Raw genomic sequence first — 115,343 nt, 5'->3', positions numbered from 1 at the left:
ATGTCATTTTTTATGCCCAAAAGGGGAAGTTATACCCCCTGATGGTTTTTGCTCCTTAGATTCATGCTATAATCTATAATAAGAATATTTTGAAAATTACTCATATCATTGCTTTTTAAAACCTTTAAAACAGGAGGGGGAACATGCCTTATATTAAAGTCCAAGGGAAAAATATTTTTTTCCGGCAAAACGATAAAGCTATTTCCCACAGACCGACCATCTTATGTGTGCATGGTGCCGGGGGAACTGGAAAAAAATGGGCAAATCAACTATCCGGACTCAGGGATTTTCATCTTATTGCTCTCGACCTTCCCGGACATGGACTTTCGGAAGGAGAAGCGGTTGATTCCATACAGAGTTATAAGGAAAGCATCTGGGAATTTGTCCAAGCCATGAAGTTAACATCTTTTGTCATTGCGGGGCATTCCATGGGCGGCGCGATTGCCCTGCAGTTTGCTTTGGACTATCCGGAGTGGTTAAAGGGCCTGATTACTGTTGGCAGCGGCGGCAGGTTGAGGGTGAACCCTGTGATGCTGAAAAGCTTGTCACGGGGAGAGCATCCACTGGAGAGTATTCGATTCAGCTATTCTCCTAAGGCTGCTGCAAAGATTCTGGAAGATGCTGCTGAAGAAATGAAAGCTGTGTCAACTCAGGTTTTATGGGCGGATTTCCAAGCTTGCGATAATTTTAATGTAATAGATAGTATCCAGCAGATTAATCTGCCTACTTTAGTTATTTGCGGGCAGGAGGATAGAATGACGCCGGTTAAGTATTCCGAATATCTTGCTCAGCAAATACCTCAGGCATCACTTGTGCTCATTCCGGAGGCGGGTCATATGGCTATGATCGAACAGCCGGAAGCTGTCAATAAGGCGATCACGGAATTCATGATGGATAGCTTGAATCCCGCCCAAAGATAGGGATAAGGTAGATAGAAGGATACTCCTCTTTTTGTAAAGAGAGGTATCCTTTGATTTTTTCAAGCAATATAGCTTTGCCCCTCAATTCATCTTATCTATGCGGAATAACAGAGAGAAGGGGGCATGAAAATGACAACATCAGCTATGATGAGTCCTGTGGAAGTAAGCAGTAATACATTGATGGCAAAAAAACAGCCACTAGGGCTGCTTAAGGTTGCATTTTAGATTCGTTAATACCGAGAGCGTCTTTAATTGATGTTTGAAGGAGCTGCGAGAAATTTAGACCTGCTTCCTCCCCGGCATCCCGTAACCATTTAGGTAAAGTGCAGTTTTTAGTTACGGATTTATTTTTAGCTTCATTGCGATAAGGAGGTAAATATACTTCTATGAATACAATGCGATCACTGGCATCATACAAGGTAATATCTTCTGGAGCAGAAGGGATAGGGAGAGGCAGAGCTTGTTCTTCTTTTTCTATGACTAAATTGGCAAGCATTTCTTTAGCCCTTCGGATACCATCGGTTATATCTAAACTTAAGATGGCGGTGCCGGGGAAATCAGGAAAATACATACCAAGGCCTTCATCGTCAGCTTTTTCGACAACAATGGGATAAATTAAATGATTGGTCAAAGTTATCAACTCCTTTGGGAATTTTATATTTATTAGTCGCTTGCACCTAGGATTAGAATTTAACTCCTGATGAGCGTTCTATACTATTAAGTGTTCCTTTCGGGATGACCTGACCGCTATGATGGTAACTTATATCTGCATATTTGGTCGGATCATTTTTGTGTATGTATCGTTGGTGACTTGTACCTTTGCCATGGTTTGGGGATTTGATAAAACCTTCTTCTTTTAGTTTTTCAAGAACTTTTCTTACAGTAATTTGCTTCCCCAACCGAATGTCCCCCTTGCTAACATCAGAATAACACGTGTTATATATGCGTGTCAATGGTGCGCGTGAAGGTTTAATTTCACAGGGGCCTTAAGAAATCAAAGGGTTCCTCAATAGTTCATCCTGAAAAAGGGAATAGAAGGAAGTTGTCGAAAACTATGCTATAACGCCATTGTTTTAAATAGTGGAGGGGTGGACACGAAACGGCTTATAATCTACCTGCTTTATGGGACCGGACTTTTGCTCCTCATTTATCTGGGGGTTCATCACCATGAAGAGCTGCGTTTGATGGCTGGCAGAAGCTTTGATCAGACTCCGCTTTTCAGGTTCGTGGCTTTCTTCGCCATAGTGTTTGGGACTGAGTTGAGTCCATGAGGAGTGGGAACTCTTGAGTATCTTAACCAGAGGAGGTCCGGTCATTCAATAATCTTTTTCAATCTGTGGCTGAATGGGGAAAGATACGTTTAATTTATTGACTCAAAGTCATCTTGGAGAAAGTAATTCCAATGTCACCGAAAGAGCTCGGCATTGCTCGCTTGCTTTTGATATCTGCCAAAACAAATGGTATACTTAGGAAAAAGAATACAGCTAAGAGGAGCGGGAAGATGAAAAAGAATTACCTTCTGCTGCTAACGGCGGCTTTGCTGATAAGTTCGATTTTATTAGGGTGCAGCAAGAGCCAGGCACCGGCAAACCAGCCGTCCCAAGCAGGCAATGACGCCACGGCGGCGCAAGAGCTCATAGTGGGTATGGAACTGGCCTATCCGCCTTTTGAGATGACTGATGAAAAAGGGAACCCGACAGGTGTCAGTGTTGATTTTGCCAAAGACTTAGGCGCAGCTTTGGGCCGACCGGTTAAAATCGAAAACATGGCGTTCAGCGGTCTTATACCGGCTTTGCAAACGAAGAAAATTGATATGGTTATTTCTTCAATGACGATTACGGACGAACGGAAAAAAACCGTTGCTTTTTCTGATCCCTATGCCAAAGCTTGGCTGGCCTTGTTGATCAATGAGAAATCTTCGGTGAAAGAGGTTAAGGATCTCAATGCGCCGGGGCGTAAGGTGGCCGTCAAGAATGGTACGACAGGGCATATTTATGCCCAAGCCAATCTGCCGCAAGCAGAAATCATGGTTTTTGAGAAAGAAAGCGCTTGTATTCTCGAAGTCGGCCAAGGGAAAGCCGATGCTTTTATCTATGATACCTTGAGCATCTACAGAGCCTGGAAACAGAATGAAAAGACGACCCGTGCCAATTTGAATCCATTCCAGGATAAAGTTGAAGAATGGGGCGTGGCCTTGCGCCAGGATGATAAGGAATTGACGGCTAAGGTCAATCAATTCATCGGCGAGTACAAGAAGAACGGCGGCTTCACAAGACTAGCGGAAAGATATTTGCCTCAAGAGAAAAAAGACTTCGCTGCTCTGGGCGTGAAATTTTTCTTCGACTGATTTTTTGCCTGCTTACTTAAAGTCATGGATTGCCGTGCAAACTCCGTGCCGCAGCATTGCGGCGCGGAGTTCTCGATTTTGCGGTAAGGATAATAGTCAAAACGAATAGAATGAATACAAGATAAATAAAAAGACGAATAGAAGATGAGTAGAAGACGAGTTGAAGCGGGAGAGGAGGGAATCCTGGTTGAATCGGCCGAATTTATTGTGGAAAAATGAAGAATCTCATCATCCCACTCGTGTGCAGCAAGCCTTCAATATCGCACTGGTCAGCGCCTTTATGCTGGGCGTCCTGCTTTGGGCTTTTTACAGCCTCGACTACACGCTGCGACTGGACACCGTTTATCTGTATAGGACCAAGTTTATCGACGGCTTCCTGATGACGATCATTATTGCTTTTTTTTCCCTGATCTTAAGCCTGATCATCGGGAGCTTCTTGGCGTTTGCCGGAAAATCAAGATTTTTGCCTTTGCATTATTTTAGTAAGGCCTATGTGGAAATCATCAGAGGAACTCCGCTGCTGGTCCAGATTTATGTGTTTTTTTATATTATTGCTACCGCGATGCACCTCAGTAATCGTTATGTCCTGGGGGTCATCATTTTATCGGTTTTTTCCGGGGCGTATATCTGTGAAATTATCCGGGCAGGGATTGAGAGCATCGAAGCGTCTCAGATCGAAACTGCGCGATCACTTGGCTTCACATCATACCAACGCTATCGTTATATCATCATTCCCCAGGTGTTCAAAAGGATCTTACCGCCATTGGCCGGCCAGCTGGTGTCATTGATCAAGGACTCTTCCCTTTTGTCGGTGATTGCCGTCAGCGAGCTGACCAAGAACGTTCAGGAGGTGGATTCATTCACCTTTGCCACCTTTGAGAACTACATTGTGCTGGCGCTTTTATACATGATCCTGACCGTACCGATTTCCTATGCCTCGAAGGTTTTGGAAAGGAAATTCAATTATGAAGCTTAAAATCAGCAATCTGGAAAAAGCTTTTGCCGGCAAAACAGTGCTTAAAGATATCAATATCGATTTGGAATATTTTCGCTCCCTGGCGATTATTGGCCCTTCAGGAGGGGGTAAATCCACGCTTTTGCGGATGATCGCCGGTTTGCAAAGACCTGATCGTGGGGAAATTCACATTAATGGCGAAAGAATCCACTATTCGGAAACGCTTTTGCACGAATACCGCAAAACCATTGGCGTAGTCTTTCAGTCTTACAATCTATTTCCGCACCTGACAGCCCTGGATAATATCACTCTGCCTTTGACGGTTGTTCATAAATTCAGCAAAGAGAAAGCCGAAATAATCGCTTTGGATCTGCTGGATCGGTTTCAATTAAAAGTGCATATGGATAAGAAACCCCATCAATTGTCGGGAGGGCAGCAGCAGCGCATTGCGGTAGCCAGGGCCTTGTCCATTGAATCCCGTTTTTTGCTCTTTGATGAACCGACCTCGGCTCTCGATCCGGAGCTGACCAGCGAGGTTCTGGACATGATTAAAGAGCTTCAGGAGCAGGACAAAGATTTAATTCTTGTGACTCATGAGATGGGGTTCGCCCGTCAGTCCTGCGATTATGTACTTTTTATTGCCGATGGTCAAATTATCGAACATGGATCCAGCGCAAGAATTTTTAAAGAGCCGCAAAGCCTGGAACTGAAGAATTTTCTTAATAAGATTTTAGAATGGAGATAAGACAGAGTCCTGAAGGCCACCTCCGGCTATTCAGGACTCTGTTTGCTTATGAGGGCTTATAGTTTACTCATCCATTGAACTGATTAACTGAATCAAGTTCTCTTTTATCTTCCTGATCTCCGCCACCGGCTCCCCGCCCAGATCAAAGAGGGCTTTTCCTTCCAAGTCAGCATCCATAATCTCTCTGCTGAAAGTGACCTGGCCCAGCAGGGGAAAATCGCTCAGAGCCTCCCCCACGAACTCCAAATCTTCAGCGCTCCTTACTTTGCTGGCCACCACAAAAACCCTTTGAATCCCCAGATCACGGGCCAGCTCCTGAATTTGCCGTGCCGTCTGCACACTCCGCCGTCCCGGCTCGACTACCACGATCAAGGCGTCCATCGCGCCTGCCGTTCCCCGGCCCAAATGCTCGATGCCGGCTTCCATGTCCATGATGACCACTTCGTCTCTTTGCACCAGAAGGTGCTGCATCAGCCGCTTGATCAGGGTGTGCTCCGGGCAGACGCACCCTGAGCCGCCCTGTTCCACCGTCCCCATCAAAAGCAGCTTAACCCCTTCATGCTCCACGCAAAACTGCTCCGGCAAATCGTCCACCTTCGGGTTGAGGATGAAAAAAGTGCCATAGCCGCCATCGGCCCCCGTCCTCTCCTCAGCCAGTGCCTTCATCTTGGCGAAGGGAGTGATTCCCCGGTAGTTCTCCTCAGGAATGCCCAGAGCAGAAGCCAGATTAGCATCAGGGTCTGCATCCACCGCCAATACCCGGTAACCGTCAGCTGCCAATAGGCGGGCCAAGGTTCCGGAAAGGGTCGTCTTGCCGACCCCGCCTTTGCCTGTCACCGCTATTTTCATCGCTCTAACCCCCTGTTTGTTGTTTCTATAGATTTAATCCCGCCCGTTTCTCCTGAATCACAGCGAATAACTTCTTGACCGCCTCTTCCGGATCGGTCTCAACGATAAAATAGCCCCCGGTAATATCTTTGATCTTCTCCGTCAACACTTCCGTTACCACCTGGGACCCCAGGACTTGAGGGACTGTTCCCAGATGAGTGGGCAGGCCTAAGGCCACGGCCCAGGTGCCGATGGCTACTGCCTTTTCCGACATAGCTTCAGGAGCGGAGGCCACCAGGGGCAGGCGATCCAGATCGACTCCCAGCTTTTGTGCGATGGCCACAGCCACAGAAACGGCACGGGTATTGTCTACGCATGATCCCATGTGAAGAACCAGGGGCAGAGGGCCATTTAAACCATTGGCCTGGCCGATGGCCGTCAGGACAGCCTTCAACCCGTCCCCTGCATAGGCCAGGGTTGCTTCCTGGGTCATCAGTCCATGCTTGGCCAAAGCACCGGCTCCACAGCCTGTCGCTAAAAGAAGAACATTGTGGGCTGCCAGCCCCTTGGCCAGTTCAACAAAGCTTCGATCCTGAAGGGTGTTGGTGCTGTTGCAGCCGGCAAACAGGCAGATCCCTTGAATATTGCCATTCACGATATTGTCCAATAAAGGTTGAAGAGGATCGTGGGCATCAAGCTGGCTCAAGGCTCCGATTACCGCTTCGGCGCTGAAACCGACGATAGCTTTTTCCTTAACCTGAGGGATATTCACCCGCTTGGGATCCCGGCGCTGGTAGGCATCCACAGCCAGTTCCAGAATTTTTCTGGCCGACTCCACCGCATTTTCCTTATCGAATTGAACATGGGTAGCACCGGGGATTTTGGTGGTAGACATGGTCGTAATAAGCTGAGTATGGAAACATTGGGCAATGGCTCCCAGGGAAGGCATAATACATTGAACATCCACCACCATGGCTTCCAAAGCTCCTGTTAGAATAGGCATCTCCTGAGAAAGATAGTTGGTCGCCAGGGGCACTCCATGGCGTACCATCACTTCATTCCCGGTACAGCATACACCAACGATGTTAAATCCGCCTGGTGCTCCGGCTTGCTTAGCCAGGTCATTCAGCATCGCCGCCGCATCGCACACCACCTCACTGAGCAGGGGATTATGCCCATGGACGGCAATATTGATGGCATCCTCCTTAATGACCCCCAGATTGGCCTCGGTCACCGTAGGTGCAGGAGTTCCAAAGAGAGCATCGGAAAGCTCGGTGGAAAGATACATTCCTGTGTAATCGGCCACCGCTCCTTTTACTCCTCCCAAAAGAATATTCACCGGATCGGCATCACATCCCACATGAGTCCGGCTCATAATCTCAGCGACGGCAGCATCGATATTGTGAGGCATGACATCCCATTGTTTTAATTTGGCCGCCCGCTCTTGTGTCATGGTCAATTCTGCCCAACGGCAGGGAATTTTAGAATCCTGGCGGGAGTAATCCTCCAGGGACGCGTCAGCTACTTCTTTGGTCAATTCGCGAATACTTTTCCCTTCCCAATCGATCCCCAGCCTTTGAGCTATTCTTTTCAGCTTTTCTTCGTCTTTGATTGTATAGGCAGAGGCATTTCCTTTGCCGACCTCCCGCATAGTCAGGGCAATATGGCGGCCGTGGTCGGAGTGGGAGGCTGCTCCGGCAGCAATGCCGCGGATCAGATTGCGGGCCACGATGGTATGGGCATCGGCGCCGCAAATACCCCGTTGGGCTCCCTTGCCAAAGGGATCGACCCGGCAGGGGCCTTTCCAGCAAATGCGGCAGCAAATCCCCATTTTGCCAAAACCGCACTGAGGCTGCTGATCTTTATGGCGATCCCAAACGGTTTGGATCTTGTCTTTTTCCGCCACAGGCAACAGTTTCTGGACTGCTTCATCAATGGAAAATCTTAAACTCATGATCCGTCCTCCTTTAGTCTACAACACTCTGCATTCGCTATCCCTTTCAGAGACTGAGCGAAAGGACTTTTGTCGGGCAGGCCTGAATACAAGCGCAGCCTTCTGCTTTAATTTCTTTATTCCGGCTAAAACACAGGTCACATTTGAGGGCTTTGGTCCGGTTGCTCTTTTTTCCATCCGCTCTTTCCACCATTTCCGTGGTCATGGTGATGGAACCGAAAGGGCAGGCCCTGGCACAAAGCTTACAACCAATACAAGTTTCCCGGTTAAGCTTGACGAGCCCCTCTTCTTGATACAATGATCCGTTCGGGCAAACTTTAACACATGGGGCATCCTCACATTGCCGGCATTGAGTGAGTACCACCGTAGTTCCTTGCTGCACTACACTTACTCTTGGCTTAAGCTTCATTTGGCCAGCCGCCGCTCCTTCGATCTCATATCCGGCATGGGCCAGGCCACAAGCCAGTTCACAGCTTTTGCAGCTTAAACAACGGCTGAGATCAGCATGGATGAAACGGTTCTTTCCCTTAGACATAAAGCACACCTCCTCATCTCCGCCCCTTCATCACTGGAAAGAGCAAATTATGTCGGTTTCATCGTAGCATGCAGGATTGCAGAATTATGTCAATCAGTTGACAAAAGAGAGCGAATTTTCGCTCTCCTTTGTCTATAAAAACTATTTTATTGACGGCTTGGTTTTATTTCAGCTGATCATTCTTATCGAGCATCTTCTTTAACATGTCCATGTCTTTAATAATAAGGGTTCTCCTATTCACTTTCAGCAAGAGGCCGTTCTTGTAAAAATCATTGAGCAGAAAGGATACGGTCTGGCGGCTTGTTCCTAATATAGTTGAGATATCCTCCACATTTAATCCCAACTCCAGCTGAATTCCCTCAGCCACCTGACACCCTTTATCTTTGGCCGCATTGATTAAAAATTCGGCTAATCGGGTGTGGGCTTCCTGAAAGACCAAGCCATTGATAATAGTAATAGAGTTTTTCAAAAGATCTCCCAATACTTTAATCATGATCAGAGAGAATTGAGGATAGCGGGTGATCATCTCGCCAAACTTTTTCGTCTTGGCCACCAACAGTACGGTGTCATTATCCAAAGCCTGGGTAAAGGCTCTGGTATGCATGGAGAAGATATCTCCTGGTTCTAAAATAGATAGGGTAAACTCCTTATCTTCATAAGATAAAAAAACCCGCACCCGCCCTTTTTTAACGAGCATGACTAAATTCTCTTCGTGATTGGGCAGAGAGATGATCTGCTTCTTTTGGAAAGTCCGCTCCTGAAATATGGATAGAAGGTCACTGTATTCCGGTGACCCCAAGGCCTCGATCAAATCAATATCGGTCAATTTCATTCTGGCAGGCATGATGCTCCACCTTTCACTGTTATGTATGAATTTCTTTTTAATTTCCCCTATTATAACCAGCACCCTATGAACATACAAGCCCTCTCATGATTCGACAGATCAGACAAATAAGCAGCCATAAAACGAAAAGCGAGTCCAGGTTTTACACCAAAGGACTCGCTTTCCTTGCACTGCACGTATCCATCAATTTCCCACTTTCTCCTCCAGACATTTCAACAGAAACTTCCGCAGAGTTTTCCGATACTCCCCATACACATCCTTATCAATCATAAGCAGCAGGTTCAGCTCATAAGTCAGTTCTTTGAATGCCCTTTCCAGAGCTTCAAATTTAAAAGCAACTTTATGGGTAGCGTTCTTAATTTGGGCGGCAGTAAGGTCAGCCCTCAGCTTTTGATTGCTCTTGAAGAGCGGCTTTTCTTTGAGCTTGCTGTTCTCAGCCTTCCTTTTCTCCACATCCTGCTCCAGATTTTGTTTTTCCTTCTCCAGTTCCCCAGCCTTGGTCTTCAGGTCGTCACGTTCTTTTTTCAGCTCACTGTTTTCCGCCTTTTCGCCCTCCAGAGCTTTCTGCAGTTCCTTGTTTTCCTGCTCAGTCTCCTCTTTTTCCCACCTGGCCTGCTCCCGCTCCTTGATGGCCCTCTGCAGCTGGCGTACGGACATATTTTCGATATCCAGTTCGGCAATGAACTCTACCCGCTCTTCTTCCGGAACATCCAGCAGAGTCAGTGCCTGGGAGTAGGATAAAATCTTCAACGTTGATGATTTTGCTTTTTCCTCCCCTGGGGAGTCCCCCCTGGTCTGCCCGTACTCCCGGGCGACTTTCATATATCTCTCTGCCGTAAGCTGGGAATAACTCACATACTCCTGCAGCCATTTTCCCCATTCTCCGTGAGGAAGAAGCGCCTTGGCCTCCATCAGCCGCCGGCCTATCTCCACAGCACAGGATAACTGGATTCTCCCGGTGGACTCTTTATAGTTGTTGATCTCCGCCGCGATGATCTGCGGAGTGCGTTCCTTTACCAAATCATTCATGACAATTCCTTCCCGGTTTTTAATATAGTATATGGACTTGACATGACAGGTGTGACAACTTATAACACCGGCAAAGGGATTATAAAAAATAAAAATTAAGTGCTGAAGAGGCAGGGAATGGGGAAATATAGGCGGATTTTCAGGATTGACTTATATTTCTTACACATGTAATATATAATTATCTTACAAATGTAAGAAATACCGTGATGTAGTGGTAATCTATTTTGGAATACAGCGTTGGAGGTGCCTATCTTGAAGACAATCCCCCAAATCTCTGAAGCGGAACTGGAAGTCATGAAAATACTATGGGAATTAAAGAGCTGCACCAGTGCCCAGATCATAGAAAGATTAGCGGAAGTATCGGACTGGAAACCCAAGACCATCCATACCCTGATTACCCGGCTGGTCTCCAAAGAGGCGGTCAGCGCCGTCAAAATCGATGGTAAATCCTATCTCTATTCGCCTGGTGTCAGTGAAGAGGAATATAAACGCTATGCCAATCAATCCTTTTTGCATAAGCTCTATAATGGTTCACTCAATCTCATGCTGGCCAGCTTCATTAAAGAGCAGCATCTATCCAAAAGCGAGATAGAAGAGCTTAAAAAAATGTTGGATGAGGAGATGTAGACATGGAAGCTGTCTTTAAGATAGTTTTAACCACATCTTTCTATGCCGGCATTGTCGGGATGGTCATACTCCTTGTTAAAAATCTGTTGCAAGATAAGCTCAATCCCCGCTGGCATTATTGGCTGTGGATAGTCCTGCTGGTCAAGTTAATCATCCCCTTCGGCCCGGAAAGCGCCTTCAGTTTATATAACATTCTTGAACCCCTGTCCCAGGAAATCAAATTTTCCTCTGTGCCGGAAACAGTCGGCGATGCAGGCATCTATTCACCGGAGGGGACTCAAGCCGGGAATGAACGGCCTGGGCTGCCGGCCCAAGAGCCCGTTGCTTCAGCCCAAAATCTCCGTACATATGTGGCAGACGCGCTCCCGATTATTTGGCTTTCAGGGTTGCTTTTGATGTTTGTCTGGCTGGTCTATGCCGGTTTTTCCTTTGCCGGAAAGCTAAAGACCCATGCCCAGCCGGCATCCCCTGCTGTTCAGGCCCTACTAGAGGAATGCAAAACAAGGGCTGAAGTAAAAGGGGAGATCGCTGTCTTTATTCAGGATATCGTCAAAGTACCTTCCTTGGTCGGCATGTTCAAGCCAAGGATCTTACTGACTCCGGATACATTACGCCTGAAAGAACAGGATATTTCCTATATCCTCCTGCATGAACTCAGCCATTACAGGAGAAAGGATCTATGGGTTAACTATCTGCTGCTTATTCTGCAAATCATTCATTGGTTTAATCCTGTGATCTGGTACTGCTTTAGGCGTATCCGCCAGGACATGGAAGTTGCGGCAGATGAGGGGGTTTTAAGCTTACTGAAGGTAAGCGAGCATAAAGAGTATGGGAAAGCCCTGCTGGCGGTGCTGGAAACGATCAATACAAAAACGCGATTAATGCCGAGATTAATCGGTATGGTCGATGAACGGAAAAATATCGAGAGAAGGATCAGGATGATTAAAATGGCTGATTTTTTTAAGAGCAGGAGGAAAAGGGTTATTCTCACCGGCATTCTCTGTGTGGTGATTTTAGGCGGCCTTTTATGGACATCGGCTTCGGCCCGGGTGACATCTGATGAGGGCGGTGAGGATACCGATGCCATCTCCCAAAATTCAGCGGCTCAGCCCGTGACCGGTCAATCCATCGAAGAAGCTGTAAGTCTCGCTGTTAAAGAAAAAGGGAAGGGGTACCTTGAGGGAGAGGCCCTGACCGAAGGCCACAAGATACTCGAAGTCGAAGAAAAGGACGGGACAGTGATTGCCTACACCGTAGCCAGCATCGGCTGGTTTGGTTTTGAAAACGGTATCTTTACCGGCGTCAGCGGCAGCGGAGCCATTCCCACCGTGATGACCTTTGCCAAAAATGCGAATGGAGAATACAGCCTGCTGGAATATAAGGAAGCTGAGGATGGGGGTGGATATGGGGACTCCATTAAAAGGAATTTCCCGCAAAGATTATGGGATAGCATATTCTCCGGCGAACATTATCCGGAATTAGTGGTGCAGAAAGAAGCACAGGCCAGGCAGTATCTGCAGAGTATCGGCAGGGATGCCCAAGTCAGCCAAGGATATGTGGAGAAAAAACTGGTTGATATTAATGTAGAGGCTTCCAATAGACTGTTTGCCGAGCTTACCAAAGGGGATGCCGAGCTGAACCGGTTCCCTTACTGGATCGGGACGAAAGAATACCTTGATCAGGGAGAGCGGTTTATCTACGAAACTTCTCAGGGTAAAACCAGTGACGGATATGATCTGGTAACCTTTCGCAAGAGTAAAGAAGATGGCAGGATAGAGCGGGAGTATCAGTATAAAATTGTCGGGAACGAACTGACACTGGTCTTTTTGCAGAGTACCCCGGAACTTAAGCCATAGTCTATTCCCCGGAAGCCCCTGTGCCCTATTTGAACAGCACAATCCTATAGCCCGTTTTCTTTAGCTTTCCTCGTCTAATGAAATGATTAAAGGAAAACTCAGATATCCACAGGATGTTTGAGTTTTTTCTGATATTTTACCTTAACTTAACCTGCTCCTAATTAAAACTTAGCGGTAGTGCGCTATAATCAGTCAATACTATTGTTCCCAAGGGACTTGACCCGAACTGAAATTACAGGGGAGAAATTGTCTATGAGCAAGCTGGAGAGGAATTGGATACTTTATGATGTGGGGAACTCGGCCTTTGTCTTGCTGACATCCACAATTATTCCGATCTATTTCAAAAATCTAGCAGCCGCAGACGGGATCAGCAATGCTGCGTCTACAGCGTATTGGGGCTATGCATCCAGCATCTCCACCATGATCATTGCTATTCTCGGTCCTATCCTGGGCACTGTAGGAGATTTGCGCGGCTACAAGAAAGCGCTTTTTCTGATCTTTATGGCAATCGGTGCCGCCGGCTGCCTGGCTCTGGCTTTGCCGGTAGGCTGGCTGGCTTTTCTCGGCTTGTATATCATTGGCAAGTCCGGATTTTCCGGCAGCCTGATTTTTTATGACGCGATGCTGCCGGATATCACTTCTGAAGAAAGGGTGGATCGTGTCAGTTCTCATGGCTATGCCTGGGGCTATATCGGCAGCTGTATTCCCTTTGTGATCTGCCTCGGGCTGATTCTGACTGCCGATGGAACGGGTTTGGGTGCGGCTGCCGCCACACAGCTGGCCTTCCTGATCACGGCTTTATGGTGGATTCTCTGCACCGTGCCGCTCATGGGCAGCTACCGGCAGGTCTACGCTTTGGAAAGCGGCGGCCGGCCTGTTCGTGAAAGTTTGTCCCGGTTATGGCATACCCTTACCCATGTGCAAAAGCATAAAAGTGTCTTTACCTTTCTGATCGCCTTTTTTCTCTATATCGACGGGGTTTATACCATTATTGCCATGGCGACTTCCTATGGAAAAGATGTGGGCATTTCTGATCATAACCTGCTGCTGGCTTTACTGCTTACTCAGGTCGTGGCCTTTCCCTTTGCCATTCTCTTTGCGCGCCTGACGAAAAAATTTGAGGCGACAAAATTAATTTCTGCTGCGATTATCGGCTATCTGGCCATCACCTTGTTTGCCTTTCAGCTGGATAAAGCCTGGGAATTCTGGCTGCTGGCAGTCTGTGTTGCTGTCTTCCAAGGGGGAATTCAGGCCCTGTCCCGTTCTTATTTTGCGCGGATCGTACCTAAGGAAAAGGCCAATGAGTTTTTTGGAATTTTTGATATCTTTGGCAAAGGCGCTGCCTTTTTCGGTATGCTCTTGATGAGTGTCATCACCCAAATCACCGGCCATTCCCGTTTTGGCGTGCTGGGGCTGGCGGTTTTGTTTGGAGTGGGGCTCTGGGCACTGCGCCATCATGTCTGTGAGAGCAAAAAAGCCCAGGCGTTTTAGCGAATACTATCGTTCAGAAAGAAGGGAACCTATGCCGGCTTGCCTGACCCATTACCAGTTTGGCCAGGAGATCCTGGACCGACTTGACCCGGAATTAAAATCATGTGCTCTTGCTTATCAAGGGGAATTTGATGTAGGCCTTCAAGGGCCGGATATTTTTTTCTTCTATAAGCCTTACCGCAAAACCAGGATTGCAGCTTATGGGAATGCTTGCCATGACCAGCCGGCCATTGAAATGTTCAGAACGATTTTAAAAAAGGTGCATCATAAAGGGCCATTGGCCTATATGATGGGCTTGATTTGTCACTATATTCTTGACGCAAACTGTCACCCCTATGTTTACAAACACAGTTCGGACATGTCTGAGCATCACTTGATGGAAGCTGCTTATGACCGGCATATTCTCACCCGGTCCGGACGTGATCAGGCGCGGCATCTCACAATCCCGTCCTCCGGATTGGATTTTCAGGCCATGGCTGAACTTTGGCCCGGCATGAGCACAGCAACGATCAAAAAATGTGTCACATCTCAACGGAATTATATCTGGCTGCTGGATCAGCCAAGGATTTTGAGTGTTTGCCAGGCTGTTGCCGGCAGCCGTGGGAAATTTACGGCCATGTCCCTGCCGGATGAGCTATCCTGGATTCAGGAAAAGTATGCCCGCAACTTAGATGTACTGTACAGCAAAGCACTTGAGGAAGGTCCGGAGAAAATTCGTCAGGCTTGGGCGCAGATGGGCACAAGGAATATGGACTCATCTGGGTTTGAATTGAATTATAAGGGGGAGGCTGTTTTTGAAGGCGCTGAAAAGAGGGAAAACGACTAAAAGACTAATAAGGACTAAGTACGGGGAGATGGAAGTTATGGAGAACAGTTCAATTCTAAAATCAAATGTCAAACGAGTTAATCGATTTAATGTCATCCTTATCTGGATTATATCTACCCTGCTCTCAGGGCAATCTTTTCTGACCATGGGTGCGGTTTATGGAGTAAACGTATTAGCCTGCACCTTTGGAGCAGCGCTTGTGGCAACCCTGGCGCTGCTTTTCAATTTAAAATTCAACAGACATGAGAGTATTACGGCGCTTATCATTAGTTTTTCCATCGTAGTATCAGCCAGCTATCTGGGCCATATGACTCACGGGGCTACTACGGCAACTATTTTCATTGTCTATTTAGGTTCATTGGCCATGATCGCCATGTATTTCCGCGTGAGGCTGCTCCTTACCTATGCAGTGCTGTTAAACTTGTTTCTCAGCGTTTTTTATTTTATCGATCCGCAGGGCTTGCTCGGGCCAAATTATAGTGTGCTGGAGTTTGCCCGCAGGGCCGCGGTCATGGATTTAATCGTCATTATTTTCTTTTTCCTTACCAAATGGGGGAATGAATATATTATGGCTTCCTATGCCAAAGAACAGGATGCACGGGAATTATTGCAGAAATTAACAGAGGCCATGGGCAGGATCGATCAAGATACTTCTGTATTAAATGACAGCATCAGTGAGTCTTATACATATGTTCAGGACATTGAGCAAATGAGCAAACAGACCACAATAGCCGTTGAAGAAATCGCTAAAGGCGTGGGCGAGAACTCCGTGAGTACGGGGAAAATTGTCGATCAGACCAATGAGGCTGTGGCCATTATCGAAGAGACCAGGAAATTATCCACTGAAACAACGAAAGAAGCCCAGATGATGAAAGATATTGTTGTAAAAAATGCTTATGGCATCAAGCAAATGGTTGAGCAGATGAGTACCATCGATACGGCGATCGGAGCAACTTTGGTCAACGTATCTGAGCTGCAGAAGCACATGACCCAAATCAACAATGCCCTTGCCAATATCACGACCATTGCAGCTCAAACCAACCTGCTTGCTTTGAATGCTGCGATTGAGGCTGCCAGGGCCGGTGAAGCGGGTAAAGGGTTTTCCGTAGTGGCCAATGAAGTAAGTAAGCTTGCCGAAATGAGCGCTGCTACCGTCAAGGAAATATTTGAAATCATCGAATTGGTTCAAATGACGACAGCGACATCCTTGGCGAAGGCCACCCATGGTAAACATGCCGTTGATGCCGGAACGGAAGTCATAGCCCAGATTCAGGAAAGATTTGAGCATCTTGAAGAATCTGCCGAATCCATCGCCGCCAGCGTTAAAGAAGAAGATGCTATGATCAGTGATCTGGCCGCTGCTTTCGCAGAGATTAAAGGCCAGCTTGAGAATATATCCACAGTTTCGGAACAGCAGTCTGCTTCGACGGAAGAAATCTTAGCTTCCATTGAGAACCAGAACAGCAAAATCAGTGAAGTCACTCATGCTATGACTTCAATCAGTGAACTCAGCCATAACCTCAGGAGCATACTCAATGCTTAGAAGATGGCTCCAGAGGCTTTAATAACCCTGAAGCTGCCGAAGATACTTCCCTTATAGCTGTATTTATACTTGTCTCACGACACTGTGTCCATCAGGAATGAGCAGATAGCCGCTGCCTTGAACAAATATGCTATAATAAATGTGCATAAGAGAACAAAAGGAAACGGCAGGATTAACTGACGAGGCTGTTCAACTTTTGGAGATCGGAAAGCTGAGAGAAGGAAGCTACTATGGATATTCAGCAGCTGCGTTATTTTGTGGCGGTAGCACAATACGGTAAGGTGAAGGACGCGGCCGATGCCATGTTCATCAGCCGCCAGGCGGTAAGCAAAGCCCTGGCACAGCTGGAGAACGAACTGGGCCAGCTCTTGTTTCAGCGTACCCATAACGGCATCATGCTCAATGAGCGGGGACAACGTTTTGTAGACCGGGCGGAGGTATTGGTACGCGAGTTTGACGTTCTGAATGCGGATATGCGGAAAGATGAGCAGGTTTGCCGTGTGCGCATCTGTTTTCCCTTCACGACATACCATTATTTCTGGAATGTACTTGAGCCTTTTCTGGTCAAAAATGAGGACCGGCTGAGGGTGGATGTCATCAACTGCCTGGATGCCCAGTGCCACATGATGTTTGAAAACAGCCTGGTAGATATGGCTGTCTCCTTTTTGCGTTTTGGCCCGGGAACTGACGACCAGCTGGTGGCCACTTCTCCGATCTTATTTGCTGTGAATGAAAAGAATCCACTGGCTGGTAAGGTTTCTTTAGCCCTGGGTGATCTCGCTCACGTTCCGCTCATTTACTATATGAACGGCTATGAGGACAGCTTTTGGCTGGATAAAAATTGCCGGAAAGGCGATTATGAGGTTAATGATATCCTGCTGGCCTTTGATCTTGTGCGTCAGAACAAAGGAATTTTCGCAGTGCCGGAGCTGGCTGTTCTCCAACCGATGCAGGGTATCGTCTTTTTACCGTATCACGGCCCCAGCGACTACGATAACTTTTACTGTGCCGTTACCGAGCAGGCCGTCCGTGATAAAAGGCGGCGGCAGGCCTGCTTTAATCTGCGGGAAGCGTTGCTTCAAGCCGGCAGCGAAAAATAATCAAGGTGGTTTTTAAAAGATCGCTGCGCAACGTTTGGTTGCTCGGCGGTCTTTTATGTTGCTTTTTTCACAAGAAACTTTGTGATATATAAGACATAGGGGTTCAAGAACTTTGCCCCTGGGTAAAAGTAGGAGAAAGAATACGGAAGAAGAGAGGTAGAAGCAGATGAGTAAGCAATTTTCACGGCGTGATTTCCTTAAGGGCGCGGCCGCTGCCGGCGCCGGTGCCATGACGATGGGGCTGACCGCTTGCAGTCCGGCAGCGGCAGGCAACAGTCCCAGCGGTGCCGGCACTGCCGACAACATGGTGTTGTCTGATCAGACATACCGCAACCTGAAGTGGAAGTTTGAAGTGATGCCTGAGGAATACCCTATTCCCGAAGAGAAAATCACCAAGACCGTTACTCATGATATTATCATTATCGGCTCCGGCATGTCCGGCTTGTGCACCGCTGTTTCCACTAAGGAGAGCGGCGCGGATGTTCGTGTCATTTCCGCGGGTAAGCGTCCCATCAGCCGCGGCGGCTCCAACCACGCCATCGGTTCCAAAAAGCAGAAGGAGCTGGGCATCGACTATACGCCCGACACGGCAAGCGGCCGCCATGCCGCCAAGGTGGAAAAGCACTCTGCAGCCTGCTACATCGACGAACGCAAGTGGTCTACCTGGATCAATAACTCCGGTCCCGCAATGGATTGGATGATCGATAAAATGGCCTCTAAAGGGCTGAAAGTCTGCCTGGAGCCGGGCTATGTGGACCCGGACGGTATTCTGACCGTTCCGGCTGCCTCCCACAGCTTCTACAACGAAGAAGTTCCCTTTGGTATGCTGTTTGGCGCCCCTCTGTGCGCCCAGGCCTACGCCGATATCTTCAAAGACATGGGGGGCGAGATCGATTTTCAGACCCGGGCACTCTACCTTATTCGTGATGATAATAACACCGGCCGGGTTTCTGCTGTTGTAGCGCAGAACCTGGAGACTGGGGAATATATCAAATACAGTGCCAACAGGGCAGTGGTTCTGGCCACCGGAGATTTCTCCAAGGACCCCGATATGATGGCCAAGTATTCCCCTTGGGCCTGGAATCTCTACCGTAACAGCATCGATACTACTAAAGTGGATTACGATGTAGCGCTGGCTTTTAACGGACTGTACCCAGGGGATGGCCACAAAATGGGTTTGTGGATCGGTGCGGGTTGGCAGAAGACCTATCCCAATGCTCCGATGATCAATTGCGGCGCACCGGGCCCTAAAGTCAACTCTATTGACAATTTCTGGGGCATCAACCTTACCAGCGACGGCAAGCGCTACCACAACGAAGTGACGAACTTCTCCTATGGTGCCATCGCCATCCTGCAGCTGCCCGACCATATTGCTTACTCAGTGTGGGATTCCCGCTATGCCTATATCCAGGACATCTGGGAAACTTTCGGATGTTCAGTGAACAATGAAAACGGCATCCTGGGCGCCACACCGGAGCAGATGATCGCCGGCTGGGAAGCCGATGTGGAAGCAGGCACCTGCTGGAAAGCGAACACCATTGAGGAATTGGTGGACAAGATGGGATTTAAAGGAGAAGCCCGGGCCAATGCCATTGAATCCATCAACAATTACACCAAGTACGCCGAGCAGGGCAGGGATGAAGAATACCATGTCAATCCCTCCGTACTTCACCCTATTAAAACGCAGCCCTTTTATGCGGCCCGCACCCATTTTGGCAAGGATGCCATGACCTTCCTGTGTGTTACAGGCGGTTTGCGCACTAACGAATATATGCAGGTGTGTGAAGATGACGACACCCCAATCGATGGGCTGTTCAACACCGGTATCATGGTCGGTGACTATTATGCAGGCACCTATAATTTCGTTATGCCCGGGCAGAACCTTGGCGGTGTATGCAATTGCTTGTCTTACATTCTGGGCCGGCGTTTAGCCGATCAAAACTTCAAATTCAGAAGCGGCAAGATCCAGCGCGTCAGCACTCCGGAAGATGAATCTGCTCAGAATGACGGATCATCCATGGCTTCTTTGGGTGGTGGGGATGCATCTTACAACGACGGTGTCTATACCGGAACTGGTTCCGGGGGGATGGGCGGCGACGTCAAAGTGGAAGTGACCATTGAGAACGGCAAACTGGCTTCGCTCACCTATACCGACAACGAGACCCCTGAAATCGGTGGCAAGGCTCTGCCCACACTGGTAGAGCAGGCTGTTTCCGCTAACGCCGCCACTGTGGATTCCGTCTCAGGTGCCACGATGACCAGCACCGCCTTTAAAGCTGCTCTGGCCGATGCACTGACAAAGGCGGCGAAGTAAGCGCTCTGTGGAGGAGCACGTGGCTCAATCCTCAAACCAGCCTTTTCTGTTGAGCAAAGTTCATCGGAAACGATAGAATAGAAAAGCGGCAGACAGCCGCTTTTTTCATTCTGGATTTTGCTCAAGTAAAAAATTAGGTTTGCCAACTGATCCCATCTGGGTCACTCAATCTGTCAGGAGGTTCTTTTCCTGAAGGAATTCCATCAGTAATTTTCCGGTCCCCCCCGTTATTTTGAGACAGTTTCGCAAGTGCTCCGGAGTATCAAAAGGGTAAGGATTAAGTGCCCGGCAACATGTTGTTCCAAATTTCGATTCAAAAAGATCATGGAACTCTTTAGTAAGTTCATAAGAGGGCTCTCTGCTTTCTTCAGTACGGGTACGCCCTTTTAATATCCCGAGTACCATAGTCGAACCGGCCAATGCTCCACACATACATCCGGCATGGCCTAATCCTCCGCCAAAACCTGTTGCCAATTTCAATACCTCCGGACTCATGGGACTATTGCACATTTCATTAAAAGCCTTGAAGATCGATTCAGCACAGTTAAAACCTTGTTTGAAATTGTCTCCAGTCCGATTACGGGCTTCTAAAGCTAAATCCTCCATCCCTTACCACTCCCCTCTATTTTTATATTGATACTCCTATATTACTCTGAATATTCAGATAAGTACAGCAAACTATTGCAGAGTTCAGGTGCCAAAGGCATGATAAATGAGTAAGACGGGCCGAGGGGAAAAGCCTTCCATCCGGTCAGCCTTTCCCCTCGGGAACATGCCCTTCCAAAATTCGACAACATCGAATTTTGCGAATCCTAATTATCGTGAAGAATTCCTGTGAATATATTCGATTTCATTCAACAACATATCGAAATCCGTTACGTGAATTTTCCCAAGAATATCTTCTTTTTTAACCGAACCCATAAGTTCTTGCCTCGTAACGTGTATTAATTTAAACCCAAGCCCCCATGAAGGTTTCAAAAAACCTGATCTTCGCCAATTTAAAATAGGTATTTTGAATTGATCAAAATATTTAGGAGGATCATTGGGAGGAATACTTGTAGTAGATACTAAGATGAAAAGGTCTTCGCCTTCCTGCATCATGATTATGGCGGGTCTTCTCTTGGATTCCTCTGGTACATCGTCGAACCCAACATCAAAATAAAAGACATCGCCTAAACTAAACCAGTGCATCTAAGCCCTTTTACTCTCCCTCATTGACAATATATCTGTGGTCTTTATTCTTTCTATCGAACAGAAATTTCCCATCCTTAATTGCCACTGGTCGAACAGAGATTTCCTTTAATTTCTGTGATGACAGTGATGTTTTTCTATATCCCTGGTCTTTTACAGCACCGTTCATGTTCTCGTCCTCCTCATTTGACAATCTTTCTTCCTTATTATCCATATCATACCACCTTCGATAGGTTTGTTCAATAATTAGTATGCCCACAAAAGATCAAATAGAAGAGAACAATCCCTAAGATGCGTTCAGAGGCTTTTTATAGCTGCATAGTTATCAAATATAGTGCTGTATCGGCGAACGAGTGCAACCCTTTACGGCATTCCCTGTATTGTTATAAAAAGACAGTAATTCACTTTTTCCCCTCGAACCAGCCTTTTCTGTTGAGCAAAAGTTCATCTGATGTCAAATGGATGAGAAGTTCCTCTATCGCCGAAATGCTTGCCAAAACACAGATAATGTACATCAATACCGCTGCATGTGAAAAAGAAAGCAGTAATGGGAATAGAAATAAGAGCAAACCTGTAGCTTTATTGCCATAGGTATGAAGGCTTGCCAAACTGTTATATTTTATCCGGGCAACCATCATGGCTGCCAAACGAATCACACCGATAAAAATAACCCACAGGAGAATAACTGCCCCCGGGTTGAGGATTGGCCAAAGTATAACGAGCAATACCACGGCCATGACCAGGTCGGCCAGGGAATCAATCTTTGCCCCAAGGGTGCTTGTGGTTCCTGTCTTTCTGGCAATAAAACCATCAAGCATATCGCTTAGTCCGCAGGCAATATACATGGCGTAAAAGCTCAGGCTCAATGGCTCCAGGAAAAGCAAAGCCAAGGAAAGGAATATTCTGCTTAATGACAGCCAATTGGGTATTGATTTCAGCATCCGTTCATCGCTGGAGTTCATCAAACCACCGCCTTGAGTGTATTATGCTGTATATAACGTGCCATTGCAAAATAATATTCAAATGCTGCAAAAGTTATTTTTTGGCTTTGGAGTACAACCTTATGATATTAAGAAATTGCAAAATATTCTTATAATAGCTATAATTAAGATGTTGCTTAAAGAGAGTACAACAATAGCTGGTAACTATTTTAGCAATATAAAATGAGGAGTGAGAGAAATGGAATGGCTGACCCTAAGTATTGATGGGCGCGAAGTCAGTGTACCTAAAGGAACGACGGTGCTGGAAGCTTGCCGGATGCATGATATCACGATTCCTACCTTGTGCCACGACCCGGAGCTTACCCCTGCCGGAGCCTGCCGCCTGTGTGTCGTTCAGATTGAGGGCATGCGCAATCTGCCGCCATCCTGTGTTACCCAAGCAACTCAGGGCATGGTGGTTCATACTCAAAATGAGAAAGTAAGAAAAGCGCGTAAGACCATTTTAGAGCTGTTGGTGGCCAATCACCCTTTGGACTGTATGACCTGCCAAAAAATGGGGGATTGCTCTTTGGCTGAGTATGCCTATGAGTACGGGGTAAAGGGTGAGATATACCGGGGAGAGAGGCGCCGGCTTCCCATCGAAGACTCCAATCCCTATATTTTGCGGGATTTGAACAAATGCATCCTGTGCGGAAAATGTGTCGCCACATGTGAAGCTGTGGCAGAAAGAAGTGTCATCGGGTTTGTCAACCGTGGTTTTCATGCCAAGGTGGCCACCTTTATGGATACCGATCTGAAAGATTCCACTTGTGTTTACTGTAACCGCTGTGTAGCCGTTTGTCCGGTTGGGGCTTTAATTGATAAAAACACCCTTGGCAAAGGCAGAGCCTGGGAGGTCCGGAAAGAAGAAGTCATCTGCACCTTCTGTGAAGCAGGCTGTAAGTTCGAAATCAATTCCAAGGATGGCAAAGTCATCGCAGTTACTGCCAAATCAGCATCCAGTGGACGGCCTCTCTGTCTCAAAGGGCGGGTCGGTTCTGATTTCCGTTATAACCCCGAGCGCAAAGAAAAACCCTTTGTCAATAAGGATGGAGAGTTTGTCCAAATTACCTGGGCGGAATTCCTTGGACTGGGGGATATTGCCGAGAAGCTTGCCTTGCTGGCGGAGTAACAGGCTGGTTGCTTGCTGCTGTTGACAGCATGATATCGATCTTTGGCAGACGGCGACCGGCAGATGCCTGAAGCCGTCTTGTTGTTGGTGCACCATATGGCTAATACTTTATCTATCCTGGGAGATCGGACTATATGCTAAAGCTAACAACGAACATCCCGAGGGGGAAGGATACGACACCGGTCAATTCAACGCATCCGGACTACCAACCGGACCGTGTTTTTATGTTATTTTTATTATAGAAAAAGAGGTTGAAGTTGACAACACAAGAGGGGAGAAAGCTTGAGGGGTTTGCCCTGAAGAAGATGGTCATAAGGCAAACTATCCCAGACATATAGTATTAGAAAGGGAATGCCTTGGAGGTGAGGAGGGTGCTGTCCCCGAGCCTGGAAGATTACTTGGAAGAAATCTACCGCTTTTCTATGGAGAATAGTGTGGTAAGAGTAACGGATATCAGCAAGAAGCTGGGCGTATCTCTGCCCTCGGTGTCCAAGGCTCTGCATAAACTCAATAATCAGGGTTATATCAATTATCACCGCTATGGCGAAATTGTCCTTACTGAGCAGGGATGTCTGAAAGGCAATTACTTAGTGGAGAGAAACCAAATGCTGCAGGAGTTTCTGGCCCTGATTCAAAGCCAATGCGATATTCCCGCTGAAACCGAAGCCATCGAGCACTATATATCGGATTCAACGATCCAATCCTTACGTCGGCTGGTTACTTTTTTTAAGGAAAACCCGGCTTGCTATGAAGCGTTCCTCCGCTTTGAGTATGAACAAAATTAAACATAGACTTGAATAACGGTCAGGCTTTTGCTGAACGTTTCTTTTTTGTACAAAAATAGATAATAATTACTAAAAAATAATCCGATAAAAATTGTATAAATTCAACAATTGGATTATAATGTGAATATTGGTATTATACCCAGGGTTTAAGTCGAATTTTGATGATATGAGGAGGAATGAGATGAAGAAACGATTGTTGATCATGGTGCTTTGGATGATAACAGCAGGCACCTTGCTGGCTTGCTCCCCTCAAACAGAGAATGCTCAGTTTGTTGAGGAGTCAAAAACCCGGTTAATACCCGGTACATACCGCGCTGAGTTCGACCAGCCTGACAGCCGGGGCTGGACGCCATTTTTGGTTATGGAAATAAATGACGAAGGAAAAATAGCGGAGGTCAATTTTGATTACATATCTACGGAGGGAACCTTCAAAACCCAGGATGCCGACTATAACCAACGGATGACGGCTGCCAACGGGCTAGGCCCCAAGACATATTGCCCACGCTTTGCCAAGAATCTGATCATCTATCAGGATCCGGCTCAGGTAGACGGAATCACCGGCGCCACCTCCTCCTCCCAGGAGTTTAAGCAGTTGGCACAGGCAGCTTATGCTGCGGCGGAAAAGGGCAGCCAAGGAACGGTCTATCTCTCCCATATACCAGAAGGCGATCAGGGGAGCGGGGAGGGAGATTCATGAAAGCCATTGCTAATCTTAAGGTCAGTACCAAGCTGGTGATGAGTTTCTGCTTGCTGGCCTTGATCACCTTTGCGGTGGGAGGGCTGGGTGTCTTTAACACACTACGCCTCCAGGAAATGGATCAGGAACTGTACACTTATCAGACCTTGCCTTTGCTGGAGCTGCGGGTAATTCACGGCTCATTCGAAGAAAACAGGGCATACATCAGAGACATTATCCTGGAAGAAGATCCTGCTCAGATCGAAACCCACTTAAAAGCTATTGAGCAAAACCGGCAGATAATTGACCAGGCGCTGGCAACCTTTGAGCAAAGCCTGCGCACCGAAGAGGAGACGCTGCAGTTTACCTATCTGGACAATGTCCTGGAAAATTTCGATTACCATCTGGACCAAGTGATGGAACTTTGCCGCCATGGCAACAAAACCTTTGCTTATACCGTATTAGCTCAGGATGGCCCGAAACTCTCGGCCAATTTCAGCGCAGCCATCGATAACCTGTCGCTGATTAAGGAACAAACCGGCCATGAGGTGGCGGCTGCCAATAAAGCAAGGGCTGAATCCGCCTTCTGGCAGACGATAATTTTTGTGCTGGCGGCTGGAGTCCTGGCTGTGGTACTGGGTGTCACCATTTCCAGACTGATCAGTACCCCGCTGTCCGCTTTGGCCAAGGCGGCCAATGAGATCGCTTCAGGCAATTTGGTCAGCCAATTTCCGGCCAAGTACCGAACAGCCAAGGATGAAATCGGGCAGTTGGGTATGGTATTTCAGACGATGACTGAGAATATCCGGAATTTAATTCACCAGGTTCATGAATCGGCCGGAATGGTAGCCGCATCTTCCGAGGAGTTAAGCGCCGGCGCCGGACATGCCGCCGAGGCCGGCTCCCAGGTTGCCCATGCGGTCAGCGCAACTGCCGATGGCGCGCAAGTACAGGTTACCGCTTTATCTGAGACCATGGCAACCGTGGAAAATATGGCCAAAGTGATAGAGCAAATCGCCGCCAACAGCACCAGCGCCACGCTGATCGCTGAAAAAGCTGCCCAGGCGGCAGTTCAGGGCAGCAGCAAAATCGACACAGTGGTCGTCAAAATGGCGGACATTAAACAAAGTGTTGAACATTCCGCTTTGGTCGTCTCAGAACTAGGAACCCGATCCAAGGAAATCGATCAGATTGTGTCAACCATTTCCGGATTGGCGGCTCAAACCAATCTTCTGGCGCTCAATGCCGCTATTGAGGCGGCCAGGGCTGGTGAAGAAGGGCGCGGATTCTCTGTTGTCGCCGAGGAAGTCCGCAAATTGGCCGAGCAATCCCAACAGGCTGCCAAACAGATTGCCGTTCTGATCCAATCCATCCAGCTGGATACGCAAAGGGCCATGACTGCTATGACGGAAGGGACTTCCGAAGTGCAGGCCGGCTATGCTGCTGTCAATGAGGCCGGTGGGGTTTTTGCTGATATTGCTGCCTTGGTTCGCACCGCATCCGATCAGATCATGGAGATATCGGCCGGTGTAGAGGGAATGTCTATGGACAGCCATAGTATGGTTAATTCAGTCAGCAAGGTAGAGGAAATCAGCCGGCAGACCTCCGACCAAACCCAGGTGGTGTCGGCAGCTACCCAGGAGCAGTCCTCTGCCCTGACGGAAATTGCCTCGTCAAGCGGAGCCTTGGCTCAGCTGGCGGATCAGCTGCAGCAGGCGGTAAGCCGTTTTAAAATAACCTAATTCATAACCACTCACCTTACGGGGGCGTTTTCTGTATAACTGCAGGAAACGCCCCTTTGCTGTTCCGGGGAATGGTGACAGTGGCTTTATTCCTTAAAAAGCATGGTTTCTTTACTAGTCAAGTCACACTTTATTTCCATCGTTAATACTGTATTAAAAAACATACTTCAAACCTGAAAAAAGGAATCGATTTAAAAGTTAACTCAGTCTAACAGTGAAGGGAGAGTTATGACTCATGGATACACAATTACTTGTTCCCTTATCCACCCTTAAGCAGGGGGAGAAGGCTTATGTAGTCGATCTTGAACTAAACGGCCTGTTGAGACGGAGAGTGTTGGATTTGGGTATCGTTCCCGGAACCTCCCTCCAATGTGTCGGGACCGCCCCCGCCGGGGATCCCATCGCTTACTTAGTTCGTGGAACGGTGATTGCTCTCAGGAGTGAGGATGCCAGGTCGATTCGGGTCAATTCAGCTTTAGTATAAAAAAAAACCCCAAGCAAGCGTGCGGTTAGTATGGAAAGTGTTGGAGAGTGAGTGCAATGAATTTAAAAATTGGGGATCAAACTGCTCCCCTAATGCCAAAAGGAAGAATTCGGAGAGAAAGCTTTGGTATAAGCAGTGCGGCCGACCAGTGGATTATTGCTTTAGCAGGAAACCCCAATGTGGGTAAAAGTACAGTATTCAATGCTTTGACCGGCCTTCGCCAACACACCGGCAACTGGCCGGGCAAAACAGTGAACAACGCTCAGGGTTACTTTACTTATCACAATCAAAGCTTCATGCTCGTTGATTTACCGGGTACTTACTCCCTCCTGGCCCATAGTGTCGAAGAAGAGATTGCCCGGGACTTTATTTGCTTTGGTCAACCGGACGCCACAGTGGTGGTTTTGGATGCCACCTCCTTGGAGCGCAATCTTAATCTTGCCCTGCAGATTATGGAGATTACGCCCCGGATCATTGTCTGTGTCAACTTAATGGATGAGGCTCGCAAAAGAGGCATTGTTATTGATTTTGAGGCCCTGCAAAAGGAGCTTGGTGTGCCGGTGGTTGCTACGGCGGCTAGACATAACCAGGGGCTTGAGGAGCTGCAACGGGCAATTTTTGATATTGCCGTGGGCAATCAAGCCACTCAGCCCAAACAAATTGTTTATTCTGAGGATGTGGAGAGGGCCATTCAGCTGCTCCAGCCCCAGATCGAAAAGGTAGGTATGAGCACTATCCTCAGCCCGCGCTGGCTCGCCCTCCGCCTTTTGGACAGCGATCCTGCCTTTATCGAAGAGATCGGCCGTTTCGTTGCCATGAATGGGGAGCAAGAGATTGACCTGCAAAGGGAGGAGGGGAAGGTAGCGCTATGAGCAGTATTACTCCGGATCCGTTATTGAAGCTTTATCGGGATACGGAAACGATTCGCGAGGATTTTGGCCATTCCATCACGGATCGCGTGGTTATTGATATTTTTGCTTATTCGGAGAAACTTGCCAACCGGGTGGTCTGCCGGGAACAAGAGCAAGCAAGGCGGTGGCGGGAGGGTATTGATAAGATCGTGATCTCCAGAGCCTTTGGCTACCCGATCATGCTGGGCATCCTCGGGCTGATTTTTTGGATTACGATTGTGGGGGCTAATGTCCCTTCCCAACTCCTGGCTACGGCGCTTTTTGCCTTTCAGGATACTCTTACCCAGGGTTTTAATGCCTTAGGTGCGCCGGCTTGGCTTCATGGTGTTTTGGTATTGGGTATGTATCGGACACTGGCTTGGGTCGTTGCGGTGATGTTGCCGCCCATGGCCATCTTCTTTCCTCTGTTTACCTTGTTGGAGGATCTGGGATATCTCCCCAGGGTGGCCTTTAATCTGGATCATATGTTCAAGAAAGCCAAGGCTTGCGGCAAGCAGTGCTTAACGATGTGCATGGGCTTTGGCTGCAATGCGGCGGGTGTGGTATCCACCCGGATTATTGATTCCCCCAGGGAGAGACTGATCGCTATTCTAACCAACAATTTCGTTCCCTGCAATGGGCGTTTTCCTACCCTGATTGCTATTGCCTCGATTTTTATCGCGGGTATGGCGGCCTTTTCCCAGTCTCTCTTAGCGGCAGGTTCAGTCATTCTGATGGTGCTCTTCGGTATTTTGGTCACTTTTGGCGTGTCCTGGGGATTGTCCATGACTCTCTTAAAAGGAGAACCTTCCTCTATGGTCCTGGAGCTGCCCCCTTATCGCCGGCCTAAGGTCCGTTCTGTTCTGTACCGTTCCATGCTGGATCGCACCTTATTCGTCTTACGCCGGGCGGTCATTGTAGCGGCACCGGCCGGAGCAGCGACCTGGGTTCTGGCTAATGTATGGGTGGGGGAGGCGAGCATTCTTACCCATATTGCAGCTTTCCTTGATCCGGCGGCTAAGGTTATAGGCCTGGATGGATTTATCCTTATGGCTTTTATCCTAGGTATACCGGCCAATGAAATCGTGATCCCCGTTCTCCTGATGAGTTATTTGGCTACGGGACAATTAACGGATTTCAGCACCCTGGCGGAGTTGAAAGAAGTGCTCTTAGCCAATGGCTGGACTTGGCTGACCGCTCTGAACACCATGCTGTTTTCTCTCTTGCATTGGCCTTGTGCCACCACTCTCCTCAGTATGTATAAAGAGACCGGAAGCAAAAAGTGGACGGCTCTGGGCTTCCTTCTTCCCACGACGATCGCCTTTATCGTATGCTTTATGATAGCTCAGACGGTTTACGCATTAGGGTGGGTATAGAGAAGTTTACTCAGTTATAGAAAATGTAAGGACAGATCCTTTGCTGCTGAAAGCAGCTAAGATCTGTCCTTGATTGTGACGGAAACATCATTGTGAAGGGTCAATCAACTCCAGACGCCCCAGTACATCATATACCTTAAGGGCAATGTAAAGATTGGTTCGGTCGTAAGCTTTTTGGAAACTGGTATTGGTCAGTTCCTCGACTCTTTTTAAGCGGTAGCGCAGGGTATTGATGTGAAGAAACAACCGCTCGGCGGTTTCATTGATATTTAAATTAGCGTCAAAATAGCAGCGCAAGGTGTCCAGCAGCATGCTGTTGTTCACTTTATCGTGAAGGATCAGTGCGTTTAAGTATTTTTTATATAAGGATTTAAGATGATCCAGGCTATTGCTGAAGATCAGACTGTAGACACCTAAATCATAGATATGTCTGACTTGGTTGCCATTTCCGGTCAGCTCGGAGAGATGGATAGCATAGAGGGCCTCCTGGTAACTCAGGTGCAGTTTATCGATGAGGTATTTATTGCCAATGCCAAAGGTGGCCTTAAAATTAAATTTTTTGCGTACATCTTCATGATAACGGGTGATATTGTCCAGGGACTTTTTCCAGCCGCTGTCCACATCGAGAATTTTCACATCATAATGGGTGGGGCAGATGTGAACCAGGTACTTATTATCCCAAACGGTGCAGAAAATATCCAGCTTGTTGAGCTTGAGCCAATCTCTGGTGTAGGCCAGGAGGGCTTGCTTTTCTATTTCCGTCAGTATGCGGTCGGTCAGCATAATACAAACATAATACAGATTATTCAAGTCATAATTAAGGAGGAATGAATTTTGTTTGAGAAGCTCTTTGATATTGATATTGCATAAGAGAATATCGGCAATAAAGTTATTGGTATACACATTGTTGAGCTTTTCCATGGAATGGGCCAGGTTAAAATAGGTTTTAACAGCCAAGGAAGCCTTTTCTAAACTGGGGATCAGTTCGTGGCATTCTTCTGAATGGGCCGGTTCCACGAAGATAAAACCATCCTTTTCACTGGTTCCCACTTTATAGCATAAAGTGAGCAGCTCTTCATCCCACAGATAGGGGCTGCCTTCATCCCAGTTTAAGATGATACTGAAAAAACTCTGAGGAAGTTGCTCCTGGTCCGAACCCAGATTATAGATCGTTCCTTTGTAATCCGAGATGATGACATTCCGCCCGGTGGATTCGCGCAAGTAGCTCAGGACATGCTCCAAATTATTCATTTCAAGAACTGAATGGGTCAAGGACACTTTGACCTCATCGGTATGAGCCATTTTTATGCTCCTTTGCAAATGAAAGATATGAAGTGATGTGTTGGGTAGACCGGCGCTGTCCTTAGAAAATATAAGTTTAGTATGTATTAGTATAGCTGCTTGTGCTTGTAATTACAATTGTATATTTGTCTGAAAAAAAACCGGCTATGTTTGTCTAATGCTACGAAGGAGAGCCATCCGGAAAGATAGAATGATTTGGCACAAGAAAGTATTGAACTTTCCCATGCTGGAAGAAAGGAGGATTGGAGTGGGTACAGGAAAAGAAGGACCTTCAGCACAATTTAAACTGGCCTTTTTGTTAGGATGCCTGCTATTTGTCTTCATCGCTGTGATGGGCTGTGACGGACAACAAGCGGCAAGTCAAACAAAGCCCCAGGGAGGTGCGGGAGAAGGCGGTCAAGCGGCCCTGGTGAACACTGGTGAGCAGGCCGATAATACTCATTCAAAAATGGGCCTGCAATGCGAACAATGTCATGAGCAAGGTGTGGAAAACCCGGTAAAACAGGAGCAATGCCTAAGCTGCCATAAGGGCATGGCAGAGGTTGCCCTGCTGACCAAGGAAAAGGAACCGAACCCTCATGGCCCTCACCACTATGACACCGCTGACTGCACCACATGTCATTCCATTCATGCCAAATCACAAATGATGTGTTCAACTTGTCATGATTTCCCCTGGATCAATGAACTGAATGAAGAGCTATGGACTAAACTCTAATTCTATTTTGAGAGGAGCTATACCCATGACCCAAAAAGCAGTTGATAGAAGACAATTTTTAAAAACGATGGCTTTAGCCGGCGTATCCATTGCCGGTATGGGAACCCTGGTCGGTTGTTCAGCAGGAGCAGCGAATCCGGCACCTCAGCCCGCCCAAGCCGGTCCGGAATGGAAGGAAGAGACCGATGTGGTTGTCATCGGCAGCGGTTTTGCAGGTCTGGCAGCCGCCCTGGAAGTCCTCGAGGCAGGTTCACAGGTCATTATCTTGGAAAAGATGCCTGTGAGCGGAGGGAACTCAGCTATTAATGGCGGAGATATGTGCTGTGCCAATACGAAGATGCAAAAAGCCGCAGGCGTTGAGGATTCTGTCGAACTTATGGTAGCGGATATGCTAAAGGCCGGCGGCAATATCAATCATGTGGATAAGGCCACCCTTGTCGCAGAAAAATCCAACGAAGCATTGGAATGGTGTCAGAATTATCTGGGCATGAAATTCAGAGAAAAACTGAATTACCATGGCGGTCATTCTGTATTAAGAGCTCATCAATCGGAAGAGGCTTCCGGCTCAGGGTACATTAAGGCTATGCTGGCGAAGTTAGAAGGAAAAGGTATATCCGTTTCGAACAATAGAAAATTCGTCCGCTTCATGGAAAATGATGAGAAACGGATCATCGGCGTGGAAGTGTTGGATGGTTATAAATATGGCAACGAGAGCAGTGGGACACCGCTGCTGATCAAAGCCAGGAAGGCCGTCATTATCGCTTCCGGCGGGTTCTCCCAGGACATCAGGATGCGTACCATCCACGATCCCAGAATCACTGACAAATTCTCCAGCACCAACCATCTGGGTGCTACGGGGGAGGCCCTGCGAGAGGCGCTGAAGCATGAAGCCATGGATGTGCATATGGATTGGATTCAGCTTGGGCCCTGGACCAGCCCTGACGAAAAGGGATTTGGCTATGTGCCCCAGTTCGTCGAACGGCTGGTTGGCTTTGCTCCCATGATCGACGTTAAAACCGGCAAGCGGTTTATTATGGAATCGGGGAACCGGAAGGTCAGAGCGGATGCGATCATTGCTTTGGGTGAACCCGGTATTCATGTGGCTGACGAATATGCTGTGAAGCTGCAGATTCTGCCCCAAATTCTCGAAGGAGCGATGGGGAACGGCTCCATTAAGAAATACGATACTCTCGAAGAAGTGGCCAAAGCCTACAATGTTCCGGTGGAACCCTTCCTGGCTGAAATCAAGCGTTGGAACTCCTTTGTCCTCAAGGGCAAAGATGATGATTTCAACTGCATGATTATGGAGGGGGCTAAACCCACTGAACAAGGACCCTTCTATGTTACCCGCATGTGGCCTAAGGTTCACCATACCATGGGCGGGCTTATGACCAATCTGCAAACCCAGGTGATCAATCAGGATTTTGAACCGATCAAAGGGCTTTATGCCGCCGGTGAAGTCACTGGAGGTATCCATGGTGCGGTGCGTCTGGGTGGAGTAGCGTGTACAGACTGCATCGTCAATGGCCGCATCAGCGGGCAGGAAGCGGCCAAAGCAGAGGCCTGGGGTTAGAATTCAATTCAAGAGAGATTAACAAAAGATGAATGATTAGAGGATGAATAATTAGAAGAATAAAGGGGCTGTATTCTATTTGTTGGAATATAGCTCTTTTCAATTTATACTGGATTAGTTTGAGAGCCTGACCGGATTGTGATACAATAGCCTCAAAGGTGTGCCTATGTATAAGGAGGAAGTCCAGTTGGCTGGTTTTTTTACTAAACTAAAAGCAGGATTGACGAAAACTCGGGATCAGTTTGTTACTAAAGTCGAAGAGATTTTAACGGGAAGACGGAAAATCGATGAAGAGCTCTATGAAGAGCTGGAGGAAGTATTGATCCGCTCCGATGTGGGGGTAAATACTTCCTTTGAGCTGGTTGAAGGGTTGCGTAAAGAGGTAAAGAAAAGAAAATTACAGGAGGCGGAAGAGCTAAAGGTTGTTCTCCAAGAGCTGATTGCTGAACTGCTGGGAGAAGAAGAATCCATGAACTTTGCGGAACATGGTCCCAGCATCTTTTTGGTGGTGGGTGTCAATGGTGTGGGCAAGACCACGACCATCGGCAAGTTAGCTCATTACTTCCAAGAGGAAGGAAAGAAAGTTATCCTGGCTGCCGGAGATACCTTTCGGGCAGCGGCCATCGATCAGCTTGAGGTCTGGGGACAGCGGGCCGGTGTGGAAGTCATAAAACAAAAGGAAGGTGCCGATCCTGCGGCGGTAGCCTATGATGCCCTTCAGGCAGCGAAGTCCCGGGGTGCCGATCTGGTCATTATGGATACGGCCGGCCGACTACATAATAAGGTCAACTTAATGGAAGAGCTGCGCAAAGTAAAGCGGGTCATTGAACGGGAAATTCCCGGGGCACCCCATGAAGTTCTCCTCGTCCTTGATGCCACAACAGGACAGAATGCTCTCCAGCAAGCCAAGCTTTTTCAGGAAGTGGCCGGGGTGACGGGAATTGTGCTCACGAAACTGGATGGTACAGCCAAGGGCGGAGTGGTCCTGGGGATTCAGGGAGAAATTAATATCCCGGTGAAATGGATCGGCGTAGGGGAAGGGATGGAGGATTTGCGTCCCTTTATTCCCCAGGATTTTGCCAGTGCTCTTTTTGATCAGACTCAGGATGATGAGGAGGAAGAAATCTGAATACCTTCGCTTTGATCGGTGGAACAGGACTAGAGACGGTTGCTCTGCTGGATCTCCGTACAGAAAGCATCGCTACCCCTTATGGAAAGGTAACGGTGGAGATCGGGCGTTTTGAGGCCCACGATGAGCCCATTGTCTTCATGAGCCGTCATGGCAAAGGGCATACAGTGCCCCCTCATTTGGTCAATTATCGGGCCAATATCTGGGCTTTAAAAGAACTTGGTGTCCGTAAAATCATTGCCACGGCTGCCGTGGGTTCTCTTTCTTCCCGACTCCAATTGGGAGATATTGTGCTCTTGGATCAATTTCTGGACTTCACCAAGAGCCGTCCTCAGACCTTTTATGAAGGGGGAGGGCAGGGCGTACTCCATGTGGATATGACAGAACCCTATTGCCGGTCTGTACAAGCGGTGATTCGTGAAGCCGGAGAGTCCATAGGGGTGCCTTTGCAGGGCGGGGCTGCCTATGTATGTACAGAGGGGCCGCGCTTTGAGACTCCGGCTGAAATCAGGATGTACCAAATTCTCGGCGGAGAATGTGTGGGGATGACCAGCGTGCCCGAAGTGGTTTTGGCCAGGGAATGCGGTATGTGCTATGCTACGATCGCCATGGTTACCAATGAAGCGGCAGGAATAGCCGATCACCCCCTAACCCACCAGGAAGTTGTTGAAAGCTTGCAAGCTGCCGGAAACAAGGCAGCCGGTTTAATACAAGAAACATTTCGGATACTTCGCCACGAACAGGATTGTCGGTGTCAAATGGCTAATGCAGAGGTCGGTAAGTTTTAGAAAGGCGGTACGAAGGTGAAAGCATTAGAGTGGATGGGAGATTCCTTAAAAATATTGGATCAGACCCGTTTACCTGTAGAAATTAAGTATAGAATGGCTGCGACCTATGAGGAAGTGGCGGAGGCCATTGAAAAAATGGAAGTCCGGGGTGCACCGGCTATCGGCGCCGCAGCAGCTTACGGATACGCCCTGGGAGCAATAGGCTACTCAGGTGAGCTGGCAGACTTGCCTGCTCATATGGAAAAAGTTCAGCACCGTTTGGCGGAGACCCGCCCCACAGCAGTCAATCTCTTTTGGGCATTGCGCCGTATGGAGGATCGGCTGCGGGATCAGCATGAGGCGAAGGAATTGGCGGAGATTCGTCAAGCCTTGGTGGCAGAGGCCGAAAATATAGCTGAGGACGATCGCCGTGTCAATCGTCTCATCGGGGAACATGGCAACGCAATTGTGACCGCGGAAGCCAATATTCTTACCCACTGCAACGCAGGTGCCTTAGCTACTGTGGAGTATGGCACTGCCCTTGGGGTAATACGCGCCGCCCAGCAGGCGGGCAAGAAAGTTCATGTTTACGCCGGTGAGACCCGTCCCTTCTTGCAAGGGGCCCGGTTGACAGCTCTGGAATTGATGAATGATCACATTCCCGTGACCCTCATCGCGGATAATATGGCTGGATTCTTAATGCAGCAGGGAAATATTGATTTGGTCATCGTGGGTGCGGATCGTATCGCAGCCAACGGAGATACGGCCAATAAAATCGGCACTTACTCCCTGGCTGTCCTGGCTCATGCCCATGGGATACCCTTCTACGTGGCTGCCCCTACCTCCACCATTGACTTGAAAGTTCCAAGTGGACAAGATATCCCTATTGAAGAAAGGAATCCTAAGGAGTTAAGGGAGGTTTTTGGGGTTCAGGTAGCCCCGCCGGAAGTTCCCGTGTATAATCCTGCTTTTGATGTGACCCCCGCCAAATTGATTACGGGAATTATTACGGAAAAGGGTATCGTAACCTCACCTTACTCTGTGAATTTATTAAAGATGATGGTACGTTCCTAATGCTCAAAGAGAAAATTCTGGAGATCGGCCAAAAAATAGCTCAGAGCGGCATGGTCGCCGGTACTTGGGGGAATATCTCCGCGTGGGATTCTGACCGCAATGGGTATTGGATTACTCCCAGCGGCATGGATTACTTCTCCTTGAAGGAAGAGGATCTGGTACTGCTGAGTATGGATAATACTGTGCTGGAGGGAAAGCGCAAGCCGTCTTCAGAGCTGCTGCTCCATGGGCAGATCTATAAGCAGCGGCCTGATGTTAAAGGAATCGTCCACACCCATTCTCCATTTGCTACAGCCCATGCCGTATCCCGCCTTCCCCTCCCGGGGATTGTGGAGGATTTGGTGATGATTGCCGGAGGTCAGGTGGCGGTGGCCCGCTATGAGTTACCCGGCACGCTGGAGCTTGCCCTTAGTGCTGTGCAGGCGCTGGAAGACAAGAATGCTGTCTTTCTCGCTAACCATGGCTTGGTCGGGGTTGGCTTCTCCTTGGCTGAAGCATTTAAAGTGTGTCAAGTTGTAGAAAAAAGTGCTCAGATTCATATCATGTCCCGGCTCTTGGGTAAACCGGCGGCACTAAGCCCTGAAGACATTCAAATCATGCGCCGCGCTTATCAGGAAAGCTACGGACAACGAGCTTAGTGCTATTAGACCTCCAAATGGATTGGGGGTCTAAATCATTGGTTGTAAGGAGTGATAGTTATGTCCAAGATTCTTATTCGCGCTATGGTATTGCCCATGACCGGGCCGGAGGATTTCTACCCCGAGGGAGAAATAGGGATTGAAAATGATCGGATTCTCTTTGTCGGGGAGAAAGGTTCTGCTCCGGACAGCTTTATTCCTGATCAGATCATCGATCTGCCTGAGGATGTGGTTATGCCTGGCTTGATTAATACTCATACCCATGCGGCTATGACCATGTTGAGAAGTTATGCCGATGATCTGCCCTTGATGCCTTGGCTGCAGACGAAGATTTGGCCTTTTGAGGATAAAATGTCCGATGAAGATATCTACTGGGGAACCTTGCTGGCTTTGGGGGAAATGATCCAATCCGGAACCACGACGATGCTGGATATGTATGCTTCTATGGATCAGGTGGCGAAAGCCGTTTTAGAGGCGGGAACCCGGGGGGTTTTATCAAGGGGCTTGATAGGCAACGCTCCTAATGGAGAAAGAGCTTTTGCCGAGAACATGGACTTGGTCAAGAATTATCATGGTGCAGGTCAGGGGCGGATTCAGGTTATGTTTGGCCCCCATGCTCCGTATACTTGTTCCGGTGAGTTTCTGCAGCGGGTTAAGCAGGAAGCGGACCGTCTGGGAGTGGGAATTCATATCCATGTGGCGGAGACGGAAGATGAGATCAAAACCATCAAAGAGCAATATGGCAAGACCCCGGTTCAATGGCTGGAGGAACTGGGCTTATTCGGAGGGCATGTGGTGGCCGCCCATTGTGTGCACCTGACTGAGGAAGATCAGGAGATTATGGCCCAAAACAAGGTTTTTATCGCCCACAATCCTGAGAGCAATATGAAATTAAACAGCGGCACGGCGCCGATTCCCGAACTCCGTTCACGGGGTGTTGTGGTTGGCTTGGGTACGGATGGCACTTCCAGCAATAATAATCTGGATATGTTCGGGGAGATGCGCTCGGCGGCCTTTCAGCAAAAGCTTGTCAAAGGAGCCACGGCTCTGCCCGCTTATGAGGTGCTGCAGATGGCTACAGTGGATGGGGCACGGACTCTGGGACTTCACGATGTGGGTGTGCTGGCACCGGGTTATAAGGCGGATTTGATCTCCATCAATTTTGATCAGCCTCATTTTTACCCGAGATTCTCCATTCCTGCCCATTTGGTCTATGTCGCCCACGCCGGCGATGTGCGTACAGTCATGGTCGATGGCAAAATTCTCATGCAGGAACGTCAGCTCATGACCATAGATATCAAACGGGTTTGCCGAGAGGTGGAAAAGCGGGCCAAAGGGATAGCACAAGGCTTATAGATTTTTTAAATTCTATAAAATATAATTTTTCCTTCATTAATATATGTGAATACAAGTGCAGTGTTCTTAAAACAGGAAAGGCAAGTGGTATAGTGTAGGAAAGTAAAATTACTTGACAAACTGATGAATATGCCCTAAAATAGCGCAGTAAAGTAAAAATCCTTTACGGGAGGCTTTTTGCATTGGAACGATTTGCAAAAATGGCATTACTGGCGGATTTTTATGGTCCTCTTTTAACTCCCAAGCAGGGGAGGATCTGGGATCTCCATTATGAACAGGATTTTTCCCTGGTGGAGATTGCTGATCTTGAGAAGATCAGCCGGCAAGCAGTATATGACTTGTTGAAGAGGACGGAAAAGATCCTGCAAGGGTATGAGGATAAGCTGGGGCTGATTCGCCGCTTTGCCGACGAGCAGCATAAATTATCCGAAGTTCACCAATTAGTGCAGGAATTCGAGCAAAAGGATTTTTCCAACGAGAAAGCCTGGGAACGGCATCAATCCATAAGTCAAAAAATTGATGAAATATATCGGGATATTGAAGCTTCTTAGGTTGAGTCCGGAAAGTGAGGGCTGGTATGTTTCAAGGTCTAAGTGAAAAATTACAAGAAACATTCAAGCGGTTAAAGAGCAAAGGCAAGCTCACTGAGGCGGATGTCAATGAAGCGATGCGGGAAGTCCGTATGGCCTTATTGGAAGCTGATGTGAACTTTAAGGTGGTTAAGGATTTTGTCGCCAAAGTCAAGGAACGTTCCATTGGACAGGAGGTTCTCGAATCTCTTTCCCCTGGACAGCAGGTGATCAAAATTGTTAATGAGGAAATGGTCGCCTTAATGGGCGGCGTTTCCAGCAAGATAAATATTTCCTCGAAGCCTCCTACAGTCATTATGCTGGTGGGCTTGCAAGGAGCCGGTAAGACAACCCATGGTGCCAAGCTGGCTAATATGCTGAAGAAGCAAGGCAAACATCCCCTCTTGGTCGCCTGCGATATTTATCGTCCGGCAGCCATCAAACAGCTGGAAGTCCTCGGTGAACAGATCAAGGTGCCTGTGTTTTCCTTAGGCCAGGAAAACCCGGTAAAGATCGCCGCCGCCAGCCTTCAGCATGCCAACAGCCAGGGCCTGGATGTGGTCATCATCGATACGGCAGGCCGCCTGCATATCAATGAAGAGCTTATGGGAGAACTCCGAGAGATTAAGACCGCAGTGAAGCCCCATGAAATCCTGCTGGTGGTGGATGCCATGACCGGGCAGGATGCTGTGAATGTAGCGGAAAGCTTCCATAACGAGCTGGGGGTTGATGGCATCATCCTGACCAAGCTGGATGGAGATACCCGGGGCGGGGCTGCCCTCTCCGTGAAGGCCGTAACCGGCTGCCCTATTAAATTTGCCGGTGTCGGGGAAAAGATGGATGCTATTGAGCCCTTTTTCCCGGAACGGATGGCCTCCCGTATTTTGGGAATGGGGGATGTCCTGACCCTGATCGAAAAGGCCCAGGAAGCCTTTGACGAGAAGCAGGCCCGGGAAATGGAGCAGAAGCTGCGCAAGCAGGAATTTACCCTGGATGATTTCCTGGATCAGATGCAGCAGCTTAAAAAGATGGGGCCCTTAAATTCTCTGCTGGAAATGATCCCCGGCGTTGGCAAGCAGATGAAGGATGTCCAGGTCGATGAAAAAGATATGGCCCATGTGGAAGCCATTATTCATTCCATGACTGCCGAAGAGCGCAGAAAGCCCGCCTTGATCAAGGATTCCAGAAAGCGTCGCATCGCCAAAGGCAGCGGGACCAGCGTTCAGGAGGTAGGGCGTTTGCTGAAGCAGTTCGAGCAGATGCAAAAGATGATGAAACAGTTTGCCGGCGGTTCAGGTATGGGGATGATGGGCAAGGGCAAAAAGGGTAAAAAAGGGAAGAAATTAGGTTTGCCTTTCCCTTTCAAATAATTTTCTAGTTCGCTTATCTTCCGCAAGGTGATAAGTATCCTGGTGAGGAGGTGAAAAACATGGCAACAAAAATTCGTCTTCGCCGCATGGGTGCTAAGAAGAATCCTTTCTATCGTTTAATCGTTGCGGATTCCAATGCTCCACGCGATGGTCGTTTCATTGAGGAAATCGGCTTCTATGATCCTACGAAACAACCGGAAGTCCTGAACATTGATGAAGAAAAAGCAATGAAATGGTTAGCAACTGGTGCTCAACCTTCAGATACAGCGAAGTCTCTTCTTCGCAAGGCTGGGGTTCTGGCTAAGTACCATGAGTCCAAGAAGTAATTGGATTATTGGGGGTGCTCCTGTGAAGGAACTCGTAGAGGTCCTTGCGAAAGCTTTAGTCGATCACCCGGAGCAAGTTCTGGTTGCTCAATCGGAAACGGAGAAATCCGTTCACCTGCAGCTCACCGTTGCTCCGGAGGATATGGGCAAAGTGATTGGTAAGCAGGGAAGAATTGCTAACGCTATACGTACGTTAGTAAAAGCTGCTGCAGTCAAAGATGGCCGCAGAGTGCATGTTGACATTGATCAGTGATGTGTTGAGAAGGGCTTTAAGCCCTTTTTGACGTTAGGTGCTTGTAAGTGTCCGGGCTTGCATGCTCGTTTTGCAGGATCTGTAAGAGGGGGAACGCCTGCCCGGGCGGTATCGCTTAAGCTTTGCTCGGGTTGTGTAGCTTTACGCACAACGGTCACTTTATAGCTCCAGGGCTGGTTCACTCGCTTTCTTAACAGCCGAGCCAAACCTCTGGGTAACACCTGATGTGAACCAGTGGCTCGTCTAAGTTAAGAAAACTTCGTTTACCTGACCGCCCCTCCGCTAAATCCGTTCCCTTTTGTGCCTAAAGCTACACTTCGCGGGTCTTGCTTTGGTTTTCCTTTGAGGCTTAGTCTATGCCTTCTCCAGAGCGAATCGCCGACCATGCCGCAAGCGGCGTCGGCAAGACTAACAGAATGGCTAGGAGAAGGGCCGATAACACCTGCTCAGGCAGGAAAGCAGACTAAGCTAAGAACCTACAACGCCCTGCCCACTCAATCCCGAGAAGCAGCCCAAGGATTTTGCTTTACAGATGTGAGCGAATTTAAGCGAGCGGAAACAAAACTTCGCGAAAAGCCCGCAGCGGAGTCGGGTTGGAAACAGGACGTTTCCAACCGGCCATTGAGCAGGAGCGATTTGGCCGGGCACCCGACGGAGCGGAGGGCTTGAGCGTTAGTTTTGTCCGCGCAGCTTATGGAGCGAACGACGTAAAGCAAAATCCTGGAGAATCAGCTCGCGGGCATTTTAAAGTACTTTCCTCAAAAAAGGAGCAATGTTCTATGGATGAGGTCTTAATCGGTGAAGTCATAAAGCCCCATGGAGTCCAGGGGGAAATCAAAGTCTATCCCATTACAGATAATCCCAAGCGGTTCCGAAAGCTTAAGGAAGTGATCCTGGTGCAGAATCAGGAACAGCGTCGCCTTAAGGTTCTTCATGCCAATGTCCATCAATCGGAAGTGTATCTGACTTTGGAAGGGATTAATACCAGAGATGAGGCGGAAGCCATCAGAGGATGGGCGGTCAAAGCGGATCGGGACCAGGTCCCGCCGCTTAAGGAAGGCTGGTATTACTTCGAACTGGAGGGCATGCAGGTCTATGAAGGAGATGTGCTACTGGGGACTTTGGCTCAGGTGATACAGACGGGGGCCAATGATGTCTATCTGGTCAAGGGGGATCAAGGGGAGATCTGTGTGCCGGCTTTGAAGACAGTGGTGAAGCATGTGGATGTAGCCGGGAAGCGGATGGATGTGGAGCTGCCCCCTGGACTCATCGATGGTGAAGAACTACGATGATGAAGTTCACTGTATTAACCCTGTTTCCGGAGATGTTTGCCCCCGTTCATGAGAGTATTTTAAAACGGGCTCAAGCAGCACAGCTCATTGAGGTAAGTTTAATTAATTTCCGGGATTACGCTGCCAGCAAGCATAAGAATGTGGATGATGTTCCTTATGGGGGAGGAGCGGGCATGGTACTCAAACCTGAGCCCCTCTTTGCGGCACTGCGGGACTTGCCGCCCAGCCCTGGCCGGCGGCGGATTGTGCTGCTTTCTCCTCAAGGGGAAGTGTTTCAACAGCGGAAGGCCGAAGAATGGAGCCGCTGGGATGAACTGGTCTTTATTTGCGGTCACTATGAAGGCTTTGACGAACGCACCCGCAGTCTTGCTGATGAAGAAGTGTCTTTAGGGGATTTTGTTCTTACCGGAGGAGAGCTGGCAGCCATGGTGATGATGGATGCCGTAGCTCGTTTATTGCCCGGTGTTCTGGGAGAAAAAGCCTCCGCTGAGGAAGATTCTCATAGCGGAGGGCTTTTGGAATACCCTCACTATACCCGTCCCCCTGTATTTGAGGGGATGGAGGTACCGGATGTTCTTTTATCCGGCCATCACCGGCGTATTGAAGAGTGGCGCAGAAAGGAATCCCTGCGCCGTACTTTCTTAAAGCGTCCTGATTTGTTCGCTAAGGTTGAATTTCAAGCGAGCGATTTCAATTTATTGGAAGAACTGATTCAAGAACATCCTGAGCTGGCACAAGAGCGCTCACGCTGGGAACATTTAAGGCCTAAGCCCAAAAAACGCCGATAAGGAGGAGCCATTATGGGGGATCTGTATGTGGCATTGCTTCATGCACCGGTCTACAATAAAAATATGGAAACCATCGCCACCTCCATCACCAATCTGGACATTCACGATATCGCTCGCAGCACTACCACATACGGAGTGAAACGCTACTATATTGTCCATCCTGCTGAAGCCCAAAGAGCCTTGGCTCAACGGATAATGGGCTACTGGCAGGAAGGCTTTGGTGCCGAATATAATCCCAATCGCCAGGAAGCCTTTGCCCGGGTTAAATTAGCCAGTGAGCTTGCCGAGGTTGAAGAGGAGATTTTTAAGGAGCAAGGGAGAAGGCCTTTGAAGATAGCCACGGATGCCCGGAGATATCCCCATACCTTAGGCTATGCCGCCGTACGGGATAAAATCGAAAATGGGGAAGAGCCGTTGCTGCTGCTCTTTGGCACAGGTTGGGGCCTGCTCAGGGAAGTTATGGAAGAGTGCGATATCATTCTGGAACCGATCTATGGGCCCGGAGAATGGAATCATCTTTCCGTCCGCTCGGCAGCGGCCATTATTTTAGATCGCTTAAGAGGGCATTAAGCGAACTGACCAGCCTCGGAGCTATGGAGTGAGTGTTGTATGAAAACTACACGACCCGGACATTTTTTTAATTTTTAAAGTTGCACTCAGCTTATTGTTTGTGATACAATATCACGGTAAAACGGATGGTCCGCTCACTGTGAAAAGCTTGGTGATGAAACACCAGCTCAGTGTATGAACATCTAGGCAAGGAAGGGGGGAATCAATAATGGATTTTATTCGCATGATTGAAGAAGAACAAATGAAAAAAGATCTTCCTGCCTTCCGTCCTGGAGATACCGTACGTGTCCACGTTAAGGTTGTCGAGGGTACCCGGGAACGTATTCAGGCTTTCGAAGGGGTTGTCATCAAGATGAAAGGCGGCGGTCTGCGCCGGACTTTCACCGTGCGTCGGGTAACTTATGGTGTAGGAGTAGAGCGGACTTTCCCGCTGCATTCTCCTCGCATTGACCGCATTGAGGTAATACGCCGCGGTATCGTACGCCGTGCCAAACTCTACTACCTACGTGAACTTTCAGGTAAAGCAGCGCGGATTCGCGACCGTCGCTAGCAATAAGATGGGCTGGAGCTATCCGGCCCTTTTATTATATACAAAATCCCCTTCGCTTTTTTTGCACGGTCAGAAAGTATAACGACCTTGCATACTTTCATCCGGCATAAGTGCAACCAACGACTTCACCTTCCTGGATGGGTGATTAAAAAGCAAACAAGTGCGATAGCCTTGTCTTCGGGTGAAGTCGGGTTTTCTTTGTCTTGAAAAATGCTGTATGCTCCTCAAAATTTCTGCTCATACTAGTGTAGCGACACGCTCACGTTTCGCTTAATGACTTGTCTGAATTTCCATCTGCCGCGTTGTCGTAATCGGCGTAGCACCACTATGCCTCACTTCTTCGCCTTGCAGACTGAAAATTCATCCTGGGTCATTCAGCTGAAAGTGAACGCGCCACTACATTCGTGTAGAGTTTGAAACAGGGAGGAGAAATACGGTGAAGCATAAGACAAGAATCGGATGGTTAATCTGGGTCCTGGCAGCAGTGGTCGTTTGTGCTGCTCTTTTACGTTTGTTTGTACTTCAGCCCTATACTATTTCTTCAAATTCCATGGAGCCGACTTTGGTTCCAGGGGATAGAATTCTCGTGAATCGTTTTGCTTACCAATACGGAACCCCCACCCGGGGCGATATTGTGGTTTTTGCTTATCCGAAAGATACCAGCCGCACCTTTGTCAAACGGGTTATTGCTGTGGATGGTGAGACTGTTGAGCTCAAGGGCAATCAGGTTTATGTCAACGGCTCGCTGATTCAGGAGCCCTATCTGAAGCAAGGGGATTATTCACCCTTTGAACCTGAAACCATCCCTGCTGAAAATATCTTTGTTTTGGGCGACAACCGTCGGGAGAGCGGCGATTCAAGAGAATGGGGGGTTCTACCCAGAAGTTATATCATTGGGAAAGCATGGTTTGTTTATAGTCCCTTCCAAAGAATTAAGTTCTTTTGGTAAAGGGTAGATAAGAAGGTGTTTCGTTGAGTATTCAGTGGTTTCCTGGCCATATGGCCAAAGCAAAACGGTTGTTGTTGGAACAGCTGCGTTGGGTGGATGTGGTCATCGAATTAGGGGATGCCCGTTTACCGGAAAGCAGCAGAAACCCTCTGCTGCAGGAGATGTTGGGGGATAAGCCGAAAATAATTATCCTGAACAAGGTGGATTTGGCTGATCCTTACTGGACAGAGATCTGGACACGTAAACTTCGTCAATCCAATCCCGTCTTGGCGGTAAGCGCAACCAGCGGTGCCGGAGTAGGCAAAATTGTTCCCGAAGTCGAGCGGCTCATGGCCCATAAGATAGAAAAATGGACGGCCAAAGGAATTCGTGCCCGCAGCATCCGGGTGATGATCGTGGGTATACCTAATTGTGGAAAGTCCTCCCTGGTGAATAATCTTATTGGAAGTGCAAAAGCTAAGACAGGCAATAAACCGGGGGTGACCCGGGGCAATCAGTGGATTCGCATTCATGAGCGAGTGGAGTTGCTGGATACACCGGGGTTGCTTTGGCCAAAGTTTGAAGATCCTGAAGTGGGCAAAAAGCTGGGGGCCGTAGGTGCTATCCGGGATGAAGTGCTCAATCTTGAAGAACTGTCCCTCTGGGTACTGGAGCAGCTCAAGGAAAATTATCCGGAGGCTTTAACCCGGTATACTGAAGATGTTCAAAACCTGGATCTGGAGGGTATTGGACGAAAGAGAGGCTGCTTGGTTAAAGGGGGACAAGTGGATATCTTGAAAGCAGCTCAGATCTTCCTAAGGGAATTCCGGGCAGGTTCATTAGGAAAATTCACTTTGGATCACACAGTGAAATAGCTTATAATAATCTCAAATGAGAGTTGATTTAAATTTCAGGTTTGTTTTGTGAATCGTCAGGATTCCAGTAAAAGAGAGAGTAGGAAAGAGGAGCATACGTTGAAGGGAATATCTCGAATGAGTATCCGTGAGGTGAGCGAGGTTCTTAATACTGAACCTTCGGAGGAATTTCTTAAAGCCTGTGCTCAGGACGAGCGCCTTGGGATACAGAATCTGATTGTTCGTTATTATAAGGAATGGGAAGCCCGCCTGGTGGAAGCAGAACGTATCGAAGCCCTGTTAAGGGAAGAAAAACAACTATGGCTCAACGGGTATCTACATATTGCCGGAATTGATGAAGCGGGGAGGGGACCTTTGGCAGGTCCCGTCGTGGCGGCTACCTGTATTCTTCCCGCCAAATTTAATTTACCCGGGCTTAACGATTCCAAAAAATTGACGGAGAGCAAACGGGAAAAACTGTTCCAACAGATCAAAGAGCAGGCTATCGGCTATGCTGTCGGCAGTGCGGAACCTGCTGAGATCGATGGTTTGAATATACTTCAGGCTACCAAATTGGCCATGAAGAGAGCTGTAGAGGGCTTAAAAGTGCGTCCCCATTTTTTACTGATTGATGCTTTGGAATTACCCAGTCTCAAGATACCCCAAAAAGGCATCATCGATGGCGATGCTTTAAGTGCCAGTATCGCAGCCGCATCCATTTTGGCCAAGGTCTCCAGGGATCATTTAATGGGTGAACTGGACAAACTTTATCCTGAGTATGGATTTGCCAAGAACAAGGGTTATGGTACCCGGGAACATCTGATGGCTCTGCGCCGCCATGGAGTGAGTCCGATTCATCGCCGAAGCTTTGCTCCCGTTCAACAGCAACTGGATATTGTTTGAAAATATTTATAATTGGCATTCAAGATATTAGACATACATAATTGTTGACTATTCATAAACAAATATGGCACAATGGGTTTGGTTTATGGGAAACACAATTTTTTTTATGAAGGGAGGTAGGAAGATGTCTGATAATTTTGCTGCTGTGGGGATTGCTCTTGTGGTGGCAATTGCCATCAACTTAATTATGATGTTGATGCCAAAACTCTTAGCTCCGAAAAAACCGGTTCCTGAAAAGTTAACACCCTATGAAGGTGGTAACCAAACCATTGGACGTACTTGGTTAGGCTTCAAAAGCAATTATTTTCTTTATGCCCTTGTTTTTACGGCCTTTGACGTAGAAACGGTATTCCTGTTTCCGTGGGCGTTGTCGTTCCGCCAACTGGGAACCTTCGCTTTTATTGAAATGTTCGTATTCATTGTCATTCTTTTAGTTGGTTTCTGGTATGCTTGGAAGGAAGGTGCATTAGAGTGGATGTAGCAAAAGAGAAAGAACTCCGCGAAGCCGAAGCTCTTATGGAAAAAAATGTGCTGCTCACCAGTATTGATAAAGTTCTCAACTGGGGTCGGGGGCATTCTTTTTGGCCGGTAACCTTCGGTTTAGCTTGCTGTGCTATCGAAATGATGGCTGCAGGTGGTCCGCGTGTTGACATCTCTCGTTTTGGGTATGAGGTCTTCCGGGCGTCACCTCGCCATGCCGATGTCATGATTGTCGCTGGAACATGTACTCGCAAAATGGCTCCTCTGCTGCGGATGATTTACGACCAGATGCCTGAGCCGAAATGGGTTATTGCTATGGGCAGCTGTGCCAGTGCAGGCGGCCCTTTTGCGGATTCCTATTCCATGTTGACAGGTGTGGACAAAATAGTCCCCGTCGATGTCTATATTCCCGGCTGCCCTCCACGGCCGGAATCCTTAGTATATGGGTTGCTTCAACTTCAACATAAAGTGAATCACCCAGATAAGGTGAGGTTATTGAAACATGGGAAATAATGAATTATTAAAAAAACGTGTGGATGAGTTAGCATCCCGCGTCAGCGGAACTGTTGAAGAGATTCTTGACACCTTAGTGCTTACCGTCAAGGCGCCTTATATTACGGAAACTTTGACTGCGGTTAAAAGCTTCGGAGAAGTGCCTTGTGACTTTCTCCACGACATTGGGGGCGTGGATAAGCTGGATCATTTCCAAGTGGTCTATCAATTGACAAGCTTGCGCGGACCCCAAAAGCTGAGAGTCAAAGCGATTGTCGACCGCGACAACCCGGTGATTGATTCCGTAACCCGTATTTGGGCAGGTGCCGATTTCATGGAACGGGAAGCCTATGATATGTTTGGTATTCAATTCAAAGGACATCCCAATCTGAAACGGATTTATATGTGGGATGACTTCGAAGGGTTCCCGCTGCGCAAAGATTATGTCACAGAGCCTGCAGAAGTTCGAAATGTTATGCGTGTGCGCAGGGAAGATGATTAAGGGGGTAGAGCCATGACTGATTTATACAATGAAGGAACGGAAGAACTCCTTTTAAACATGGGCCCTCAACATCCGAGTATGCACGGCGTATTTCGTATGGTGGTTCGTCTACAAGGAGAAACAGTAACCGGAATTGAACCCAAAATCGGCTATCTGCACCGCGGATTGGAAAAGATCGCAGAAAGCCGTACCTATCCGCAATTTATTCCTTATACCGATCGTTTGGATTATCTTGCTTCACCTCATAATAATCTGGCTTATGTCCAAACTGTGGAAAAATTGATGGGCCTGGAGATTCCCGAGAGAGCGGAATACCTTAGAATTATCTTAGCTGAACTGGCCCGCTTCGCCAGCCACCAAGTGTTCATTGCCAGCGCCGCCTTGGATATGGCAGGATGGACGGCTTGGGGATATCCTTTCCGGGATCGGGAGAGAATTCTTGATCTGTTTGAAATGATGTCAGGCAGCCGTTTGACCGTGAATTGCATGCGCATCGGCGGCGTCAGCGCAGAACCTCCCGCAGAATTCTGGCCTGCTTTGGAATCCTTCCTGGACGATATGCCCGAGAAATTGGAAGAGTATTTCAATATCTATATGGGCAATGAGATTGCTCAGGCGCGGATGAAGAAGGTAGGGATCCTCTCCAAAGAGGTTGCGGAAAACCTTTGCATCACAGGTCCGGCTTTACGGGCCTCCGGCGTTCAGTATGACGTTCGGAAAGCTGAGCCTTACGGGATTTATGATCGTTTTGATTTTGAAGTTCCTGTGCTTTACGGCTGTGATACCTATGATCGCAATCTGATCCGTTTCATGGAGATGAACGAAAGCCTTAAGATCATTCGTCAAGCGGTGAGGGATATCCCTGAGGGCCCGATTATGGCGAAGGTGCCTAAAATTATTAAACCACCGGCCGGTGAAGTGTATCATCGTGTGGAAAACCCCAAAGGCGAACTCGGTTTCTATATCGTCAGCAACGGAACGCCGAAACCTGAGCGGGTTAAGATTCGGGCCGGTGCCTTCGTCAATCTTCAATGCTTAAATGAAATCGGTGTGGGCACCTATATCCAGGATCTTATCGCAAGCTTTGCATCCTTGGATGCAGTGCTCGGTGAAGTGGATAAGTAATACTCTCAATGAGGGGAGAAGAAGATGGAAGCTATACGTGCGTTAAATGAGTTGCCAAAAAATATTGCGGCTGCCATCCGCGGGTTGTTTGCGGATCCGTATTCGCTTTGGGCAGACTTGACCATGACCTTAATCGGGATGATCCTGATCATCGTGGTTATCGTCATTTCAGCACTTTTACTGATTGTTCTCGAACGTAAAATTGCCGGTTGGGGATCTCAGCGTCCCGGCCCAAACCGCTTAGGTCCACGGGGATGGTTTCAAACGATTGCCGATGCGCTGAAGCTGCTGGGTAAAGAAGACCTTACCCCTGCCAACGCAGATCGGATTATGTTTAAGATTGCTCCTATGTTTATTTTCGGTATTCCCATTTTGACCTTGACCATCATTCCATTTGGTTATGCTATGACCGTCATCGATCTGGAACTGGGTGTGTTTTTCTATCTGGGAATTACCTCCGTCTCCACCCTTGCTTTGTTAATGGCAGGCTGGAGCTCCAACAATAAGTATTCCTTGCTGGGTGGTATGCGCGCCGTTGCGCAGATGATCAGTTACGAAATACCCTTGATTTTCTCACTTCTTGGGGTTGTCATGCTGACTCAGACCTTTAACTTGACGAAAATCGTGGAAGCACAGGCGGCATTGCCCTTTATTTTCTTGCAGCCTATAGCATTTATTATCTTTTTGATATGCGGACAAGCGGAAGTCAACAGGGCGCCCTTCGACCTTTTAGAAGCTGACCAGGAAATCATCGCCGGACCCTTTACGGAGTACACGGGATTGCGCTGGGGATTGTTCTACCTTGGTGAGTACGCTAATCTTGTCGCCATGTGTGCCTTGGCAACTACCGTATTCTTAGGCGGCTGGCAAGGGCCTGGTGTTTTACCGGGCTGGGCTTGGTTCTGGTTAAAAGTAGGTCTCTTGATCTTTATCTCCATGTGGGTGCGCTGGACGTTCCCGCGGATTCGGATTGACCACTTGATGCATTTGGCCTGGAAGGTCTTGTTACCGCTCGCGCTTCTCAACATCTTGTTGACGGGTCTGGGGATTTATATCTATCAGCTCGTGATTGGAGGGTGACAGAGTGTTAGGTAAAGGATTATTAACGGGAATGGGCATCGTGCTCAAGAAGATGCTCGGACCAAATATCACAGAGTTCTATCCTGAGGTTATGCCGAATCTTCCCAAGACCGTTCGCAGCTCCATGGGACTGGAGCCGGATAAGTGCATCTCCTGCACATTATGCGCTTTGGCCTGTCCGAACAAGGTCATTACCTTAACCAGTGAAAAGGATGAGAACAATAAAAAAGTTCTCAAGACCTATCACATGGATGTAGGGCGTTGCTTGTTCTGCGGCCTCTGCACGGAAGCATGTCCTACGAATGCGCTGACCGTGACCCAGGAGTTTGAGAACTCCGTCTTCTATCCTGAAGATTTATATTGGGATATGATTGAGCGTTCGAAGCGTAATGGGAAGGAGGGCAACGAATGAGTACTATGGCGACCATTGTGTTCTTCATTTTCGCCATAATCGCCGTGGCTTCAGCATGGGGAGTTGTTACCTCGAAAAACATTGTCCACAGTGCGTTTTTCCTGGCTCTTTCCTTTGCCGGGGTTGCCGTCCTGTATGTCCTCTTAAATGCTGAGTATCTTGCAGCAGTTCAACTTCTCGTTTATGCAGGAGCAATTTCGATTATGGTGATCTTTGCAGTCATGCTGACCTTAAGGGGCGATGTGGCTGAAAGCAGCCCTGTCACCAAAAAATGGACCCAAGGGGCTTTAGTAAGCGCTCTTGTCTTCATTGTTTTGGCTTTGGTTATTCTGACCAATAGTGACTGGCGGATTCTTGCCATGCCTGCACTTGCTGGAGGGACCACAGTAGAACTCTCCAAACTGCTCTTGTCATGGTATATGGTGCCCTTTGAAGCGGCGGCCATCCTGATTACTGTAGCCTTGATTGGGGCAGTGATTATCGCGAAAGGAGGGCATGAAAGCAAATGAGTATAAGCGTTGGGCTTGGATCCTATCTTTTGGTTGGAGCGATGCTTTTTTGCCTGGGGCTCTACGGAGTTTTCGTGAAGCGAAATATCATTGCCATTCTCATGTCCATTGAATTGATGCTTAACGCAGTGAATATTAACTTCATTGCTTTTAGCCGCTTTGCCCCCTGGGCTAATCCCGGGACAAATCCCCTCATTGGACAGGTAGCGGCCATCTTCGTGATCGTAGTTGCCGCAGCGGAAATTGCCGTGGGATTGGCCTTGGTTATCGCCATCTATCGCAATCGCCGTACCACGAATGTGGATGAATTCAACTGGTTGAAATGGTAGAGAGTCTATGGAGAGGTAGGTGTTCAAGGAAATGAATGATCTTTTTCAATGGGCATGGTTGATTCCCTTTTTGCCCTTCCTGTCGTTTCTACTCATCGCCTTAGTCACAAAGCGATCCAAAAGACTGTCCTCCACCATTTCTATTTTGGCGATTCTTACTTCGTTTGGATTGTCCATAGCTATCGGTCTTGGTGTTATTCAGTCTGGCTCGCAAATCGTTGAAAACCCCGTGCTGACCACTGTGAACTGGCTCAGCATCGGCGGACTTCATATTGACTTTGGTACACTCATTGATCCTATGAGTGCGATGATGTTATTTGTCGTGACCTTGGTGGCATCCATGGTGCAGATTTACTCCATCGGATATATGCATGGAGACCCCGGTTTTTCACGTTATTATGCCTTTCAATCCTTATTCGCAGCATCCATGCTGGGCATGGTCTTAGCAACAAACCTTCTGCAATTGTTTATCTTCTGGGAACTGGTGGGACTTTGCTCTTATCTGCTCATCGGCTTCTGGTTCTTTAAGGTATCCGCACGGGAAGCGGCCAAAAAGGCCTTCATTACCACCCGCGTCGGAGACTTTGGTTTGCTCTTGGGGATTTTATTCCTCTACAATACCTTTGGTACTTTGGATTTCTATGGTCCTGGTTCCTTATCGGTGCAAATGGCGACCAGCTTCCATGATTTTGCCCTGATCGGCGGCGTAAGCTATCTTACCATCATGGCAATTTTGGTCTTCATCGGACCCGTTGGGAAATCCGGTCAGTTCCCCTTGCACGTTTGGCTTCCGGATGCCATGGAAGGTCCTACCCCCGTCAGTGCCTTGATCCACGCCGCTACCATGGTTGTGGCCGGGGTTTATCTGGTGGCGCGGATGTTCTTCCTCTTTGATAACGCATCTCCTTTTGCTCTGCAGCTGGTGGCAGGAATGGGTGCCTTTACAGCCATTTTTGCGGCCACCATAGCTATTGCGCAGGACGATATCAAACGCATCCTGGCTTATTCGACCTTAAGCCAATTGGGCTATATGATGTTTGCTCTGGGCGTTGGTTCCTTAACCGCTTCCATGTTCCACCTGATGACCCATGCCTTCTTTAAGGCCTTAATGTTCTTGGGAGCAGGTTCTGTCATCCATGCCCTGCATCACAAGCAAAACATTTGGGATATGGGTGGACTCTGGAAGAAGATGCCGATTACCGGCACCACTTTCTTCATTGGGGTCTTGGCTATTGCCGGTATTCCGCCCTTTGCCGGATTCTTCTCCAAAGACGAGATCTTGTTGGCGGCCTACCATGGTCACCCCATTATCTTTGCGGTAGGCTTGTTTACGGCCTTCCTGACCGCCTTTTATATGAGCCGTCTCTTCTTTGTGGCCTTCATGGGCGAAGAGAAACCGGAGAATCATCCTCACGAATCTCCTTGGGTTATGACCCTGCCCCTAATCATCTTAGCCTTCTTCAGTGTTGTCGGCGGCTGGGTTGCCTTGCCTGAGCATAACTTCGGATATTTCGTGCATTATGGTGAATTCCATCATGAAAGCATTAACTGGATGATTGCGACCATTTCAATCATTGCCGGAGTTCTGGGCATTGGCTTGGCCTACATCACTTATGTGACCCGGGCGATCAAGGCTGAGAATGTGGTGGCCCGTTTCCCTGGTGTCTATAAACTGCTTAAAAACAAGTACTATATCGACGAAATTTATCTCTGGTTCATTCATAAGGTTATGGATGGCATTGTGGCCAAAGTCCTTTACTGGTTTGACCTCTATATTGTGGACGGTATTGTTAATGGTCTGGCAGCCCTTACCCGGGGTTCAGGCCGCGCCTTGCGCCGTACCACCACAGGCCAGATGCAAACCTATGCTTTGGTATTCTTCGTTGCCATTGTGGTTATCTATCTTGTCTTCGCCCTGGGCGAAGGACAGCTTTCGGCGCTTAATCCCGCAGCTATGCTAGGAGGTGTTAAGTAATGTCGCCATTGGCACTTCAGCCTGAAGTAGGCTCCTTTATTCTGCCATTCGCACTGTTGGCACCGATTCTAGCAGCATTTATCATTGTTTTCCTTCCCAAAGAAGAAGGAAAAACGATCAAACTGGTGGCAGCACTGGGAACACTTACTTCCTTGTTGCTCTCTCTCTATGTATTCTTTGCCTATGACCGCTCTTTAGCAGGGATGCAGTTTAATCTCACGATTCCGCTGATTCCGGATATCGGTGTTAATCTGGCTTTCGGGGTGGACGGTATCAGCATTCCGATGCTCCTGCTCACGAACCTCATCGCCTTTACTGCCGTGTATTCTTCCTGGAACATCGAGAATCGTGTCAAAGAGTTCTTCGTGTTGCTCTTAATCCTGATTGCCGGGGTTATGGGAACCTTCATTGCCCGGGACCTGTTTATCTTCTTCCTGTTCTATGAAATCGTGGTTATTCCTATTTATATCATGGTTATCATCTGGGGAAGCACCAAACGGGTGACCAAAGAGTATGCAGGGATGAAGCTGACCATCTACCTGCTGCTGGGCTCCGCTTTATTGCTGGTGGCTATGGTTTCCCTGTGGGTCAATGCTACCAATCAGCTGGCGGCCATGGGCCAGGGACCGACCTTTATGTTCGATGAATTGGCAAGGCTTCAATATGACGAGACCTTCCAGATCATTTGCTTCGGTCTGTTGGCGGTAGGTTTTGGTTCACTGATTTCTATGTTCCCCTTCCATTCCTGGTCTCCCGATGGTTATGCCGGCGCTCCCACAGCGGTCAGCATGATCCATGCCGGAGTCCTGAAGAAGATCGGGGGCTATGGTTTAATTCGCCTGGGGCTTATGGTGTTCCCCTTGGGGGCAAAATTCTGGGCACCGGTGATTGCCGTTCTGGCGGTTGTTAACGTTCTCTATGCAGCCTTCATCGCTTTAGCCCAAAAAGACCTTAAGTATGTGGTCGGATATTCTTCCGTCAGCCATATGGGTTATGTTCTGATTGCCGTAGCGGCACTTAATATAACCAGCATCAATGGTGCAGTAGCCATGATGTTTGCCCACGGTGTGATGTCGGCTCTCTTCTTCTCCATGATTGGCTTTATCTATGAGAAGACCCATACCCGCAATATTGCGGAGCTGGGCGGACTGGCTCACCAGATGCCCCGTCTGGCCGTAGGCTTCTTGCTGGCAGGTATGGCCGGCCTGGGATTGCCCGGTACAGTGAACTTTATCGGTGAATTCACCATCTTCATTGGCACGGTTAAGGTATTGCCGGTCCATGCGGTGGTTGGTATCGCCGGGATTATCTTTACAGCTGTGTATTCCCTCCGACTCATTGCCAATGTCCTCTTTGGACCTCGCCGTAAGGAATGGGATCATCTGAAAGACCTGCGCGGTCCTGAGCTTGTTCCTTTGGTTGTCCTGGTCTTTGTCATCATCATAACGGGTGTCTTCCCGAACACCGTGCTGCAATTGATCGACACCGGGGTCCAATCTTCAGGGTTAGCTAAGGTGCTTGAAGCTGTGACTCAGGCGAAGATGGGAGGGTTGTTCTAATGATGAGTTTCGAATTATCTTTACTCTCAACGGAAATCATTATGGCAGTCCTTGGCCTTGGCTTATTCGCAGTAGGTCTCATCCTTCCCCGCGGGTCGAGACAAGGAATGTTCCCTCTTACCTTATTCGCCCTTTTGGGAACCCTTGCTTACGCTGTCTATGATTTCTTCTATGGTGGAAATGCGGCATTCCTGCAAGGAATGTATATGCACGACCAATTTGCAGGCTTTTTCAAGATTCTTTTCCTCGTTGCGGCACTCCTGGTAGTGCTTTCCACGAAAAACTATGTGGCTAAATTCCAGGCTTACCGCGGTGAGTTTTACCCCCTGCTCCTCTTGGCCGCTTTGGGCATGATGCTGATGGCTGGTGCCGGGGATCTTCTCACGATGTATGTAGGCTTAGAGTTGATGACCATCACCTTCTATATTCTCGTCGCTTACCATCCCAATGATCCCAAATCCTCAGAGGCGGGCATTAAGTATTTGGTGCTGGGAGCCGCCTCTTCAGCAGTTCTGCTCTACGGTATCAGCCTGATCTATGGACTCACCGGCTCCACTCAGATGTTTACTGTGGCCATGTCCTTAGGTGCTGAGGCGAATACAGTGACTATCCTGGCTACCGTGATGATGCTGGCTGGATTTGGCTTTAAAATCAGTTTGGTTCCTTTCCATATGTGGGCACCGGATATTTATGAAGGGGCTCCTGCTCCCATCACCGCATTCTTGGCCACAGCCTCCAAAGCCGCCGGTTTTGCGGCCTTGGTCAGATTCTATGTCCTGATGATGTACAATCATTCCATGGCTGAAGCCGGACTCATCCTGCTTCTGGTATTGGCCGCTATAACGATGATCATCGGTAACCTGATGGCCTTCCCCCAAAAGAATATCCAACGCTTGATGGCTTATTCGGGGATTGCTCAGGCAGGCTACATCATCGTTGGCGTCATCGCAGTCTCCATTGCCAGCTCGGTATCCCAATGGGGAGTCGATCCGGTCAGTGCTTTTGTGGATGGGATCAAAGGGGTATTGTTCTACCTGATGATTTATGTCTTTGCTAACCTGGGGGCCTTCGCGGTCATTACCCATGTGGCCCAGAGCCAGGGCAGCACTGAGATCAAGGATTACGCAGGTTTGGCAAAACGTTCCCCGCTGGCCGCCGCAGTTCTTACCTTATCCGTTCTTTCTTTGGCTGGGATTCCGCCCTTGGCAGGATTTGTGGGTAAATTCTACCTTTTCTCGGCAGTCATCAACCAAGGACATGTCTGGATAGCGGTGATAGGTTTTGTGATGAGTATGATTTCCGTCTATTACTATTTATCCATTGTTAAGATCATGTATCTGGGCGATGGGGAAGGATTACCTGAAGTGCCTGTTCATGGTGCGGCCAAATTTGGCATGATATTCTCCATGATTGTCACGATTGTTTTAGGTATTTACCCCACACCTTTGGCTCAAATGGCGCTTACCGCCGCTTCGAGCCTGGTAAAATAGAATACCATAATGTCTTTTAAGAGAGTCTCAGCTTATGCTGAGGCTCTTTTCGTAAGGGGCCTGCTCTGCTCTGGAAAGTTCCGGAAGCTTAGTCTCCAGGGTTTTGCTTTACACCGGTCGCTCCATAAGCTGCGCGGACAAAACTAACGCTCAAGCTCTCCGCTCCGTCGAGTGCCCCGCTAAATCGGCTCCTCGAAAGCACTGCTTTCGCACTTTGTTCTCATAGCGGGTTGGAAACGTCCTGTTTCCAACTCGACTCCGCTGCGTGCTTTTCGCGAAGTTTTGTTTCCGCTCGCTTAAAGTCGCTTCCCTTTTGTAAATCAAAATCCTTGGGCTGCTTTTCGGGTCTGGGAGAGTGGGGCGTTGTAGGAGATGTGTGGGAGGCCGCCTTATCTGAGCTGCTTTTTGCATCCTTAACGACACCCCTTAGACTACTCGAAGAAAGCACCAAGAAAGCTGAACAGCAGAGCTGAAGAAGACCCGCAAACTTGACTTTGAAAAAGTCCCATAAGACGTAGCTTTGCGCACAAAAGCCGTGAACTCCGGAGAAAAAACCTTCCAGTGGAAGGTTTTAGGATTCACGCCCGAAGGTGACGGATTTAGCGGAGGGGCGGTCAGGTTGACGAGGCTTTCTTAACGTAGCGGAGCCACGGTTTACATGCAGAAAGCAGCGGGGTTTGGTGGAGCTGTTAAGAAAGCGAGTAAACCAGCCCCGGAGCTATGGAGTACGCGTTGTGCGTAAAGCTACGCGACCCGAGCAAGCTTTAGTTACAACGACCCGGACAAAAGGCAACAAGGATAGATTCGCCGTACTGTACAACAGATTCTTGCTGGGACAAAGGGATCTAATGTGTTAAAATACCTAAAAACTTAGGGAACAAGAAAATCAAAGGAGAACTGCTTATGAGTGAACATCGGCAAGCATTGGGAAGATATGGGGAAGAACTTGCTGTCAAGCATATTAGGCAGGCTGGACTTACTGTACTGGAATGCAATTATCGCTGTCCTTTAGGGGAAATGGATATCATTGCTCAAGAAGGAGAGACGATTATATTTATTGAAGTCAGGACTCGTTCCACGGGAAGCCGGGGGTGGGGAGAAGAAAGCATTACGGCTAAGAAGCGGGAGCGGCTTTATCGCATAGCCACTCATTATTTAAAGTTCAGGAATTATAAAGAATGGCCTTCTTTACGTTTTGATTTAATTGCTATACGTTGCCAGAACCAGGAAGGCAAGCAGCCGGATATCATCTGGATTCGCGGTATCTAGTACTCTGTAACCTGATTACATTTCTGGCTGTTAAACTTTCCTATGACTGGGTTGTCGTCAATCACAATGCGAACGGTGGCGGGTATTTTGAAACGGGGAAGATGTGTTATTGATAGAGGTATGATAAAATGCAGATAGGACAAGATTGGAGGGAGGACGGCTATGAATGCGATTTTAGTAATTGATGATGAAGAACGTATACGTCATTTGGTTCGCATGTATTTGGAACGGGAAGGCTATGAGGTGGATGAAGCAGGCAATGGGCGGGAAGCTCTGGAAAAGTTTCAGAAACAGGACTATGCTCTGCTGATCGTCGATTTAATGATGCCTGAGATAGATGGCTGGAAAGTATGCCGGGATGTGAGAGAGAGATCCGATATCCCGATCATAATGCTCACAGCCCGAGGGGAAGAGTTTGATCGTGTGTTAGGTTTTGAATTGGGCGCAGATGATTATCTCGTGAAACCATTTAGCACCAAGGAGCTGGTAGCGCGGGTAAAAGCGCTTTTAAGGCGTTCCCGGGGGAATACGGCCATAAGTTCTTCAGACTTACTCTTCGGTCCCCTTAAAATTGAGAAGGATAAACATCGGGTGTCCATCGATGATGAACAAATTCCTTTTACGCCAAGGGAATTTGAGCTCCTTTACTTTTTAGCCAAAAACCCCAGCCGGGTGTTTTCCAGAGAACAGCTGATGGAAACCGTATGGGGCTATGATTTCTATGGTGATGCCCGCACAGTGGATACTCATGTCAAGAAGATTCGTGAAAAGCTGGCTGACCCTAAAGTAAGGAGCATGCTTGCTACGGTATGGGGAGTGGGCTATAAATTCGATCCCGAAGCAGTCAATGAATAGTACGCGCTCGAAAAGAGGAGAAAAAATTGAACTTTGACCTGCGTCCGCGAAGTATAAGTATGAAATTATGGGCTGCTATAACCGCTTTAATTCTCGCGGTTTTGGGCGGATTAGGGGTAACCATCACCTTGCTTTTTGGTGACTTTTACTTCCAGCAAACTTTGGATACTTTGGGGAAAGAAGTGGAGGAAATATCCCATTACCTCGGAGAGCAGCCTAATTGGTCGCAGCGCTTATTTGCCATTGATGAAATCCGTCTGTCCTCGGATACGCAAATGGTTGTCATTGACCGTTACAGCGAGATTATCGCCATTAAGGGCGGGAATGTGGCGGCAAGCTTCGGAACCAATGATCGTATCGGTTGGGGTGATGTTTCGGGGGAGATGAGCTGGCTGATCCGCTCCTTATACCCTTCGGATTTTTTGTCAAGGACGGATATTGCCGAGGTCCTGGCCGGAAAGGTGATAACGATTAAAGCGATTCCCAGGAATAAAACGGGACAAGCGATGCTCATTGCTGCAGCCCCTTTAGGCAATCCCAGTGAAGCTATTGTCGTTTTGGGAACGTCACCGGCCCCTGTTCAGGATAGTATTAATGCCTTTCGCCGGATGACTTTATATGTATCTCTGGCAGCTGTGGTTTTGGCCACTTTGGTAAGCTTAGTCTTTGCCAGACAAGTGACACGGCCCTTAGCCTTGATGCAGAAAGGTGCCAGCCAAATGGCCAATGGAGACTTTCAGCCTATTACCGGAGTGAGAAGCCGGGATGAGTTAGGCGAACTTGCCGATGTCCTGAACTCCATGGGAGAAAGCCTTAAAAATCACATGACTTGGCTGTCTGAGGAGAGGAATCTTCTGCTGGGCATTGTCGAAGGAATCAGTGACGGCGTCATTATGCTGGATGGGGAAGGGGAGATTCTCTACACCAATGAACCGGCTAAAGCTCTGTGGCAGGGCTCGGGATCGGAAGAAGAGTCTTCAGAGCGTAAAGAAACTCTGATGGCCTTTTTACGAGAATCCATGGAGGGTGTTGAGATCGATAAAAAGATCCATTTCAACTTAGATACCCAAGTGCTTCAAGTGGCTATGGCGACAACCCAATTTGAAGACGGCAAACAGGGCTATGTTGCCGTACTGCGGGATATTACCGCATCCTTAAGGGCAGAAAAAGAGCGGCGGGATTTTATGGCCAGTGTCACTCATGAATTACGCACCCCCCTTCACTTGATTCAAGGCTATTTGGAAGCTATCCAAGATGGAGTGATCGCTAAAGAGGAGCAGACGGAACACATCGATCTGGTACTGGAGGAAGCGAAGCGCTTAGCTAAATTGGTCATGGAACTTCAAGAGCTGGACCGTTTTGAGAGTTGGAAGAATTTTGAGAAAAAAGAAATTGATTTGGCCGGCTTTATCCAGGAATTGGGCTACCGTTTCCAGGGACGAGCCGATGAGTTAGGAATCCATTTGCAAATGGATAACGGTAAAGGAGTTATCCATGCCAATCGGGATCGTTTGCTTCAAGTCTTTATCAATCTCATCGAAAATGCCTTCCGCCACACTCCTGAGGGCAAAAGTGTCTACATTAGGATCATTGACAGTGAAGAGCATATTCAATTTAATGTAGAGGATCAGGGAGAGGGAATTCCTCCTCAAGCCCTGCCCCATATTTTTGATCGATTCTATCGGGTGGATAAATCCCGTTCAAGGAAGGAAGGGGGGATGGGATTAGGCCTATCCATTGTCATGCTGATCGTCGAGGCTCATAACGGGGAGATTAAAGTCGAAAGTGAAGTAGGCAAGGGAACAACCTTTAAGGTGATTCTACCCAAGTAAGAGAACGATGAGGGAGGGTAGTTTCTATGCGTATAGAGCAGCTTCAGCATATTATCGAAGTAAATAATAAGAAATCCATCTCGGAAGCGGCGAAAACTTTCTTTATGAGCCAGCCACAGCTTAGCCACTCTATGAAAAACCTGGAGGATGAGCTGGGCTATAAACTGTTCCGCCGCAACCGGGGAGGCTTGATTCCGACCTGCCAAGGGAAAGAAGTTGTGGGTTTGGCCCGTGAAATCATCAATACTATTGAAGAACTCAAATCTCTGGCAAGTGGTGAAGCCAATCTGACCGGCAATCTCAGTCTGACTCTTGCCCCAGGAGCTTTCAACTCCTTTGCCGGTCTTTTAATCACTCGTTTCAATGAAAAGTACCCTAATGTTAATCTAATGATTACTGAGGATATAGGCATTGCCATCGTGGATAAGGTAGCTATGGGGACCTGTTTAATGGGAGTGCCGGTGTGGACCAGCAACGATGACGATACCATGCGCAAGCTCCTCGACAGTAATGACCTGGCCTATGAGGAAATTATTGAGGATGATTTATGCCTGGTTATTGGTAAGCGACATCCTTTGGCCGCTAAAGAGAGCATAGAATTAGCTGATTTAGAAGGAATGACCTTTGTGGATTATTGTGGCAGGTATCGCAATTTGCTGCGCAATTGCGGAATTGATACGGCTAAGAGGGAGTTCCTGATTGTCTACAACCGTGAGGTCATGAAAACAATCATTGCCAAAAATCAGGGAATCGCCGTTTTTCCGCGTTTCTTCTTGCATAATGATTTATTTTTTGAACAAGAATTACTAAGCTATCGTGCCATCGAAAAGATAACCGATAAAGTTAAAATGAAAATGTACCTTATCTATTCCAGAACTGAACCTTTGTCTCATTCTGCGAAGCAGCTGAAGAAGATGCTCAGCGAGATAATTGCCGGCAACCCTAGTTAAAGGGGAGGTTTTATTCATGCGGGTAGAACAACTTGATCAAATCGTAAAAATTCATGAACATGGCTCCCTTTCCAAGGCGGCCAGTGCGCTTTTTATCAGCCAACCTTCATTAAGCGTATCCGTCAGTCGGCTGGAGGAAGAATTGGGACTGAAGATCTTTGAACGCAGTAATACAGGAGTTGCACCTACGGAACAAGGGGAAGCTGCCTTGGCGCTGGCAAGAACTATTCTGACCTTAAGTGAAAAGATCAAGGGCATGATGGACGGGAGAAAAGTTCTGATCCGTAATCTTCAGATGGCGATACCAGGAGCCTTTGCCAATGCTATAGCCCCCGATCTACTGGTGAAATTTCATGAGATCTATCCAGAGGTTAATCTGCATATCCATGAGGCTCCCTATTATGAAATCGTCGAGAACATGGATCGGGGAGCCTATTCCATAGGCGTTATACCCTGTGGACAAGATGGCAAAAAGGATTTACTCAAGCAGCTGAATGACGTGGAGATCGAATGGGAGATCATCTCCGGTGGTCAGGCTAAATTATTGCTTTTCTTAAGCAGCAAAAATCCTTTGGCAGATAAAGAGCGGATCAGCTTCTCCGATATTAAGTCCATGAAGATGATTTCCTATAAAGAAAACTATATCCAAACTTCGCGAAATTTAAGATGTCCTCTGCATAAGCCGATTATTGTTGAGGATATTGAATTGCTGAAAAGGTTGATCAGCGCTGACTTCGGGTTTTCTATTTTTCCGGAGATATTAGCTTACAACGATCTATACATGAGCAGTGGAAGGATTAAGGCCATACCCATGCATGAGTTAAGTGAGCAGTGGGATATCTTTATCTTATACTCTCATCACGAATCCTTGTCATTTATCGAAAGAGAATTGCTGGCATTAGTTAAAGAACTGATTCGGGACAACCTGATCAGTCAGATAGAATAAGAGGTATAACCTAATAGTAAATATGCTAATAGGCACAAGTAAGTGCATATATTATTTTTCACATACCTGACATAACAAAACCTATATTATGCAAAGGGAGAACAATATCCTACAATAAGAGCAACCAATTGGTTCATCAACATTATTTATGTCAAAGGTCGGAAGGAAACAAAAAGGAGGGATTGTGAAAGTACGGTCTTTCTTCTTTGCGTGCGCTCTAATAGTGTAGGTAATAAAGTCTTCGATAGTTGTTGCGAAAAACTAGCTGCGGTAATGGAAATGATTCTAAGTATTAAAGGAGAGTGGAAATTATGGAGCCTGTTGCTGGTGCTGACAAAGTTACTGCTAGTAACAAAATAATATTACCTAATGATAAAAAAGTTTATATCCATTGCTTGATTGGTTTGGCTATTATGGCTATTTTTTGGTTTATGGCGCCGATTGAACCGATTACGCCAGTGGGGATGAAGGTCGTTGGCGCTTTTTTGGGCATGGTGTATTTGTGGTCAGCAGTTGGCAGTCTGTGGCCAAGCTTGCTGGGCCTGACCCTGATTGCTTTATCCGGCTATGGCGGGCAAGGCGCTGTCGGCTTTAAAGCCGTTTTCCTCAATGCTTTTGGCGCGGACACGGTTTTGCTGACATTGTTTGCGATGGTTTTGTTTGGCGCTATGGACGAAGCGGGCTGCACCAAATACATTGCGCGCTGGCTGCTGACCCGGAAGATTATTAATGGCCGTCCCTATGCTTTTATGGGTGTAGTCTGGTTTACCTGCTATGTCATTTCTACCTTGGTATCGCCGATCACCGGTCTGATCCTGATGTGGCCGATCACCTTGCGCATTATGGACACCCTGAAGATAGAACGCGGTGATAAAATCTGGCCCTTTTTCTTTGTGGGAATGTTTGCCGTGATGACTTTGGGCCAGCCCTTCTTCCCCTTTATGGGCGCTCAATTGATTGTGGTAAGTGCGTATGGCAGTATGACCGGTGTTCCCGCTGATTTGACACCGGTGCCTTATGTATCTTATATGGCGTTAAACTTTATTATGACGATGCTGCTTATGGTCACGTATATTATCATTTTGAAATTTATCCTGCGCCCGGATGTCAACAAGCTTAAGGGTGTCGATGCTGATCAGCTGGCCAGAGAACAGCCGCTGCCGCCGATGGTTTGGCCCCAGAAGACGATGATGATTATGATACCGTTGTACCTTATTATGCTGCTGGTGCCGAGCTTCCTGGATAAAAGCAATCCGGTGGTAAACCTTTTGGCAACTTTAGGGCCTTTGGGCGTGACTATTGTCTGGATTATCTTTTTTTGCATCATTCGCTACCAAGGCAAAGAAGTATTGAATTTTAAAGAGGTTTCCTATAAACAGTTTAATTGGGGCATTTTCTTCATGATTGCTGCCGCAGTTTACGGTGCAAATGCCTTGTCCAATGACGCTACAGGCGTTAAAGATTTCCTGCTGAACGCGCTGAACCCGATACTGGGCGGACAGTCAGAGATGGGCTTTGTAGCCATCATGTTTACAGTGGCTTTGATCCTTACCAACTTTGCCAACAACGCGGCTATGGCAGTGGTACTGATGCCGGTAGTGCTGGCTTTCTGCGACCAGATGGGCCTGAATCCGATGCCGGTGGCCATGGGCGTGACCATGATGGTCTTCGTGGCTATGCTGACCCCTGCCGCTTCTCCTCATGCCGGCATGATGCATGGGCGTACGGATATCTATAAAACCGGTGAGATTCTGCGCTTGGGCTTCCCGATCTGCCTTGTCACTCTGGTATATTACATCTTCATTGGTTATCCTTTGGCCAAGATGCTGTTTTAAACCAAGGTTGGAGCATGTACGGGCGGAATACGCTGGAAGAAATCGACTAAAAAATAACTCAATTGGTATAAGGAGTGTTGCATAATGAATCCGATCAAAAGTGAACAGATTCCCCATATTATCCATAGACAAAAGGATTTGGAAGAAGCTTTTCTGGCTGAATTCTCAGCGGGTCACTATACGCTGGAGAATCCGCTGGTTAAGCTCAACCCTTATGATATTTGCCCCTTAACGGCCATGGTCTTATTTGAAACACCCGTAGCCACCGAGGCAACCATAATCGTTCGTGGCAAAGAGCACCCCGGAGATATCCGGCATACCTTCCCCGCCGATAAAAAACATATTCTGCCGGTTTATGGTCTCTATGCCGATTACGAAAATAAGATCGAAATCGTCCTGGCCAATGGGCAGAAGAACACCATAACCCTTAAGACCGAGCCCCTTCATCCCGATGTCCCGGTGGCCACCTCGATCAAGACCACCCCGGAATACATGGGCAACAACCTGATGTTTCTGACGGCAGCGATGAAGGCTATGCCTGTAGGCTATGACTATGCCGGAGAAGTTCGCTGGTATGCCACAAGGAACTTTGCCTTTGATCTCAAGCGTATGCCCAATGGACATATTCTCATTGGTACGGAGCGTTTGGTCAAATTGCCCTATTTCACCACAGGTCTATATGAAATGGCCTTTAGTGGGAAGATATTCAAAGAATACCGTCTATCCGGCGGATACCACCATGATCAATTTGTCATGGAAGATGGCAACATTCTGGTGCTTACTTTTGATTTCTACTCAGGTACGGTTGAAGATATGTGCGTGCTCCTGGATGCCATAACGGGAGAAATTCTCAAGTCATGGGACTATAAAAGGGTCCTGCCCCAGGATGTAGCCGGTTCCGGAAGCCAGGATGCCCACGATTGGTTTCATAATAACGCCGTTTGGTACGATAAGAAGACACACAGCTTAAGCTTCTCCGGTCGTCACCAGGATGTGGTGATCAACCTTGATTATGATACAGGTGAGTTAAACTGGATCATTGGGGATCCTGAAGGATGGCCCCAGGACATGGTGGACAAATATTTCTTTACCCCGGTTGGGGAAGGGGAATTTGACTGGCAGTATGAGCAGCATGCTTGCGTCGTTTTACCTGATGGGGATATCATGCTCTTTGATAACGGCCACTTCAGAGCGAAGAAAAAAGAGAATTACTTGCCCAACGGCCGGAATTTCAGCCGTGGTGTGAGGTACCGTATTGATACCGAAAAGATGACCATAGAACAAGTATGGCAATATGGAAAAGAGCGGGGCGCGGAGTTCTTCTCTCCCTACATTTGCAATGTGGAGTATTACAATGAAGGCCATTACCTGGTTCACTCCGGCGGCATCGGCTATGAAAACGGTGAAACCTGCGAAGGTATGGCAGTTATGAAAGTCCTGCAACCGGAGTTTAAGGATAGTGTGTTTACCTTCAATTCCATTACCTGTGAGCTTAAAGATGACGTGCTGATGTATGAGTTGCAAGTACCGGCCAATTGTTACCGGGCTGAAAAATTGCCCCTCTACTATGCCCACGAAACGGCTGAATTAGGTGCGGGCGAAATACTGGGCAATTTAATTGAGACCCAGGAGACAAAGATGAAGATCAAGGCTGTGGAGACAGGTGAAAGAGTGCCGGATCATTATGAGGCATCCATCACAGAAGAAGAGGATCGGGTTCTCTTTAACGCCATCTTCGAGGCCGGGGAAATGGCTCAGCTGCTTTTGGTGGACGGAGACGGCGGGGTAAAGAGATATCCTGTCAATACTGTGCCTCAGGCCTTCCAAGCCATGTGTGTAGGGACGTTCCAGAAAGCTGACCCCCGCAATATCGATGTTTATATCAACAAGACCGGATTATCCGGAAAATATCAAGTAAAGCTCATCGCAGAAGAAAAACTCTATGAGACCGGAGTGTCTATTACAGCTTAAGTATAATAGGCAAAGAGATAGGCAAAAAACAAACGGCTGGAGAGCAGGGGATGACCCTATTCTTCAGCCGTCTGCAATTTCTGCTTGTCATGGGGTTGACGAGTGAGCCAGATGATGTCTTAAAAACAAAGAGGAAGAATGAAGGATCAGTGGGCACCAGGGCGGTCCAAAGCCCGGTACTGAAGGGCTTCAGCAAGATGGCGAGGCAGGATAGAGTCCTCACTATCCAAATCGGCAATGGTGCGGGCAACCCTGAGAATCCTGTCATGACTGCGGGCGCTAAGGTGTTGACGATCGAACACACTGCGCAAAAGCTGTTCACCTGTGGAGTCGAGGCGGCAAAAAGCTGATGTTTCCCCAGCGCTCATTTCCGCATTGGTTCGGCTTTCTCCCAGGCGGATCCATTGGCATTGGCGGGCCTTAAGGACACGTTTTTGAACATCTGCTGAGGTTTCGCTTTCCGGATAGCGGTGGAGCTCATCAAACTCCACCCGGGGAACTTCTATATGAAGATCAAGGCGGTCAAGCAAGGGGCCGGATATCCGGCCGCGGTAATGACTGATTTGCCATGGTGTACAGGTACAGACCCGCGCTGAATCCCCGTTCCAGCCGCAGAGACATGGATTCATACTGCAGACGAGGCTCAAACGTGCCGGGTACCTGACACTGCCCCGCTGGCGGGTTAAGGTAAGTTCCCGGTCTTCCAGGGGTTGACGCAGAGATTCCAGGACTCCCCGGGAAAACTCCGGCAATTCATCCAGAAAGAGCACGCCATGATTGGCAAGAATGAGTTCACCGGGCTTAAGATCATGCCCGCCACCGAGAATTCCGCTTACAGTTGCCGAATGGTGGGGCTGCCGAAAGGGTCTCTTCCGGATAAGCTGCCCGTTATGGCCGAGCAAGCCGGCGATGCTGTAAATCTTTGTGACTTCCAGGCTTTCAGAGCGGGTTAAAGGAGGCAGAATGCCTGCATAGGCTTTGGCAAGCATGGTTTTACCAGAGCCGGGGGGACCTATGAGCAGAAGGTTGTGCCCACCGGCAGCGGCGATTTCTAAGGCTCGTTTGGCTTGCTGCTGTCCCCGAATACTGCTTAAATCGATAGGATGATCCGCAGTTACTTCTGGTGAGGAGGATTTTGCCTGGGGATTGCCGAAGAGTTGATCCGTTTCCAAAGAATGGACCAGCTGGGCCAGATACGCTGCGGAGCCGCTTTTAATCTCTTCAATGAGGTTAGCTTCAGGAAGGTTTTCTGGAGGAACGATTAGATCATAGTCACTGTGCGGGGCTAAGGATACGGCCATGGCGAGAATTCCGGGGACCGGCCGCAACTGCCCTTCAAGGGATAACTCCCCGACAAAGACGGTATGAGAAAGACCTGCAAATGAACATTGCCCGGTAGCCGCTAAAATGCCGATGGCAATAGGCAAATCTAAACTGGAACCATCCTTTTTCAGATCAGCAGGAGCCAGATTAACCGTAATACGCTGCAAGGGAAAATCAAACCCTGAATTTTTGATGGCTGAGCGAACCCGCTCCCGGGACTCACGTACGGCAGCCTTGGCCAGCCCAACGATGCTGAACTCAGGCAAACCATTGGAGACATCCACTTCCACCCGTATTAAATGCGCCTGAATACCGGAAACCGCCATGCCATGAACAGCAGCAAACATCCAAATCCCTCCCATAGGAGGAAGAATTCGACAAAATATTAGAGTTTCCTTCCAAGGTGTTTTGGGAATTTGTAAAAATTAGGCTCCTCCAGCGTAGTGATTTTCACAGCCGACTACGGTGGGAGGAGCCTAGGATTCTCTCATTTTATTCGTTTAAGGTAAGCCGTTTCTATTTGTAGGATGTCAATCTTGGCTTCAATACGCTCTAAGGAGCGTGAAACATTTTGATTGACATCTTTTTGTAGTTCTCTGCTGTCAAATAAAGCTGTGATTTTCCTCGTTAAATCTTCTTCCATGCGAGCCTGAGATTGTTTAAGGTTGGAGATATCTGTTTTCATATCGGTGATATCGATCTTCATAACTTCGATATCTTCTTCCATGCGGACCTGAGATTGCTTGAGGTTAGAGATATCTGTTTTCATATCGGTGATATCGATCTTCATAGCATCAATATCTTTTTCCATGCGGACCTGAGATTGTTTGAGGTTAGAGATATCTGTTTTCATATCGGTGATATCAGCCTTCATGGTGTTGATATCAGCCTGCATCACTTCTTGGTTGATTGCTAAGGTATCTATGCTTTTAGTGAGTGTACTCAGCTGCTGGATGACTAATTCCTGAAATTGGCCGTTATCCAACTTATCAACCCTCCTTATCAACTGGGCATCCCGCTCAAATTTGCTCTCCAGATAATCATATAAGACAAGCTTGGGGTTGTAAAGCGCAAAAAACAATTTCTGGAACATTATTAGGAAATAGAGGAAGTGGGAAGGATTGGTCGAATATCTAATCGTATATTTATGAATAGCAACGACTATGCTATAATTATTATTTAAGATTAATAGATAGGGTGTGTATGTCATTGATGGCCCGGTTGGAAACTTTAAAGGATAAAAAACCTGATTTTGACCCGCAAAAGAAGAATACTATGCAGGCAATTGCTCAATTAGTTCGTCCACGACAATGGGTTAAGAATTCCTTTGTCTTCATCGGTCTCCTTTTTACTCAAAACCTTAACCAACACCTGATTCTAAAGGTCATCATTGCTGCGGTGGCCTTTTGTCTTGTTTCCAGCGCAGTCTATGTGATGAATGATTTTGTCGATCGAGATTATGATCGGAATCATCCGACTAAATGTAAGCGTCCCCTTGCTTCAAATCGGGTGACCCTTTCTGCGGCAGGCTCGGTTTTCGTACTGTTTCTGCTGGGGGGACTTCTCTTGGGCTGGCATGTGTCAAAAATTGCTGCCGGAATTCTTGTTTTGTATGTTGCCCAGAATTTGGCTTATACAAAGGGGCTTAAGCGGATTGTGCTCATCGATGTATTTATTATTGCCCTGGGCTTTATGATGAGGATTCTCATGGGAACCTGGGGGGTGGGAATTCCCCCTTCAGAGTGGCTCTTATTGTGTGGCTTTATGGTAGCTCTTTTTATGGGCTTCGGAAAGCGGTGTTCCGAATTGAACGAATTGAGCGTGGATGCCGGATTGCATCGGCCTGTTTTGGAACGATACAGCCCCGGATTGCTGAATCAATTGCTGGGGATTACGGCCGGAGGGGTTATCTTTACCTACAGTCTATATACTCTCGATTCGGCAACGGTGGCTCTTCATCATACCACCAATCTCATTTATTCAGTGCCCTTTGTCATCTATGGTATTTTCCGCTATCTTTATCTTATTCATAAAGGTGAGGCCGGAGATCCATCCAAACTTGTCACTAAAGACAGGCATCTCATCGCGGTCGTTATGCTTTGGGTTCTCTATGTTTTGTGGACTCTTAAGCTTCATGATTTAGTATTAGGGGTGTTGTGATGTTCTGGATTCTGCTCATTGGTTTGCTGGCTGATGCACTGTGGGTCATGCTGGTACCCACAGTGCCTTTTTCAGATTTCTCATATTATCACCACTTAGCAACCCAAATTGCCGCTGGCGGACCATGGGGTGATACCTACACATCTGTCGGTTATCCTATTTTCCTGGGATTCTTTTATAAGCTGTTCGGGAGTTCGCTCTGGGTTGCCAAATGTTTAAATATTGCCCTGAGCACAACAAATAATATCCTTGTCTATTTTCTGCTTAAAAAGATCTCCATTCCAGGGAGGCTGCGGAATACCTTCCTTTTGCTCTTTGTTTTATTCCCGATGAATGTTTACTACAATAGCTTAGTGGCTTCGGAAATTCTTTTTACCACAGGGCTGCTCTCGGTATTATTGCTCTACTTTTCCAATCTGCGTTGGAAGTATGTTGGGATTGGCCTGCTGACGGGACTCAATGCCATGGTGAAGCCCTTTTTTCCGGCCTTCGTTCTGGCCGTCTTCCTGGTCGAAGTTTTAAGCGAGAGGAATTTCCGGCAGAGTCTTAAGCGGTCTGGAATCGTGCTTCTCGTGGCGCTTGTGGTGCTATCCCCCTGGCTCTACCGAAATTCCAAGATATTTGGGGAGTTTTGCTATATTTCCAACAACAGCGGCATCGTTCTCTACATTAACAACAACTCTCAGAATAAAGTGGGAGGCTGGATGCCTGCCGAGGACGTTGCTGATTCTCTGGTTAAAACACCGGTCTATCAGGAGGCCAATGCCCTTGAAAAGAATAAGATGCTTAGCGCGGCAGCCAAAGAGTGGATCGCAGGCCATCCTGTTGAATTTGTCGGTTTGGGAATAAAGCGGCTTGCCCGCACCTTTCTGTTCGTCGGGGATATTAATTATGCCTTGCGAGGGACGGCGCTCGCAGTGCCGAGTATTCAAATGTTCCTTGCTGCTCCAGGGAGTAATTGGCTATCGTTTTTCTTATTCCTGACCTCCGAGCTGGTGCGGGCCCCCGTCTTCTGGCTGGGCTGCCTCGGCATACTAAGTTATTCCTGGCGGGTTCTGAGAGGCTTTTTCCGCTCGGGTGGAGGGGGACCAAGAAGAATCAATAAAGAGAAACTTACCCTCTTGATAACATTCTTGATGTTTGCCGGCATCTATTTTATCACAGAGGGGCAGAGCCGTTACGCTTTCCCAACGGTGATGATGTTAATCTATTTCGCCCTTTGGCGGGTGTATCAATGGCAGGATGAGATGGGGGAATAAGATGTTAGGGCAAATTATCATCTCGGTGATTCTGGGAGCATTTGGCCAGATCCTCGTAAAAATCGGAGCAAAAAATCTTGAACTGGATTTTGCTCCTGAGAATTTACTGAGAAGCCTCGGTGCAATTATGCAAAACTTCCCGGTGATGTCGGGGCTGTTTCTCTACGGGGTAAGCTTCATATTATGGATTAAAGTGTTGACTAAGACGGAATTAAGCTATGCGTACCCTTTTGTTAGCCTGGGCTATATTTTTATCATGGCGTTTTCGGTTATGGTCTTTAAAGAGAATATTTCCTTTTACCGGGTGCTGGGAACGGTGTTGGTTATTGTCGGCGTTATTTTTATTTCCAGGAGCTAGGACTCTGCAACACCTGGGAAGCCTCTTCGCTTGATTTAATTTGCTATTGGATAGAGATGTGCTCCTCTGACTGCAGTGGGTTTTTACTAACCTGACTGGGTTGGCGGAGCATTTTTTTTATTAAATTATATTTGACAAATAGGATAGGGGGGTATACTATAATTTCAGGAGGTGGACACTTATGGACAAAAAAATGGAACACTGTCCAGCTTGCCATGACTCAAATTCTCAGAAAAGTGAAAGACTAAGCCATCATAACGAAAAGACCATTCGTGAATTGGCCAACCGGATGAATCGCATCGAAGGTCAGATTCGCGGTATCAAAGGAATGATTGAAAATCATGCCTACTGTGACGATGTATTAAACCAGATTGCTTCGGCTCAAGCCGCTCTTAACGGAGTCTCCAAGCTTCTTCTGGAAAAACACATGAAATCCTGTGTGCTTGAGCAACTTCAGGAGGGCAACGAGCAAGTCATCGATGAGCTGGTCAAAACCATGCACAGAATGATGAAATAAGCGGCAGCAAGGACTTATAGCGGGATAGAAGCCGAGGGGGCGAGATAATGAGTAAAAAGAATACAGCAATCAAGGTGACCGGCATGACCTGTGAGCATTGCGTGGGCCGGGTAAAGAAAGCCCTGGAAAGTTTGCCGGAGCTGGAGAATGTCAACGTCTCTCTGGAGAACGGGGAGGCCAGCTTTGACTGGACCGGAGAAGGCTTAAGCATGGCAAGAGTGAAAGATGTCATCGAAGAAGCGGGCTATACAGTGATAGAGGACCAAGAAGCTCAGCAAAGGGTTCCGGTTCAGGCTCAGGGGATGCTTATGAAAGAACTGAATGTTTATGGTATGACCTGTGAGCATTGTGTGCGTAGGGTGAAAAAAGCTTTGGAGAACCTCCCTGAAGTGGCCGATGTGGAAGTTTCCCTGGCGGAGTCAAAAGCCGCCTTTCGTCATAATCCGGCCATAACCACAGAGGCACAGATTAAAGAAGCAATCCAGGAGGCGGGATATTCTACAGAAGCCACAGAATCCATTGAAGTCACTGAAGCCTCCGTACCGGACATTCAAGAATCGGAAAGCCCTGCACAGGAATCAGTTAACGAGAAGAAGCAACTTAAAATAACCGGTATGACCTGTGCCAATTGTGCCCTGACCATTGAAAAGGGAATGGCCAAGCTGCCGGGGGTCAAAGCCGCTACGGTCAATTTTGCCTCAGAGAAACTTTCCTTGGATTATGACCCGGCACTTCTCGATGAGAAAACTATCCTTGAGAAGGTCAAGGATTTGGGTTATGGGGCTTATATGGAAAGGGATGAAGGAAAAGCCCAGTTTAAAGTGAGCGGTATGACCTGCGCTAATTGTGCTCTTACCATTGAAAAGAAATTGCGCAATACACCGGGAATTCAGACTGTAGCCGTTAATTTTGCGACAGAAAGCGTCACGGCAGAATATGATCCCAACCTGATCGATCTGGAGACCATCTATGAACAGGTCAGAGATGCAGGCTATACCCCCATTGAGAATAAAGAGGAATCCCGTGAGGATAACCATGTGAAATCCCAGCGCAACTGGGTCATCTTCAGTGCAGTGCTGTCGGCGCCCCTGATGCCCATGATGTTTATGCCCATGACCCATGGCATCATGTATACTATGTTTATTCTGGCCACCATCGTTCAATTTACGGCTGGCTTGACATTTTATCGGGGAGCTTACCATGCCCTGAAGAACCGCTCCACCAATATGGATGTGCTGGTCGCTATGGGTATCACAGCTGCTTATGGCTATAGTGTGATGACAACCTTTCCCCATATTTTCTTCGAGGGGGATACCTTCTTTGACACATCGGCTCTTCTGATCACCTTTGTGCGTTTCGGCAAGTACCTGGAAGCAAAAGCCAAGGGACGTGCCGGGCAGGCCCTAAAACGTCTCCTTGAGCTGCAAGCGGATCGAGCCCGTCTGTTGATTAATGGAGAAGAAAAGGAGGTCCCCGCCTCCAGTGTCAAAATCGGGGATATCGTCCTGGTGAAGCCCGGTGAAAAGATTCCTGTGGATGGAGTGATTGTTGAAGGGCAAGCCAGCATCGATGAGTCCATGATTACGGGAGAATCGATACCTGTTGATAAAGGTGCCGGTGAAAATGTGATCGGAGCAACCATCAACCGTTCGGGAAGCATTAAAGTCTCCACCACCAAAACAGGCAAGGACAGTGTCCTTTCCGGAATTATTAAAATGGTGGAGGACGCCCAAGGAGTTAAGCCGCCCATTCAACGTCTGGCAGATAAGATATCCAATGTCTTTGTGCCCGTGGTGGTAGCTATCTCCATACTTACCTTCATCATCTGGTATGTATTTTTGGACAGTGCCTTTGTCTTCGCCTTCACCGCCGCCATTGCCGTCCTGGTCATAGCCTGCCCCTGTGCTTTAGGGTTGGCGACGCCCACAGCCATTATGGTGGGGAGCGGTGTCGGTTTAAACCGGGGGATCCTCTTCAAATCAGCTGCCGTGCTTGAAGGAATAGCCAAAGTGGAGGCTATTGGCTTTGACAAAACAGGCACCTTAACCAAAGGGAAACCGGAAGTAACCCATCTTATGGCCTATGAAGGATATGCCCAAAAGGACCTGCTCAGGATTGCTGCGGCAGGGGAGAACCCTTCCATTCATCCCTTGGCTCAAGCTATTGTCCAAAGAGCTAAAGATGAAGGGATCGAGGTGGAGGAAGTTCAGGACTATCATGAAGAAAGTGGTCACGGCACCCTTTGCTCTTACCAAGGCAAGAAATTGCTCATCGGCAATAAAAAGCTGATGCTCAAAGAGAATATTCCCACTGAAGCAGTAGAGAAGGATTTTCAGGAATTGGCCAATGAAGGAAAAACCACCAGCTTTGTGGCCTATGACGGGAAAGTCATTGGCATCATCGCCTTGGCCGATGTCTTAAAGGAGAGTACGCAAGAAGCGATTAAACGCCTGCACGGCCTGGGGATTAAAACCTTCATGATTACCGGGGATAATAAGAAAGTCGCCACCGTCATCGGCAATGAAGTAGGCATCGACGAAGTGGTGGCGGAGGTCCTCCCTCAGGACAAAATTGAGATCATCAAGAGGTACCAAAATGATGGCCTGAAAGTGGCCATGGTTGGGGATGGGATCAATGATGCCCCCGCTTTAGCTCAGGCCGATATCGGCATCGCCATCGGCTCAGGAACGGATGTGGCCAAAGAAACCGGGGATGTGGTCCTGGTGCGCAATGATCTTCTCGATGTGGAACGGGCCATTCGCCTTGGCCGCAAAACCTTAACCAAGATTAAGCAGAATTTATTCTGGGCTCTCATTTACAATACACTGGGAATCCCCATTGCCGCCGGAGTGCTTTTTCCGATTACCGGAGAGCTCTTGCCCCCGGAATGGGCGGGCCTGGCCATGGCCTTTTCCTCAGTGTCCGTAGTGACCAGCTCGCTGCTGCTCTCCAGGTATAGTAAAGAACTGGTTGATTAAACATTGTTATGCTCTCCTTCTACAGGATGGAGGAATAAATAAAGGGAGGTTAAGAACCATGAATCAAACCTTAAAAGTTACCGGAATGACCTGCAATCATTGCAAAGCCCATGTGGAAAAAGCCTTGCTGAAAGTGGGCGGAGTCCAACAGGTAGATGTGAATTTAGAAAAAGGAGAAGCAGTAGTCGCCGGATCAGCCGGACGGGAAGAGCTGATTAAAGCTGTGGAAGACGCCGGTTATAACGCTGAGTGATGCATGTTTTGCCAGGGGATTTGCCATACTAAGATTTGAGCAATACCAATCTTAATGAGGTGAGAATTATGGCATTAATTCCTAATGACCCTTTCCGGATGTTCAATCACTATTGGGATGAGATGGAGCGTAATTATCTTCGCGGCCGTGGCAAAGAGGAACTTTCCCAGTTTCTTTACCGGGTGGATGTGGAAGAAACAGCGGACCAAGTGTTCGTCACAGCGGAGATTCCCGGTCTTGAGAAGAGAGAAGATCTGCATATTGAGGTTGATGAAAAGCTTTTGACCATCAGTGGTGAGATCAAACGGGCTGCATCGACAAGTGAACGTTCTTCTCACCACACGGAGAGATATTACGGGAAGTTCAGCAGGACGCTCACCCTTCCGGCAGTGGTAAAAGCAGACGGCTCCCATGCCAGCTACAAAAATGGGATTTTGGAATTGTCTTTTCTCAAGGATCGTCACCCGGCAGCCCGCACCATCGAAGTGGATTTTCATTAGAGTACCGGCATTTAGAAAGGGGCTCGCAAGATTCGAATCTGGATTCGAATCTTACGAGCCCTCATTACCGTCCTTGTCCTAGGACAAACGACCGGCCATATTGCGTTCGGCGATCTCAATTGCCTTTTTCACCATATTGCCACAATCCCGGGATGAAACGCCACTGAACCCTTCCTGATTTAAGGTATTCGAAAATCCAAGCTCCTGGGCTATCTGCTGCTTAAGGTTATCGGACATGGTACTGCGACGTCTGGACATTTGGATTCCTCCTTTCACCTTAGGGAAATACATCTCCTTGCCATTTAAGCAAGTAACACTAGTTTGCATCGCTTCCCTGAACTTTATGTGTGAGGAAAGAGTTGTTCTCAGATCTTCTTGGAGCTCCTTAGCTCAGATAAGGGATAAATAATTAGATGAAAGCCAGAAAAACTGTTATGATAAACCCAATTTATGCCCAACAAAAAATAAAGCAACAAAAGGAGGAAGGGATGTGCCGCTTTTATTCGGGACGGCCGGGGTTCCTTTATCGGCCAAAGAACGTTCCACAGAAGCAGGGGTCAAGCGCGTCCGGGAGCTTCAGCTGGATGCTATGGAAGTAGAATTTGTCCAAGGGGTCCGCATGGGGGAAGAAAAAGCCCAAAAAATTGCTCAAATAGCTGTGGAAGAGAAGGTTGCCCTAAGCTGCCACGGCCCTTATTGGATTAACTTTAATTCTCAGGAACCTGAGAAAGTAGCGGCCAGCCGTGAGCGCCTTTTGCATAGTGCACGCATCAGCAAAATTTTAGGTGTTAAGAGTGTAGTATTCCATCCTGCTTTTTACCATCAGGATGATCCTCAGGTTGTCCTGGTAAGAACCGCTGGGGAACTCATGAAGGTTCGGGAGATTCTGGATGCGGAAGGGAATGATGTCATATTACGGCCGGAGACAACGGGGAAGCCCTCACAGCTGGGCACTCTGCAGGAGGTTCTGACCTTGGCGCAAGCAGTTCCAGGGGTCTTGCCCTGTATTGATATCAGTCATCTGCATGCCCGCAGCAATGGGCGGATCAATACCTATGATGAATTCTGTCAAGTCCTGGAGGCTGCGGCAGAATCCCTGGGGGACCGCTGGGTTAAGCATGTTCACTTTCATGTCTCCGGGATTGATTATGGTGTTAAGGGAGAGAAAAAGCACCTCATACTTAAAGAATCCGATTTGCGCTATCCAGAGTTAATGAAAGCATTTCACACTTTCGGTGTGGAAGGATTGGTGATTTGTGAAAGTCCCAATCTCGAAGAGGATGCCCTGCTCCTGCAAACGACTTACCGCACTATGGCTTAGTTCGATTATTCGGTGCGCAAGGCTTCCACAGCATCCTTTTGGGAGGCCAGCCGGGCGGGGATGTGGCCCCCTAATACGGTTATTACGGTGCTGAGGATGACTAAGAGAACAGCATGATCCAGCCTTAAATGGGAGGCATTGGTGAGGCCGGTCGACTCATGGATGGCTTGATTGATGGGGAAGGTGCAGGACCAGGCTACCATAACGCCGAGCACACCGGAAAAAACTCCGAGAATAAAAGTTTCAGCATCAAATACTCTGGTAATATCCTTTTTTCTGGCCCCCAGTGCTTTTAAAATACCGATTTCTTTGGTCCGTTCCAAAACACTGGTGTAGGTAATGATGCTGATCATAATCATACTGACCACCAAAGAAATAGCGGCAAAGGCGATCAGAACCAGGGTGATGCCATCCATAATTCCTTTCGTCAGACTGGAAAGGGTCCCGGCCAAATCGGTAAAGGTAATGACATCCTCTTCAGCTTTGCCCACATTATATTGCTCAATATAGTTGATGACTTCGTCCTTGGCGTCAAAGTCCTTAGGAAAAACCATGACCATATAGGGCGAAGGGTCACCCCCTAAATAAGCGAGCAGAAGTTCTTTGGTGTTTGCGTCGATTTTCTCCCTGGATAAAACATTATAATCAGCATCCCGCTGAGCGATCACAATATCGGAATCCATAGCGTTATCAATAACTTTTTGGGACAGCTGATCATCATAAGCGATCCCGGAGGCCAGCATAGACATACTGGTTCCAGCTTTAGGGCGAACCACACCGGAAATCCTGATGGTAAAACCCTGCTCGGAGGTATAGTTTTTCTCATAATCATTGGCCGGGAGATAGGTTCCGAAGGAAGTTTTCGTGTAGAAGTCGTTATTATGGATCACTCTGTACTCTGTTCCTACAACAGCGGAGAAGGCGATACGGTCACTTCCTTCTACTGCAAACCCTAAAGCCCCCAGGGTCCCCTTTTCGATTTGATTTTGATTATTTAATACCAGGACCACGTCTGTAAGTTGCAGGGGATAGTCACCGTTCAGTAATTCATAATTGTCTGCCAGGTAACTATTATTTCCGGAAACAGCGCTGGGAAAGGAGGACAAACCTACTGAGCTTGAGGAGGTCATATTGCCTGAGGGAGGTCCATTGCTCAGAGTGATGGGAAGGTACTTATCCTCAGTCTTCCGTAAGAGGTTCATCTGGACCACCCGGGTATAGCCAATACTGCCCACAATATCCGGGGAGACATTCTCTAAGTAGTCGATAAACTCTTGAGAAAGATCGTTCTTATGAGTAATAACGTTTTTACTGGAATCGACGATCACAATTTCATCAGCAGTGGAAGCGGCAGGGGTACCATAAATCCGATCCCGGATTTCCAGGGTCATATTGTTCAGATCGTTGGCATTCATCTGTTGAGTTTCCTGGGAAATAATGATCGGGAACTCAGCCATGGCATCGAATTGAAATTCATCAATCTCGGAACGAAAGCCTGTGGATAAGCTTAAAATGACGGCGATCCCGATGATACCGATACTGGAAGCAAGAGCAGTGAGAAAGGTACGCCCTTTTTTGGTCCATAAATTTCGGAAGGATAAGTTAAGAGCAGTCAAAAAGCTCATTCCCGTTTTCTTAAGGTGAAAATACTCGGGTTGGGGGGGAGCTCCATAGGGGTTAGTATCGTCAATAATCTTGCCGTCGGAAAAGCGGATAATGCGGTCTGCGTAGGTTTTGGCCAACTGAGGATTGTGGGTAACCATAATCACCAGCCGATCCTTGGATACTCCTTTGATCAGATCCATAATCTGAACACTGGTAGTGCTATCCAAGGCTCCCGTAGGTTCATCGCATAAAAGAATTTCCGGATCATTGGCGAGAGCCCGTGCTATGGCAACCCTTTGCATCTGTCCCCCGGACAGTTGATTGGGTTTTTTATGCAGATGCTCCTTAAGTCCGACTTTTTCCAGAATGTCCAAGGCCTTTTGGCGTTTGGCCTGTTTGGAGACTCCGCTCAAAGTCATCCCCATTTCCACATTAGCCACGATACTGATATGAGAAATCAAATTATAGCTTTGGAAAACAAAGCCTACCGAGTTATTGCGATAGGCATCCCATTCATACTCTTTAAAGGCTTTGGTGCTTTTCCCTTTGATAATCAAGTCTCCTGAATCGTAATGATCCAGTCCGCCGATCATGTTTAAGCAGGTGGTCTTTCCGGAGCCGCTGGTACCCAATATAGCCACAAACTCTTTATCCCGAAAGGAAAGGTTGATACCATCAAGAGCCTTCGTTTCGATATCCCCTACCCGATAGGTCTTTTTAATGTCTTTAAGCTCAAGCATGACAGCCTCCTGAGAGTATACCCTAAGCGTATACATAATGGGTCTCCTGGGTATTTTCTCTTTTACTGATGGTTTTAATGCAGGGTCAGGCCAAGTTTCTTTATGGATAAGGAGGAAAAACAAAAGTCTGAAAAGAATATACAAGGAATTGGGAAACAATTTAGGAATGTGCCGAGGCATGGCAAAAGCAAGTTGACTTTAGGGAGGATGAGAAATGAATTATTCAGCAGCTCATGATGTGGCCCTTGAGAAATTCCGCAAGGCAACCCTTGAGGAAATATCAGAATACTCCGGTTACCCCATCGATGGCAATAGGATCAAGATAGAATTCCTGGATCGAAGATTTGAGGTTGACTATCCATCCGGTCAATTTTATGCTGAGACAACACTGAATGAGGAGATTTCTGTTCCCACTCAGATACTGATACTTCATTATTTAGTGAACCGCTCGCCCGCTATGCAGACCGGGCAATTAATATCTTATAAAGAACTGCCGGGGGGAAATATCTATATACAACCATTTACCAACCGTGCCATTAATCCTTTGGTTAAAACCTTTGGTTCCCAAAGGTCAAAGCTTATTCAGGCGGCGGTTGCTTTGGGAGGGGAAGTCGTTTCTCTGGGCGATGCTGCCGTGGTTCTCAGTGTATTCCCCAAGGTGCCCATCACCTTGGTGATCTGGGAGGCTGATGATGAGTTTCCGGCCACCGGCAATATTCTTTTCGATTCCTCGGCCGGCACGGTTCTTCCCACAGAAGACTATGCAGTCTTAGCCAGCCAGGTAGTGTTCGCCTTGCGTAAATTAGCATCTCAATGAGCCGGATGGGGCGAAAAATTATTCATAGCATAGCTGGGGAGAGAGCTGAAAAAAGCTAAGGATGAGATTAAAGAAAATCAGGTCATATATCCCTGCAAAGCAATAAGTAAACCAATGGGTTAAATGATAATTATTTTTATTAAAAATATTGAATAAAGGCCTTGACATAGATTTAACAAGCTTATATAATTGCAAATGTAATCCGGATTATGAAAATCTATAGAGCTTGTATGGCAGAAATTTGTCTAACAAGTGTTTTTTTTGGCCAGATACTTGTTATGACAAATGTAGTTAATGCAAATATTGAATAAGCAATAGTTGGTTATGCAACGACTTGTATATTCAGTGTTTTCGTTAAAAGATTTATTTTCACAGATAGACTCGTTCTGGGTCATAGGGCAGAAGAGGTATTTCTTCATAGGAGGCTTTTCAAGTTAGTGTAATTTTTAGCTTTTTTATTAAAGCTAAAACGTAAAAAATAACAAGTTCTCAAGATTAGGGAGGAAAAGAAGAGATGAAAAAGATTTTGGGTGTTGTGCTTTCTTTAGGGTTAATCGTTGGGCTTGCCGGTTGTTCGAGCCAGGCTCCTGCAGCTACTGCTGCCTCCACTCCGGAACCGATTAAGATGGGCCGCGTTGATGCTGCCGCTCATGGTACCAACGCCGTAGCCATTGCTGTCGTTGCAGTTCAAGGGGACAAGATCGTTGGTGTATCACTTGACGAGTACCAATTCATGCCTGCTGATAAAGCTAAAGGTCTTGCCAATACGGAAGGTCTGGCTGCCAAGAACTATAAGGATCCTGCTCAAGTCCTTGCTTCCAAAATTGACAACAATGAATACTACAGCAACAACATGAAAGAAAAAGCAGGCTCCACCGTTGCCTATGCTGACAACTTCAACGCTATTGTCGAATTCTGCGAAGGAAAGACTATCTCCGAATTGGAAGGAATTCTTTCCTCTACTCCTGCAGAAAAGATGCCTGTTGACACAGTATCCGGTTCTACTTTAGCTGATACTGCCGGCTATATCAAAGCTGTTGTTGATGCTGCAAAAGCTGCCAAATAATTTAGCTTACTATTAAATATTAGAGCTCTTCAAGCGTAAAAGAGTGCCCGCTGCCTGAAAAAGGTAGTAAAGGGCGCTCTTTTTTTAATCCCTTAATTTTTAATCCCTTAATAAGGAAGGGATGACTCTTAATGGAGAGGATGCCAATAATCTAAGCCCATAACATCGAATGAACTTTGAGCTCTGGTTTACAATAAAGCTTGAGGAGGTGTATTTATGCATACCGTATGGAAAGGTTCCATCAGTTTCGGCTTAGTCAATGTTCCGGTCAAAATGCATGCTGCTACAGAAACTCATGAATTCCACTTTAATTATTTACATAAAGACTGCCATAATCGTATTCGCTATATCAAGAAATGCCCCCATTGTGAAGTAGAAGTGGCTGCTGAAAATATAATTAAAGGTTATGAATATGAGAAGGATCATTATGTCATTATGGAGGAGGAAGATTTAGCCTCTCTGGAGGCTCCCCTGAGCCGTTCCATTGATATATTGGACTTTATCGATCTCAGTGATATTGATCCGATCTATTATCAAAAATCCTATTATTTAAGCCCGGAAGAAGCGGCCCATAAAGCCTATAAGCTGCTTTGTCAAGCTATGTCCGACACCGGAAAAGTCGCTATAGCCAAACTAACGATGCGCTCCAAACAACACCTGGCCTGTCTTAGGATTATTGACCAGAGCATTATGGTCTTAGAAACCATGTATTATCCGGCAGAAATCAGACATCTGGAGGCAAGCTGGGATAATGTATCCCCTACAGACACAGAAATTGCCATGGCCCGTCAGCTCATTGAGAATTTGGCAGCACCTTTTGCACCGGAGAAATATCGGGATGAATTGCGGGAACAAGTTAAAGAGCTTATCGAGAAGAAGGTCTCCGGAGAAACTTATCGGGTTGCCGCTGCGCCGGAACCGGGAAAAGTCGTGGATTTAATGGAAGCTTTACGGGCCAGCATCGCCATGACCGATCAGAAAAAGCAGCAAAATACAGCAGAATCGGAAACGGAGGAAAAGCCAACAAAATCCACATTAACTCCCCGGGGACGACGCAAGGTAAAGGGAGCATAATTTTGGATTTGCCTAAAAGTCAGGCAGGAAAAAAACGATTTTCAGAGAATACATCATTATTTTTAGTAATAGTATAAAATTCGACATAGCTCGACGCAGGAAAAAATCCCCAAAGTCGCGAATTGATGGACGGGGGAGGGTTGATCTATGTGTAAAGAGAGTTTAAAAGGAGCAATAAAGGACACATTAATAGAAGAAAAGCTTATGCGAGCTATGATACATACTATACGGGGCGTAGGAAACAGCAGGCTGCGCCATCTGATTGCCCGCTACGGAAGTGCCGTAAACGCTTTGCAGCCAAGCAAAGGTAGTCAACACTCTCCAGAAGAGCATTGGCAGCAGCTGATTGCGCAGAAGTGCCAAGAAATCAATCCTGGGGAGGTTCTGGAAGCTTTACAAAGTCAAGGCATCAAGTTGATCATTCCCGAAGAAGAGGGTTATCCGGATTTGCTGCGTCAGTTGCCGGATGCTCCGCCCCTGCTCTATTACAAAGGAGCTTTGCCGGTCAGGCAAGAATGCCTGGCCATTGTGGGGGCTCGTAAAGCTACTCCTTACGGCAGAGCCGCGGCAGAAGCCCTGGCCAAGGACATCGCCGGACAGGGAATCGTGGTGGTGAGCGGGTTAGCCAGGGGTATCGATGCCGCTGCCCATCGGGGAGCACTGGCCGGTAAGGGAATAACCTGGGCGGTCATGGGCTGTGGGCTGAATCATATGTATCCGCCGGAAAATCAAAAGCTCGCCGAGGAAATCCTGGCAAAGGGAGGTGCTCTATGGAGCGAATTTCCTCCGGGAATGCCTCCGGAACCCCAATTCTTTCCGGCCCGCAATCGCTTAATCAGCGGAATGTCCAGAGGTGTCGTCGTTGTGGAAGCCGCCCTGAAAAGTGGAGCATTGATCACTGTGGATTTCGCCCTGGAGCAGGGCCGTGAAGTTTTTGCAGTGCCTGGACCTATTTTTAGCCAGATGAGTAAAGGTCCTCATCATCTGATCCGGCAAGGAGCCAAGCTGGTAGAGAGCTTTGAAGATATATGGGTTGAGATTCCTGCTTTTGCCGGAGTTGACCATCTGTCCCCCCCATCTCCAGACCGGGGTACGGAGTCAGTGGAGAGCGGAAAGCAAGAAGGCAAACGGGGAATAAGCAGCGAACAGCAGCAGATTCTGAACCAATTGAGTGATGTCCCTACCCATATTGATCAGATTACCATGAACTCAGAGGTTCCTCCTGAGCAAATTCCCTTGGCATTGCTTGAGCTCCAGCTGGCCGGCCGCATCGAGCAACTTCCCGGCCAACTTTATGTATTAGCGTATAAGTGCTAGACATACTATGGAAAAGAAGATACTATTAGGCTAGTTTATTTGTAACCCTTCAAGCTGAAGACATTCAAAATTTTGAAGATTTAGGCTTGTGATATACAATAGGAAAGTAAAAGAAGACGTTTGAGATTTCTTTGAGGTGATGTATGGCTAAAACACTCGTGATCGTTGAATCTCCGGCTAAGGCTAAATCCATAAGCAAATTTTTAAGCAATAATTATACGGTCAAAGCGTCCATGGGACATTTGCGGGATTTGCCCAAAAGCCAAATGGGAGTTGACGTAGACAATGACTTCGAACCCAAATATATAGCGATTCGTGGACGCGGGGATTTAATTAAAGAGCTGCGGGCCGCCGCGAAGACCGCTAATAAAATTCTCCTGGCCTCTGACCCCGACCGCGAGGGGGAAGCTATTGCCTGGCATTTAGGCCATCTGCTCGGTTTGGATCTAGCGGAGAAGTGCCGCATTGAATTCCATGAGATTACCAAACCGGCTATTACGGCTGCCATTAAACACCCCCGTCAGATCGATTCCAGTAAAGTAGATGCCCAACAAGCCCGTCGCGTCTTAGATCGTTTGGTGGGGTACCAGCTGAGTCCGTTCCTTTGGAGAAAAGTGAAAAAGGGCTTAAGTGCCGGCCGGGTTCAATCGGTTGCTGTTCGTTTAATTTGCGATCGGGAAGAAGAGATTCGGGAGTTCATCCCGGAAGAATACTGGACGTTGACCGCTTCCTTGAAAAGTGAGGGAGGGGTATTTTCGGCTAAGCTCGCCAGGAAAGGGGAGCACAGGATTGCCATTGCTTCGGAAGAAGAGATGCAGAAGGTTCTCCAAGAGCTGGCAGATCAGACCTACCGGGTTAAAGATGTTCGCACCAAGGAGAAAAAGAAACAACCTTCACCCCCCTTTACCACCAGCAGCCTGCAACAGGAAGCTCATCGCAAGCTGAATATGTCACCGAAAAGGACCATGATGCTGGCCCAGCAGCTCTATGAAGGGATCGAGCTGGGTAAGGCGGGAGGCATTGGTTTAATTACCTATATGCGTACCGACTCCGTGAGAATTTCAGAGACTGCCCAAGAAGAAGCCAAGGAGTTTATTGCCGAGCACTATGGGGCGGATTATTATCCTCCGGAACCCCGTCAATTTAAAAGCAAAGGCCGGGCCCAAGAAGCCCATGAGGCCATTCGCCCTACTTCCATATTGAGAACACCGGACTCCGTGAAGGAGTTCTTGTCCAGGGATCAACTGCGTCTTTACCGGTTAGTCTGGGAGCGTTTCCTGGCCAGCCAAATGAGTGCGGCTGTCCTTGATACCTTAACTGTTGAAGTGGAGGCCGGGGAGTACTTATTCCGTGCTAACGCTTCCACCGTGCGTTTCCCCGGGTATCTTGCCGTTTATGAAGATGGACAGGATGAGAATGACGACCAGGAAGAAGGGACCCTCGCGGCCAATATTCAACCTGATGAGAGTCTCAATGTCCTTCAGCTCCAGGAGAAGCAGCATTTTACAGAACCACCTCCCAAGTATACGGAAGCCTCTTTGGTACGCAAAATGGAGGAGGAGGGAATCGGCCGGCCCAGTACCTATGCTCCGACTATCGAAACCATTCAATCCCGGGGCTATGTGGCGAAGGAAGGGAAACAGCTTTCTCCCACTGAATTGGGAGAAATCGTCGTCTCTATTCTCAAAGAGTATTTCCCGGAGATCGTGGATTTGGAATTCACGGCCAATATGGAGAAAAGGCTGGATGATATTGAAGAAGGAGCTTTACCCTGGAAAGCCGTCATTCGGGATTTCTATGGCCCCTTTGCGGAATCCATAGAGGAAGCGGATCAGGTGATGGGTAAGGTACAAATCGAAGATAAGGTATCGGAAGAAATCTGTGAAAACTGCGGTCGCAATATGGTGATCAAAATGGGACGCTATGGTAAGTTTCTGGCCTGTCCGGGCTTCCCTGAATGCCGTAACACCAAACCTCTGCTGGAAGAGGTGGGAAGGCCCTGTCCTGACTGCGGGAACCCGCTGGTGATTCGGCGCAGCAAGAAGGGCAGAAAGTTCTATGGCTGCAGCACTTACCCGGAATGTGAGTTTGTATCATGGGAGTTGCCGGCGCCGGAGCCCTGTCCGAAATGCGGAGGGTTGATGGTGGTTAAGACTTCGAAGCAAGGGCAAAAATATGTCTGCACCAATTCCGAATGCCGTTTTGACAAGCAAGTAGAGGAGCAAGCAGAATAATATGTCAGCCATTAAAGTGATCGGAGCAGGTCTGGCCGGGGCGGAAGCCGCTTGGCAGATTGCCCGGCAAGGAATAGAAGTTGAGCTTTATGAGATGAGGCCGGTGCAAATGACACCGGCCCACCATACCGGCCATTTTGCCGAATTGGTCTGCAGCAACTCCCTTAAAGGAGCAGGGTTGGATAATGCGGCGGGGCTGTTGAAAGAAGAGATGCGCCGGCTGGATTCATTGCTCATGAGAGTGGCGGACCAGTATGCCGTGCCGGCAGGAGGCGCTTTAGCTGTTGATCGCGAGCAGTTTTCTCAGGAAATAACCAAATTGCTCCAAGAGCACCCCTTGATCCAGGTTCACCGGGAAGAAGTTAAGTCCCTTCCCCAAGCGGGTATTGCTGTGATCGCCACAGGGCCGCTGACCGCGGAGGACTTAGCTGGGGAGATTCAGCAGGTGACAGGTGAGGATGCCCTTGCTTTTTATGATGCCGCAGCCCCCATCGTTACTTTGGAATCGATTGATCTGGAAAAAGCCTTCTGGGCTTCGCGTTATGATAAGGGGGACCCTGATTACCTGAACTGCCCCATGACTGAGGAAGAGTATAAGCGGTTTTATCATGAGCTGCTTAAAGCCGAGACAGCTGAAGTGAAAGGCTTTGAAAAAGGGAAAGTCTTCGAAGGCTGTATGCCTGTGGAAGTCATGGCAGCCCGGGGAGAGCAAACCCTGACTTTTGGCCCCCTGAAACCTGTCGGTCTTATTGATGCACGGACAGGCCAACGCTCCTATGCCGTTGTCCAACTCCGCAAAGAAAACCGGGCGGGGACCCTCTTTAACCTGGTGGGATTCCAAACCCATCTCAAATGGGGAGAGCAACAGCGGGTTTTCCGTCTCATCCCGGGCTTGGAAAACGCTGAATTCGTCCGTTTCGGAGTCATGCACCGCAATACCTTCTTAAACGCCCCTAAGGTATTAAAAGCCGACTACAGCCTTCAGAAAACACCGCAGCTCTTTTTTGCCGGTCAAATCACCGGAGTGGAAGGGTATGTGGAATCCACGGCCAGCGGCTTAGTGGCAGGTCTCAATGCTGTGCGACGCCTTAAGAATCTGCCCACCCTCATTTTCCCCCAGGAAACAGCTCTGGGTGCTTTAGCCCGTCACTTAGAAGGATCTCCCAGTGTGGATTTTCAGCCGATGAGCATCAACTACGGCCTCCTTCCCCCGCTGGAAGTCCGTATCAAAGCGAAAAAGGAGAAAAACGCCAAAATCTCCGCCCGGGCGTTGGCGAGGCTGGAGGAGTTTAAAGCCGCAGAGGGACTGGATTAAACGAAAGCAGACTCTCCAGGATTTTGATTTACAGCGGTCGCTCCATAAGCTGCGCGGACAAAACTAACGCGAAAAGCCTGCCGCTACGAAAGGTGCCCCGCCAAATCGCTCCTGCTCAGTGGCGGGTTGGAAACGTCCTGTTTCCAACCTTTCTCCGCTGCAGGCTTTTCGCGAAGTTTTGTTTCCGCTCGCTTAAAGTCGCTTCCCTTCTGTAAATCAAAATCCTTGGGTTGTTTTTTAAGTTGTGCATGCAGGGCTTTGAAGGGATAAGCTGCTTGGCTTGACCTGAGTCACTTTTTCCGTCTTTGCCGACGCCGCTTGGGGCGGCAAGGTCGGCGATGGTAGCCGCAGTAGCACAAGCTGGCTTTCCCTTTTGGGGAAAGCTTAGGAGATGGCCGTGGAGATGACCACAGAAAAGACTTGCATGAGTCTCAAAAGAAGTGCTAAAAAGACCTGCAAGCAGTAGCTTTACGCACAAAAGCGAACGGATTTAGCGAAGGGGCGGTTAGGTGAACGAGGCTTTCTTAACGTAGCGGAGCCACGGTTCACATCAGGTACTACCCTGAGGTTTGGCACGAAAGTGTCCGGTGGACAGTTTCGCTCAAGGCGGCATTCCCCAAAGCATACTTATCCGCCGCAGATGAGCTGTTAAGAAAGCGAGTGAGCCAGCCCCGGAGCTAGGGAGTACGCGTTGTGCGTGAAGCTACGCGACCTGAACAAGCTACAAAGCCACCTCAAAGCCAAACCGCCCTATAGCCAAAACACTAAACAAACCGAGGTGAAAACGCCACCATGCAAGCCGATCATGCCCTCAGCCTATTCGACGGTCACCTAAAAACCCAAAACCGTTCCCAGCATACTCTCATGGCTTATCATAAGGACCTCATCCAATTTTTTGTGTTTGCCGCCCGGGAGCTGGGAGAAGAGCCGGAAAAAGTGACCGTCGATCAAGTGGATATTTATATCGTGCGCAGTTTCCTCGGTGAAATGACGGATCGGGGTCTGGAGAGAAAAAGCATGGCTCGCAAACTTTCTGCCTTGAGAGCCTTTTTTAAGTTCCTTTGCCGGGAGGGGATCCTGCAGAAAAACCCCATTCAGCGCATAGCCACCCCTAAGCTGGGCAGAAAGCTTCCCCACTTTCTCTCCCTGGAGGAATTGGATCGATTAATTCGCACTCCTGATTGTGCCACACTGCTGGGAGCGCGGGACCAGGTGATCCTGGAATTGCTCTATGGCTCAGGTTTACGGGTCAGCGAGCTGGCGGATCTTAACCGTCAGGATATCGATGCGGGAAGTTCTCTCTTGCGGGTTCGCGGCAAAGGAAATAAAGAGAGAATTGTTCCCTTGACCAACTATGCTCTGGAAGCCGCCCGCCAGTATCTGGAGATGAGAGAGGACAAACAAGAGGCCTTGCTTTTGAATTATCAGGGCACAAGGCTCTCCGTTCGTTCTATACGGCGAATTCTCGACGGATTGGCTTTGGAGGCTGGATTATCCCAACACCTTCATCCCCACATGCTTCGCCACTCCTTTGCCACCCACTTGCTTGATGGCGGAGCCGATCTCCGCAGTGTTCAGGAGCTTTTAGGGCATGCCAAGCTCTCCTCTACCCAGATTTACACTCATTTAACCAAGGAGCGTTTGCGGGAGGTTTATGAACAAAATCATCCCCGTGCTAAGAAAATGTGAGGAATTCGTAAATTTTCACAAAAAGACAACAATTGTACACAATTTCCCTTGACACTTACCCAATAATTCTGTAAACTGCCGATATAAGTCCTTCGGTAATATGTCAAGACTCTAAGCGAGTCAAATTTTCAGTTAGCTAATAATCAGTGGGCAAAAAAGGCAACAAGAAACCATCTCATTCCCAAACTATCGTGGGAAAAAGTTACAAAAATGGAGTATCGGTTAGCGCAATTCATGCTTGGTTTGCATTCCCCCTATTGCCATGTGGCCTATAGATTTGGTTGCTGCGTAGCAGAGCATCAACCATACGGACGAGTTTGCGTGCAGTAAGCACGAGAGCACGGCGATGATGATGAGTCTTACTTTCCGAAAATTTACGTTGGTAGAAGACCTTGTACTCTGGTTCCTTTTGGCGTACTAAGTTAGCAGCCTGGATGATATAACTGCGCAAGTAGGTGTTGCCAGTTCGGGTTAAGGGTGTGTCATCGGCTGTAAAATCACCTGACTGGTGGGTACGCCAGGTTAACCCAATAAACTTTGCTAAGGCTCCTTCATTCGGAAAACGACGGATGTCTCCGATCTCAGCAATAATACCAGCTGAAAGCACAGGGCCAATACCGGGAATGGTAATGAGCGTATTCGGGAAATGCCTGATTTCTGCTTCGATTGCCTTATCGATTTTCTTTACCTGCTTCTCCAAGGTGTGGATGGTTTCAATGCTCGTGGCCAGGATAAGGTTAATGGGTTGCAATAGGCTTCCACGCAGTCGATGGGCCTTGCGGGCAGCTTCCTTCAACTCTCTGGCTTTGGTTTCCGGATCCTCGAAATGACGTTTTCCTTTCTCCATGAGGAAATCAATCAGTTCATCAAGCGGTCGAGCCGCAACCTCTTCTGGAGAAAAAAACTCAAGTGTCAAGGATTCAGAAGTAGCGCCGAAAGTGTTACTAAAAACCGCACCTTGGGCAAGCGTGCTAAACTTCAAGAACAAGTTCGTGAGAAAATAATTCTTCTCTCTGGAAATCATCTCAATCAAATGACACCGAAAGCGAGTGAGGCGCTGTAAGGGTAAGTAGCGGAAATCGACCTGAGAGCCCTCTGGGAGCCGACCGAAGCGTAGACGTTCGGCAATGACCCAGGCATCAATCCAATCGTTTTTCGGAAGGTCCACATAAGCCTTCTTGAAATTAGCAACGACCTTGGGGTTAAAGGAATAAATTTGGGGCTGCAAAGGGGCTAAAGAATGGTCTTCCGCTAAGAACATTTGTAACGGCCAACTGTATACGGAAGTGGCCTCTAAACCAATAACCAGCCGGTCCACATTCACTTGAGCACAGGCGTCAAAGAGATATCGGGCAACTTGCTCACAACCAGGCTGATCATTCAAAGCCCGTAGCCTTTTAACCGGTTCATTACCACGCTCATCTAAGATTCGCACTTTAAAATCACTGGAACTCACATCAATACCGACAAATAAACTCAATTAAAATCACCTCACTTTCTGAGCCAAACAATTTGTAAGATTAACGTTGGGACCAGGCACCACAACAGGTCAACAACCTCGCCGAATCAGCACTTGTCCTAAAAAGACCTTGGATCCAACCGATCTGCTACTATCGGAGGAGTTCCCTTTAAGCTGTGCAACCTTCGAGTTAAAAGTTCAAATTGTGGGCTGGCAGTCAGACTTAAAAAGAGGTCAGAGCCTCAAGGAGGAAAAGGCTTTGCCAGAACGAACCTCACGGTACCATTTTGCTTGAAATCCCAACAAACTTAAATACTTTTTTGTTGTCAAAGAACGATCTGAGGAATCTCAGGTATTCCTCATCCTGAGCCTGTGGACAGTGCCAGCCTGTGGAAAAGCCCTTTGGGGTCTGTCCTAAAAGAGCTTTCCCAACAGGCTTTGGACAAGTCGAATTTGAAGTATGCCTTGGGGTTGACTTGTCCACACTGCCCACAGGCACGACGGCTGCATGGGGTATGCGTTATCCTGTGTGCATCTTGTTGCGGTTGACCATATCTACTGAATTTCCAGTTTTCTATGGTCATTTAAATACCCCACGTTCCATTAGTTTTTGGGACTCGTGGGGCAGGAACTAAATCAATTATACGAGGAGGTATTCCCATGTTCCACGCAACAACTATAGTTGCTGTAAAAAAGGGTGATCAGGTGGCAATGGCTGGCGATGGCCAGGTGACCATGGGTCAGGCCACGGTGATGAAGCATAAAGCAAGAAAAGTGCGCCGACTGTTCCATGGCAAGGTTCTGGCAGGATTTGCCGGTTCTGTCGCCGATGCTTTCACACTCTTCGAGAAGTTTGAAAATAAACTTGAGGAATACCAAGGAAATCTCCAGCGAGCTGCGGTGGAACTTGCTAAAGACTGGCGGATGGACAAAGCCCTCCGCAATCTTGAAGCCCTGCTCATTGTAGCAGATAAGCAAAGCATGCTCTTAATTTCCGGTTCCGGTGAGGTCATCGAACCTGACGATGGAATAGCAGCGATTGGCTCCGGCGGCAACTATGCTTTAGCAGCAGCCCGGGCATTGGTTAAAAATACAGATCTCCAACCTGCACAGCTTGTTCAAGAGGCTATGGAGGTCGCTTCATCCATTTGTGTCTATACCAATGACCAAATTATTGTTGAAGAATTGTAAGGAGGGGAGCCAATGGAACAACTAACACCACGGGAAACTGTCCGGGAATTGGATCGATACATCGTAGGTCAGAACCAAGCTAAGCGGGCAGTAGCCATAGCGCTCCGTAATCGCTACAGAAGATCCTTACTCCCCGAAGGGATGCAGGAGGAAGTTCTCCCGAAGAATATCCTGATGATTGGTCCCACAGGGGTTGGGAAAACCGAGATTGCCAGACGTCTGGCTAAGCTGGTGCGGGCTCCTTTTCTTAAAGTGGAAGCCACAAAGTTCACTGAAGTGGGCTATGTGGGAAGAGATGTGGAATCCATCGTCCGTGACTTAGTGGAAATTTCCTTGCGCATGGTTAAGGCGGAGAAGATGGAAGAAGTGGAGATTCAGGCTGCACAGGCTGCGGAAAAACGCCTTGAAGCCTTACTGGTTCCGGGGAAACGTCAAGAAAATAACTCGTCAAACCCTTTCCAGTTCTTGTTTAATCAAGGCCAGGAAAAGGAGGAGACGGTAACTCCCGAGATTGAAAGGGATCGGACCTTTATTCGGGAACGCTTGCACCGCGGGGAACTTGATGAGCAGGTCATCGAGGTTGAGGTAGAGGACAATCAACCCCTGCTGCCTGATTTCTTAGGAACCGGCATGGAGATCAATACGAATCTCCAGGATATGATGGCAGGTATGCTGCCTAAAAAGCGGCATAAACGAAAAGTCACCGTCCGCGAGGCCCGCCGTATCCTAACCACTGAAGAAGCCCAGAAGCTCATTGATCATGATGAAGCGGTTCAAGAAGCAATTCGCCGAGTTGAACAGGAAGGTATGGTTTTCCTCGACGAAATCGATAAGATTGCCGGAAGAGATGGAGCCTCGGGCCCCGATGTATCCAGGGGAGGTGTCCAAAGGGACATACTGCCCATTGTCGAAGGCTCTACCATTAATACAAAATACGGACCTGTCAAGACAGATCACATCCTGTTTATTGCGGCTGGTGCTTTCCATGTGGCCAAGCCATCAGACCTCATTCCCGAACTCCAGGGACGCTTTCCTATTCGGGTTGAACTGGAATCTCTGAGCATTGAGGATTTCCAACGGATTTTAACAGAACCTCAATCCTCATTGATAAAACAGTACAGCGCCTTGCTGGAAACCGAAGGGATAAAGGTCGAGTTTACAGAGAATGCTATTGATGAATTAGCAAAAGTTGCCTATGAGGTGAATTCCAACACGGAAAACATCGGAGCCAGAAGGCTTCATACTATCGTGGAAAGAGTCTTGGAGGAATTGTCCTTCGAAGCCTCGGAGCTGCCGGAAGATTATACGGTCACGATTAATCGGGAATATATTCAACACCGACTTGGCAATATCGTGAGGAACCAAGATCTTTCCAGGTATATCCTTTAACAGGAACTCGAATCAGCGTTTTAAATAATAGGAGGAATTTTCACCATGAAAAACTTATTGGAAAAAACAAGAGCGATTAGTAAATTAATTCAAAAAGCTGCCGGCCATTCCGTAGATTTTGACGAAATGGCCAATGTGCTCAGTGAATCTATTCAGTCCAATTGCTATATTGTAGGACGTCGCGGTAAAATTTTAGGCTATAGCTTTATGCAGAATTTTGGCTGCAACACCATGGAAGACATCGTCGTTCATACCGAGCGGTTCCCGGAAAGCTATAATGAAGGATTATTAAAGGTCACAGAAACCCGCTCCAATACCACTCAGGTAGCCAATGGCTGCGTTTTTAACGAAAAAGAGCGTTGCCATTTCAATAATAAAATCACGACGATTCTTCCGATTCTCGGCGGCGGCGAACGGGTAGGGACTTTGGTATTGGCAAAATTCGATCAGGATTTCAGTGAAGCAGACTTAATTCTTGCTGAATACGGAGCGACTGTAGTCGGTATGGAAATTCTGCGCATCAAAGCTGAGCGGGCGGAAGAAGAAGCGCGCAAGAAAGCGGCTGTTCAAATCGCTGTAGGTACTTTATCTTATTCCGAATTGGAAGCGGTGGAGCATATCTTTGCTGAATTGGGCGGCGGCGACGGCTTGCTGGTGGCCAGCAAGATCGCCGACCGGGTGGGAATTACCCGTTCCGTCATTGTCAACGCCTTAAGAAAATTTGAATCCGCCGGAGTGATTGAATCCAAATCCTTAGGGATGAAAGGAACCTACATCCGCGTCTTAAATGATTATCTCCTCGAAGAGTTGGACAAAATCAGCCACAACAAGTAATTACCGGACTCGTTTATTCCGTGTAAACACAAAGGTGGAGGGATCTGGATGGAAGAGCAGGTTTATTCCTATCAAGTGAAGCCTTTGCTGATTCCCGGGGGGCTATATCTGGTCATTACCCCTCTTGTTTTAGCTGTTTTACACTATGGACTTAAGATAGCGGCTTTAGAATTCAATGTGCTGCGGGTTATCTATTTACTCACGGCTCTGGGAATTGCCGCCATATGGCTTTATGGGCGGAGCAAGAATTTCCGGGTCAGTGACAATCAACTGGTCTTTGGTTCTCTGAGGGGAGAGCACAGCCTTTCCCCCGCCGAGATTCGCCGCATTGCTCTCTTCACCACCAAACAAGGTAAGGAGATCGTTCAGATCAAAACGAAGCAACAGGACTATTATCTTAGTGATCTCTATTTTCCTTTCCCTGAATTGATGACGGAGCTGGAGCAATACATCAGAGAGAATGAGATTCGGACAAACTTTTCCCGTGCCTAAGCTTTTTGTTGCATTAGAGTTATAATTGTGATATCCTATTCGCAGTGTGAAATGACTACACACGCAGAGGGATTGAGGCTTGCGTTCCCTAAAACAGGGTAAGCCAAGAGATGAACCTGCGGAGGAAAAAACAAGAAAGGAGGTGCAACACAATGGCTGTAATTTCTATGAAGCAATTACTAGAAGCCGGTGTTCACTTCGGTCATCAAACTCGTCGTTGGAATCCTAAAATGGCTCGTTACATTTTTACGGAGCGCAATGGTATTTATATCATTGACCTGCAAAAAACCGTAAGAAAGGTAGAGGAAGCCTACAATTACGTGCGGAATTTAGCGGCAGACGGTGGTACGGTTTTGTTTGTCGGTACCAAGAAGCAAGCTCAGGAGTCAGTGAAAGAAGAAGCTGAACGCTGCGGTATGTACTATGTCAATGAGCGTTGGCTCGGCGGCATGATGACCAACTTCCAAACCATTCAAAAGCGCGTCAGCCGTCTTCGTGAATTGGAAAAGATGGAAGCTGAAGGTGTATTCGAAGTTCTTCCTAAGAAAGAAGTTGCTGCACTTCGCCATGAAATGGAGAAGCTGGAGAGATTCTTAGGCGGAATCAAAAGCATGAAGAAACTTCCTGATGCTCTGTTTGTTGTGGATCCACGCAAAGAGCGGATCGCTGTGGCTGAAGCCCGCCGCTTGAACATCCCTATCGTTGGTATTGTGGATACGAACTGCGATCCTGATGAAATCGACGTGGTCATTCCAGCGAATGATGACGCCATTCGTGCAGTAAAGCTTTTAACAGGCCGTATAGCAGATGCCATCATTGAGGGACAACAAGGAAGCGATGAGGCTGAAGAAGCAGAAGAAGCTGCTGAAGAAGTCGTTGCTGAATAATTATCCCCCATACGGGTAAATGTAGATTAAGTAGAGGGGCAGGGTGAAGAAGGGTTGGTTAAGCTTCCCGGATGCTCATCCTGCTCCTTTTATGTAAAGATCATGTCCTAAGAAATAGATACATATGTTTGGAGGGTTTTAACTATGGCAGAAGTAACTGCAGCTCAAGTAAAAGAGCTCCGTGAACGTACCGGAGCAGGAATGATGGATTGTAAAAAGGCTCTTAATGAAGTCGGTGGCAATATGGATAAAGCGATTGATTTCCTTCGTGAAAAAGGTCTCGCTGCTGCAGCCAAAAAAGAAGGACGCATCGCGGCTGAGGGGATCGTTGAAGCTTATATTCATGGCGGCGGAAGAATTGGCGTCATGCTTGAGCTTAACTGCGAAACAGACTTCGTGGCCAATACGGATGGTTTCAAACAATTTGCCAGAGATATTGCTCTACAAATTGCTGCGGCCAAGCCCCGCTACCTTGCCAAAGCCGATGTTCCTGAAGAAGAGCTGGAACACGAAAAGAATATCCTTAGAGCTCAGGCTTTAAATGAAGGAAAACCTGAGAAGATCGTTGATAAAATGGTCGAAGGAAGGATCTCTAAATTCTATAAAGAAGTATGTTTGCTTGAACAAGAATTTGTTAAAGATCCGGATAAGACGATTAATGATCTTGTGCTTGAAAAAACGGCAAAGATCGGGGAGCGTATCGTTATCCGCCGCTTCACCCGCTATGAAATGGGCGAAGGTATCGAGAAACGCGAAGAAGATTTTGCTGCAGAAGTTATGAAAGAAATGAACCGCTAAGGTAAGCAATTAGAGGACACTTAGGTGTTCTCTTTTTACACCGTCAGCAAGTATAAACTTGAATATAGAAGAGGATTATTTTTCGTTATGTAGAAATATGTATTTGGAGGTTCAGCAATGGAAACACCACGATATCGCCGGGTTATCTTGAAGCTTAGCGGGGAAGCGTTAGCTGGGAGTCAGGGATTTGGTATTGCTCATGAGATGCTTGTAACCGTTGCCGAACAAGTTGTTGAAATCCAGAAACTTGGGGTAGAAGTAGCCTTAGTGGTTGGTGGTGGAAACATCTGGAGAGGAATCGCGGGGAGTAAGCAAGGGATGGATCGGGCCAATGCGGATTATATGGGAATGCTGGCTACGGTCATGAACGCTTTAGCGCTGCAGGATGCCATGGAAAAGGCTGGTGCGGCCACCCGTGTTTTGTCCGCTATAGAAATGAGACAAGTGGCAGAACCCTATATCAGAAGACGGGCTATCCGCCACCTTGAGAAAGGACGCGTTGTTATTTTTGCGGCTGGGACCGGCAACCCTTACTTCTCGACGGATACCACGGCAGCGCTGCGGGCGGCGGAGATTGAAGCTGAAGCTATTCTGATGGCTAAACGTGTGGATGGAGTGTATGACAGCGATCCCCTGAAGAATCCTGAAGCTAAGAAATACGATAGATTGACCTTTTTGGATGTGCTTAGTCAGGGATTGGGAGTCATGGACTCGACAGCAGCTTCATTGTGTATGGACAACAATATTCCTCTTATCGTGTTTGATCTCAACAAAAAGGGTAATATCCGCAAAGGGATTATGGGTGAATCCATTGGAACATATGTAGGGAGGGATAAGTAATGATTAATGACGTTTTAAAAGAAGCAGAAGACCGGATGGTCAAAGCGGTGGAAGCGCTGAAAAGAGAATATGCTACGATTCGGGCCGGGCGGGCTAACCCCAACATGTTGGACAAGATCACTGTGGAGTACTACGGTACCCAAACTCCGGTGAACCAACTTGCCAATATTTCCGTACCGGAGCCACGCATGCTGACGATTCAGCCCTGGGATAAGTCCAGTCTGCCCATGATTGAGAAAGCGATTTTAAAATCTGATTTAGGATTGAACCCCTCAAGCGACGGTACAGTCATTCGTTTGCTCATACCTCAGTTAACCGCCGAACGCAGAACGGAAATCGTCAAGACGGTGAAGAAAAAGGCTGAGGATTCCCGGGTTGCCGTACGCAATATCCGCCGGGACTCCAATGACGAACTGAAAAAACTGGAAAAAGATCATACGGCTTCGGAAGATGAAGTTAAACGTGCCCAGGATGATGTGCAAAAAATGACGGATAAGTTCGTCAAAGAAATTGATCGTATTATGGGTACGAAAGAAAAGGAAATCATGGAAGTTTGATTTCCAGTGGCTCTGACCCCCTTTAAACATAAGGGGGTCTTTACCCTCTCTAAGGTCTGCCCATTGGAGGTGTGGAAATGTGGCATAGATTTTGGGACAAAAAAGAGCAAAGCAAAACCTTGGCCGATCAGCTGGATAAGAACAATTTACCCCGGCATATCGCGATCATCATGGATGGGAACGGCCGCTGGGCTCAAAAACGTGGCTTACCCCGAACTGTAGGTCATAAGGCTGGTGTTGAAGCACTGAGGGATATCGTCAAAGCTTGTTCAAATCTTGGCATTGAGGCCTTAACGGTTTATGCTTTCTCCACCGAAAATTGGAGTAGGCCTAAAGAAGAAGTCAATATTCTTATGAATCTATTGATCGATTATTTACGGCGTGAGCTGGATGAACTCCATGATAATAAAGTGCGTGTACAGATGATTGGCAATATGGAGCAGCTCCCCCTGGAAGCTCAGAGGGAATTAAAGCGCTCTATTAAGAAAACAGTGAATAATGGGGGACTTATTCTCAATTTAGCCCTAAATTACGGTGGGCGTGCTGAAATTACTTGTGCCGTACGGCAACTCTGTGAAAAAGTCTTGAAAAAGGAACTTACACCTGAGGAAATCACGGGTGAACTGATCTCACAGCATTTGTTTACTTCAGGATTATCTGATCCGGATTTGCTCATTCGAACTTCAGGTGAATTGCGTGTAAGTAATTTTTTATTATGGCAGATTGCTTATACCGAGATTATTGTCACAGAATGCTTGTGGCCTGATTTTAGTCCGGATCAACTGGTTGAAGCGCTGCTGGAATTTCAGAAGCGGGAGCGCCGTTTCGGCGGGTTGAACAAGCGGTAAGGAGTATCATATGCTGACAAGAACACTAAGCGCTTTGGTTTTAGTCCCTGTTTTACTGGGATTAACATATTTGGGAGGGGTATATACTGCCTTACTCGTGACGACGGTTTCCCTCATAGCGCTTAAGGAAGCTCTGGCCATTGGTCAAAAATTGGGATTTAAAGCATGGACGATAAGTTCCGGTATCTTTTCTATGCTATGGCTAGTGCTGATTTTTGCTGGTGAAATCCAGTGGAATTTTCCTTTAATGATCGCCTGGCTTCTGTTTGCTATGGGAAGAGCGGCTTTGGGGTATCCTAAAGTTAGCTTGGGGGAAGCGGGATATAATTGCTTTGCTCCCATTTATACGGTGGTGCTGTTTTCTCACCTCTATCTGATCCGGGGATTTTCCGAAGGAATAGCTTGGGGTATCCTTACCTTTATTTTGGTATGGGCAACGGACACCTTTGCATACCTTATAGGGAGAGTTATGGGGAAGCATTTACTGGCCCCTCGGGTCAGTCCCAAAAAGACCATAGAGGGTTCCGTAGGGGGGCTGGTTTTTTGCATTTTAAGCGGTATCCTGGCTTGGAAGATGATCGGCGGCGCTCCCTTGGCAGGCTACATTGCTTTAAGCGGCATTGTAGCTATCAGTGCTCAGATTGGCGATCTGTTTGAATCCGCCCTGAAACGCAGTGTCAATATTAAGGATTCGGGGAATGTTATACCGGGACATGGGGGAATCCTCGACCGCTTTGACAGTCTTTTGTTTGTGATACCGATCATGTATTATTGGGTACTAATTGTGGGGTGATTCTATGAATCTTCAAGACGAACCAAAGCTTAAACAAAATATTAATCGCCTGGCGGTTATTACCTTTATTTTGGTTCTGCTTAAAGTCATTACCTTTTTCTTTATGGAGTTTATGCCGGTATTCGGCCAGGTTTTGAGTCAATTCCTTGCTGCGTTTTTACCCTTCATCATTGCTTTTTTCATTGCTCTTTTGCTGGAACCTTTGGTTTTGCGTTTTATGCAGGGATTGAAAGCAAGCAGACCCATCGCCGCGGTTTTAGCCTTAGTTCTTGCTATTTTGGGAATTGGCAGTATTGTCTTTTTGATTGTAGTCCGTCTTTATACGGAGCTGTCCGATCTGGGTAATTCTTTCCCTAGCTATGGCTATTTGGTGGGCTTTTTTAACAACATCCTCGGCACAATCGACAACTTTATCCAACTCAATCCTCAGATCCAGATTTCCATCAACAATGCTACCCAAGGGCTTATCGACTCCTTGCAGGGCTGGGCGCTTACAGGCAGTAAGGTTCTTTTGAATTTCATTTCTGCTTTGCCGGGAGTTTTTATAGTCTTAGTTGTATCCGTCGTAGCTACCTTTTTTATGAGTGCCAGTTATCCGGGGGTCAAGAATTTTTTCAGCAACCTGGTGCCTCGGAAGTGGAAACCCGGTGCCCGTTCCGTAAGCCGGGCTTTGGGCGCTGCGGTGGTTGGATTTGTTCGGGCGGAAGTCATACTTATTTCTGTGACCGGTATTATTTTAACGGTGGGGCTATTATGGATGGGTAATCCCTATGCCTTTACCATTGGGTTTATTTCGGCCCTTTTAGATCTATTGCCCATCGTTGGCACAGGGATGATCTTTGTACCCTGGATTGTTGGTTTGTTTATTTTGGGTTCGGTATCTGAGGGCATTAAGCTCTTAATTATATATTTGATAGCTACTGTCATAAGACAAATCCTTGAACCTAAAGTCATGTCCCAAAATATTGGCATCCATCCTTTGGCCACCATTATTTCCATGTATGTTGGTCTAAAGCTATTGGGTGGTTTTGGTTTGATTCTGGGACCTGGTTTAGTGATTATCTATGAAGCCCTAAGAAAAGCAGGCTTTTTTGGCAAATAAGAAGGTAGTGAGTGCGTGAAGAGATTGACAATTTTAGGCTCTACGGGGTCTATCGGCACCCAGACATTGGATATTGTGCGTCAAAATCCGGAACAGTTAGAGGTTTTTGCTTTAGCGGCAGGGAAGAATGTCCAGGAAATTGAACTTCAGGCCCGGGAATTTAAGCCTCAGATCATCGGGTTGATGGAGGAAAAGGCTGCCCGGGAATTAAAACAACGGGTGGCGGATCTGGATATTGAAGTGGTTTCCGGGATGGAGGGGCTCCTGCGCACCGTTACGGATGAGGTGCCGGATACGGTGGTAACGGCCATCAGCGGGCGCATTGGTTTGGAGCCGACCATGGAGGCCTTGAAGGCGGGAAAAGACATCGCCTTAGCCAATAAGGAAACCTTGGTTGCCGGCGGCGATTTGGTGATGGGAACAGCCCAAAGGCTGGGCAGAACCATTCTTCCCGTGGATAGTGAACACTCGGCCATCTTCCAATGCTTAGAAGAAGATCCGCGTACCCTGGACAAGATCATCCTGACGGCTTCCGGCGGTCCATTCCGGGGGTGGTCTGAAGAACAATTGAGGGAGGTCACTCCGGAAAGAGCTCTGCAGCATCCTAATTGGGCGATGGGAGCAAAGATAACCATTGACTCCGCCACCATGATGAATAAAGGCCTGGAAGTTATTGAGGCTCATCACCTCTTCAATATGGAGTATGATCAGATTGACGTCTTGATCCATCCGCAAAGTGTGATTCATTCTATGGTTCAATACTGTGATGGGAGTGTTCTGGCACAATGTGGAAGACCGGATATGCGTTTGCCTATCCAGTATGCCTTAACTTATCCGACCCGCTGGCCTAACCCCTTTGAACGACTGGATTTACGGGGAAAGACCTTAAGCTTTTTTGACCCGGAGGATTATGATTTCCCTGCCTTGAAGCTTGCTTACGCTTGTGGAAAACGGGGAGGTACGTTGCCGGCTGTGATGAATGCCGCCAATGAAGTTGCGGTTCATGCCTTTTTAGCACGCAGGGTAGCTTATCTGGAAATTATCGGCTTGGTGGATAAGGTTTGCTCGGAACATGATGTGTTAGATGCCACAGATTTGGAAACCATACTTAATGCGGATCATTGGGCTCGTATCCGTACGGAAGAGCTTATCCATAGCTAGAAGCGACGGACATTCAATGTGGAGTACGCATTGCTTTTCTAAAGAAGACAAGGCATAGTTGAAGATAGATTGGTATAAGATTAAGAGAACACAAGCAAGACACCCATTCATAGTGGGGAATGGAGGAGGGTTTAGTTTGGTAAGTGCTATAGCTGTGGTATTTGCTTTCGGGCTGTTGGTGATGATTCATGAACTGGGTCATTTTATTGTGGCTCGTTTAAACGGCATCAAGGTTTTGGAGTTTGCGTTTGGCTTTGGGCCGAAGATCATTGGTTTCCAGGGTAAAGAGACCGCTTACTCCCTAAGGTTGATTCCTTTAGGCGGTTTTGTGAAACTCTATGGTATGGATGCTGAAACAGATGAAAATGGAAACCAGGTTTTAGCTGCTACCACAGATCCGCGGAGCTTCAGCAATAAAAAAGTGTGGCAGCGGATGTCGGTGATCGCTGCCGGACCCATTATGAATTTAGTCCTGGCCATCTTCCTGTTCATGATTGTCTTTGCTTACTTTGGCATCGCCACGGCAACCAATACCAATGTGGTGGGTTCCCTTATTGAAGGAATGCCCGCCCAAGCCGCAGGGATTGAAGCCGGGGATAAGATTGTTTCAGTCAATGGCGTGGAGACTCCTACCTGGACGGACTTAACCCAAGCGATTCATATTAAGCCGGATCAAGAAGTTGTGCTGGTGGTTGAGCACCAGGGAGTACAAAGAGCCCTCACCATAGGGACTCAAAAAGACCCCGCCTCAGGAAATGGTCTGGTAGGGATCAGTCCGGAAGTGGTCTATCAGAAGACAACTCTATTGGAGGCGGCACGCTATGGCCTGGAACAAACCATTAATTTCACTCGTTTGATCCTGGTCACGTTAACCCAGATGATTACAGGTGAGACCAAGGCTGAACTGGGAGGACCGGTAGCCATTGTCCAGGCTATCGATCAAAGTGCTGAATCAGGCTGGGAGAATTATTTAGGATTTATTGGGATATTGAGTATCCAGCTGGGCCTGCTTAACCTTTTTCCCATTCCGGCCCTGGATGGAAGCCACCTGGTCTTTTTGCTCATCGAGGGATTGAGGGGTAAACCGATGAATCCCGAACGGCAGAACTTTATTCATTTCCTGGGCTTTGTTTTCTTAATGTGCCTGATGCTGGCCGTAACCTATCAGGATATTTTAAAACTCTTCACCGGCAAAGGCTAAGGAGGCTTCAATGTGGAGCGTAAGCTGACGAAAACAGTGCGAATTGGCGATGTAATCATAGGGGGAGGCAGTCCCATCGTCGTCCAATCCATGACCAATACAGATACCCGGGATATCCCCGCTACCCTGGCTCAGATTCAAGCTTTGGCCCGGGCGGGGTGTGAGGTGGTGCGGCTGGCCGTGCTGGATCGGGAAGCAGGCTATGCTCTCGGGGAGATCGCCTTGAAGAGCGAACTGCCTGTTATTGCCGACATCCATTTTGATTATCAGCTGGCTTTGCTGGCCATCGAACAAGGCGTGCACGGGCTAAGACTGAATCCGGGCAATATCGGTGCCCGCTGGAAGGTGCAAGAGGTGGTCCGGGCTTGCAAAGAAAGAGAGATACCCATACGAATCGGGGTCAATGCCGGCTCATTGGAAAAAGAAATTCTGGAAAAATATCAGGGAGTTACTCCTGAAGGCATGGTGGAAAGTGCTTTAGGGCATATCCACTTACTTGAAGAAGAAGGTTATGATAAAATCAAAGTCTCTTTAAAAGCTTCCCATGTTCCGCTGATGCTGGCGGCTTACCGCAAGATGTCGGCAAGGGTGGATTACCCCCTCCATATAGGAGTCACTGAGGCAGGAACGGTACGTTCCGGAGTGGTAAAATCTGCGGTAGGTATCGGCAGTCTCTTAGCCGAAGGGATAGGAGATACCCTGCGCGTATCTCTCACCGGAGATCCTGTTCAGGAGATTCCTGTAGCCCTGGAAATTTTAAAAGTTCTCGGGTTAAGGAACCGGGGAGTGGAGCTGATCAGCTGCCCTACCTGCGGCCGCACTCAGGTGAATCTGGCTGAACTGGCAGAGAAGGTGGAGGACAAGCTTTCCCATCTGCCCCCTTTGGATCGGCCCTTGAAAGTTGCCGTGATGGGCTGCGCAGTCAACGGACCTGGAGAAGCCCGGGAAGCAGATTTTGGTATTGCCGGTGGCAAAGGCATGGGCTTGCTCTTTAAAAAAGGGGAGATTGTCGCCCGTTTATCGGAAGAAGAACTATTGCCCGCTTTACTTGCGGAAATTGAAAATTATGTGAAACAGTATGGAAGGGAGCAGCATTCATGCGTGTAAGCCAAATTCTCAATCCCACTCTGCGGGAGGTTCCTGCCGAGGCGGAAGTAGTCAGTCATCAATTGTTGGTCAGGGCGGGGTTAATTCGTAAATCCGCAGCCGGCATCTATACCTACTTGCCTTTGGGCTTGCGCGTATTGCGCAAAATCGAACAAATCGTCCGGGAAGAAATGGATGCCAAGGGAGGACAGGAAGTCCTGCTCCCGATTATTCAGCCTGCCGAGCTCTGGCGTGAGAGCGGTCGCTGGGATCTATACGGACAGGAGCTGATGCGCCTTAACGACCGCCACAATCGGGAATTCTGCCTGGGACCGACTCATGAAGAGATCATCACCGATCTGATACGGGGTGAAATCCGTTCCTATAAACAGCTGCCCCTGCTCCTTTATCAAATCCAAAACAAATACCGGGATGAGCGGCGCCCCCGTTTTGGTTTAATGCGGGGCCGGGAGTTCATTATGAAAGATCTCTATTCTTTTGACCGGGATGAGGCAGGCTTAGCGGAAAGCTATAAGAAAATGTATGATGCCTATACCCGGATCTTTACCCGCTGTGGTTTGACTTTCCGTCCTGTAGAAGCCGATGCCGGAGCCATTGGCGGTACGGGAGGCACTCATGAATTCATGGTCTTGGCTGAATCCGGGGAAGCTGCCGTAGTTTATTGCCCTGATTGCGATTATGCCGCCAATGTAGAGAAGGCTGAATGTAAGCCCGCCCCTGTAGCCGGCGATGCTCCCGTAGGAGCTTATCGCGGCGTGGATACGCCTGGAACGAAGACCATTGAACAGGTGGCTGAATTCTTGAAGGTCTCCAAGAGTGATCTGGTCAAATCCCTCCTTTATCAAGGCGATGATAAACTCTTCTTGATACTGGTGCGGGGAGATCGGGAAATCAATGAAATCAAAGTGAACAATGCCCTTGGTCCCTTTATCAATCTCCAGCTGGCCGGCCCTGAGGTTGTACTGGAAAAACTGGGCTGCGAACCAGGCTATGTAGGCCCCATAGGTGCACCCAAGAACTTAACGGTGGTTGCTGATTTAGAAGTGCCTCTGATGGCGAAAGCTGTTTGCGGTGCCAACGCTGAGGACAAGCATTATGTGGATGCGGTACCGGAGAAGGATTTCCGTATCGATCAGATTCTTGATCTGCGCATGGTAAACGCCGGGGAGCCTTGCCCCCAATGCGGCAGCCCTCTCAAAGAAGCACGGGGCATCGAGGTGGGTCAGGTCTTTAAACTGGGTACCAAATACTCCAAAGCTCTCAATGCTGTATTCCTGGATGAGAACGGAGCTGAACATCCCTGCGTCATGGGATGCTACGGTATCGGGGTCAGCCGTACCATGGCTGCGGCCATTGAGCAAAACAATGATAAGGACGGCATCATCTGGCCTATTCCCATTGCTCCCTATCATGTGATCGTCGTTCCCGTCAACATGAAGGATGACCAGGTCCGTGAAACGGGTGAGGCCTTATACCAAGAACTGCTGAAGCTCGGAGTAGAAGCCGTCCTGGATGACCGGGATGAGCGCCCCGGAGTCAAGTTCAAAGACGCGGACCTTGTGGGCTATCCCCTGAGAGTGACCGTAGGCAGCAAGACTTTAGCCAATGGCGAAGTCGAGCTTCGGGATCGCAAGACCGGGGAAGTCCAGCTGGTGAAGGTGGAAGAACTGGCAGGCCGTATCCAGGGAATGATTCGAGAAGCATTAGGCGTTAAGTAAAGAGCGATAACGCGGCATAATATGAGCGGTATGACCGGGAGGAGCTGTAAAGGCATCTCCCGGTTTATTTTTCAACCAGGTTAGTTTTAAGGTTTTTCCAATCCTTGACTTTACTTAGTGGGAATGATAATTTTACATTAGTGGATATTATAGGAGGTTAGGCCCATGGTTATAAGAAAAGAAGATATTCATAATTTAGTCGAGCGTCTTCCTGAAGATGATCAAAAAACTGTTTTTGATTTCATGCAGTATCTATTAAATCGTTCCACCCAAAAAGAAGAGGGGTGGGAACAAATTAATCAAGCGGACCCGGATGATGAACCTCTAACTGAAGAAGAACTTCGCCAGCTTAACAGTGATGACGGTTACGTTACAGGGGAGGATGCTAAGCGTGAATTCGGATTACAGGTTGATTTACCGTAAGGAAGCGGTAAAATTTCTAGCCAAACAGGACGTGTCTGCCCAAGAGCGTATTGCAAAAGGGCTGGCAGGTCTTTTAGAAATTCCTCCTAGCGGTGACATAAAGCTCCTGAAAGGCTACAAGAAGTTGTACCGTCTTCGCGTTGGCTCATACCGCATACTTTTTGAGATCAGTCATACTGAAAGGATTATCTACATTCAGGTGATAGACTCCCGTGGAGGAGTGTATAAATAAGTAAAAGCTGATTGTCCTTATATTATGGGAGACCAGCTTTTTTTATAGAGTATGGCTTTTGTATCGTAACGTTGATTTACTCATAATCATACCGGGTTGGAAGATAGAGGAACTTTTGCTTGCATGTAGATATCAGCAATAGCTGATGATTTTTATTGGTAGGTGTGGAGGGAAATATGGGTAGATTGTTTGCTGTTATATTGCTCTTGATTTTTGGAATTATAGGAACATTGTTTAACAACACACATCATCCTTCAGGTCGAACTATTGAGGAAGCTATAGAAAGATCCGGGAGGGAGGTTGTGGCGATTCTCCATAGAGAGAAAGTAAATGACGGAGAAGTGGTGTTCTATCATAAAGGGATCAATAATGGGGAAGCTCACAGCGTAGCGGCTGGATATGTTCAACGGACCAATAGTAGCTGGAAATGGGTGTTCGGCGGAGAGCATACTGGAATAGATGAAGTAACAGCTCAATATTTTCCCTCTACGAAAGGATACGTGAAAAGCCCCTTTCCCTTAGCGTATGGTGAAAGTCTAAGAGAGGATATCGCTAGTATCGGCGTCCTAACTAAGAATTCAGATATAGAAAAGAAAGTTCGCATTGTCGGCAACGGAGAAGGCAAGATATGGTTTGTCTTTTTGAATCCTTCGGACGGAATATTAACTAAAATTGTAGGTTATAACCAAGTGGGGGAAATAATTTTTTCAAGCGACTATGTTGAACCATAAAGTGGGACCTAAATATAGATTTAGAGTGATATAGGGATCAAAAAGGCAGGGGCAGATCAATTCTTGCGCTGCCTTGATTATTTTAAAAAGATAAAACGATAAAGTTTGTTTTGTAAGAACGGACAATCCCTCTTGCAAGAATGTATGTTCTGTTATATTCTTATCATGGAGGGAACGGATATGGATGTATTTGATAAACTCACGATTTTAACAGACTCCGCGAAATATGATGTAGCCTGCACTTCCAGCGGAGTAGAGCGGAAGGGCAGAGCAGGCAGCATTGGCAATACGGTAGCAGCCGGGATCTGTCATAGCTTTGCCGCAGACGGCCGCTGTATAACCCTGCTTAAAGTGTTGCTAACCAATGTTTGTGTCTACGATTGTAAATATTGCATCAATCGCAGCTCCAATGATGTTCCCAGAGCTGCCTTTACTCCCCGGGAGCTTGCCGACCTGACAATTAATTTTTATCGCCGCAATTATATTGAGGGACTGTTTTTGAGTTCGGCGGTCATAAAAAACTCCAACTATACCTCCGAACTACTGATTAAGACTTTGGAACTTTTGCGCCATGAGTACCGGTTTGCCGGATATATTCATGTCAAGGCTATTCCCGGCACGGATAATGAGGTCCTAACCAGGCTGGGTTATCTGGCGGACCGGGTCAGCGTTAATATTGAACTGCCATCTCAGGAGAGCCTGAAGCTTTTAGCCCCCGATAAGAGCAAGGAAGCTATTCTCCGGCCTATGGGTCTGATCAAAGGTAAAATAACGGAAAATACTACGGATCTGATCAAATACCGCCATGCTCCGAAGTTTGTCCCGGCAGGTCAAAGTACCCAGCTCATCGTTGGTGCTACACCGGATACCGATTATAAAATTCTGACCCTGGCGGAGGGGTTGTATAAGAAATATCAACTGAAACGGGTCTTTTTCTCGGCCTACATACCGGTCGCTGAACACAGTCTGCTGCCGGCCGTTTCCGTAAAACCTCCCTTGTTGAGAGAGCATCGCCTTTATCAAGCGGATTGGCTCCTGAGGTTCTACGGTTTTGAAGCCCGGGAACTGTTGGATGAAGGCCATCAGAATTTTAATTTGCATGTGGATCCCAAATGCAATTGGGCCCTTAATCACCTGGACCAGTTCCCCGTCGAGATCAATCAAGCTCCGTATGAAATGCTCCTGCGGGTACCGGGAATCGGCGTAACCAGTGCCCGCCGGATTTTGCGGGCACGGAAAATAGCCCATCTGGATTTCGCAGGGTTGAAAAAGCTGGGCGTTGTCCTTAAGCGTGCTCAGTACTTTATTCTTTGCAAAGGAAAAACCTTGGCGGGGCTTAAGGTGGCTCCCCATAATGTGATGCAGGCTCTGATGTCCGAGCGGATCATCGCCGGTCTTCCTTCCCAGGCTCCCCAGCAGTTGGCCTTATTTGAGGAACCGCCCCTTTCCCGAGAGGATGTGATTCAGTGTTTGACGGGGCAACTTTAGTTTACAAATACGACGGAAGCTTTGAAGGGCTCATGTGCTGCGTCTTCGCAAGCTATGAGCATAAAGAAATCCCCCTCGACATTCTTCCGCCTGAAGGTCAGCCCGGCCTTTTTGATATCCTCAAGACTATAGAGACAGATCACCAAAAAGCTCAGCGGGTGTATGACTCCATTCCCATCAGGATCTCCCTGGAAGCACAGGAATTGGTGAAGCTTGGCTTCCTGACCTGTACCCCACAAAAGGAACGCCTGATTTTTCTTTTTCTAAGGCTGGGATACAAGGTAGGCGGGAAAGTTATGGGGATGCTGACTGATGACAATGTCCATGCTTTACAGAAAGCCGTACGGAACTTAACCTGTGAAAGCCATCGTTATAAAGGGTTCGTCCGGTTTTCAATCTATAATGAAGCCTTGGTTGCCATGATTGAACCAGAGAATTTCGTGTTGCCTTTGCTGGCTTATCACTTCTCCAACCGTTACCCCAATGAAGTCTTTATGATTTTTGACAAAACCCATAAGGCCGCCCTCATTCATCAAGCAGGCAGAGTGGAAATTCTGGATATTGAAGATTGGGAGCTGCCGGAGCCGGACGAAGAGGAAGTGGAATATCGCCGCCTCTGGCAGCAGTTCTACAAAACCATTGCCATTGAAAGCAGGGATAATCCCCGCTGCCGTATGAATTTCATGCCCAAACGCTTTTGGAAGCATCTGACGGAGTTTTATCCTGAGCAGAAGGTTAAAGCACATCCCATCCCTGGGGAGCAGGCTAGGCTCCTTGGCGGCAGCAGTTAGCCTTAATCTTTGGTAATATGGACCTGGGTGTATGGAACAAGATATACAAGCACAATAGAGAAAATACCAGGAAGTGTAATACCTATGCCAGGAATAAGTTTGAATTTCAAATTTGTTTTAACGGTTGGTTTAGAACCCCCTGCCATCAATGAATGGCAGGGGGTTCTATTATATTTAAGCAAAAACAAAAAGCAATGAGATTTTTACTAAATTATTAATTTTAGGAAGGAATTGGTGATTACATACCGAAAATATACCATTATATGGTATATAAAGAAATTAAAGGAGAGATCGTATGAAGAGCAAAAAGAGGTTAATTCCATTCGTTTTACTCGTACTGATATTCTCATTTATCCCCTTAGGGGCATTTGCTGCTTTTGATGATTATGGCTATAATCCTCAAGGAAGATCATTTAAGGGGACTTTGGACAATTGGGAAGCTTTCATTCATAACCAATCGGCTGCTGCTTGGGACCCTGAAGCAACCGATGTCATGTTTTTGGAAAGAAAGTGGGATAAGCGTTTTGCTCCGATGTTAACGGGCGAAATCCCTTTACAGGGTGCCTGGCAAAAGGCAAAATTATGGCAGTACTTGTCTGGTGAGCAAGCAGGATGGACTTGGCGTCAGGAGCTGGAGGTAGTTTATTCGCCAAATCAACCGATACCCGGGGCTATGGAGCTTACGGAAAATGAAATGGGGATTCCAGGTTTTTATTGTGTGAAATTCAAAGAGTGGGTAACTGGCCCAAAGGGACAGAAAGTGACTATAGAAGATCTTTCTGTGGATTCAGGTATCATCCAAAAGGCACTTAAAGCCGGAGAATGAAGTGGCGAAATTACCAATTGGTTGGTAATTTCTTTGTAAATGCTGCTTGTTATACAGGTATCGTTGTAAAAAGTGTATTATTAGAATCAAATATCGTTGTATTTTTTGTTGAAATAGGGCATACTTACCGTGAGAGGTGATATCTCATGTATAGAACAGCGATAGAAGAATTGCATAGATGGAAAGCCAAGCGGAATAAAAAGCCGCTTATTATCCGCGGCGCCAGGCAGGTCGGCAAAACCTGGCTTATGAAGGAGTTTGGCAGGGTCGCCTTTGCAAAGACTGTCTACATCAGCCTTGACAACAATCGGCGCATGAAGGAGTTGTTTTCAGCCGATCTGGATGTGGAACGGATCGTGACAGGGTTGGAACTCTATTCCGGCCAAAAGATTGATCCCGCCAATACGTTGCTTATCTTCGATGAAGTACAGGAAGTGCCAACGGCCCTGACTTCGCTTAAATACTTTAACGAGAACGCTCCCCAATATCAGATTATAAGTGCCGGTTCACTCCTGGGCGTGGCGCTGCATCAGGGAACATCATTCCCTGTGGGCAAGGTGGAATTTTTGGACTTATATCCCTTAAGCTTTACAGAGTTTTTAAATGCTATGGACAAAGGTCGATATGTAGAACTATTGCAAAAAGGCGACTTTGATATGATAGCCACTTTTAAGCAGACTTACGTTGATATGCTCAAATATTATTACTATGTGGGCGGCATGCCGGAGGTCGTACAAAGCTTTTCGGAAACTAAGGATTTTGGTGAGGTGCGGGAAATACAACAGCGTATTCTTGATGCCTATGAGCAGGATTTTTCCAAACACGCGCCCCATGATGTTGTGCCGAGAATCCGTATGCTTTGGAACAGCATTCCCGCCCAGCTCACCAAGGAAAATAAGAAGTTTATCTATGGCCTAATCAAAGAAGGTGCGCGGGCTAAGGAATACGAGCAGTCCATGCTTTGGCTGACCGATTGCGGCCTTGTTCATAAGGTGCATCGGGTGAATGCGCCCAGCCTGCCGCTAAAAGCCTATGAGGACTTGAAAGCCTTTAAGCTGTTCCTTGTGGATATCGGTCTGCTTTCCTGTATGGTACGACTGAACCAAGGCACTCTTTTGGATGGTAACGAGCTTTTCAAGGAATTCAAGGGCGCGCTGACCGAACAGTATGTATTGCAGCAGCTAAGAACCCTTAAAGAGCTGGAAGCCTATTATTGGACAAACGACCGCGGTAGCGCCGAGATCGACTTTGTTGTGGATGACGGACATAAGGTCATTCCCATTGAAGTAAAAGCAGAAACGAATCTGAAGGCGAAAAGCCTGAAAATGTATCAGGAAAAATTTCGACCGGAGCTCTCCATCCGCGCCTCCATGGCTGATTATAGACGCGAGAACAGGCTGCTAAACTTGCCTTTATATATGGTTGAAATGATGGGCTTATTGTTGAAAGAAGCTGAATGATGAGCCGATTGCAGGAATGGCCAAATTACCAACCGGTTGGTAATTTGCCTCCTCACACCAGTTGCTTTTAGAGCTTTTGGGACTATGCCTTTGAACTGACCATGTGCCTGTAGTTCAAATGGTGCAACGGTGCACCATTTGAGTTTATGTCGTCGGCGATAAGAGCGAAAAGGAGGTTTCTATGAAAAAACTCGGATTTATCATCCAGATATTAGGCCTGATATATATGCTAGGTATAGCGATCCTTTCATTCAGCACAAATCCCCCTTTTCCCATGTTTACCCCGGATAGCATCTCAATAAATGTTATCCCTGGCGTGGTGTTGATCGTTTTAGGATTTTTTTTAAAGGGTAAGAAAGGGAAAGAATAGATACTTTCCATATCTTTCAGCCGGGGTGCATTATTATTCAGCTATGACGGGGTTTAAATGATTATTCAAAAAGCCGCAGGATATGGAAAAAGAGGTTCGGACGTTTGGGGTAGGCGAGGAGGTAATAATGCGTCTAAAGTTAGCTTTGTTGTTACTAAGTTCATTATTGTGTCTGTTAAACGGTTGTGCTTCCAAGGGCGCGCCGCCCTCGGCAAGCAATGTGCAAGAGAATAGCTCAGGAGAAACTGAATCAAAAAATGAGGCTGCTTTCAACCGAGCAGATAATTTTTTGGCAAACTTCTCGCAGGAATTTTCGGATTTTGAGCTATTGGACTATGTGAAGGGTAGTAGTAAAAATGCCCCGATTATGCTGGTTGGAGTAGCCAAAAACCTTAAAGATAATACTTCATCCACTTTGTTTATTGTGGATAGCAACGGTATCGGACTGGTGGGATTGGCCGCAGGATTAGATGCTGCCTACCGTAGTGAGGATGGGTTGAAGTTATCTGATAATGTAGTGTTGCTGTCTCTGAATGTATGGACTCAAGCTGAAAGTTCAGTAGAAGGCGGTTTCTTAGAGAATAAGGTGCGGAAAATCCATGATTTTGAAATCACGGTTACTCAAAATGAAGAACAAGGCGGTGTGAATACTGTCTATACTAATAAGGAAACAATTCGTTCTGACTGATTATTTGAGATCATAGAAGCATAAATTATGTATAGGTGCAGTATAAGACTATAAACTTAGGGCTAACTGGAAGTTTGGGGGATGTGACCGACGTCCCCAATGAAATAAACTGTTATCCGCTCCAACGGGGCGGATTGTTTTTTTACCATTGAGCAGGAAATTCACCATTATTTGTCTAAATAATCATATGGTGGAATAAAACGGAGAGTTTAGACATGGAAAACGAGAATTCAGACAGGGCCTACAGGAAAGCCCATCGATTAAATTGAACTGTATCGGAGGTGGAGACGATGGAGATCATGCCTTTGCTTATTGTTCTGTTTGCATCCATTCCCGAAGAATTTCTTATTACTGTATTGGGGTTAAAGCTCTTTGGGGTAAAGATACGTCCTTTGATAGGGAAGATTGTTGTGATTGCTATACTGCAGGCTGCCATATCTTTTAGCGTCAGATTGCTGCCACTGCCTTTTGGCATTCATACTATTCTGCAGATTCCATTGTTTGCTCTACCTTTATACTTACTTCTAGGTCTTCCCTATCTATATTCTTTGGTCGTTATTTTAATCAGCGCAACGCTATATACAATTTTAGACGCTTCGATAATTCCTTTTTTGCTTTACTGGACGGGGATACCGTTGGAGGCGGTTCTGACCAATACTACTTTGAGGTTATTGTTTTTCATCCCTCAGTTCATGATCATGCTTTTACTGGTGATTATTGTTTCCCTTAAAAGAATTAAGATATTCGATATTAACAATTATAAATTAGTTAACAGGGAGTAAAGGAAAATGGACATTATCAAAAAGGCATTTCCTTTAACCGCCTTAATCATGTTCCAACTTCTTGTTATTGCCTTATTTAATTTAAGCATCAATATTCCTCATGAGGTGTTTGCGAAGGGAACTATGGTCAGTTGGTTATTGCCGATTAACATAATTTTACTGACACTTACTTTTATCTCCGTTGCAGTTATCAACAACACATTTAAGAACTTGGAAGAAGAGATAGAGAACAAATTAAGAATGGAAAGCCAGGAGCAATTAAAAGAGTTATTGCAGACAATGCGTGGGCAAAGACATGATTTTAGCCACCATTTCCAAACAGTTTACGGGTTCCTCTCTGTAGATGCCTATGATGAAGCTAAGCAGTATTTGGAAGAAAGCCTTGCCCAGATTTCAGTAGCGAATGAAATGATACGATCCGACAATCCGGGGTTGAATGCTTTGTTATATGTTAAAAGTGGTGAAATGGAGCGTTATGGAATAAGCTTTTCACTTGATATTCGATCTTCTATAACCTCGCCATTGAAACCATCAGAGTTAAATGCTGTAGTAGGGAACCTACTGGATAATGGGATACAAAAATTATCAAATACACAATTACCTAATCTTCAAATAGTGTTTGAAGCTTGCCAACGAGGCGGATTACTCATACTGGCTATAAAGGATAATGGGGCTCCTGTGGAGCCATTACACTTGGATAAGCTTTTTCTTCCGGGCTTTAGTACCAAGTCAAACGGGCAAGGATTAGGTTTGTATAATGTAAAGCAGATATTGGAAAAATATGGCGGTGAAATACAAGTCGAGAATGACAATGGGTTAACAACATTCAGAGTGTTACTGCCGTTATGAAGAGGTGTTCTATGGGCATTCCCGATCTGTCCTGCTCTATAGCCAATTACTTTGGCAGGGAACTGGAGCTGGATGAGGATAAGACCGATATTTTGCGTTATGGTTTCGAGGTTATTATTGGCGAAGGGCTCAAGGTGATTAGCATATTCGTTATGGCCTCTTTACTTGGGCTTACACCTTATGTATTGGTCACATTCTTGACAGTAGGAACCTATCGGCTGTTTTCCGGAGGATATCATTCAGAGACTTACAGCCGTTGCTTTATTTTCAGTATGTTCTTCTTTTTAGGTATGGGAAAAATAACCCAGCTTCTGCTTCCCTATTTTAAGCTGTCTGTCGCTCAGATAATCACCCTTATCTTTATAGTTTTTGTCTGGAGCTTATGGATTGCCATCAAATGGGCACCCGCTGAGACACCCAATAAACCCCTTGCCGAGGATGAAAAGGCAGACAAAAGAAATTTTCTGTTATCTGGGTCTTGCTTTGGTTTTTGGTGACAAGCTTTCTTGCCCTTGTATTTCCTGGGGAACAGACCGGAATAATTGTCCTGGGGACGCTTTTAGCTCATATTTTTCAGTCATTTAGCGTTACCCCGTTAGGCTTCAAGGTCATGCGTTTACTTGATACCCTGCGGATAAAATAATTAAACCAAAAAGGAAGGGAATAGGACCATGTTTAAGAAAAGTATGTTATCATTTCTGGCTTCAGTGGTATCAGCAGTTGCTCTCCTCGCGGTGCAGCCTACAAGTCTGGTTACCATTTACCAACCTAAAGTACCTAAAGCCCTGCAGAAATAAGAGGGCAAGATGGTGTTAAGAGTACTTATAGTTGAAGACGATGCTAATATGCGCCTGATACTCAAACGGGCGCTTTTTGGCATTCCCAATGTGGAAGTCGTGGGGGAAGCGGGAAATGGAACAGAGGCCGTCGGCCTTGCTGCCGAGTTAGAGCCGCATGTGATTATTATGGATGTTGATCTACCGGGTAAAGACGGGGTTGAAGCCTCCAGGGAAATTCTCAATATTAGTCCTGATGTTTTTTTGGTTTATGCCACGGGGCATCCGGAATATATGGCGGAAGCGTTTGAAATGTACGCCTTTGATTATCTTGTAAAACCCTATAGGATGGAGCGGCTTACTCAAACCATCACGAGGATTCAGAAGCTTATAGAATCCAAGGGAAAAGGCATACAGCAAAGCAGAGAAGAGGGTAGTAATTCGGTAGGTATTAAGAATAAGATTGCAGTAAAAATTGAGGGTAAGCTAACCTTGATTGATACGACTAAAATCATTTACACTACTCGTGATAAACGGAAAACGGTAATTCATACTATTGATGGGAAGGTAACAGTAAACGAATCCTTGGAAGGCCTGGAGAAAAGATTAGCAGGATATAACTTTATGAGGACGCATCGAAGCTATCTTGTAAATTTGGATAGGATTGTTGAAATACAGCCTTTGTCACGTAATGAATATTTAGTGATTTTTGGTGAAACGAAAGAAAGAGCTTATATCACTGATGAGAAATACAGGGAATTGCAAATTAAATTGAATTTTAGATAACGTGGGAGATGGAAATGTCTTGCGCTTTTTTGTAACCAAAACGAGATTCTGGACATGGAAAGAGAGAACTTAGACGTTTTCAGTAGGCAAGGAGGTAGTAATAATGTATTTTATATTTAAGCATTTGGAAGAGTGACATCAAGAAGATTAGGCCGTGATTTCGAAGACGTGGTAAATAATCCGAAATTTTGGCGAATAATTTGAATACAACTGAAGAAATTGATTTTGTAAGTAGTTTGAACTATTACTACGGGCGGGGAATTGAGCACATGCCTACAGTAACTTTATAACTAAATAATTGCTGATTTTCTCTACAAGCGATGTTCTTATGGAAAATTGCTTGCTTTTGAAGGGCTAGAAAAACTAAAGATTAAAGGCAAGGAGCACTTAATTAATGAATGAAATTGACACTATGTCACAGTAGCCTCTTTCCTATTTTGTGCTGACGCGTAGCGGCAGAGTGGAGGTTAGCATGAAAATAAAAACAGCAGACATGGTAC

General features: G+C 47.4%; 116 protein-coding genes (1 of these 116 running past the window's edge). 99 read left to right on the top strand and 17 right to left on the bottom strand.

What is annotated here, in order from left to right:
• The first annotated feature begins 143 nt into the window (after positions 1-143).
• The gene (locus tag DHAF_RS18975) at positions 144-920 is read left to right on the top strand and encodes an alpha/beta fold hydrolase (RefSeq protein WP_015944798.1); all 777 of its coding nucleotides are present in this window, start codon (positions 144-146) and stop codon (positions 918-920) included.
• A 208-nt stretch (positions 921-1,128) separates the two neighbouring features.
• Here DHAF_RS18975 and DHAF_RS18970 read toward each other — a convergent pair whose 3' ends face one another.
• Together DHAF_RS18970 and DHAF_RS18965 are read right to left on the bottom strand one after the other, a co-directional pair.
• Entirely contained in the window at positions 1,129-1,551 is a 423-nt protein-coding gene (locus DHAF_RS18970) for a type II toxin-antitoxin system HicB family antitoxin (protein WP_015944797.1), read from the bottom strand.
• 52 nt (positions 1,552-1,603) lie between these two features.
• Positions 1,604-1,819 carry a type II toxin-antitoxin system HicA family toxin gene (locus DHAF_RS18965; RefSeq protein WP_018210977.1) on the bottom strand — a complete coding sequence of 72 codons (216 nt, stop codon included), beginning with the start codon at positions 1,817-1,819 and terminating at the stop codon, positions 1,604-1,606.
• Between the two features lie 602 nt (positions 1,820-2,421).
• Here DHAF_RS18965 and DHAF_RS18955 point away from each other — a divergent pair.
• The 3 genes from DHAF_RS18955 to DHAF_RS18945 all read left to right on the top strand — a co-directional run bounded on the left by DHAF_RS18955 (position 2,422) and on the right by DHAF_RS18945 (position 4,967).
• Positions 2,422-3,267, top strand: coding sequence for a transporter substrate-binding domain-containing protein (locus tag DHAF_RS18955; RefSeq protein ID WP_015944796.1), 846 nt, complete (start codon positions 2,422-2,424; stop codon positions 3,265-3,267).
• 187 nt (positions 3,268-3,454) lie between these two features.
• A complete protein-coding gene (locus DHAF_RS18950) occupies positions 3,455-4,243 on the top strand; it encodes an amino acid ABC transporter permease (protein WP_015944795.1) in 789 nt (262 codons plus the stop codon).
• Positions 4,233-4,967: an amino acid ABC transporter ATP-binding protein gene (locus tag DHAF_RS18945; RefSeq protein WP_015944794.1), complete on the top strand. Its 735-nt coding sequence runs from the start codon at positions 4,233-4,235 to the stop codon at positions 4,965-4,967. Before DHAF_RS18950 ends, DHAF_RS18945 begins: the two co-directional genes overlap by 11 nt.
• Before the next feature lie 63 nt (positions 4,968-5,030).
• On the opposite strand, the gene DHAF_RS18940 is transcribed toward DHAF_RS18945, so the two are convergent.
• From DHAF_RS18940 to DHAF_RS18920, 5 genes are all read right to left on the bottom strand, one after another.
• Entirely contained in the window at positions 5,031-5,816 is a 786-nt protein-coding gene (locus DHAF_RS18940; protein WP_015944793.1) for an ATP-binding protein, read from the bottom strand.
• Positions 5,817-5,841: 25 nt separating this feature from the next.
• Positions 5,842-7,749: an anaerobic carbon-monoxide dehydrogenase catalytic subunit gene (cooS, locus tag DHAF_RS18935; RefSeq protein ID WP_015944792.1), complete on the bottom strand. Its 1,908-nt coding sequence runs from the start codon at positions 7,747-7,749 to the stop codon at positions 5,842-5,844.
• A 46-nt stretch (positions 7,750-7,795) separates the two neighbouring features.
• Positions 7,796-8,284, bottom strand: a complete 489-nt coding sequence (locus DHAF_RS18930) for a 4Fe-4S dicluster domain-containing protein (RefSeq protein WP_015944791.1) — start codon at positions 8,282-8,284, stop codon at positions 7,796-7,798.
• Positions 8,285-8,447: 163 nt separating this feature from the next.
• Positions 8,448-9,128 carry a Crp/Fnr family transcriptional regulator gene (locus DHAF_RS18925; protein ID WP_015944790.1) on the bottom strand — a complete coding sequence of 227 codons (681 nt, stop codon included), beginning with the start codon at positions 9,126-9,128 and terminating at the stop codon, positions 8,448-8,450.
• A 183-nt stretch (positions 9,129-9,311) separates the two neighbouring features.
• The gene (locus DHAF_RS18920; protein ID WP_015944789.1) at positions 9,312-10,157 is read right to left on the bottom strand and encodes a DUF3102 domain-containing protein; all 846 of its coding nucleotides are present in this window, start codon (positions 10,155-10,157) and stop codon (positions 9,312-9,314) included.
• 252 nt (positions 10,158-10,409) lie between these two features.
• On the opposite strand from DHAF_RS18920, the gene DHAF_RS18915 reads away from it, so the two are divergent.
• From DHAF_RS18915 to DHAF_RS18885, 7 genes are all read left to right on the top strand, one after another.
• Entirely contained in the window at positions 10,410-10,784 is a 375-nt protein-coding gene (locus tag DHAF_RS18915) for a BlaI/MecI/CopY family transcriptional regulator (RefSeq protein ID WP_015944788.1), read from the top strand.
• Positions 10,785-10,786: 2 nt separating this feature from the next.
• The gene (locus tag DHAF_RS18910; RefSeq protein WP_015944787.1) at positions 10,787-12,640 is read left to right on the top strand and encodes a M56 family metallopeptidase; all 1,854 of its coding nucleotides are present in this window, start codon (positions 10,787-10,789) and stop codon (positions 12,638-12,640) included.
• A gap of 252 nt (positions 12,641-12,892) precedes the next feature.
• The gene (locus DHAF_RS18905) at positions 12,893-14,131 is read left to right on the top strand and encodes an MFS transporter (protein ID WP_015944786.1); all 1,239 of its coding nucleotides are present in this window, start codon (positions 12,893-12,895) and stop codon (positions 14,129-14,131) included.
• Between the two features lie 31 nt (positions 14,132-14,162).
• Complete coding sequence (locus DHAF_RS18900) at positions 14,163-14,957, top strand: zinc dependent phospholipase C family protein (protein ID WP_015944785.1); 795 nt, start codon at positions 14,163-14,165, stop codon at positions 14,955-14,957.
• Between the two features lie 37 nt (positions 14,958-14,994).
• Positions 14,995-16,500 carry a methyl-accepting chemotaxis protein gene (locus DHAF_RS18895; protein ID WP_015944784.1) on the top strand — a complete coding sequence of 502 codons (1,506 nt, stop codon included), beginning with the start codon at positions 14,995-14,997 and terminating at the stop codon, positions 16,498-16,500.
• A gap of 230 nt (positions 16,501-16,730) precedes the next feature.
• Positions 16,731-17,600, top strand: a complete 870-nt coding sequence (locus tag DHAF_RS18890; RefSeq protein ID WP_011460468.1) for a LysR family transcriptional regulator — start codon at positions 16,731-16,733, stop codon at positions 17,598-17,600.
• A 166-nt stretch (positions 17,601-17,766) separates the two neighbouring features.
• A complete protein-coding gene (locus DHAF_RS18885) occupies positions 17,767-19,914 on the top strand; it encodes an FAD-binding protein (protein WP_015944783.1) in 2,148 nt (715 codons plus the stop codon).
• Between the two features lie 165 nt (positions 19,915-20,079).
• Here DHAF_RS18885 and DHAF_RS18880 read toward each other — a convergent pair whose 3' ends face one another.
• The 4 genes from DHAF_RS18880 to DHAF_RS18865 form a co-directional block, all read right to left on the bottom strand.
• The gene (locus DHAF_RS18880) at positions 20,080-20,520 is read right to left on the bottom strand and encodes a C-GCAxxG-C-C family (seleno)protein (RefSeq protein ID WP_005813157.1); all 441 of its coding nucleotides are present in this window, start codon (positions 20,518-20,520) and stop codon (positions 20,080-20,082) included.
• Between the two features lie 210 nt (positions 20,521-20,730).
• Entirely contained in the window at positions 20,731-21,105 is a 375-nt protein-coding gene (locus DHAF_RS18875) for a hypothetical protein (RefSeq protein ID WP_015944782.1), read from the bottom strand.
• A 10-nt stretch (positions 21,106-21,115) separates the two neighbouring features.
• Entirely contained in the window at positions 21,116-21,319 is a 204-nt protein-coding gene (locus DHAF_RS18870; RefSeq protein ID WP_005813162.1) for a hypothetical protein, read from the bottom strand.
• A gap of 187 nt (positions 21,320-21,506) precedes the next feature.
• Positions 21,507-22,067: a CDP-alcohol phosphatidyltransferase family protein gene (locus tag DHAF_RS18865; protein WP_015944781.1), complete on the bottom strand. Its 561-nt coding sequence runs from the start codon at positions 22,065-22,067 to the stop codon at positions 21,507-21,509.
• 217 nt (positions 22,068-22,284) lie between these two features.
• On the opposite strand from DHAF_RS18865, the gene DHAF_RS18855 reads away from it, so the two are divergent.
• The 7 genes from DHAF_RS18855 to DHAF_RS18825 all read left to right on the top strand — a co-directional run bounded on the left by DHAF_RS18855 (position 22,285) and on the right by DHAF_RS18825 (position 29,170).
• Entirely contained in the window at positions 22,285-23,217 is a 933-nt protein-coding gene (locus DHAF_RS18855; RefSeq protein WP_015944780.1) for an NADH-quinone oxidoreductase subunit G, read from the top strand.
• A 371-nt stretch (positions 23,218-23,588) separates the two neighbouring features.
• Complete coding sequence (locus DHAF_RS18850; RefSeq protein ID WP_015944779.1) at positions 23,589-24,002, top strand: metal-dependent transcriptional regulator; 414 nt, start codon at positions 23,589-23,591, stop codon at positions 24,000-24,002.
• A gap of 181 nt (positions 24,003-24,183) precedes the next feature.
• Positions 24,184-24,699 carry an FMN-binding protein gene (locus tag DHAF_RS18845; RefSeq protein ID WP_015944778.1) on the top strand — a complete coding sequence of 172 codons (516 nt, stop codon included), beginning with the start codon at positions 24,184-24,186 and terminating at the stop codon, positions 24,697-24,699.
• Positions 24,696-26,420: a methyl-accepting chemotaxis protein gene (locus tag DHAF_RS18840; protein ID WP_015944777.1), complete on the top strand. Its 1,725-nt coding sequence runs from the start codon at positions 24,696-24,698 to the stop codon at positions 26,418-26,420. Before DHAF_RS18845 ends, DHAF_RS18840 begins: the two co-directional genes overlap by 4 nt.
• Positions 26,421-26,655: 235 nt before the next feature.
• On the top strand, positions 26,656-26,904 hold the full coding sequence (locus DHAF_RS18835; protein ID WP_015944776.1) for a FeoA family protein: 249 nt from the start codon (positions 26,656-26,658) through the stop codon (positions 26,902-26,904).
• 56 nt (positions 26,905-26,960) lie between these two features.
• Entirely contained in the window at positions 26,961-27,776 is an 816-nt protein-coding gene (locus DHAF_RS18830; RefSeq protein ID WP_015944775.1) for a FeoB small GTPase domain-containing protein, read from the top strand.
• Positions 27,773-29,170, top strand: a complete 1,398-nt coding sequence (locus DHAF_RS18825) for a nucleoside recognition domain-containing protein (protein ID WP_015944774.1) — start codon at positions 27,773-27,775, stop codon at positions 29,168-29,170. Before DHAF_RS18830 ends, DHAF_RS18825 begins: the two co-directional genes overlap by 4 nt.
• An 87-nt stretch (positions 29,171-29,257) precedes the next feature.
• On the opposite strand, the gene DHAF_RS18820 is transcribed toward DHAF_RS18825, so the two are convergent.
• Positions 29,258-30,472: a PucR family transcriptional regulator gene (locus DHAF_RS18820; protein ID WP_015944773.1), complete on the bottom strand. Its 1,215-nt coding sequence runs from the start codon at positions 30,470-30,472 to the stop codon at positions 29,258-29,260.
• 247 nt (positions 30,473-30,719) lie between these two features.
• Between DHAF_RS18820 and DHAF_RS18815 the strand changes: the two genes are divergently transcribed.
• The 36 genes from DHAF_RS18815 to DHAF_RS18640 all read left to right on the top strand — a co-directional run bounded on the left by DHAF_RS18815 (position 30,720) and on the right by DHAF_RS18640 (position 65,738).
• Positions 30,720-31,187 (top strand): cytochrome c3 family protein, encoded by a 468-nt coding sequence (locus tag DHAF_RS18815; protein WP_015944772.1) that lies wholly within the window; start codon positions 30,720-30,722, stop codon positions 31,185-31,187.
• Between the two features lie 25 nt (positions 31,188-31,212).
• Positions 31,213-32,760 (top strand): flavocytochrome c, encoded by a 1,548-nt coding sequence (locus DHAF_RS18810; RefSeq protein ID WP_015944771.1) that lies wholly within the window; start codon positions 31,213-31,215, stop codon positions 32,758-32,760.
• A 187-nt stretch (positions 32,761-32,947) separates the two neighbouring features.
• Positions 32,948-33,889 (top strand): signal recognition particle-docking protein FtsY, encoded by a 942-nt coding sequence (gene ftsY, locus DHAF_RS18805; RefSeq protein WP_420794921.1) that lies wholly within the window; start codon positions 32,948-32,950, stop codon positions 33,887-33,889.
• Positions 33,890-33,900: 11 nt separating this feature from the next.
• Complete coding sequence (mtnP, locus tag DHAF_RS18800; protein WP_015944769.1) at positions 33,901-34,677, top strand: S-methyl-5'-thioadenosine phosphorylase; 777 nt, start codon at positions 33,901-33,903, stop codon at positions 34,675-34,677.
• A gap of 15 nt (positions 34,678-34,692) precedes the next feature.
• The gene (mtnA, locus tag DHAF_RS18795) at positions 34,693-35,730 is read left to right on the top strand and encodes an S-methyl-5-thioribose-1-phosphate isomerase (protein WP_015944768.1); all 1,038 of its coding nucleotides are present in this window, start codon (positions 34,693-34,695) and stop codon (positions 35,728-35,730) included.
• A complete protein-coding gene (locus tag DHAF_RS18790; protein ID WP_015944767.1) occupies positions 35,730-36,368 on the top strand; it encodes a class II aldolase/adducin family protein in 639 nt (212 codons plus the stop codon). The genes mtnA and DHAF_RS18790 overlap by 1 nt, the downstream gene beginning before the upstream one ends.
• 60 nt (positions 36,369-36,428) lie before the next feature.
• On the top strand, positions 36,429-37,724 hold the full coding sequence (locus DHAF_RS18785) for an amidohydrolase (RefSeq protein WP_015944766.1): 1,296 nt from the start codon (positions 36,429-36,431) through the stop codon (positions 37,722-37,724).
• Positions 37,725-37,906: 182 nt separating this feature from the next.
• Positions 37,907-38,275, top strand: coding sequence for a YlxM family DNA-binding protein (gene ylxM / locus DHAF_RS18780; protein ID WP_011460448.1), 369 nt, complete (start codon positions 37,907-37,909; stop codon positions 38,273-38,275).
• Positions 38,276-38,301: 26 nt separating this feature from the next.
• Positions 38,302-39,663, top strand: coding sequence for a signal recognition particle protein (gene ffh / locus DHAF_RS18775; protein ID WP_015944765.1), 1,362 nt, complete (start codon positions 38,302-38,304; stop codon positions 39,661-39,663).
• Between the two features lie 59 nt (positions 39,664-39,722).
• A complete protein-coding gene (gene rpsP / locus DHAF_RS18770) occupies positions 39,723-39,989 on the top strand; it encodes a 30S ribosomal protein S16 (protein ID WP_005813195.1) in 267 nt (88 codons plus the stop codon).
• A 22-nt stretch (positions 39,990-40,011) separates the two neighbouring features.
• The gene (locus tag DHAF_RS18765) at positions 40,012-40,242 is read left to right on the top strand and encodes a KH domain-containing protein (RefSeq protein WP_011460446.1); all 231 of its coding nucleotides are present in this window, start codon (positions 40,012-40,014) and stop codon (positions 40,240-40,242) included.
• A gap of 779 nt (positions 40,243-41,021) precedes the next feature.
• Positions 41,022-41,534: a ribosome maturation factor RimM gene (rimM, locus tag DHAF_RS18760; RefSeq protein WP_015944764.1), complete on the top strand. Its 513-nt coding sequence runs from the start codon at positions 41,022-41,024 to the stop codon at positions 41,532-41,534.
• Entirely contained in the window at positions 41,531-42,322 is a 792-nt protein-coding gene (trmD, locus tag DHAF_RS18755; protein WP_015944763.1) for a tRNA (guanosine(37)-N1)-methyltransferase TrmD, read from the top strand. The genes rimM and trmD overlap by 4 nt, the downstream gene beginning before the upstream one ends.
• A 12-nt stretch (positions 42,323-42,334) precedes the next feature.
• Positions 42,335-42,892 (top strand): RNA methyltransferase, encoded by a 558-nt coding sequence (locus DHAF_RS18750; RefSeq protein WP_005813203.1) that lies wholly within the window; start codon positions 42,335-42,337, stop codon positions 42,890-42,892.
• Between the two features lie 208 nt (positions 42,893-43,100).
• Positions 43,101-43,442, top strand: a complete 342-nt coding sequence (gene rplS, locus DHAF_RS18745; protein ID WP_005813207.1) for a 50S ribosomal protein L19 — start codon at positions 43,101-43,103, stop codon at positions 43,440-43,442.
• A gap of 436 nt (positions 43,443-43,878) precedes the next feature.
• Positions 43,879-44,391 (top strand): signal peptidase I, encoded by a 513-nt coding sequence (gene lepB, locus DHAF_RS18740; protein WP_011460443.1) that lies wholly within the window; start codon positions 43,879-43,881, stop codon positions 44,389-44,391.
• 23 nt (positions 44,392-44,414) lie between these two features.
• Positions 44,415-45,245 (top strand): ribosome biogenesis GTPase YlqF, encoded by an 831-nt coding sequence (gene ylqF / locus DHAF_RS18735; RefSeq protein ID WP_015944762.1) that lies wholly within the window; start codon positions 44,415-44,417, stop codon positions 45,243-45,245.
• Positions 45,246-45,344: 99 nt separating this feature from the next.
• Positions 45,345-46,127, top strand: coding sequence for a ribonuclease HII (locus DHAF_RS18730; protein ID WP_015944761.1), 783 nt, complete (start codon positions 45,345-45,347; stop codon positions 46,125-46,127).
• Positions 46,128-46,251: 124 nt separating this feature from the next.
• Positions 46,252-46,608, top strand: a complete 357-nt coding sequence (locus DHAF_RS18725; protein ID WP_011460440.1) for an NADH-quinone oxidoreductase subunit A — start codon at positions 46,252-46,254, stop codon at positions 46,606-46,608.
• Entirely contained in the window at positions 46,599-47,120 is a 522-nt protein-coding gene (locus tag DHAF_RS18720) for a NuoB/complex I 20 kDa subunit family protein (RefSeq protein ID WP_005813216.1), read from the top strand. The genes DHAF_RS18725 and DHAF_RS18720 overlap by 10 nt, the downstream gene beginning before the upstream one ends.
• Positions 47,110-47,601, top strand: a complete 492-nt coding sequence (locus tag DHAF_RS18715; protein ID WP_005813217.1) for an NADH-quinone oxidoreductase subunit C — start codon at positions 47,110-47,112, stop codon at positions 47,599-47,601. The genes DHAF_RS18720 and DHAF_RS18715 overlap by 11 nt, the downstream gene beginning before the upstream one ends.
• A 12-nt stretch (positions 47,602-47,613) precedes the next feature.
• A complete protein-coding gene (locus tag DHAF_RS18710; protein ID WP_015944760.1) occupies positions 47,614-48,726 on the top strand; it encodes an NADH-quinone oxidoreductase subunit D in 1,113 nt (370 codons plus the stop codon).
• Positions 48,727-48,750: 24 nt separating this feature from the next.
• Positions 48,751-49,806: an NADH-quinone oxidoreductase subunit NuoH gene (gene nuoH, locus DHAF_RS18705; protein ID WP_005813219.1), complete on the top strand. Its 1,056-nt coding sequence runs from the start codon at positions 48,751-48,753 to the stop codon at positions 49,804-49,806.
• Positions 49,807-49,810: 4 nt separating this feature from the next.
• Positions 49,811-50,218 carry a NuoI/complex I 23 kDa subunit family protein gene (locus DHAF_RS18700; protein ID WP_011460438.1) on the top strand — a complete coding sequence of 136 codons (408 nt, stop codon included), beginning with the start codon at positions 49,811-49,813 and terminating at the stop codon, positions 50,216-50,218.
• Positions 50,215-50,727 carry an NADH-quinone oxidoreductase subunit J family protein gene (locus DHAF_RS18695; protein WP_005813221.1) on the top strand — a complete coding sequence of 171 codons (513 nt, stop codon included), beginning with the start codon at positions 50,215-50,217 and terminating at the stop codon, positions 50,725-50,727. The genes DHAF_RS18700 and DHAF_RS18695 overlap by 4 nt, the downstream gene beginning before the upstream one ends.
• Entirely contained in the window at positions 50,724-51,056 is a 333-nt protein-coding gene (gene nuoK, locus DHAF_RS18690) for an NADH-quinone oxidoreductase subunit NuoK (protein WP_005813222.1), read from the top strand. The genes DHAF_RS18695 and nuoK overlap by 4 nt, the downstream gene beginning before the upstream one ends.
• A gap of 19 nt (positions 51,057-51,075) precedes the next feature.
• Positions 51,076-53,031 (top strand): NADH-quinone oxidoreductase subunit L, encoded by a 1,956-nt coding sequence (nuoL, locus tag DHAF_RS18685; RefSeq protein WP_011460436.1) that lies wholly within the window; start codon positions 51,076-51,078, stop codon positions 53,029-53,031.
• Positions 53,031-54,590, top strand: coding sequence for a complex I subunit 4 family protein (locus tag DHAF_RS18680; protein WP_005813230.1), 1,560 nt, complete (start codon positions 53,031-53,033; stop codon positions 54,588-54,590). Before nuoL ends, DHAF_RS18680 begins: the two co-directional genes overlap by 1 nt.
• Positions 54,590-56,080 carry an NADH-quinone oxidoreductase subunit N gene (locus DHAF_RS18675; protein ID WP_015944759.1) on the top strand — a complete coding sequence of 497 codons (1,491 nt, stop codon included), beginning with the start codon at positions 54,590-54,592 and terminating at the stop codon, positions 56,078-56,080. The genes DHAF_RS18680 and DHAF_RS18675 overlap by 1 nt, the downstream gene beginning before the upstream one ends.
• A gap of 903 nt (positions 56,081-56,983) precedes the next feature.
• A complete protein-coding gene (locus DHAF_RS18670) occupies positions 56,984-57,349 on the top strand; it encodes a YraN family protein (RefSeq protein WP_015944758.1) in 366 nt (121 codons plus the stop codon).
• Between the two features lie 162 nt (positions 57,350-57,511).
• Entirely contained in the window at positions 57,512-58,204 is a 693-nt protein-coding gene (locus DHAF_RS18665) for a response regulator transcription factor (RefSeq protein ID WP_005813236.1), read from the top strand.
• 26 nt (positions 58,205-58,230) lie between these two features.
• Entirely contained in the window at positions 58,231-60,036 is a 1,806-nt protein-coding gene (locus tag DHAF_RS18660) for an ATP-binding protein (RefSeq protein WP_015944757.1), read from the top strand.
• A 26-nt stretch (positions 60,037-60,062) separates the two neighbouring features.
• Positions 60,063-60,986 (top strand): LysR family transcriptional regulator, encoded by a 924-nt coding sequence (locus DHAF_RS18655; protein WP_015944756.1) that lies wholly within the window; start codon positions 60,063-60,065, stop codon positions 60,984-60,986.
• A 16-nt stretch (positions 60,987-61,002) separates the two neighbouring features.
• On the top strand, positions 61,003-61,932 hold the full coding sequence (locus DHAF_RS18650; protein ID WP_005813242.1) for a LysR family transcriptional regulator: 930 nt from the start codon (positions 61,003-61,005) through the stop codon (positions 61,930-61,932).
• Between the two features lie 311 nt (positions 61,933-62,243).
• Positions 62,244-63,767, top strand: coding sequence for an SLC13 family permease (locus DHAF_RS18645; protein WP_005813244.1), 1,524 nt, complete (start codon positions 62,244-62,246; stop codon positions 63,765-63,767).
• Positions 63,768-63,851: 84 nt separating this feature from the next.
• Entirely contained in the window at positions 63,852-65,738 is a 1,887-nt protein-coding gene (locus DHAF_RS18640; RefSeq protein WP_015944755.1) for an aryl-sulfate sulfotransferase, read from the top strand.
• Between the two features lie 146 nt (positions 65,739-65,884).
• Here DHAF_RS18640 and DHAF_RS18635 read toward each other — a convergent pair whose 3' ends face one another.
• Together DHAF_RS18635 and DHAF_RS18630 are read right to left on the bottom strand one after the other, a co-directional pair.
• Positions 65,885-67,408, bottom strand: a complete 1,524-nt coding sequence (locus tag DHAF_RS18635; protein WP_015944754.1) for a YifB family Mg chelatase-like AAA ATPase — start codon at positions 67,406-67,408, stop codon at positions 65,885-65,887.
• Positions 67,409-67,548: 140 nt separating this feature from the next.
• Entirely contained in the window at positions 67,549-68,046 is a 498-nt protein-coding gene (locus DHAF_RS18630; RefSeq protein WP_041271991.1) for a hypothetical protein, read from the bottom strand.
• A gap of 227 nt (positions 68,047-68,273) precedes the next feature.
• On the opposite strand from DHAF_RS18630, the gene DHAF_RS18625 reads away from it, so the two are divergent.
• From DHAF_RS18625 to DHAF_RS18595, 7 genes are all read left to right on the top strand, one after another.
• Positions 68,274-69,221 carry a decaprenyl-phosphate phosphoribosyltransferase gene (locus DHAF_RS18625; RefSeq protein WP_005813250.1) on the top strand — a complete coding sequence of 316 codons (948 nt, stop codon included), beginning with the start codon at positions 68,274-68,276 and terminating at the stop codon, positions 69,219-69,221.
• Positions 69,221-70,480 (top strand): glycosyltransferase family 39 protein, encoded by a 1,260-nt coding sequence (locus tag DHAF_RS18620; protein ID WP_015944751.1) that lies wholly within the window; start codon positions 69,221-69,223, stop codon positions 70,478-70,480. Before DHAF_RS18625 ends, DHAF_RS18620 begins: the two co-directional genes overlap by 1 nt.
• 1 nt (position 70,481) lies before the next feature.
• Positions 70,482-70,838: an SMR family transporter gene (locus tag DHAF_RS18615; RefSeq protein ID WP_015944750.1), complete on the top strand. Its 357-nt coding sequence runs from the start codon at positions 70,482-70,484 to the stop codon at positions 70,836-70,838.
• A 181-nt stretch (positions 70,839-71,019) separates the two neighbouring features.
• Positions 71,020-71,355, top strand: a complete 336-nt coding sequence (locus DHAF_RS18610) for a metal-sensitive transcriptional regulator (RefSeq protein ID WP_005813255.1) — start codon at positions 71,020-71,022, stop codon at positions 71,353-71,355.
• Between the two features lie 47 nt (positions 71,356-71,402).
• Positions 71,403-74,333, top strand: coding sequence for a heavy metal translocating P-type ATPase (locus tag DHAF_RS18605; RefSeq protein ID WP_015944749.1), 2,931 nt, complete (start codon positions 71,403-71,405; stop codon positions 74,331-74,333).
• Positions 74,334-74,391: 58 nt separating this feature from the next.
• The gene (locus tag DHAF_RS18600) at positions 74,392-74,586 is read left to right on the top strand and encodes a CopZ family metallochaperone (protein ID WP_015944748.1); all 195 of its coding nucleotides are present in this window, start codon (positions 74,392-74,394) and stop codon (positions 74,584-74,586) included.
• Between the two features lie 68 nt (positions 74,587-74,654).
• A complete protein-coding gene (locus DHAF_RS18595; protein WP_015944747.1) occupies positions 74,655-75,086 on the top strand; it encodes an Hsp20/alpha crystallin family protein in 432 nt (143 codons plus the stop codon).
• Between the two features lie 78 nt (positions 75,087-75,164).
• Here the strand turns inward: DHAF_RS18595 and DHAF_RS18590 are convergent, their stop codons facing one another.
• A complete protein-coding gene (locus DHAF_RS18590) occupies positions 75,165-75,344 on the bottom strand; it encodes a small, acid-soluble spore protein, alpha/beta type (RefSeq protein WP_011460425.1) in 180 nt (59 codons plus the stop codon).
• A gap of 232 nt (positions 75,345-75,576) precedes the next feature.
• Between DHAF_RS18590 and DHAF_RS18585 the strand changes: the two genes are divergently transcribed.
• Positions 75,577-76,407, top strand: coding sequence for a TIM barrel protein (locus DHAF_RS18585; protein ID WP_015944746.1), 831 nt, complete (start codon positions 75,577-75,579; stop codon positions 76,405-76,407).
• 5 nt (positions 76,408-76,412) lie between these two features.
• Here DHAF_RS18585 and DHAF_RS18580 read toward each other — a convergent pair whose 3' ends face one another.
• Complete coding sequence (locus DHAF_RS18580) at positions 76,413-78,752, bottom strand: ABC transporter ATP-binding protein/permease (protein ID WP_005813265.1); 2,340 nt, start codon at positions 78,750-78,752, stop codon at positions 76,413-76,415.
• A gap of 214 nt (positions 78,753-78,966) precedes the next feature.
• On the opposite strand from DHAF_RS18580, the gene DHAF_RS18575 reads away from it, so the two are divergent.
• The 7 genes from DHAF_RS18575 (at position 78,967) to xerC (ending at position 88,264) form a co-directional block, all read left to right on the top strand.
• Positions 78,967-79,569 carry a DUF3786 domain-containing protein gene (locus DHAF_RS18575; RefSeq protein ID WP_005813269.1) on the top strand — a complete coding sequence of 201 codons (603 nt, stop codon included), beginning with the start codon at positions 78,967-78,969 and terminating at the stop codon, positions 79,567-79,569.
• 514 nt (positions 79,570-80,083) lie between these two features.
• The gene (locus DHAF_RS18570) at positions 80,084-80,635 is read left to right on the top strand and encodes a hypothetical protein (protein WP_005813274.1); all 552 of its coding nucleotides are present in this window, start codon (positions 80,084-80,086) and stop codon (positions 80,633-80,635) included.
• A gap of 216 nt (positions 80,636-80,851) precedes the next feature.
• Entirely contained in the window at positions 80,852-81,709 is an 858-nt protein-coding gene (gene ku, locus DHAF_RS18565; protein ID WP_005813277.1) for a non-homologous end joining protein Ku, read from the top strand.
• Between the two features lie 147 nt (positions 81,710-81,856).
• Positions 81,857-83,026: a DNA-processing protein DprA gene (gene dprA / locus DHAF_RS18560; protein ID WP_005813280.1), complete on the top strand. Its 1,170-nt coding sequence runs from the start codon at positions 81,857-81,859 to the stop codon at positions 83,024-83,026.
• Between the two features lie 143 nt (positions 83,027-83,169).
• Positions 83,170-85,260, top strand: coding sequence for a type I DNA topoisomerase (topA, locus tag DHAF_RS18555; protein ID WP_005813282.1), 2,091 nt, complete (start codon positions 83,170-83,172; stop codon positions 85,258-85,260).
• Between the two features lies 1 nt (position 85,261).
• Positions 85,262-86,575, top strand: a complete 1,314-nt coding sequence (trmFO, locus tag DHAF_RS18550) for a methylenetetrahydrofolate--tRNA-(uracil(54)-C(5))-methyltransferase (FADH(2)-oxidizing) TrmFO (protein WP_015944745.1) — start codon at positions 85,262-85,264, stop codon at positions 86,573-86,575.
• 792 nt (positions 86,576-87,367) lie between these two features.
• Entirely contained in the window at positions 87,368-88,264 is an 897-nt protein-coding gene (gene xerC / locus DHAF_RS18545; protein ID WP_015944744.1) for a tyrosine recombinase XerC, read from the top strand.
• Between the two features lie 232 nt (positions 88,265-88,496).
• Here xerC and DHAF_RS18540 read toward each other — a convergent pair whose 3' ends face one another.
• Positions 88,497-89,744: an IS110-like element ISDha12 family transposase gene (locus DHAF_RS18540; RefSeq protein ID WP_005808714.1), complete on the bottom strand. Its 1,248-nt coding sequence runs from the start codon at positions 89,742-89,744 to the stop codon at positions 88,497-88,499.
• 639 nt (positions 89,745-90,383) lie between these two features.
• Here DHAF_RS18540 and hslV point away from each other — a divergent pair.
• From hslV to DHAF_RS18395, 30 genes are all read left to right on the top strand, one after another.
• Positions 90,384-90,914, top strand: a complete 531-nt coding sequence (hslV, locus tag DHAF_RS18535) for an ATP-dependent protease subunit HslV (protein WP_005810679.1) — start codon at positions 90,384-90,386, stop codon at positions 90,912-90,914.
• Between the two features lie 12 nt (positions 90,915-90,926).
• On the top strand, positions 90,927-92,303 hold the full coding sequence (gene hslU / locus DHAF_RS18530) for an ATP-dependent protease ATPase subunit HslU (protein WP_005810678.1): 1,377 nt from the start codon (positions 90,927-90,929) through the stop codon (positions 92,301-92,303).
• A 45-nt stretch (positions 92,304-92,348) separates the two neighbouring features.
• On the top strand, positions 92,349-93,137 hold the full coding sequence (codY, locus tag DHAF_RS18525) for a GTP-sensing pleiotropic transcriptional regulator CodY (RefSeq protein ID WP_005810676.1): 789 nt from the start codon (positions 92,349-92,351) through the stop codon (positions 93,135-93,137).
• 48 nt (positions 93,138-93,185) lie between these two features.
• Complete coding sequence (locus tag DHAF_RS18520) at positions 93,186-93,629, top strand: hypothetical protein (protein WP_011460418.1); 444 nt, start codon at positions 93,186-93,188, stop codon at positions 93,627-93,629.
• 152 nt (positions 93,630-93,781) lie between these two features.
• Complete coding sequence (rpsB, locus tag DHAF_RS18515; protein ID WP_011460417.1) at positions 93,782-94,516, top strand: 30S ribosomal protein S2; 735 nt, start codon at positions 93,782-93,784, stop codon at positions 94,514-94,516.
• Positions 94,517-94,660: 144 nt separating this feature from the next.
• Complete coding sequence (gene tsf / locus DHAF_RS18510) at positions 94,661-95,314, top strand: translation elongation factor Ts (RefSeq protein WP_005810670.1); 654 nt, start codon at positions 94,661-94,663, stop codon at positions 95,312-95,314.
• A gap of 117 nt (positions 95,315-95,431) precedes the next feature.
• Entirely contained in the window at positions 95,432-96,154 is a 723-nt protein-coding gene (gene pyrH, locus DHAF_RS18505; RefSeq protein WP_005810668.1) for a UMP kinase, read from the top strand.
• The gene (frr, locus tag DHAF_RS18500) at positions 96,154-96,711 is read left to right on the top strand and encodes a ribosome recycling factor (RefSeq protein WP_015944743.1); all 558 of its coding nucleotides are present in this window, start codon (positions 96,154-96,156) and stop codon (positions 96,709-96,711) included. The genes pyrH and frr overlap by 1 nt, the downstream gene beginning before the upstream one ends.
• A gap of 77 nt (positions 96,712-96,788) precedes the next feature.
• Entirely contained in the window at positions 96,789-97,559 is a 771-nt protein-coding gene (locus DHAF_RS18495; protein ID WP_015944742.1) for an isoprenyl transferase, read from the top strand.
• 10 nt (positions 97,560-97,569) lie between these two features.
• On the top strand, positions 97,570-98,352 hold the full coding sequence (locus DHAF_RS18490) for a phosphatidate cytidylyltransferase (RefSeq protein WP_015944741.1): 783 nt from the start codon (positions 97,570-97,572) through the stop codon (positions 98,350-98,352).
• Positions 98,353-98,356: 4 nt separating this feature from the next.
• The gene (ytvI, locus tag DHAF_RS18485; protein ID WP_015944740.1) at positions 98,357-99,454 is read left to right on the top strand and encodes a sporulation integral membrane protein YtvI; all 1,098 of its coding nucleotides are present in this window, start codon (positions 98,357-98,359) and stop codon (positions 99,452-99,454) included.
• A gap of 15 nt (positions 99,455-99,469) precedes the next feature.
• The gene (locus DHAF_RS18480) at positions 99,470-100,615 is read left to right on the top strand and encodes a 1-deoxy-D-xylulose-5-phosphate reductoisomerase (RefSeq protein WP_015944739.1); all 1,146 of its coding nucleotides are present in this window, start codon (positions 99,470-99,472) and stop codon (positions 100,613-100,615) included.
• Between the two features lie 136 nt (positions 100,616-100,751).
• Positions 100,752-101,816: an RIP metalloprotease RseP gene (gene rseP, locus DHAF_RS18475; RefSeq protein ID WP_015944738.1), complete on the top strand. Its 1,065-nt coding sequence runs from the start codon at positions 100,752-100,754 to the stop codon at positions 101,814-101,816.
• Between the two features lie 12 nt (positions 101,817-101,828).
• Positions 101,829-102,923 (top strand): flavodoxin-dependent (E)-4-hydroxy-3-methylbut-2-enyl-diphosphate synthase, encoded by a 1,095-nt coding sequence (gene ispG / locus DHAF_RS18470; protein WP_015944737.1) that lies wholly within the window; start codon positions 101,829-101,831, stop codon positions 102,921-102,923.
• A complete protein-coding gene (locus DHAF_RS18465) occupies positions 102,914-104,641 on the top strand; it encodes a proline--tRNA ligase (protein WP_015944736.1) in 1,728 nt (575 codons plus the stop codon). Before ispG ends, DHAF_RS18465 begins: the two co-directional genes overlap by 10 nt.
• Positions 104,642-104,806: 165 nt before the next feature.
• A complete protein-coding gene (locus tag DHAF_RS18460; RefSeq protein ID WP_015944735.1) occupies positions 104,807-105,064 on the top strand; it encodes a hypothetical protein in 258 nt (85 codons plus the stop codon).
• Positions 105,033-105,296: a type II toxin-antitoxin system RelE family toxin gene (locus DHAF_RS18455; RefSeq protein ID WP_041271990.1), complete on the top strand. Its 264-nt coding sequence runs from the start codon at positions 105,033-105,035 to the stop codon at positions 105,294-105,296. The genes DHAF_RS18460 and DHAF_RS18455 overlap by 32 nt, the downstream gene beginning before the upstream one ends.
• A 176-nt stretch (positions 105,297-105,472) precedes the next feature.
• Positions 105,473-106,027 (top strand): hypothetical protein, encoded by a 555-nt coding sequence (locus tag DHAF_RS18450; protein ID WP_015944733.1) that lies wholly within the window; start codon positions 105,473-105,475, stop codon positions 106,025-106,027.
• Between the two features lie 180 nt (positions 106,028-106,207).
• Positions 106,208-107,515 (top strand): putative DNA modification/repair radical SAM protein, encoded by a 1,308-nt coding sequence (locus DHAF_RS18445; protein WP_015944732.1) that lies wholly within the window; start codon positions 106,208-106,210, stop codon positions 107,513-107,515.
• Entirely contained in the window at positions 107,494-108,306 is an 813-nt protein-coding gene (locus DHAF_RS18440) for a TIGR03915 family putative DNA repair protein (protein ID WP_015944731.1), read from the top strand. Before DHAF_RS18445 ends, DHAF_RS18440 begins: the two co-directional genes overlap by 22 nt.
• A 295-nt stretch (positions 108,307-108,601) precedes the next feature.
• Positions 108,602-109,132 (top strand): hypothetical protein, encoded by a 531-nt coding sequence (locus DHAF_RS18435; RefSeq protein ID WP_015944730.1) that lies wholly within the window; start codon positions 108,602-108,604, stop codon positions 109,130-109,132.
• Positions 109,133-109,278: 146 nt separating this feature from the next.
• Positions 109,279-110,592 carry an ATP-binding protein gene (locus DHAF_RS18430; RefSeq protein WP_015944729.1) on the top strand — a complete coding sequence of 438 codons (1,314 nt, stop codon included), beginning with the start codon at positions 109,279-109,281 and terminating at the stop codon, positions 110,590-110,592.
• Positions 110,593-110,773: 181 nt separating this feature from the next.
• Positions 110,774-110,962 (top strand): hypothetical protein, encoded by a 189-nt coding sequence (locus DHAF_RS18425; protein WP_015944728.1) that lies wholly within the window; start codon positions 110,774-110,776, stop codon positions 110,960-110,962.
• Positions 110,963-111,089: 127 nt separating this feature from the next.
• The gene (locus DHAF_RS18420; RefSeq protein WP_015944727.1) at positions 111,090-111,650 is read left to right on the top strand and encodes a hypothetical protein; all 561 of its coding nucleotides are present in this window, start codon (positions 111,090-111,092) and stop codon (positions 111,648-111,650) included.
• Positions 111,651-111,940: 290 nt separating this feature from the next.
• Positions 111,941-112,432, top strand: coding sequence for a hypothetical protein (locus DHAF_RS18415; protein ID WP_015944726.1), 492 nt, complete (start codon positions 111,941-111,943; stop codon positions 112,430-112,432).
• A 6-nt stretch (positions 112,433-112,438) separates the two neighbouring features.
• A complete protein-coding gene (locus DHAF_RS18410; RefSeq protein WP_015944725.1) occupies positions 112,439-113,281 on the top strand; it encodes a sensor histidine kinase in 843 nt (280 codons plus the stop codon).
• Positions 113,282-113,292: 11 nt separating this feature from the next.
• Positions 113,293-113,778, top strand: a complete 486-nt coding sequence (locus tag DHAF_RS18405) for an accessory gene regulator ArgB-like protein (RefSeq protein ID WP_015944724.1) — start codon at positions 113,293-113,295, stop codon at positions 113,776-113,778.
• Between the two features lie 174 nt (positions 113,779-113,952).
• A complete protein-coding gene (locus tag DHAF_RS26815; protein WP_080518286.1) occupies positions 113,953-114,078 on the top strand; it encodes a cyclic lactone autoinducer peptide in 126 nt (41 codons plus the stop codon).
• 9 nt (positions 114,079-114,087) lie between these two features.
• Complete coding sequence (locus DHAF_RS18400; RefSeq protein WP_015944723.1) at positions 114,088-114,843, top strand: LytR/AlgR family response regulator transcription factor; 756 nt, start codon at positions 114,088-114,090, stop codon at positions 114,841-114,843.
• 472 nt (positions 114,844-115,315) lie between these two features.
• Positions 115,316-115,343, top strand: partial view of a hypothetical protein gene (locus DHAF_RS18395; RefSeq protein ID WP_015944722.1) — the 5' portion only. 203 nt of this gene lie beyond the right edge of the window; the window shows 28 of its 231 coding nt (coding positions 1-28); the start codon lies at positions 115,316-115,318; the stop codon falls past the right edge of the window.

This window comes from Desulfitobacterium hafniense DCB-2, from assembly GCF_000021925.1.
GTDB lineage: Bacteria > Bacillota > Desulfitobacteriia > Desulfitobacteriales > Desulfitobacteriaceae > Desulfitobacterium > Desulfitobacterium hafniense.
Note: the sequence above shows the minus strand (reverse complement) of the source record. Positions and strands in the feature narration are given on the sequence as shown.

Bases quoted from the DNA above. Each gene is read 5' to 3' on its own strand.
- DHAF_RS18975 (WP_015944798.1), top strand. From the start codon at position 144: ATGCCTTATATTAAAGTCCAAGGGAAAAATATTTTTTTCCGGCAAAAC.
- DHAF_RS18955 (WP_015944796.1), top strand. From the start codon at position 2,422: ATGAAAAAGAATTACCTTCTGCTGCTAACGGCGGCTTTGCTGATAAGT.
- DHAF_RS18945 (WP_015944794.1), top strand. From the start codon at position 4,233: ATGAAGCTTAAAATCAGCAATCTGGAAAAAGCTTTTGCCGGCAAAACA.
- DHAF_RS18940 (WP_015944793.1), bottom strand. From the start codon at position 5,816: ATGAAAATAGCGGTGACAGGCAAAGGCGGGGTCGGCAAGACGACCCTT.
- cooS (WP_015944792.1), bottom strand. From the start codon at position 7,749: ATGAGTTTAAGATTTTCCATTGATGAAGCAGTCCAGAAACTGTTGCCT.
- DHAF_RS18930 (WP_015944791.1), bottom strand. From the start codon at position 8,284: ATGTCTAAGGGAAAGAACCGTTTCATCCATGCTGATCTCAGCCGTTGT.
- DHAF_RS18925 (WP_015944790.1), bottom strand. From the start codon at position 9,128: ATGCCTGCCAGAATGAAATTGACCGATATTGATTTGATCGAGGCCTTG.
- DHAF_RS18920 (WP_015944789.1), bottom strand. From the start codon at position 10,157: ATGAATGATTTGGTAAAGGAACGCACTCCGCAGATCATCGCGGCGGAG.
- DHAF_RS18910 (WP_015944787.1), top strand. From the start codon at position 10,787: ATGGAAGCTGTCTTTAAGATAGTTTTAACCACATCTTTCTATGCCGGC.
- DHAF_RS18905 (WP_015944786.1), top strand. From the start codon at position 12,893: ATGAGCAAGCTGGAGAGGAATTGGATACTTTATGATGTGGGGAACTCG.
- DHAF_RS18900 (WP_015944785.1), top strand. From the start codon at position 14,163: ATGCCGGCTTGCCTGACCCATTACCAGTTTGGCCAGGAGATCCTGGAC.
- DHAF_RS18895 (WP_015944784.1), top strand. From the start codon at position 14,995: ATGGAGAACAGTTCAATTCTAAAATCAAATGTCAAACGAGTTAATCGA.
- DHAF_RS18890 (WP_011460468.1), top strand. From the start codon at position 16,731: ATGGATATTCAGCAGCTGCGTTATTTTGTGGCGGTAGCACAATACGGT.
- DHAF_RS18885 (WP_015944783.1), top strand. From the start codon at position 17,767: ATGAGTAAGCAATTTTCACGGCGTGATTTCCTTAAGGGCGCGGCCGCT.
- DHAF_RS18880 (WP_005813157.1), bottom strand. From the start codon at position 20,520: ATGGAGGATTTAGCTTTAGAAGCCCGTAATCGGACTGGAGACAATTTC.
- DHAF_RS18875 (WP_015944782.1), bottom strand. From the start codon at position 21,105: ATGCACTGGTTTAGTTTAGGCGATGTCTTTTATTTTGATGTTGGGTTC.
- DHAF_RS18870 (WP_005813162.1), bottom strand. From the start codon at position 21,319: ATGGATAATAAGGAAGAAAGATTGTCAAATGAGGAGGACGAGAACATG.
- DHAF_RS18865 (WP_015944781.1), bottom strand. From the start codon at position 22,067: ATGAACTCCAGCGATGAACGGATGCTGAAATCAATACCCAATTGGCTG.
- DHAF_RS18855 (WP_015944780.1), top strand. From the start codon at position 22,285: ATGGAATGGCTGACCCTAAGTATTGATGGGCGCGAAGTCAGTGTACCT.
- DHAF_RS18845 (WP_015944778.1), top strand. From the start codon at position 24,184: ATGAAGAAACGATTGTTGATCATGGTGCTTTGGATGATAACAGCAGGC.
- DHAF_RS18840 (WP_015944777.1), top strand. From the start codon at position 24,696: ATGAAAGCCATTGCTAATCTTAAGGTCAGTACCAAGCTGGTGATGAGT.
- DHAF_RS18835 (WP_015944776.1), top strand. From the start codon at position 26,656: ATGGATACACAATTACTTGTTCCCTTATCCACCCTTAAGCAGGGGGAG.
- DHAF_RS18830 (WP_015944775.1), top strand. From the start codon at position 26,961: ATGAATTTAAAAATTGGGGATCAAACTGCTCCCCTAATGCCAAAAGGA.
- DHAF_RS18825 (WP_015944774.1), top strand. From the start codon at position 27,773: ATGAGCAGTATTACTCCGGATCCGTTATTGAAGCTTTATCGGGATACG.
- DHAF_RS18820 (WP_015944773.1), bottom strand. From the start codon at position 30,472: ATGGCTCATACCGATGAGGTCAAAGTGTCCTTGACCCATTCAGTTCTT.
- DHAF_RS18810 (WP_015944771.1), top strand. From the start codon at position 31,213: ATGACCCAAAAAGCAGTTGATAGAAGACAATTTTTAAAAACGATGGCT.
- DHAF_RS18790 (WP_015944767.1), top strand. From the start codon at position 35,730: ATGCTCAAAGAGAAAATTCTGGAGATCGGCCAAAAAATAGCTCAGAGC.
- DHAF_RS18785 (WP_015944766.1), top strand. From the start codon at position 36,429: ATGTCCAAGATTCTTATTCGCGCTATGGTATTGCCCATGACCGGGCCG.
- ffh (WP_015944765.1), top strand. From the start codon at position 38,302: ATGTTTCAAGGTCTAAGTGAAAAATTACAAGAAACATTCAAGCGGTTA.
- rpsP (WP_005813195.1), top strand. From the start codon at position 39,723: ATGGCAACAAAAATTCGTCTTCGCCGCATGGGTGCTAAGAAGAATCCT.
- rimM (WP_015944764.1), top strand. From the start codon at position 41,022: ATGGATGAGGTCTTAATCGGTGAAGTCATAAAGCCCCATGGAGTCCAG.
- trmD (WP_015944763.1), top strand. From the start codon at position 41,531: ATGATGAAGTTCACTGTATTAACCCTGTTTCCGGAGATGTTTGCCCCC.
- DHAF_RS18750 (WP_005813203.1), top strand. From the start codon at position 42,335: ATGGGGGATCTGTATGTGGCATTGCTTCATGCACCGGTCTACAATAAA.
- rplS (WP_005813207.1), top strand. From the start codon at position 43,101: ATGGATTTTATTCGCATGATTGAAGAAGAACAAATGAAAAAAGATCTT.
- DHAF_RS18725 (WP_011460440.1), top strand. From the start codon at position 46,252: ATGTCTGATAATTTTGCTGCTGTGGGGATTGCTCTTGTGGTGGCAATT.
- DHAF_RS18715 (WP_005813217.1), top strand. From the start codon at position 47,110: ATGGGAAATAATGAATTATTAAAAAAACGTGTGGATGAGTTAGCATCC.
- DHAF_RS18710 (WP_015944760.1), top strand. From the start codon at position 47,614: ATGACTGATTTATACAATGAAGGAACGGAAGAACTCCTTTTAAACATG.
- nuoH (WP_005813219.1), top strand. From the start codon at position 48,751: ATGGAAGCTATACGTGCGTTAAATGAGTTGCCAAAAAATATTGCGGCT.
- DHAF_RS18695 (WP_005813221.1), top strand. From the start codon at position 50,215: ATGAGTACTATGGCGACCATTGTGTTCTTCATTTTCGCCATAATCGCC.
- nuoK (WP_005813222.1), top strand. From the start codon at position 50,724: ATGAGTATAAGCGTTGGGCTTGGATCCTATCTTTTGGTTGGAGCGATG.
- DHAF_RS18680 (WP_005813230.1), top strand. From the start codon at position 53,031: ATGTCGCCATTGGCACTTCAGCCTGAAGTAGGCTCCTTTATTCTGCCA.
- DHAF_RS18675 (WP_015944759.1), top strand. From the start codon at position 54,590: ATGATGAGTTTCGAATTATCTTTACTCTCAACGGAAATCATTATGGCA.
- DHAF_RS18670 (WP_015944758.1), top strand. From the start codon at position 56,984: ATGAGTGAACATCGGCAAGCATTGGGAAGATATGGGGAAGAACTTGCT.
- DHAF_RS18665 (WP_005813236.1), top strand. From the start codon at position 57,512: ATGAATGCGATTTTAGTAATTGATGATGAAGAACGTATACGTCATTTG.
- DHAF_RS18655 (WP_015944756.1), top strand. From the start codon at position 60,063: ATGCGTATAGAGCAGCTTCAGCATATTATCGAAGTAAATAATAAGAAA.
- DHAF_RS18650 (WP_005813242.1), top strand. From the start codon at position 61,003: ATGCGGGTAGAACAACTTGATCAAATCGTAAAAATTCATGAACATGGC.
- DHAF_RS18645 (WP_005813244.1), top strand. From the start codon at position 62,244: ATGGAGCCTGTTGCTGGTGCTGACAAAGTTACTGCTAGTAACAAAATA.
- DHAF_RS18640 (WP_015944755.1), top strand. From the start codon at position 63,852: ATGAATCCGATCAAAAGTGAACAGATTCCCCATATTATCCATAGACAA.
- DHAF_RS18635 (WP_015944754.1), bottom strand. From the start codon at position 67,408: ATGTTTGCTGCTGTTCATGGCATGGCGGTTTCCGGTATTCAGGCGCAT.
- DHAF_RS18625 (WP_005813250.1), top strand. From the start codon at position 68,274: ATGGCCCGGTTGGAAACTTTAAAGGATAAAAAACCTGATTTTGACCCG.
- DHAF_RS18620 (WP_015944751.1), top strand. From the start codon at position 69,221: ATGTTCTGGATTCTGCTCATTGGTTTGCTGGCTGATGCACTGTGGGTC.
- DHAF_RS18615 (WP_015944750.1), top strand. From the start codon at position 70,482: ATGTTAGGGCAAATTATCATCTCGGTGATTCTGGGAGCATTTGGCCAG.
- DHAF_RS18610 (WP_005813255.1), top strand. From the start codon at position 71,020: ATGGACAAAAAAATGGAACACTGTCCAGCTTGCCATGACTCAAATTCT.
- DHAF_RS18605 (WP_015944749.1), top strand. From the start codon at position 71,403: ATGAGTAAAAAGAATACAGCAATCAAGGTGACCGGCATGACCTGTGAG.
- DHAF_RS18600 (WP_015944748.1), top strand. From the start codon at position 74,392: ATGAATCAAACCTTAAAAGTTACCGGAATGACCTGCAATCATTGCAAA.
- DHAF_RS18595 (WP_015944747.1), top strand. From the start codon at position 74,655: ATGGCATTAATTCCTAATGACCCTTTCCGGATGTTCAATCACTATTGG.
- DHAF_RS18590 (WP_011460425.1), bottom strand. From the start codon at position 75,344: ATGTCCAGACGTCGCAGTACCATGTCCGATAACCTTAAGCAGCAGATA.
- DHAF_RS18580 (WP_005813265.1), bottom strand. From the start codon at position 78,752: ATGCTTGAGCTTAAAGACATTAAAAAGACCTATCGGGTAGGGGATATC.
- DHAF_RS18575 (WP_005813269.1), top strand. From the start codon at position 78,967: ATGAATTATTCAGCAGCTCATGATGTGGCCCTTGAGAAATTCCGCAAG.
- DHAF_RS18570 (WP_005813274.1), top strand. From the start codon at position 80,084: ATGAAAAAGATTTTGGGTGTTGTGCTTTCTTTAGGGTTAATCGTTGGG.
- ku (WP_005813277.1), top strand. From the start codon at position 80,852: ATGCATACCGTATGGAAAGGTTCCATCAGTTTCGGCTTAGTCAATGTT.
- dprA (WP_005813280.1), top strand. From the start codon at position 81,857: ATGTGTAAAGAGAGTTTAAAAGGAGCAATAAAGGACACATTAATAGAA.
- topA (WP_005813282.1), top strand. From the start codon at position 83,170: ATGGCTAAAACACTCGTGATCGTTGAATCTCCGGCTAAGGCTAAATCC.
- trmFO (WP_015944745.1), top strand. From the start codon at position 85,262: ATGTCAGCCATTAAAGTGATCGGAGCAGGTCTGGCCGGGGCGGAAGCC.
- xerC (WP_015944744.1), top strand. From the start codon at position 87,368: ATGCAAGCCGATCATGCCCTCAGCCTATTCGACGGTCACCTAAAAACC.
- hslV (WP_005810679.1), top strand. From the start codon at position 90,384: ATGTTCCACGCAACAACTATAGTTGCTGTAAAAAAGGGTGATCAGGTG.
- hslU (WP_005810678.1), top strand. From the start codon at position 90,927: ATGGAACAACTAACACCACGGGAAACTGTCCGGGAATTGGATCGATAC.
- codY (WP_005810676.1), top strand. From the start codon at position 92,349: ATGAAAAACTTATTGGAAAAAACAAGAGCGATTAGTAAATTAATTCAA.
- DHAF_RS18520 (WP_011460418.1), top strand. From the start codon at position 93,186: ATGGAAGAGCAGGTTTATTCCTATCAAGTGAAGCCTTTGCTGATTCCC.
- rpsB (WP_011460417.1), top strand. From the start codon at position 93,782: ATGGCTGTAATTTCTATGAAGCAATTACTAGAAGCCGGTGTTCACTTC.
- tsf (WP_005810670.1), top strand. From the start codon at position 94,661: ATGGCAGAAGTAACTGCAGCTCAAGTAAAAGAGCTCCGTGAACGTACC.
- pyrH (WP_005810668.1), top strand. From the start codon at position 95,432: ATGGAAACACCACGATATCGCCGGGTTATCTTGAAGCTTAGCGGGGAA.
- frr (WP_015944743.1), top strand. From the start codon at position 96,154: ATGATTAATGACGTTTTAAAAGAAGCAGAAGACCGGATGGTCAAAGCG.
- DHAF_RS18495 (WP_015944742.1), top strand. From the start codon at position 96,789: ATGTGGCATAGATTTTGGGACAAAAAAGAGCAAAGCAAAACCTTGGCC.
- DHAF_RS18490 (WP_015944741.1), top strand. From the start codon at position 97,570: ATGCTGACAAGAACACTAAGCGCTTTGGTTTTAGTCCCTGTTTTACTG.
- ytvI (WP_015944740.1), top strand. From the start codon at position 98,357: ATGAATCTTCAAGACGAACCAAAGCTTAAACAAAATATTAATCGCCTG.
- DHAF_RS18465 (WP_015944736.1), top strand. From the start codon at position 102,914: ATGCGTGTAAGCCAAATTCTCAATCCCACTCTGCGGGAGGTTCCTGCC.
- DHAF_RS18460 (WP_015944735.1), top strand. From the start codon at position 104,807: ATGGTTATAAGAAAAGAAGATATTCATAATTTAGTCGAGCGTCTTCCT.
- DHAF_RS18450 (WP_015944733.1), top strand. From the start codon at position 105,473: ATGGGTAGATTGTTTGCTGTTATATTGCTCTTGATTTTTGGAATTATA.
- DHAF_RS18445 (WP_015944732.1), top strand. From the start codon at position 106,208: ATGGATGTATTTGATAAACTCACGATTTTAACAGACTCCGCGAAATAT.
- DHAF_RS18435 (WP_015944730.1), top strand. From the start codon at position 108,602: ATGAAGAGCAAAAAGAGGTTAATTCCATTCGTTTTACTCGTACTGATA.
- DHAF_RS18430 (WP_015944729.1), top strand. From the start codon at position 109,279: ATGTATAGAACAGCGATAGAAGAATTGCATAGATGGAAAGCCAAGCGG.
- DHAF_RS18425 (WP_015944728.1), top strand. From the start codon at position 110,774: ATGAAAAAACTCGGATTTATCATCCAGATATTAGGCCTGATATATATG.
- DHAF_RS18420 (WP_015944727.1), top strand. From the start codon at position 111,090: ATGCGTCTAAAGTTAGCTTTGTTGTTACTAAGTTCATTATTGTGTCTG.
- DHAF_RS18415 (WP_015944726.1), top strand. From the start codon at position 111,941: ATGGAGATCATGCCTTTGCTTATTGTTCTGTTTGCATCCATTCCCGAA.
- DHAF_RS18410 (WP_015944725.1), top strand. From the start codon at position 112,439: ATGGACATTATCAAAAAGGCATTTCCTTTAACCGCCTTAATCATGTTC.
- DHAF_RS18405 (WP_015944724.1), top strand. From the start codon at position 113,293: ATGGGCATTCCCGATCTGTCCTGCTCTATAGCCAATTACTTTGGCAGG.
- DHAF_RS26815 (WP_080518286.1), top strand. From the start codon at position 113,953: ATGTTTAAGAAAAGTATGTTATCATTTCTGGCTTCAGTGGTATCAGCA.
- DHAF_RS18400 (WP_015944723.1), top strand. From the start codon at position 114,088: ATGGTGTTAAGAGTACTTATAGTTGAAGACGATGCTAATATGCGCCTG.